The 115,343-nt window shown below is 42.5% G+C and carries 95 protein-coding genes and 1 tRNA gene (2 of these 96 only partly in view); 57 read left to right on the top strand and 39 right to left on the bottom strand.

The annotated features are described in order from the left end of the window. The 3 genes from E2R65_RS15560 to E2R65_RS15550 all read left to right on the top strand — a co-directional run. Positions 1-128: the 3' end of a segregation and condensation protein A gene (locus E2R65_RS15560; protein WP_134337398.1), read on the top strand. Its footprint begins 619 nt before the window's first position; the window shows 128 of its 747 coding nt (coding positions 620-747); its start codon lies beyond the left edge, outside the window; its stop codon occupies positions 126-128. Positions 129-238: 110 nt separating this feature from the next. Next, positions 239-1,513, top strand: a complete 1,275-nt coding sequence (gene glyA, locus E2R65_RS15555) for a serine hydroxymethyltransferase (RefSeq protein WP_134337397.1) — start codon at positions 239-241, stop codon at positions 1,511-1,513. 107 nt (positions 1,514-1,620) lie between these two features. Continuing rightward, entirely contained in the window at positions 1,621-2,142 is a 522-nt protein-coding gene (locus E2R65_RS15550; RefSeq protein WP_134337396.1) for a response regulator, read from the top strand. Between the two features lie 84 nt (positions 2,143-2,226). On the opposite strand, the gene E2R65_RS15545 is transcribed toward E2R65_RS15550, so the two are convergent. Both E2R65_RS15545 and rlmN read right to left on the bottom strand, forming a co-directional pair. After that, positions 2,227-2,925 (bottom strand): ComF family protein, encoded by a 699-nt coding sequence (locus E2R65_RS15545; protein WP_134337395.1) that lies wholly within the window; start codon positions 2,923-2,925, stop codon positions 2,227-2,229. Between the two features lie 54 nt (positions 2,926-2,979). After that, complete coding sequence (rlmN, locus tag E2R65_RS15540; RefSeq protein ID WP_134337394.1) at positions 2,980-4,050, bottom strand: 23S rRNA (adenine(2503)-C(2))-methyltransferase RlmN; 1,071 nt, start codon at positions 4,048-4,050, stop codon at positions 2,980-2,982. A 143-nt stretch (positions 4,051-4,193) separates the two neighbouring features. Between rlmN and E2R65_RS15535 the strand changes: the two genes are divergently transcribed. From E2R65_RS15535 to sov, 13 genes are all read left to right on the top strand, one after another. Beyond that, positions 4,194-5,366 carry an amidohydrolase family protein gene (locus E2R65_RS15535; protein ID WP_134337393.1) on the top strand — a complete coding sequence of 391 codons (1,173 nt, stop codon included), beginning with the start codon at positions 4,194-4,196 and terminating at the stop codon, positions 5,364-5,366. 109 nt (positions 5,367-5,475) lie between these two features. Beyond that, the gene (locus tag E2R65_RS15530) at positions 5,476-5,754 is read left to right on the top strand and encodes an acylphosphatase (RefSeq protein ID WP_134337392.1); all 279 of its coding nucleotides are present in this window, start codon (positions 5,476-5,478) and stop codon (positions 5,752-5,754) included. An 18-nt stretch (positions 5,755-5,772) separates the two neighbouring features. Next, positions 5,773-7,278, top strand: coding sequence for an oligosaccharide flippase family protein (locus E2R65_RS15525; RefSeq protein ID WP_183500375.1), 1,506 nt, complete (start codon positions 5,773-5,775; stop codon positions 7,276-7,278). A gap of 18 nt (positions 7,279-7,296) precedes the next feature. Further along, the gene (locus E2R65_RS15520) at positions 7,297-9,030 is read left to right on the top strand and encodes a tetratricopeptide repeat protein (protein WP_134337391.1); all 1,734 of its coding nucleotides are present in this window, start codon (positions 7,297-7,299) and stop codon (positions 9,028-9,030) included. Next, entirely contained in the window at positions 9,008-9,811 is an 804-nt protein-coding gene (locus E2R65_RS15515; protein WP_134337390.1) for a DUF4292 domain-containing protein, read from the top strand. Before E2R65_RS15520 ends, E2R65_RS15515 begins: the two co-directional genes overlap by 23 nt. 16 nt (positions 9,812-9,827) lie before the next feature. Next, positions 9,828-11,123, top strand: a complete 1,296-nt coding sequence (locus E2R65_RS15510) for a murein hydrolase activator EnvC family protein (RefSeq protein ID WP_134337389.1) — start codon at positions 9,828-9,830, stop codon at positions 11,121-11,123. A 54-nt stretch (positions 11,124-11,177) separates the two neighbouring features. Then, positions 11,178-11,684 carry a Sec-independent protein translocase subunit TatA/TatB gene (locus tag E2R65_RS15505; protein ID WP_134337388.1) on the top strand — a complete coding sequence of 169 codons (507 nt, stop codon included), beginning with the start codon at positions 11,178-11,180 and terminating at the stop codon, positions 11,682-11,684. 38 nt (positions 11,685-11,722) lie between these two features. Continuing rightward, positions 11,723-11,917: a Sec-independent protein translocase subunit TatA/TatB gene (locus tag E2R65_RS15500; protein WP_134337387.1), complete on the top strand. Its 195-nt coding sequence runs from the start codon at positions 11,723-11,725 to the stop codon at positions 11,915-11,917. Positions 11,918-12,018: 101 nt separating this feature from the next. Beyond that, positions 12,019-13,443, top strand: coding sequence for an Asp-tRNA(Asn)/Glu-tRNA(Gln) amidotransferase subunit GatA (gene gatA / locus E2R65_RS15495; protein ID WP_134337386.1), 1,425 nt, complete (start codon positions 12,019-12,021; stop codon positions 13,441-13,443). 58 nt (positions 13,444-13,501) lie between these two features. Then, positions 13,502-14,713 carry a lytic transglycosylase domain-containing protein gene (locus E2R65_RS15490; RefSeq protein ID WP_134337385.1) on the top strand — a complete coding sequence of 404 codons (1,212 nt, stop codon included), beginning with the start codon at positions 13,502-13,504 and terminating at the stop codon, positions 14,711-14,713. A gap of 107 nt (positions 14,714-14,820) precedes the next feature. Further along, a complete protein-coding gene (locus E2R65_RS15485; RefSeq protein ID WP_134337384.1) occupies positions 14,821-17,121 on the top strand; it encodes an NADP-dependent malic enzyme in 2,301 nt (766 codons plus the stop codon). Between the two features lie 6 nt (positions 17,122-17,127). Continuing rightward, positions 17,128-17,712, top strand: coding sequence for a Holliday junction branch migration protein RuvA (gene ruvA / locus E2R65_RS15480; RefSeq protein ID WP_134337383.1), 585 nt, complete (start codon positions 17,128-17,130; stop codon positions 17,710-17,712). A 202-nt stretch (positions 17,713-17,914) separates the two neighbouring features. Then, on the top strand, positions 17,915-24,922 hold the full coding sequence (sov, locus tag E2R65_RS15475; RefSeq protein WP_134337463.1) for a T9SS outer membrane translocon Sov/SprA: 7,008 nt from the start codon (positions 17,915-17,917) through the stop codon (positions 24,920-24,922). On the opposite strand, the gene E2R65_RS15470 is transcribed toward sov, so the two are convergent. Next, complete coding sequence (locus tag E2R65_RS15470) at positions 24,923-26,731, bottom strand: hypothetical protein (RefSeq protein WP_134337382.1); 1,809 nt, start codon at positions 26,729-26,731, stop codon at positions 24,923-24,925. It abuts the gene before it with no gap. Positions 26,732-26,880: 149 nt separating this feature from the next. On the opposite strand from E2R65_RS15470, the gene E2R65_RS15465 reads away from it, so the two are divergent. The 9 genes from E2R65_RS15465 (at position 26,881) to E2R65_RS15425 (ending at position 37,397) form a co-directional block, all read left to right on the top strand. Further along, positions 26,881-28,371 carry a MiaB/RimO family radical SAM methylthiotransferase gene (locus E2R65_RS15465; RefSeq protein ID WP_134337381.1) on the top strand — a complete coding sequence of 497 codons (1,491 nt, stop codon included), beginning with the start codon at positions 26,881-26,883 and terminating at the stop codon, positions 28,369-28,371. Positions 28,372-28,471: 100 nt separating this feature from the next. Next, complete coding sequence (locus E2R65_RS15460; protein WP_134337380.1) at positions 28,472-29,719, top strand: sigma-54 interaction domain-containing protein; 1,248 nt, start codon at positions 28,472-28,474, stop codon at positions 29,717-29,719. Positions 29,720-29,726: 7 nt separating this feature from the next. Beyond that, complete coding sequence (gene lptE, locus E2R65_RS15455; RefSeq protein ID WP_134337379.1) at positions 29,727-30,251, top strand: LPS assembly lipoprotein LptE; 525 nt, start codon at positions 29,727-29,729, stop codon at positions 30,249-30,251. Between the two features lie 19 nt (positions 30,252-30,270). Continuing rightward, the gene (locus E2R65_RS15450; RefSeq protein WP_134337378.1) at positions 30,271-32,043 is read left to right on the top strand and encodes a hypothetical protein; all 1,773 of its coding nucleotides are present in this window, start codon (positions 30,271-30,273) and stop codon (positions 32,041-32,043) included. Between the two features lie 11 nt (positions 32,044-32,054). Beyond that, the gene (gene secG, locus E2R65_RS15445; RefSeq protein WP_134337377.1) at positions 32,055-32,405 is read left to right on the top strand and encodes a preprotein translocase subunit SecG; all 351 of its coding nucleotides are present in this window, start codon (positions 32,055-32,057) and stop codon (positions 32,403-32,405) included. Between the two features lie 243 nt (positions 32,406-32,648). Beyond that, entirely contained in the window at positions 32,649-32,942 is a 294-nt protein-coding gene (locus tag E2R65_RS15440; protein ID WP_134337376.1) for a co-chaperone GroES, read from the top strand. Positions 32,943-33,087: 145 nt separating this feature from the next. Further along, a complete protein-coding gene (gene groL / locus E2R65_RS15435; protein WP_134337375.1) occupies positions 33,088-34,725 on the top strand; it encodes a chaperonin GroEL in 1,638 nt (545 codons plus the stop codon). 348 nt (positions 34,726-35,073) lie between these two features. Next, complete coding sequence (locus tag E2R65_RS15430; RefSeq protein WP_134337374.1) at positions 35,074-35,862, top strand: mechanosensitive ion channel family protein; 789 nt, start codon at positions 35,074-35,076, stop codon at positions 35,860-35,862. 104 nt (positions 35,863-35,966) lie between these two features. Further along, positions 35,967-37,397, top strand: coding sequence for an L-serine ammonia-lyase (locus E2R65_RS15425; protein ID WP_134337373.1), 1,431 nt, complete (start codon positions 35,967-35,969; stop codon positions 37,395-37,397). A gap of 3 nt (positions 37,398-37,400) precedes the next feature. Here E2R65_RS15425 and E2R65_RS15420 read toward each other — a convergent pair whose 3' ends face one another. Genes E2R65_RS15420 through E2R65_RS15405 form a run of 4 tightly spaced genes read right to left on the bottom strand, consistent with a single transcriptional unit; the run spans position 37,401 to position 40,215 of the window. Continuing rightward, complete coding sequence (locus tag E2R65_RS15420; RefSeq protein ID WP_229704665.1) at positions 37,401-38,093, bottom strand: SGNH/GDSL hydrolase family protein; 693 nt, start codon at positions 38,091-38,093, stop codon at positions 37,401-37,403. 25 nt (positions 38,094-38,118) lie between these two features. Beyond that, on the bottom strand, positions 38,119-38,844 hold the full coding sequence (locus tag E2R65_RS15415; RefSeq protein ID WP_134337372.1) for an SGNH/GDSL hydrolase family protein: 726 nt from the start codon (positions 38,842-38,844) through the stop codon (positions 38,119-38,121). Continuing rightward, on the bottom strand, positions 38,841-39,575 hold the full coding sequence (gene lipB / locus E2R65_RS15410; RefSeq protein ID WP_134337371.1) for a lipoyl(octanoyl) transferase LipB: 735 nt from the start codon (positions 39,573-39,575) through the stop codon (positions 38,841-38,843). The genes E2R65_RS15415 and lipB overlap by 4 nt, the downstream gene beginning before the upstream one ends. 1 nt (position 39,576) lies before the next feature. After that, entirely contained in the window at positions 39,577-40,215 is a 639-nt protein-coding gene (locus E2R65_RS15405; protein WP_134337370.1) for a 4'-phosphopantetheinyl transferase family protein, read from the bottom strand. Between the two features lie 427 nt (positions 40,216-40,642). Here E2R65_RS15405 and dcd point away from each other — a divergent pair, with 427 nt between their 5' ends. Next, entirely contained in the window at positions 40,643-41,179 is a 537-nt protein-coding gene (gene dcd / locus E2R65_RS15400) for a dCTP deaminase (RefSeq protein ID WP_134337369.1), read from the top strand. Positions 41,180-41,225: 46 nt separating this feature from the next. Then, complete coding sequence (locus E2R65_RS15395; RefSeq protein WP_134337368.1) at positions 41,226-43,934, top strand: TonB-dependent receptor plug domain-containing protein; 2,709 nt, start codon at positions 41,226-41,228, stop codon at positions 43,932-43,934. Positions 43,935-44,005: 71 nt separating this feature from the next. Here the strand turns inward: E2R65_RS15395 and E2R65_RS19665 are convergent, their stop codons facing one another. Then, positions 44,006-44,848, bottom strand: coding sequence for a hypothetical protein (locus tag E2R65_RS19665; protein ID WP_158285288.1), 843 nt, complete (start codon positions 44,846-44,848; stop codon positions 44,006-44,008). 107 nt (positions 44,849-44,955) lie between these two features. Here E2R65_RS19665 and E2R65_RS15385 point away from each other — a divergent pair, with 107 nt between their 5' ends. Beyond that, entirely contained in the window at positions 44,956-45,237 is a 282-nt protein-coding gene (locus E2R65_RS15385; protein WP_134337367.1) for an ATP-dependent Clp protease adaptor ClpS, read from the top strand. A 343-nt stretch (positions 45,238-45,580) separates the two neighbouring features. Next, positions 45,581-46,819, top strand: a complete 1,239-nt coding sequence (locus E2R65_RS15380) for a site-specific integrase (RefSeq protein WP_134337366.1) — start codon at positions 45,581-45,583, stop codon at positions 46,817-46,819. A 248-nt stretch (positions 46,820-47,067) separates the two neighbouring features. Here E2R65_RS15380 and E2R65_RS15375 read toward each other — a convergent pair whose 3' ends face one another. Further along, positions 47,068-48,885 carry a hypothetical protein gene (locus E2R65_RS15375; RefSeq protein ID WP_134337365.1) on the bottom strand — a complete coding sequence of 606 codons (1,818 nt, stop codon included), beginning with the start codon at positions 48,883-48,885 and terminating at the stop codon, positions 47,068-47,070. Between the two features lie 42 nt (positions 48,886-48,927). On the opposite strand from E2R65_RS15375, the gene E2R65_RS15370 reads away from it, so the two are divergent. Continuing rightward, a complete protein-coding gene (locus E2R65_RS15370; protein WP_134337364.1) occupies positions 48,928-49,551 on the top strand; it encodes a hypothetical protein in 624 nt (207 codons plus the stop codon). Here the strand turns inward: E2R65_RS15370 and E2R65_RS15365 are convergent. The 10 genes from E2R65_RS15365 to E2R65_RS15320 all read right to left on the bottom strand — a co-directional run bounded on the left by E2R65_RS15365 (position 49,541) and on the right by E2R65_RS15320 (position 62,463). Then, positions 49,541-50,380, bottom strand: a complete 840-nt coding sequence (locus tag E2R65_RS15365; protein WP_134337363.1) for a hypothetical protein — start codon at positions 50,378-50,380, stop codon at positions 49,541-49,543. The two genes, E2R65_RS15370 and E2R65_RS15365, sit on opposite strands and share 11 nt — an antisense overlap. After that, positions 50,377-51,036, bottom strand: a complete 660-nt coding sequence (locus tag E2R65_RS15360; RefSeq protein WP_134337362.1) for a hypothetical protein — start codon at positions 51,034-51,036, stop codon at positions 50,377-50,379. Before E2R65_RS15360 ends, E2R65_RS15365 begins: the two co-directional genes overlap by 4 nt. A 19-nt stretch (positions 51,037-51,055) precedes the next feature. After that, positions 51,056-51,754 carry a hypothetical protein gene (locus E2R65_RS15355; protein WP_134337361.1) on the bottom strand — a complete coding sequence of 233 codons (699 nt, stop codon included), beginning with the start codon at positions 51,752-51,754 and terminating at the stop codon, positions 51,056-51,058. 23 nt (positions 51,755-51,777) lie between these two features. Continuing rightward, entirely contained in the window at positions 51,778-52,200 is a 423-nt protein-coding gene (locus tag E2R65_RS15350; protein ID WP_134337360.1) for a hypothetical protein, read from the bottom strand. Then, positions 52,190-53,923 carry a DUF262 domain-containing protein gene (locus E2R65_RS15345; protein WP_134337359.1) on the bottom strand — a complete coding sequence of 578 codons (1,734 nt, stop codon included), beginning with the start codon at positions 53,921-53,923 and terminating at the stop codon, positions 52,190-52,192. The genes E2R65_RS15350 and E2R65_RS15345 overlap by 11 nt, the downstream gene beginning before the upstream one ends. A gap of 154 nt (positions 53,924-54,077) precedes the next feature. Further along, complete coding sequence (locus tag E2R65_RS15340; protein ID WP_134337358.1) at positions 54,078-54,962, bottom strand: hypothetical protein; 885 nt, start codon at positions 54,960-54,962, stop codon at positions 54,078-54,080. A 158-nt stretch (positions 54,963-55,120) separates the two neighbouring features. Then, positions 55,121-56,035 (bottom strand): response regulator, encoded by a 915-nt coding sequence (locus E2R65_RS15335; RefSeq protein ID WP_134337357.1) that lies wholly within the window; start codon positions 56,033-56,035, stop codon positions 55,121-55,123. A 4-nt stretch (positions 56,036-56,039) separates the two neighbouring features. Beyond that, positions 56,040-58,355, bottom strand: a complete 2,316-nt coding sequence (locus tag E2R65_RS15330; protein WP_134337356.1) for an ATP-binding protein — start codon at positions 58,353-58,355, stop codon at positions 56,040-56,042. Continuing rightward, entirely contained in the window at positions 58,348-59,568 is a 1,221-nt protein-coding gene (locus tag E2R65_RS15325; protein WP_134337355.1) for a DNA cytosine methyltransferase, read from the bottom strand. The genes E2R65_RS15330 and E2R65_RS15325 overlap by 8 nt, the downstream gene beginning before the upstream one ends. 183 nt (positions 59,569-59,751) lie before the next feature. Next, the gene (locus E2R65_RS15320; protein ID WP_134337354.1) at positions 59,752-62,463 is read right to left on the bottom strand and encodes an NB-ARC domain-containing protein; all 2,712 of its coding nucleotides are present in this window, start codon (positions 62,461-62,463) and stop codon (positions 59,752-59,754) included. Between the two features lie 192 nt (positions 62,464-62,655). Between E2R65_RS15320 and E2R65_RS15315 the strand changes: the two genes are divergently transcribed. Together E2R65_RS15315 and E2R65_RS15310 are read left to right on the top strand one after the other, a co-directional pair. Then, positions 62,656-63,252, top strand: a complete 597-nt coding sequence (locus E2R65_RS15315) for a recombinase family protein (protein WP_134337353.1) — start codon at positions 62,656-62,658, stop codon at positions 63,250-63,252. After that, positions 63,249-63,449: a hypothetical protein gene (locus E2R65_RS15310; protein WP_134337352.1), complete on the top strand. Its 201-nt coding sequence runs from the start codon at positions 63,249-63,251 to the stop codon at positions 63,447-63,449. The genes E2R65_RS15315 and E2R65_RS15310 overlap by 4 nt, the downstream gene beginning before the upstream one ends. Positions 63,450-63,683: 234 nt before the next feature. Here the strand turns inward: E2R65_RS15310 and E2R65_RS15305 are convergent, their stop codons facing one another. Then, positions 63,684-63,908: a helix-turn-helix domain-containing protein gene (locus tag E2R65_RS15305; protein WP_134337351.1), complete on the bottom strand. Its 225-nt coding sequence runs from the start codon at positions 63,906-63,908 to the stop codon at positions 63,684-63,686. Positions 63,909-64,004: 96 nt separating this feature from the next. Between E2R65_RS15305 and E2R65_RS15300 the strand changes: the two genes are divergently transcribed. Next, on the top strand, positions 64,005-64,862 hold the full coding sequence (locus E2R65_RS15300) for a hypothetical protein (RefSeq protein ID WP_134337350.1): 858 nt from the start codon (positions 64,005-64,007) through the stop codon (positions 64,860-64,862). A gap of 2 nt (positions 64,863-64,864) precedes the next feature. Here E2R65_RS15300 and E2R65_RS15295 read toward each other — a convergent pair whose 3' ends face one another. From E2R65_RS15295 to E2R65_RS15280, 4 genes are all read right to left on the bottom strand, one after another. Continuing rightward, on the bottom strand, positions 64,865-66,274 hold the full coding sequence (locus E2R65_RS15295; protein ID WP_134337349.1) for a hypothetical protein: 1,410 nt from the start codon (positions 66,272-66,274) through the stop codon (positions 64,865-64,867). Positions 66,275-66,388: 114 nt separating this feature from the next. Next, the gene (locus E2R65_RS15290) at positions 66,389-66,619 is read right to left on the bottom strand and encodes a helix-turn-helix domain-containing protein (RefSeq protein WP_134337348.1); all 231 of its coding nucleotides are present in this window, start codon (positions 66,617-66,619) and stop codon (positions 66,389-66,391) included. Between the two features lie 288 nt (positions 66,620-66,907). Next, positions 66,908-66,982 (bottom strand) — tRNA-Val (locus E2R65_RS15285). A 132-nt stretch (positions 66,983-67,114) separates the two neighbouring features. Then, the gene (locus E2R65_RS15280) at positions 67,115-67,426 is read right to left on the bottom strand and encodes a hypothetical protein (protein WP_134337347.1); all 312 of its coding nucleotides are present in this window, start codon (positions 67,424-67,426) and stop codon (positions 67,115-67,117) included. A 419-nt stretch (positions 67,427-67,845) separates the two neighbouring features. Between E2R65_RS15280 and E2R65_RS15275 the strand changes: the two genes are divergently transcribed. Then, on the top strand, positions 67,846-68,520 hold the full coding sequence (locus tag E2R65_RS15275) for a ferritin-like domain-containing protein (protein ID WP_134337346.1): 675 nt from the start codon (positions 67,846-67,848) through the stop codon (positions 68,518-68,520). A 28-nt stretch (positions 68,521-68,548) separates the two neighbouring features. After that, entirely contained in the window at positions 68,549-69,394 is an 846-nt protein-coding gene (locus tag E2R65_RS15270; RefSeq protein ID WP_134337345.1) for a ferritin-like domain-containing protein, read from the top strand. Between the two features lie 73 nt (positions 69,395-69,467). Here E2R65_RS15270 and E2R65_RS15265 read toward each other — a convergent pair whose 3' ends face one another. Next, positions 69,468-71,123: a DUF6600 domain-containing protein gene (locus E2R65_RS15265; protein WP_134337344.1), complete on the bottom strand. Its 1,656-nt coding sequence runs from the start codon at positions 71,121-71,123 to the stop codon at positions 69,468-69,470. Between the two features lie 182 nt (positions 71,124-71,305). On the opposite strand from E2R65_RS15265, the gene E2R65_RS15260 reads away from it, so the two are divergent. The 3 genes from E2R65_RS15260 to E2R65_RS15250 all read left to right on the top strand — a co-directional run bounded on the left by E2R65_RS15260 (position 71,306) and on the right by E2R65_RS15250 (position 74,653). After that, positions 71,306-72,268: an isopenicillin N synthase family dioxygenase gene (locus tag E2R65_RS15260; RefSeq protein ID WP_134337343.1), complete on the top strand. Its 963-nt coding sequence runs from the start codon at positions 71,306-71,308 to the stop codon at positions 72,266-72,268. Positions 72,269-72,374: 106 nt separating this feature from the next. After that, entirely contained in the window at positions 72,375-73,142 is a 768-nt protein-coding gene (locus E2R65_RS15255) for a helix-turn-helix domain-containing protein (protein WP_204986322.1), read from the top strand. A 167-nt stretch (positions 73,143-73,309) separates the two neighbouring features. Beyond that, positions 73,310-74,653: an alpha/beta fold hydrolase gene (locus E2R65_RS15250; RefSeq protein WP_204986321.1), complete on the top strand. Its 1,344-nt coding sequence runs from the start codon at positions 73,310-73,312 to the stop codon at positions 74,651-74,653. Positions 74,654-74,765: 112 nt separating this feature from the next. Here the strand turns inward: E2R65_RS15250 and E2R65_RS15245 are convergent, their stop codons facing one another. Further along, entirely contained in the window at positions 74,766-76,169 is a 1,404-nt protein-coding gene (locus E2R65_RS15245; RefSeq protein ID WP_134337340.1) for an MBL fold metallo-hydrolase RNA specificity domain-containing protein, read from the bottom strand. 132 nt (positions 76,170-76,301) lie between these two features. On the opposite strand from E2R65_RS15245, the gene E2R65_RS15240 reads away from it, so the two are divergent. Together E2R65_RS15240 and E2R65_RS15235 are read left to right on the top strand one after the other, a co-directional pair. Then, positions 76,302-76,673, top strand: a complete 372-nt coding sequence (locus tag E2R65_RS15240; protein ID WP_134337339.1) for a BlaI/MecI/CopY family transcriptional regulator — start codon at positions 76,302-76,304, stop codon at positions 76,671-76,673. A 2-nt stretch (positions 76,674-76,675) separates the two neighbouring features. Continuing rightward, positions 76,676-78,631, top strand: a complete 1,956-nt coding sequence (locus E2R65_RS15235) for a M56 family metallopeptidase (RefSeq protein WP_134337338.1) — start codon at positions 76,676-76,678, stop codon at positions 78,629-78,631. A gap of 54 nt (positions 78,632-78,685) precedes the next feature. On the opposite strand, the gene E2R65_RS15230 is transcribed toward E2R65_RS15235, so the two are convergent. From E2R65_RS15230 to E2R65_RS15220, 3 genes are all read right to left on the bottom strand, one after another. Continuing rightward, complete coding sequence (locus E2R65_RS15230; RefSeq protein WP_134337337.1) at positions 78,686-79,369, bottom strand: PAS domain-containing protein; 684 nt, start codon at positions 79,367-79,369, stop codon at positions 78,686-78,688. 78 nt (positions 79,370-79,447) lie between these two features. After that, a complete protein-coding gene (locus E2R65_RS15225) occupies positions 79,448-79,603 on the bottom strand; it encodes a lmo0937 family membrane protein (RefSeq protein ID WP_134337336.1) in 156 nt (51 codons plus the stop codon). A 193-nt stretch (positions 79,604-79,796) separates the two neighbouring features. Next, complete coding sequence (locus E2R65_RS15220; protein WP_134337335.1) at positions 79,797-81,587, bottom strand: M61 family metallopeptidase; 1,791 nt, start codon at positions 81,585-81,587, stop codon at positions 79,797-79,799. A gap of 247 nt (positions 81,588-81,834) precedes the next feature. Between E2R65_RS15220 and E2R65_RS15215 the strand changes: the two genes are divergently transcribed. The 5 genes from E2R65_RS15215 to E2R65_RS15195 are packed head-to-tail and all read left to right on the top strand — an operon-like array spanning position 81,835 to position 88,630. Then, positions 81,835-82,908, top strand: coding sequence for an efflux RND transporter periplasmic adaptor subunit (locus E2R65_RS15215; protein ID WP_134337334.1), 1,074 nt, complete (start codon positions 81,835-81,837; stop codon positions 82,906-82,908). Between the two features lie 5 nt (positions 82,909-82,913). Continuing rightward, entirely contained in the window at positions 82,914-86,042 is a 3,129-nt protein-coding gene (locus E2R65_RS15210; protein WP_134337333.1) for an efflux RND transporter permease subunit, read from the top strand. Between the two features lie 5 nt (positions 86,043-86,047). Beyond that, entirely contained in the window at positions 86,048-87,361 is a 1,314-nt protein-coding gene (locus E2R65_RS15205; RefSeq protein ID WP_134337332.1) for a TolC family protein, read from the top strand. A gap of 40 nt (positions 87,362-87,401) precedes the next feature. Continuing rightward, positions 87,402-87,785: a response regulator gene (locus tag E2R65_RS15200; protein ID WP_134337331.1), complete on the top strand. Its 384-nt coding sequence runs from the start codon at positions 87,402-87,404 to the stop codon at positions 87,783-87,785. After that, on the top strand, positions 87,782-88,630 hold the full coding sequence (locus tag E2R65_RS15195; RefSeq protein ID WP_134337330.1) for an N-acetylglucosamine kinase: 849 nt from the start codon (positions 87,782-87,784) through the stop codon (positions 88,628-88,630). The genes E2R65_RS15200 and E2R65_RS15195 overlap by 4 nt, the downstream gene beginning before the upstream one ends. A gap of 506 nt (positions 88,631-89,136) precedes the next feature. Here E2R65_RS15195 and lnt read toward each other — a convergent pair. Then, the gene (lnt, locus tag E2R65_RS15190) at positions 89,137-90,750 is read right to left on the bottom strand and encodes an apolipoprotein N-acyltransferase (RefSeq protein WP_134337329.1); all 1,614 of its coding nucleotides are present in this window, start codon (positions 90,748-90,750) and stop codon (positions 89,137-89,139) included. Positions 90,751-90,837: 87 nt separating this feature from the next. Then, entirely contained in the window at positions 90,838-91,566 is a 729-nt protein-coding gene (rsmI, locus tag E2R65_RS15185) for a 16S rRNA (cytidine(1402)-2'-O)-methyltransferase (RefSeq protein WP_134337328.1), read from the bottom strand. A gap of 114 nt (positions 91,567-91,680) precedes the next feature. Here rsmI and serS point away from each other — a divergent pair, with 114 nt between their 5' ends. After that, complete coding sequence (serS, locus tag E2R65_RS15180) at positions 91,681-92,952, top strand: serine--tRNA ligase (protein WP_134337327.1); 1,272 nt, start codon at positions 91,681-91,683, stop codon at positions 92,950-92,952. Positions 92,953-93,029: 77 nt separating this feature from the next. Here the strand turns inward: serS and E2R65_RS15175 are convergent, their stop codons facing one another. From E2R65_RS15175 to E2R65_RS15160, 4 genes are all read right to left on the bottom strand, one after another. Further along, entirely contained in the window at positions 93,030-93,644 is a 615-nt protein-coding gene (locus E2R65_RS15175) for a hypothetical protein (protein ID WP_134337326.1), read from the bottom strand. Next, positions 93,644-93,883: a hypothetical protein gene (locus E2R65_RS15170; protein ID WP_134337325.1), complete on the bottom strand. Its 240-nt coding sequence runs from the start codon at positions 93,881-93,883 to the stop codon at positions 93,644-93,646. The genes E2R65_RS15175 and E2R65_RS15170 overlap by 1 nt, the downstream gene beginning before the upstream one ends. A 73-nt stretch (positions 93,884-93,956) precedes the next feature. Beyond that, positions 93,957-95,774, bottom strand: coding sequence for a serine hydrolase domain-containing protein (locus E2R65_RS15165; protein WP_134337324.1), 1,818 nt, complete (start codon positions 95,772-95,774; stop codon positions 93,957-93,959). Next, a complete protein-coding gene (locus E2R65_RS15160) occupies positions 95,761-97,392 on the bottom strand; it encodes an amidohydrolase (RefSeq protein WP_134337323.1) in 1,632 nt (543 codons plus the stop codon). The genes E2R65_RS15165 and E2R65_RS15160 overlap by 14 nt, the downstream gene beginning before the upstream one ends. Positions 97,393-97,607: 215 nt before the next feature. Here E2R65_RS15160 and mutL point away from each other — a divergent pair, with 215 nt between their 5' ends. The 7 genes from mutL to E2R65_RS15125 all read left to right on the top strand — a co-directional run bounded on the left by mutL (position 97,608) and on the right by E2R65_RS15125 (position 105,721). Beyond that, on the top strand, positions 97,608-99,470 hold the full coding sequence (gene mutL / locus E2R65_RS15155; protein ID WP_134337322.1) for a DNA mismatch repair endonuclease MutL: 1,863 nt from the start codon (positions 97,608-97,610) through the stop codon (positions 99,468-99,470). Between the two features lie 177 nt (positions 99,471-99,647). Next, entirely contained in the window at positions 99,648-100,337 is a 690-nt protein-coding gene (locus E2R65_RS15150; RefSeq protein ID WP_134337321.1) for a rhomboid family intramembrane serine protease, read from the top strand. 29 nt (positions 100,338-100,366) lie between these two features. Then, positions 100,367-101,248 (top strand): rhomboid family protein, encoded by an 882-nt coding sequence (locus tag E2R65_RS15145; protein WP_134337320.1) that lies wholly within the window; start codon positions 100,367-100,369, stop codon positions 101,246-101,248. Next, positions 101,238-102,350 carry an endonuclease/exonuclease/phosphatase family protein gene (locus E2R65_RS15140; protein ID WP_134337319.1) on the top strand — a complete coding sequence of 371 codons (1,113 nt, stop codon included), beginning with the start codon at positions 101,238-101,240 and terminating at the stop codon, positions 102,348-102,350. The genes E2R65_RS15145 and E2R65_RS15140 overlap by 11 nt, the downstream gene beginning before the upstream one ends. A gap of 10 nt (positions 102,351-102,360) precedes the next feature. Beyond that, on the top strand, positions 102,361-103,203 hold the full coding sequence (locus tag E2R65_RS15135) for an NAD-dependent epimerase/dehydratase family protein (protein ID WP_134337318.1): 843 nt from the start codon (positions 102,361-102,363) through the stop codon (positions 103,201-103,203). Positions 103,204-103,267: 64 nt separating this feature from the next. Beyond that, positions 103,268-104,758, top strand: coding sequence for a cysteine--tRNA ligase (cysS, locus tag E2R65_RS15130; protein ID WP_134337317.1), 1,491 nt, complete (start codon positions 103,268-103,270; stop codon positions 104,756-104,758). 96 nt (positions 104,759-104,854) lie between these two features. Next, entirely contained in the window at positions 104,855-105,721 is an 867-nt protein-coding gene (locus E2R65_RS15125; RefSeq protein WP_134337316.1) for a nuclear transport factor 2 family protein, read from the top strand. Positions 105,722-105,845: 124 nt separating this feature from the next. On the opposite strand, the gene E2R65_RS15120 is transcribed toward E2R65_RS15125, so the two are convergent. Beyond that, positions 105,846-106,808 (bottom strand): AAA family ATPase, encoded by a 963-nt coding sequence (locus E2R65_RS15120; protein ID WP_134337315.1) that lies wholly within the window; start codon positions 106,806-106,808, stop codon positions 105,846-105,848. Between the two features lie 3 nt (positions 106,809-106,811). Next, positions 106,812-108,194 (bottom strand): peptidylprolyl isomerase, encoded by a 1,383-nt coding sequence (locus E2R65_RS15115; protein WP_134337314.1) that lies wholly within the window; start codon positions 108,192-108,194, stop codon positions 106,812-106,814. A gap of 152 nt (positions 108,195-108,346) precedes the next feature. Here E2R65_RS15115 and E2R65_RS15110 point away from each other — a divergent pair, with 152 nt between their 5' ends. Further along, entirely contained in the window at positions 108,347-108,970 is a 624-nt protein-coding gene (locus E2R65_RS15110; RefSeq protein ID WP_134337313.1) for a hypothetical protein, read from the top strand. 1 nt (position 108,971) lies between these two features. Then, the gene (locus E2R65_RS15105; protein ID WP_134337312.1) at positions 108,972-109,562 is read left to right on the top strand and encodes a non-canonical purine NTP diphosphatase; all 591 of its coding nucleotides are present in this window, start codon (positions 108,972-108,974) and stop codon (positions 109,560-109,562) included. A gap of 8 nt (positions 109,563-109,570) precedes the next feature. Here E2R65_RS15105 and E2R65_RS15100 read toward each other — a convergent pair whose 3' ends face one another. Next, positions 109,571-112,120 (bottom strand): OstA-like protein, encoded by a 2,550-nt coding sequence (locus E2R65_RS15100; RefSeq protein WP_158285287.1) that lies wholly within the window; start codon positions 112,118-112,120, stop codon positions 109,571-109,573. 51 nt (positions 112,121-112,171) lie between these two features. Here E2R65_RS15100 and tilS point away from each other — a divergent pair, with 51 nt between their 5' ends. Both tilS and E2R65_RS15090 read left to right on the top strand, forming a co-directional pair. Beyond that, on the top strand, positions 112,172-113,506 hold the full coding sequence (tilS, locus tag E2R65_RS15095; protein WP_134337310.1) for a tRNA lysidine(34) synthetase TilS: 1,335 nt from the start codon (positions 112,172-112,174) through the stop codon (positions 113,504-113,506). Continuing rightward, positions 113,503-113,988 (top strand): hypothetical protein, encoded by a 486-nt coding sequence (locus E2R65_RS15090; protein WP_134337309.1) that lies wholly within the window; start codon positions 113,503-113,505, stop codon positions 113,986-113,988. Before tilS ends, E2R65_RS15090 begins: the two co-directional genes overlap by 4 nt. Positions 113,989-114,073: 85 nt before the next feature. Here the strand turns inward: E2R65_RS15090 and E2R65_RS15085 are convergent, their stop codons facing one another. After that, on the bottom strand, positions 114,074-115,343 hold the 3' portion of the coding sequence (locus E2R65_RS15085) for a gliding motility protein RemB (RefSeq protein WP_373867799.1). 299 nt of this gene lie beyond the right edge of the window; the window shows 1,270 of its 1,569 coding nt (coding positions 300-1,569); the start codon falls outside the window, past its right edge; its stop codon occupies positions 114,074-114,076.

Below are 115,343 nucleotides of genomic sequence, written 5' to 3'. Positions count from 1 at the left end.
ACAGCGAGAACAAGGTGCATTTTGTATATAATTTTTTGGCCGTGCTGGAGATGTTACAGCAGGAAATGATAGATATAACGATCGGTTTGGGATATAATAATTTTTGGATAAGCCCTAAAGAGATCTGAGATTTTAGATGTGAGATATGAGACAACTTCATTAATAGACGGTTAATCTCACATCTCATATCTCACATCTAAAATCTAATATCTAAATTAGCAGCGTTTTACACACAACAATGAAAAGAGACAAACTAATATTTAAGCTGTTAGACGAAGAGCAGCAACGCCAGGAAGAAGGAATTGAGCTTATTGCATCAGAAAACTTTGTAAGCAAACAGGTAATGGAAGCAGCGGGTTCTGTTGCAACCAATAAATATGCCGAAGGCTTACCGGGCAAGCGCTATTACGGCGGCTGCCAGGTGGTTGATGAAATTGAGACCATTGCTATTGAGCGTGCAAAGCAATTGTTTAACGCCGAATGGGCTAACGTGCAGCCACACAGCGGCGCACAGGCAAACGCAGCAGTAATGCTTGCCGTTTTACAGCCGGGCGATAAAATATTAGGGTTCGACCTTTCACACGGCGGCCACTTAACCCATGGTTCGCCGGTAAATTTTTCGGGTAAATTATACGAGCCGCATTTTTACGGTGTTGTTAAAGAAACCGGATTGATTGATTATGCACAACTTGAAAAGGTTGCTTTAGAGCAAAAACCAAAACTGATCATCTGCGGTGCTTCGGCTTACTCGCGCGATTGGGATTACGCCTTCATCCGTAGCGTGGCCGATAAGGTTGGCGCTTTGGTGCTGGCAGACATAAGCCACCCGGCAGGTTTAATTGCCCGTGGTTTACTAACAGACCCGCTGCCCCATGTGCACATTGTTACTACAACCACCCACAAAACCTTGCGTGGCCCGCGTGGCGGCCTTATCCTTTTAGGGAAAGATTTTGAGAACCCATGGGGCTTAAAAACACCAAAGGGCGAAGTGAAAATGATGTCGGCTTTGTTGGATATGGCTGTTTTCCCGGGTACGCAGGGTGGCCCGTTAGAACATATTATTGCTGCTAAAGCCATTGCTTTTGGCGAAGCCTTGTCTGATAACTATATGAAATATATAGCCCAGGTAAAATTAAATGCTGCAGCCATGGCCAAAGCATTTGTTGCCAAAGGGTATGATCTGATCTCTGGCGGTACCGATAATCACCTGATGCTTATCGACCTGCGGAATAAAAACATTACCGGTAAAGCTGCAGAGAACGCTTTAGTTAATGCAGATATTACTGCCAATAAAAACATGGTGCCTTATGATGATAAATCGCCGTTTGTAACCTCTGGTATCCGTTTGGGTACTGCGGCTATTACTACACGTGGTTTAAAAGAGAAGCATATGGAAACCATTGTTGACCTGATTGATGCGGTATTAACAGATCCTGAAAATGAAACCTCTATCAAAAAAATCCGTAAAAAGGTGCATAAACTGATGGAAGATTTTCCTTTGTATAAGGATTAATGATAAGCATGGAGATAGCAAGATGATTTTTTTTGAATATACAAATCAGGCGTTTAAAAGAACCTGATTTGTATAATGTGCTGGAATGTCCTATCCAGAGAAAAATTATGACCCTATCGCCTTTTTGGCATTTTATATACCAGGTAATCATTGCTTTAGTTATCCGGTTGCTTACAAAGCAACAGATTAAATCAAAAATTGGTGCCGATGTGGTTTCGGCCCGCGTAAAGAATAATAAAGTGGAAACAGGTTTAAATATTAATGTGCTGGTGGTTGATGATAATCAGATAAACAGGTTATTGATCAATAAAGTGCTCAAAAAGTGGGGTGCAACTGCCGATTTTGCCGAAAACGGCCAGGAAGCCATTGATAAGCTGGAATTGAATCAGAATTTTGATGTTGTGCTGATGGATATCCATATGCCGGTAATGGGCGGGCTGGAAGCAACAGGCGCTATCCGTTCAAAATCAGAATCTTATTTTCAGCAACTGCCTATTATAGCCTTAACGGCATCTATGTTAAGCAACCAAATGGGCGAGATAAAGCACGCCGGTATGAATGACTACATCCTGAAACCATTTGACCCGGCCACACTGTTTGAGAAATTAAGCAGGTATCAAAAGCAGTAGGTTAGGGAACAGTAATTAGTTGATCGGAGAGTGGTTGCAGCTCACAAGGCCTGATCTCTGGTATCTAAACGCTGACCGCTCAGTTTACTCCGCATAGGCTATTGTGGCAATGCTTAGTTTTAGCCCCGGTACTTTTAACAATTCAATCCCGCAAGCCTCTAAGGTTGAGCCGGTGGTAATAATATCATCAACAAGCAGTACGTGTTTGTTTTCTAAAACTTCTGGCCGGGCAACAGCAAACACCTCCTGCATATTCTGATACCTGGCAAACCGCGATTTATGGGTTTGGGTGTTGGTGGCAACGGTCCGTACCAAATTATCAAGCTCAACTTTAGTATTTAACGGCTCGGCCAATCCGTCAGCAAAACAAGCGCTTTGATTGTATCCGCGCGTTTTAAGCCGTTTTTTATGCAGCGGCACCGGGATAATATAGTCTGCCGTTTTAAACACCGGGTTTTGTGCAAGTTGTTTCCCGGCTATACTACCCAACAAGTTGCCAATTTGCTGCATCCCGTTATATTTAAATTGGTGTACCAGGTTTTGCACTTTGCCGCCTTTATTAAAATAATATAAAGCGTAGCCGGCTTCAATAGGTAGTTTGCCCCAAAACTGTTGGGCAACAATATTATCGTGCTGTTGATGAAAGTTGGTATAGGGCAGGTTATACAGGCAATCGGTACATAAAATATTTTCATTAGCCATCAGGCTGCTGTTACATGCCGGGCAAAGCTGCGGAAAGATCAGCGAAATAAAATCAGCCAGATAGGTGCGTAAAGCTTGCATGCGGATAAGGTAGGCAACTTAAGGCAAAATGTAAAATCACCGTTTGGTTATTATTTAGGCTTTTACACCTTCTTTTTCCTTCTCGTTTATAGCAAGCTGGCCGCAAGCAGCATCAATATCTTTGCCGCGGCTGCGGCGCAGGTTGGTATTGATGCCCTGGCTGCGCAGGTAATCGGCAAAGGCCTCCACCTTATCTTCGCCGGCATTTATAAAGCTGGCCATTGATATGGGGTTGTATTCAATAATATTAACCTTACAGGGCAGGTGCTTACAAAAACGCGCCAGTTCCATCGCATCCTGTATGTTATCATTTACACCATCAAAAATAATGTACTCGTACGTTACCGCATTTTTGGTTTTGGCGTAATAATACTTTAAGGCTTCGGCCAATGCCTTTAACGAGTTTTGCTCATTTATGGGCATTATGGTATTACGTTTCTCATCATTAGCTGCATGCAACGATAGCGCAAGGTTAAACTTCACCTGGTCGTCGCCCAGTTTGCGTATCATTTTGGCAATGCCTGCGGTAGATACGGTTATACGTTTTGGCGACATGTTTAGCCCGTTCTCAGATGTAATGCGCTCAATGGATTTTAGCACATTGGCATAATTAAGCAGTGGTTCGCCCATGCCCATATACACAATATTTGATAAAGGGATACCGTAGTTATCTCGTGCTTGTTTATCAATCAGCACTACCTGGTCGTAAATTTCATCGGGGTTAAGGTTGCGTTTACGCTCCATGTAACCGGTAGCGCAAAACTTACAGGTAAGGCTACAACCCACCTGAGACGATACACAGGCCGTCATACGGTCGGTAGTTGGAATTAAAACACCTTCAATTAAATGTGTATCATGTAATATAAAAGAATTTTTTATAGTTTTATCAGCACTAATCTGCGAACTGTTTATTTTAACATTATTAATTATAAATTTTTCATCCAGCTTAGTACGGAGTTCTTTTGAAATATTGCTCATTGCATCAAAAGATATGCATGATTTTTCCCAAAGCCATTCATAAACCTGTTTAGCTCTAAAGCTCTTTTCATCCATGCTGATGAATTGCTGCTGTAAAGCTTCGAGGCTTAAGCTGCGGATATCTATTTTATCTTTTTTGCTGTTCACATTACAAAAGTACTTAAATTTAAAAATTCTGTTCTTTTTTTAAAGTCATTCTTTTCTAACATAAAAAACAATAACTATAGGTTAATTGTATTTACTAAGTAGTTTGGGTTTAAAAAAACATTGCTGATGCTAAGTTATATTTAATGAAAAGTTTTAGAGCCGATTACGTTTTACCTGTTTGTGCCGATCCGATAAAGAATGGAATTATTACTGTGGATGATCATGGGAAGATCATCTCGGTTACCGACGATGAAGCCTCTGTTGCGCCCGATCATCCGATAGAACAAGTTAGCGGTGTAATTGTGCCCGGCTTTATAAACACACACTGCCATACCGAACTTTCGCACATGAAAGATAAGATAGCGGCAGGCGGTGGCCTCATCAGCTTTATAAAAGATATCTTATCATTCAGGGCGGCAGATACTGCTGATGTGATTGCAGCGGCCGAGGCCGCCGATAAGCAAATGTATGATAATGGTATTGTGGCAGTTGGAGATATTGCTAATAACAGCCTTACAGCGCAGCTTAAACAAAAAAGTAAACTTTATTACCATACATTTATAGAGATATTAGGTTTTTTGCCTGATAATGCCGCTGAACTTTTTGAAAAGGCATTAGTAACTGCCGAAGAATTTAAATCTCTTTCAACCTCTTTAACCGCACATGCGCCTTATTCTGTTTCTAAAGAACTTTTTAAACTGATAAAGCAGCATAGCGATGCCGGTAGTAATTTATTAAGCATACATAACCAGGAGTGTGAAGACGAAAATAAATTTTATCGCTATAAATTAGGCGGATTTATTGACCTTTATGCCCACCTTGGGGTTGATATTGGCTATTTCCGCCCGCAAGCACGCAACTCTTTGCAGTCTATCATTCCGCTTTTAACTAACAGGCAAAAAGTATTATTGGTGCATAATACCTGTACCAATTTAAAAGATATTTATTTTATAAAACGGTTTGACCGTAAGATAAACTGGTGCTTTTGCCCTAATGCCAACCTTTACATTGAAAAGCGCCTGCCTAAAATAGAACTTTTTGTAAACCAGGGTTTAAACATCACCTTAGGTACCGATAGCCTGGCATCTAACTCAAAACTGTGCATATTAAGCGAGATGAAAACGTTGCAGCAGCACTTCCCCAGTTTAACTACAGATACGTTGCTGCAATGGGGTACTATAAACGGCGCCAGGTTTTTAGGTATTGATGATGAAAAAGGCACAATAGAAAAAGGCAAAACCCCCGGCCTTAACCTGCTTACCGGCCTGGATGGCTTTAAACTTACCCCTGATACCCAAGTAAAAAAATTAGTTTAGCCTTTTGAATTAGGTTGATTGCATTGGATTAAGTTAATTTGCATCTAACAAATGCAAGCTGCGGCGCTACTTAAAGTCCGCAAAACAAAACTAAGCAACACCAAATAGAATGAAACATCTGGATATAGTTGTTAAAGGCAAAGTGCAGGGCGTATCTTTTAGGGCGGGGGCAAAAGCCGTTGCTAACCAGTTGGGTGTGCGTGGCTTTGTGAAAAACGAACCTAACGGCGATGTGTTTATTGCCGCCGAAGCCGACGACCTGATGATGGACCTGTTTTTGGAGTGGTGCCACGAAGGCGCCGAACATGCCGTGGTTACCGGCGTTGAAACGCATGAGGGCGAATTAAAAAACTATCGTAATTTTGAGATAGTTAAAAAGAGTTTATAAACGCTTATTCTTTCCTAATTGTCAACAGCTAAAAAATTTGCCGGGCAAACCGCATTGTATGGTATAACCACTATAGCCGGTAGGGTACTTGGGTTTTTCCTGACCCCTATTTACACCCGCACTTACGCAACAAAAACCTACGGTATTTTTGGTAACATGTTTAGCTATGCTTCTATGCTTAATGCCTTGCTGGCATTTGGTATGGAAACAACCTATTTCAGATACCTTAATAAGCATCCCGATAATAAGCAGGCTGTTTACAATAACTCGTTTGGTGCAATTCTTAGTATTGCATTGTTGTTTTTACTGCTTACTTATCCTTTTGCCGGGAGTATAACTAACTGGATAAGGGTAGATAATACTACCCCTGCAGATCAGTATATTTTATACACCAAATACTTTATAGGCATTTTAGTTTTTGATGCGCTATGCGTTATTCCGTTTGCCAAAGTACGTGCCGATGGCAGGCCCGGGCGCTATGGGCTTATAAAGCTGGCAAATGTGCTGATATTTGTTGGGCTGAATCTCTTTTTTATATATGCCGTTCCTTTTATAATAAATCATCATCTGCCGGGCACAGGGCTAATTACACCCTGGTTCCGTAAAGGTTGGCTGGGTTATGTTTTTCTGTCAAACCTTATTGCCAGCGTGGCAACATTTATAATGCTTTTGCCCGAACTCTTGCAGTTAAAACCTAAGTTTAACCGCGCCCTATTTGCCGAGATGTTGCTGTATAGCTGGCCCGTGCTGATAGCCAATATCTCTTACCTTGTTAATGAAAATCTTGATAAAATATTGCTTGGAAAACTCTTGCCCGAGGATGTAAGCGCCACCCAGGTGGGTATTTATACTGCTTGTGCTAAGATATCTATCTTCCTGAGTATTTTTGTAAATGCCTTTAGGCTGGGTGCCGAGCCTTTCTTTTTTAGCCATGCCAAAAATAAGAACGCCACGCAAACCTATGCGCGCATCATGACCTATTTTATAATAGCCGTTTGTTTGATATTTGTGGCACTGGTAGCAAACATCGAATTATTAAAGTACTTTATTAAAGGGAAAGACGCTGTACAAACCAACTTGTACTGGTCTGGCATACAGGTTGTCCCGGTTTTATTATTCGGCTATGTAAGTTTGGGCATTTACATGAATTTATCTGTTTGGTATAAACTTACAGATCAAACTAAATATGGCCTTTACATTTCTGGTGCAGGTGCATTTCTTACTATTGTACTTAACATTGTTTTTATTCCCGGTTATGGTTATATAGCATCTGCATGGATATCGCTTGCGGCCTACGCCAGTATGATGATCCTCTCCTACATCTGGGGGCAAAAAAATTACCCAATTCCGTATGATATAAAAAAGAACCTGGCCTATATTATTTTATCGGCACTGCTCGTTTATTTATCATTCAACATATTCCATCGCAATATATTTATTGGTAACGGGTTATTAATTTTATTTGGCATAGGGGCATTATACGCCGAACGGAAAGAACTTAAAGCTATATTTAGCAAATCGTAAACACGTATTGCACCAGCAATGAAGATAGTACCGGCAATCATATTATTTACAGGGGCAACTTTAACCGGTTTGGCACAAACAAAGCCAGGCAGGGTAAACGCTGCTGCAATTGCCGCAAAACCCCTCACGGCTGCCGATAGCGGTATGGTAAAACAGCTCTTTTTTTCGGCCCTGAGAGAGAAAACGGTTGAGAATAAAAAACTTGCCGCCGAATTATTTAACCGTGTACTGCAGATAGACCCAACAAATGATGCCAGTATGTTTGAGTTGGCCAATCTGGAAAAAGGGCAAAATAACACCCCTGTTGTACAAAACCTGCTGGAACGGGCTGTAACCATAAACCCCAATAACGAATGGTACTGGGTAGCCCTTGCCGGCAGTTACGAAAAAACAAACGATATAGATAAGCTGCAAAACGTTTTTAACGAACTGATACGCCTAAACCCCGACAAGCCCGATTATTATTACGATAAAGCCAACGCCCTGTCTATCCAGAAAAGATACGATGAGGCTTTAAAAATGTATGATAAGGTAGAAGAGCTGGCAGGAGTAAGTGAAGACCTGACGCTGAACCGCCAAAAAATATATCTGCGGCAGGGCGATGTTAAAAAGGCAGCAGCAACCCTGGATGATCTGATAGCGGCTAACCCCGGCCAGATGAAGTATTACCTGATGCAGGCCGAGATCTACAACTCAAACGGTTTAAACGATAAAGCCCTGGCTGTGCTGCAAAAAGCCAGAGTGATAGATCCTAAAAGTGGCATTATACACCTTGCCCTGGCCGATATCTATCGCGAAAAGAATAACCCCGAAGCCAGCTACGATGAGTTAGAAATAGCCTTTGCCAACCCCGAATTGGATATCGAACAAAAAATAAAAATAATTTTAGGTTATGTGCCCAAGTTTCCTGAACCTAACGCAAGGGCAAGTGCATTGGAATTGAGCCGGATCTTAACCATAGCGCACCCTGCCGAAAGCAAGGCCTTCGCCATGTACGGCGATATGCTGCTGCAAAGCGAAAAAGTGCCCGAGGCAAAAGCCGCCTACAAAAAAGCCATTAGTTTAGATGGGCAGGCGTACAGCGTTCAGGAGCAGCTGGTGCGGATAGATTTGGGAGAAAATGACCTTGAAGCGGCCATAAAAGACGGTGAAACGTCCCTGTCGTTTTTCCCTAACCAGGCATGGATGAATTATATGGTTGGCGTGGCCTGGCAGCAAAAGCGCGATTATAACAAGGCCATCGGCTACATTAAAAATGCTATTTCTTTAGAAACCCAGGATAAGGATTTGCTATCGCAAGGCTATTCGGCCCTGGGGGATTGTTACCACTCGCTGGGCGATCATAAAAGCTCTGATATAGCCTATGATAAGGCCATAGAAATAAACCCCGGTAACGCTTTTACGCTGAACAATTATGCCTACTATTTGTCGTTAAGGAATGAGCAGTTAGATAAGGCGGCACAAATGTCTAAACAAAGTAACAGCCTGCAGCCAAACACAGCATCGTTTGAAGATACCTACGCCTGGATCTTGTTTAAACAAAAAAACTATGCCGGGGCTAAACTTTGGATAGAAAGATCGCTCTTACATGATAAAGGAAAAAGTCCCGTAAAGACAGAACATTATGGCGATATCCTGTTTTTTTTGGGAAATACAGATGCTGCCGTGCAAAATTGGTTAAAGGCAAAAGCACAGGGAGGGCAGTCTCCGGTTTTAGAACGTAAGATAAATGAAAAGAAATACCTGGAATAAAATAGCCATTGCTTTTTGCCTTGTGGCCCTTGTGGCATGCAAATCTAAAAAGCTGGTTGTTGTAAACCGCCCAACTACACCCGGTGTAGATTCGGCAGCCCTTAAAGAAAATACCATGCGCGCCCGGCTGGAGGCCATCCGCGCAAAACAGGTAACCTTTAATACCTTTACCGGCAAAGCCAAAACCAAGCTGGATATTAACGGGAACAGTAATGATGTTACGCTGAACATCCGCATGGCGCGCGATCAGAAGATCTGGGTCTCTATCACCGCTATTATTGGTATTGAGGTTGCCCGTGCACAAATAACGCCCGATAGCATCATTGTGGTGAACCGTTTGCAAAACGTGTACCTTAAAAAGCCGTTTAGCTATGTATATACCTATGCAAGCAGGCAGGTAACCTTTAAAACCCTGCAGGCACTGTTGCTGGGTAACGCTATCCCCGAGGTGGTGAACAATAATAACGGCGATTTTACGACACAGGGTAATAACATCATCTTATCAGGCAAGCTGCAGGATCTGGTTTATAAACTATTGTTAGGGCCGGATATGAAGGTTACACAAACCAATTTGGCTAACCAGTTTGGCGGCAAATCATTACAGGTGGCCAATAATATTTTTATACAGGCAGATAACAGGGTTATCCCTTCGCAGATAGATATTTCATCTGCCGCGGGCGATAAAAAAATAAAGTTAAACCTGCGTTATACCCAGGCCGAGTTTGATAAGCCGCTCGAATATCCTTTTAGTATCCCAAAAAGTTACGAAGCTGCTAATTAAATTATATTTTTGATGAATGAAATTTTTTAGAGCCGCATTATTTTTTGTTTTTGTATTTGCTGCTTCGGGTGTTTTTGCACAAAGCAGTGCCGAGCTTAAACGCAGGCGCGATAAACTGACAGACGAACTGGAGCAGCTAAACCGCGAATATCAGGAAACGGCCAGCAATAAAAAAGTATCATTAAAACAGCTTAACATACTTAAGGCGCAAATAAACCTGCGCGAAGAAAAGATAACCAATATCAATTCCGAAGTAAGAAACTTAGATAACCAAATCTCTGAGAGCAATAATACCGTACGTAGTTTACAAAGCCAGTTAGATCAGCTCAAAAAAGAATATGCGGGCATGGTATTGTTTGCTTATCGTAATCAAAGTGCCTACAATAAGCTGATGTTTATTTTTGCATCAAAAGACTTTAACCAGGCCTACAGGCGTTTAAAGTATTTACAGCAGTTTGGCACCTACCGCGAGCGGCAGGCCGGTTACATACAGGGCACACAGAAAGATCTGCATGTAAAAATAGTGGAGCTTGATAAGGATAAAAAGGAAAAGAATAACCTGCTGCAAAACCAGGAGAAAGAAAAAGAAGAATTAGGCAAGGCCAAAAATACGCAGGTAAAAGTTATTACCGACCTGTCTAAACACCAGGGAGAACTGAAGCAGCAGCAACGCGACGTGCAGAAAAGGCTGGCACGTAACAGGCAGGAAACCTTAAACGCCATCAGGCGTGAGGTAGAAGAAGCGAAGCGCAAGGCCGAAGCCGAAGCAAGGGAGGCAGCGCGGATAGCAGCGGCAAAAGCCAAAGCCGAAAACCGCGAGGTGGCAGCCCCCACTAAAAAGCCGATAACAAAGGCATCAACCAACAGCGAGATCTTAAACTCTACGCCGGAAGCTGCCAGGTTAAGTAACGACTTTTTAGGTAACAAGGGCCGTTTACCATGGCCGGTAGCTACTGGGCAGCTGGTACATGGTTTTGGTACTTATACCGATGCAGATGGCATCCGGAATGATAATACCGGGTACGAGATCCGTACCAACACAGGTGCAGCCGTAAGGGCGGTGTTTGAGGGTGAAGTAAAAACAATAATGGATATAAGCGGCACTTACCTTGTGGTAATAAAACATGGCGAGTATTTTACGGCCTATCAAAATTTAAGAACGGTAAATGTAGCTAAAGGGCAAAAAGTAAGTACCAAGCAAACAATTGGTACGGTAGCGTTAGATCCGTCAACGGGTGATGCCACTACCATCTTTACACTATCAAAAGGTACTAACTTTGTTGACCCGAGATTGTGGCTGGCGCCGAATTGATTTTAAACCTTATCCTATACTAATTGTATATATTTGTAATCTTAATTTAATACGATGTTAAGTTCAGTTCTATTATTTTTAAATATAGGCAGCGGCGAAATGGTGCTGATTGTATTTGCGGCACTTATGCTTTTTGGCGGCAAAAAATTACCCGAAATAGCACGCGGACTGGGTAAGGGTATCCGTGATTTTAAGGATGCATCTGAAGATGTTAAACGCGAAATTAACAACCAGATAAACAATTACGAAGAAAAGAAAACCGAAAAGGCGGCAGAAATTGCAGAAGAAGCAGGAAAAGAAGCCGAGCCGGCTACCGGATCTGAACATACTTACGAGCCGGTAGCGGGTACCATCCCGGCATACCAGGGCTACACTACCGTAACTGATGCAGAAGAGCATGCCCACGTAACCGATAATGAACTGGCCGCTGCCGAGGATGCAACGTATGAGCATGATGCGGAGTTAAAACACCCGGCAACAAACAGTGCAAAAACTACCATCGATCTGGCAAAAAAGGAAGATGAGCCGGTTAAAAAAACAATAGAAGAAGAGTATAAATAACAACAAAAATATTTAACATTACATAAAACTTAAAAATCATGGGTGGATTAGGCGCACCAGAGATCATATTGATCATCGTTGCAATATTAATTATGTTCGGTGGTAAAAAAATTCCCGAACTGATGAAAGGTTTAGGCCGGGGCGTTAAAGAATTTAAAGACGCACAAAACGGCGAAACCAACACTGCTAATACTACAAACACAACAACTACCGAAGAAAAACCAAAGGTTTAATTTTGATGTAATTGCTGCAGTTAAACGTAGCTGATAATTTTGATAAACTTATCTGTTGAAATATTTATGCTTCAACAGATAAGTTTTTTTATTTTAGGCCCATGGCTAAAAACTATTCCTCTTACGCCGAAATTAAAAGCGGCTTATCAAGCGGAGAGATCACGGCTGAAGGCCTTGTAAAGGGTTATCTTCAGCAAATAAAGGCAAAAGCACATCTTAATGTTTTTAACGAAGTTTTTGAAGATGAGGCCAAAGCTTCTGCAAAAGAAATTGATGCACGTATAAGTAAAGGTACCGCCGGCAAACTGGCCGGTATGGTTATCGCCATAAAAGATAATATTTGCTACAAGGGCCATAAGGTATCTGCATCATCAAAAATTTTAGCGGATTTTACTTCTATCTATTCCTCTACCGTGGTAGAGCGGCTGTTGGCAGAGGATGCCATTATTATTGGCCGTGCTAATTGCGATGAGTTTGCCATGGGCGCCGCTAACGAAAATTCTTTTTTTGGCCCTGTAAAAAACGATGCCGATAATACTCGCGTATCAGGGGGCTCATCCGGCGGATCGGCGGTAGCTGTGCAGGCGGGCATGTGCCATGCAGCTATCGGTACAGATACCGGCGGCTCGGTTAGGCAACCGGCTGCATTTTGCGGCGTAGTGGGCCTAAAGCCTACGTATGGGCGCATATCGCGCTATGGTATCATCAGTTATGCCTCCTCTTTTGATCAGGTTGGCTCCTTAACAAGATCTGTTGCTGATGCTGCGCTGTTGTTAGAAATATTATCCGGGGCGGATGAGTACGACGGCACTTTGTCGCAAAGGCCCGTTACCTCTGCTGCTGATCTGAAAAAGGATACCGGCAAAAAGAAGATCGCTTACCTGCAGGAGGCCCTGTCAAGCCCTGGGGTAGATGCCGATGTAAAAGCTACGCTTACCACTTATATAGAGAAACTGCGCGCCGACGGGCATACCGTTAAGCCCATATCTTTTGAGCACCTGGATTACCTGGTACCTACCTATTATATTTTGGCCATGGCCGAGTCTTCGTCAAACCTGGCCCGGTATGATGGCGTACATTACGGCTACCGCAGCCCTAATGCAACCGACTTGGAATCGACTTATAAATTAAGCCGGTCTGAAGGATTTGGTAAAGAGGTTAAACGCCGCATTATGCTGGGCACTTTTGTGTTAAGTGCAGGTTATTATGATGCCTATTACGCCAAGGCCCAAAAAGTACGCCGCCTGATACAGGACAAAACCAACGAGATTTTAAAGGAGTTTGATTTTATTTTAACCCCTACTGCGCCCGAGCCTGCTTTTGCGCTGGGGGTGAAAGAAAAAGACCCGGTAGTAACCTATTTATACGATATTTTTACCGTTCAGGCATCGTTATGTGGCATGCCTGCCATATCGCTCCCGGCAGGCAATAATAGCAAGGGATTGCCGTTAGGGTTACAATTATTAACCAAAAGTTTCGACGAACAGGCGCTGCTTAATTTTTCTGAATATTTTATGCAGCTATAATTATTACTATATTAGTAATAGTGCAGCGAAATTTTTTTCTGAACGGTAAATTTTGATCATGAAGAAACTGTTTACTTTTTTTATTTGTGCATTATCCTTACAAATAGTTAAAGCAGATATTAAAGCTGAAATGGCATTGGCACCGGTATTATTGCAGCAGGATACCAATGTACTGTTACCGGCTATACAAGTCCCGGTATCTATCTACAAAAACAATATTTTTAAACGCAGGCTTGATTCTATCCAGAATGAAGTGCCGCTTGATTATAACGGTTATGTGCAGGCTTATATAGATAATTATGCACGCCGCCGAGATGAAATGGGCCGCATAATAGGCTTATCAAAATATTACTTCCCTATATACGAAAAGGCTTTTCATGAGGCCGGTATTCCAGACGAGATCAAATATCTGTCGATAGTAGAGTCGGCGCTTAACCCCAATGCCATTTCCAGGGTGGGGGCGGCGGGGCCCTGGCAATTCATGTCAGAAACGGCAAAGATCTACGGGCTGGGCATGACCGATTATGTTGACGAGCGCCGCGATCCTATCCAGGCAAGTAACGCCGCAGCTGCATACCTTAAAGATGCCTACCTGCAATTTGGCGACTGGCTGCTGGCCATTGCATCATATAATTGTGGTAAAAGCAATGTACTGCATGCGCTGGAGCAAACCGGCACACACGATTACTGGTCTATCCGCGAGCTGCTGCCTGTCGAAACCCGTGGTTACGTGCCTGCTTTTATTGCCGTTAACTATGTAATGAAGTATCATAAATATCATTACATCGTACCGCAAACCAGCGATCTGGCTATTGTTACCGATACCGTTATGGTAAATAAATTTGTATCACTTAGCCGGGTATCGCAGGCGCTGGGGATGACACTGAAGGACCTCTGCGTTTTAAACCCGTCATACAGGCAGCAACTGGTTAACGGTACACCAGCCGTTCCGCGTAAAATTATTATCCCGCAGGTAAGCGACGAGCGCCGTTCTATACTGCGTGATGCGATAACCGACTTGAATGCGCCCATCCGGATGCCGAAGCCTATTCAATACGTGGCTATTGCTACACCTGCAGAAGTCCCGTCTGCATCAGCAGCCGGCGGCAGTATGTTGGTACATGTTACCAAAAAAGGAGATACCCTGGCTGCCATAGCCGCTAAATACAATGTTAAAATAGGCGATCTGCTGCAATGGAATAAATCTTTGGGGGCAAACGTAACCCTGCCGCTGCTGCCGGGTTTGCCGGTTAACATAGGCAAAGGATAAACCGCTTTTACAAAGCCCGGTTTTGATGTATTTCGAAGCCGGGCTTTTTTTATTAGATAGTTCAGAAAAAGTAATTGTAATTTTGGGCGCTTGAATTTTTGAGAACCATGAATAAACCCAATCGTAAACAGGACGCCTTAAATTACCATGCAAAAGGCCGCCCAGGTAAAATACAGGTAGTACCAACCAAACCTACCAATTCTCAGCGCGATTTAACCCTGGCCTATTCGCCGGGTGTTGCCGAGCCCTGCCTGCGTATTGCCGATAATGTAGAGGATGTATATAAATACACGGCTAAAGGTAACCTGGTAGCTGTAATAAGCAACGGTACTGCCGTGCTTGGCCTGGGTAATATTGGCCCCGAGGCAAGCAAGCCGGTAATGGAAGGTAAAGGCCTGCTGTTTAAGATCTATGCGGATATTGATGTGTTCGATCTGGAGATCAATGCCAAAACGGTTGATGAATTTGTAAACATAGTAAAGGCGCTTGAGCCAACCTTTGGCGGGGTAAACCTCGAAGATATATCTGCCCCAACCTGCTTTGAGATAGAACGCAGGCTTAAAGCCGAAATGAAGATCCCCGTAATGCACGATGATCAGCATGGTACGGCCATTATATCCGGCGCAGCATTAATGAATGCCTGCGAGATACAGGGTAAAAAGCTGGATAAAATTAAAATGGTAGTGAACGGCGCCGGCGCGGCAGCAGTTTCGTGTACCAAAATGTATTTATCGCTGGGGGTTAAAAAAGAAAACCTGGTGATGTTTGATATCAACGGTTTGCTTACGCCAGACCGTACAGATCTGGACGAAATGCGCCTCCAATTCGCCACAAACCGTACCGATATCACCTCTTTAAGCGACGCCATGAAAGGTGCCGACGTATTTGTTGGCCTATCGGCAGGGAATGTGGTTACCCCGGCCATGCTGGTGGGTATGGCCAAAAATCCGATCGTGTTTGCCATGGCCAACCCCGAGCCGGAGATCAATTACGATCTGGCCACGGCTGCCCGTAAAGACATCATCATGGCTACCGGCCGGTCAGACTTTCCAAACCAGGTAAACAACGTATTGGGTTTCCCGTACATTTTCCGTGGGGCGCTGGATGTTAGGGCAACCGCTATTAACGAAGAAATGAAGATAGCGGCGGTAAAGGCCATAGCCGAAATGGCTAAAAAGCCTGTACCGGAAGCGGTTAACCTGGCTTACGGCATTACGAACTTAAAGTTTGGCCGCGACTACATCATCCCAAAACCAATGGATCAGCGCCTGATAACCGAAGTTTCTTCGGCTGTTGCCAGGGCGGCTATTGAATCGGGCGTGGCGCGCAAAGCCATTACCGATTGGGAGGCCTATCACGAAGAATTGCTTTCGCGATTGGGTAATAACAACAAAATTTTGCGCGATGTTACCAACAAGGCCAAGCAGAACCCTAAGCGCGTTGTGTTTGCCGAAGCAGATACCTACAAGATCCTGCGTGCCGCCCAGATCGTAAAAGACGATGGCATTGCCATCCCGATACTTTTGGGTAATGCAGAAAAGATAAAACAGATCATAAAAGAAAATGAGCTTGACCTGGACGATGTACAGATCATAGATCCGAGGGCAGGTACCGAGCGCTCGCTTGAATTTGCTGAGTTTTTATTTAAAAAGCGCCAGCGTAAGGGGGTTACCCTGGCAGAAGCCAAAAAGCTGATGGTTGACCGCAACTATTACGGCGCTTGTATGGTACATTTTGGCGAGGCAGATGCTTTAATATCCGGCCTGACAAAGGATTACGCCACTACCATAAAGCCAGCCCTGCAAATTATAGGTACCGAAGCCGGTGTGAACCGCGTTGCAGGTATGTACCTGATGATTACCGAAAAAGGGCCCGTATTTTTTGGTGATACCACGGTTAACATAAACCCAACCGCGCAGGAACTGGTAGACATTACCGTACTGATGGAACGCTCGGTTGCGCAATTTAACATAAAGCCGCGCATCGCGGTACTGTCCTACTCAAACTTTGGGTCTAACGAAGGTGAGATCCCTGAAAAAACCAGGGAAACCGTACGCATCCTGCACGAGAAATATCCAAACATCGTTGTAGACGGCGAACTGCAGGCTAACTTTGCTTTAAACTCAGATCTGCTTGCCGATAATTTTCCGTTTTCGTTATTGAACGGCAAACCGGCTAACACGCTTATTTTCCCTGGCCTGGCATCAGGTAACATCGCTTACAAGCTGTTGCAGGAAATTGGCGGCGCAGAAGCCGTAGGCCCTATTTTGCTGGGCATGAAAAAACCGGTGCACGTGCTGCAGTTGGGTAGTTCCGTGCGCGAGATTGTAAACATGGTAACCATTGCGGTGATAGATGCACAGGTAAAATGTACAGAGGGCAAGCCCGCTAAAAACAATAAAAAATAACAACAAATGTACGATTATATTGATGGCAGGTTAGCTTTTAAAGGCGCTGCCCACGTAGTTATTGATGCCGGGGGGATTGGCTACCACATCAATATATCGTTAAATACCTACTCACAACTTCCTGAGGGCGAGCGCTGCAAACTTTTTGTTTGGCTGCATGTAAAAGAGGATGCACACACTCTTTATGGCTTTGCTACCGAAGGGGAGCGCCGGCTGTTTATGCACCTGATATCCATATCCGGCATAGGCCCTAATACGGGCCGTATGATGTTATCTTCTATCACCCCGGCCGAGATCCAGGCGGCTATTGTGCAGGGTAATGTTGCGGCCATTCAACGCATAAAAGGTATCGGCCCAAAATCTGCGCAGCGTGTAATATTAGAGTTGCAGGACAAGCTTAAAAAAGAAGGGCCAGATACCTTAACGGTAATGCCAGGGTTAAAAACGGCAAAAGATGAAGCCCTTTCTGCCCTTGTAATGCTTGGATTTGTTCGTAACGTTGCAGAAAAAGTTTTGGACCAGGAAATGGGCAAAAACGCGGGGGTTTTAACTGTAGAACAATTAATTAAATCTGCGCTAAAAAGCTTATAATTACATTGCAATAATTTATCACTTGATTAGAACCTTTACTACTAAGCTTTTTGTAGTTATAACCCTTTTATCTGCTATTAGCGGGGCGGGGGAGGTGTTTGCACAGCAAACGCCCATACAAAGGCCGGTACAGCAGCCAACACAACAGCAAGCGGGCGGGCAGGGGCAAATTCCTAATCAACAAATACAGCAGCAAAACCCGGTGCAGCAGCAGGGGCAGCGCCAGCAAACCCAGCCGGTTGCACAAACACCGGCGCAGCAATCATCCAATGCCAAAGCAGATACCGGCCGTAAACTTGGCCCCATCAGCTTAACCGAACCGCAAAGCAAAAGGCAGCGTTCGGGCATTTTTTTTACAGACCCGCCGGGCCTGGTGCGCACTATTGAATATGATGCAGCCAACAACCGTTATATTTTATACGAGCGGGTAGGTAACCTGCTTTACCGCGCCCCCCAATATTTAACCTTTGGCGAGTATTTACTACTACAGCAACGCGGTATAAAACGCGAGTATTTTAAACAGCTTGCCGATAATTATGCCTACGAATCGCAGCAGCCGGGCTTTATACCGCAGATGAAGGTGCGCAGCAAAACTTTTGAGCAGATCTTCGGCAGTTCTAACATCAACATCCGCCCGCAGGGGTCGGCAGAAGTGATACTGGCCGGGCAGATCAATAAAAACGAGAACCCGCTGTTTAATACCCGCCAGCGCAACCAGTTCAACTTTAATTTTGACCAGCGCATCCAGCTGAACGTAACCGGCGAAATTGGCGATAAACTAAAGATCACTACCAATTATAACACCGAGGCGCAGTTTCAGTTTGAAAACCAGATAAAACTGGATTACACCGGCCACCCGGACGAGATCATTCAAAAGATAGAGGCCGGAACGGTTAGTATGCCCTTAAATACTACGTTGATATCTGGCAGCCAGGCCCTGTTTGGGGTTAAAACCAAATTAAAGTTTGGTAAGCTGGATGTAACCAGTATTTTTTCGCAGCAGCGGTCGCAGGCTAAAAATATCACCATTACCAACGGTGCACAGCAGCAAAACATTAACATTACTGCTGCCGATTACGAAAGCAATAAGCACTTTTTCCTGTCGCAGTATTTTCGTAACAACTATAACAGGGCCCTGGCCAACATCCCTATCATCAGTTCAAACGTAAATATCACCAAAATTGAGGTTTGGACAACCAACCGTACCAACGTAACTACCGATTCGCGCGATGTGATCGGTTTCCTGGATCTGGGCGAGAACAGGCCTTATAATACCGCCCTTATTACCGGTGGTACCAGCGGCCTGCCTGCCGGTTTCAGGGGGCCGGGCTTTACCCAGCAATCAAACAACCTGCTGGTTAGTTTACCGGCAGGTGCCCGCAACACCAACTCTAATGATGTAGCCAATTACTTTAGGGCAAGCGGCGCTACAGATAACTATGCCAAACTAACTTACGCCCGCAAACTAACAGATAAGGAGTTTACCCTGCATCCGCAGCTGGGTTATATTTCGCTTAACTACCCGCTAAATAACGATGAAGTGTTAACTGTGGCTTACCAGTACACGGTAAACGGCGTGCAGTACCAGGTGGGTGAGTTTAGCAGCGACAGGGCGGTTGACCCAAATACCCCAACCGTTTTGTTCACCAAGTTATTAAAGAACGAACTGCTTAAAACCAACCTGCCAACCTGGGACCTGATGATGAAAAACATCTATTCCCTGGGCGCCTACCAGATAAGCCCTACCAATTTCAGGCTAAATGTTTCTCGCCTGGATGATAAATCGGGCATCGAGAAAACCATTATGGATGAGGGGCAGAACCTGAAAAGCAAACGCTGGCTGCAAATAACAGGCGTAGATAACCTGGATACCCAAAATGATAAACGCCCCGATGGTTATTTCGACTTTTTAGAAGGGGTAACGATAGATTCGCAGAACGGGCGCATCATGTTCCCCGTGATTGAGCCCTTCGGCAGCGACCTGGCCAAACAGTTTGACCCCGGCGAAACCGATCTTGCTACAAGGTATGTTTACCAGCCGCTTTACGATTCGACCAAAACCATTGCGCAGCAGTTTTTCCCTAAATTAAACAGGTATCTTATTAAAGGTACTTACACTTCGCAAAGCGGATCTGAGTACCAGCTGAATGCCGTGAATATCCCGCAGGGGTCGGTAGTGGTTACTGCCGGTGCCATTAAGCTGCAGGAGGGTGCCGATTATACCGTTGATTACAGTGCAGGCCGTATCCGGATCTTAAACCAGGCGCTTTTAGCATCGGGCCAAACCCTTAATGTTAAGATAGAGAATAACGAACTTTTTGGCGTGCAGCAAAAATCGTTGTTCGGGTCAAGGCTGGATTATCATCTGAGCGATAAACTGAACCTGGGGGCAACCGTAATGCACCTTACCGAGCAGCCCATCACCCAAAATGAAATTGTTGGCGAAGAATCTATTTCTAATACCATTTGGGGTTTTGATGCTAATTACAGTACGCAATCGCGGTTTTTAACCCGTTTGGTTGATAAGATCCCGTTCATCAACACCAAGGCACCGTCTACCATTAATTTTAGCGGCGAATTTGCCCAGCTAAGGCCGGGCAGCCCCAATGCGCTTAATTTTGCAGGCTCTAAAAACGGAACGTCCTATCTGGACGATTTTGAGAACAGCCGTTCGGTTATTGATATCAAAAGTGCCATTAACTGGCAAATTTCGGGCACGCCGCAGTTGTTCCCCGAGTCGGCTAATTTTGATGACCTGAGCTATGGCTACAACCGTGCGCGTTTGGCATTCTATAACATCGACCCTATATTTTACACCAACTCGGGCAACCTGTCGGTATCCCGTAACGAACTTTCTAACCATTACGTAAGGCAGGTTATCGAGCAGGAAGTTTTCCCTTATAAACAATCTACCACCGGGCAGCCCTTAAGCTTATCTACCCTAAACATGGTGTTTTACCCAACAGTGCGCGGGCCGTATAACTATGTTACTACCGGGGTTAATAACGATGGTACGCTGCAAAACCCAAGAACCAAGTGGGGCGGTATCTTCAGAAAGTTAGAAACCAACGACTTTGAAGCTTTAAACGTAGGCTATATTGAGTTTTGGGTGATGGACCCGTTCATCTACAATCAAAATTCAAGCGGCGGCGACCTTTATTTTAACTTGGGCAGCGTATCTGAAGATATTTTAAAGGATGGCCGTAAAAGTTTAGAGAACAGCCTGCCGGTAACCGCGGCAGATGCCAGCCAGGTTGATGAAACCAACTGGGGCCGCGTATCCAAATTACAGCCGGTTATTAATGCCTTTGATAACAACCCCGATTCGCGTAGGTTGCAGGACGTTGGTTTAGACGGATTGAACGATACCGATGAGAAAACAAAATTTGCACCTGTGGTGCAGCAGGTACAAGGCTTGCTGAACCCGCAGGCAGCAACCGCGTTTTCAAACGACCCTTCATCAGATGATTACCAGTATTACCAGGGGCCGCTGCTTGACCAGGCCCGCGCCGGGATACTTGACCGTTACAGCCGCTACAACGGCACAGATGGTAACTCTAAAACGGCAGAACAATCGCAGGCAGAACTGGGCCTGCAAACATCGGCGTCAACATCCTTGCCGGATGGCGAAGACATTAACCGCGACAATAACATGAGCCAGACCGACGAGTACTTTCAGTACCGCGTATCCATCCGCCCGCAGGATATGGTTATCGGCCAAAATTATATTAATGATAAGATCACATCAAACGTAAAGCTGCCAAACGGCACCACGCAGGCCGTAAGCTGGTACCAGTTTAGGGTGCCTATAACCGATTACCAGAGCAAGGTAGGTAACATACAGGATTTTAAGGCCATCCGGTTTATGCGGATGTTTATGACCAACTTTGCCGATACCGCCGTTTTGCGTTTTGCAACCTTACAACTGGCGCGCAGCGAGTGGCGTACCTTTAACAGGGAGAATAACCCGATAAATGTTATTGCCGACCCAGCCATTACCAACCCGGTTATAGATGGATCTACCCTGGATGTGCAGGCTGTAAATATTGAAGAGAACGGTAACCGCAGCCCGATACCTTATGTAGTGCCGCCGGGTATTAACCGCCAGCGTAATTACAATAACCTGCAAACAGATACCAAACTTAACGAGCAGTCGTTATCCTTAAACGTGGCCAACCTGCGCGATGGCTACTCCCGGGCGGCATTCCGCACCTTTTTTAATGATCTGCGCTCGTATAAACGCATCCAGATGTTCATCCACGCCGAGGGCGACCAGCTGAAGGATAACGACCTGAGTGGCTTTGTACGTTTGGGTGTTGATTACCAGGATAACTATTACGAATATGAAGTGCCGCTGGCCATTACCCAGCCCGGCACCCGCGACCCGGGCGCTATCTGGCCAGCCAATAACGAGCTGGACCTGCAGCTATCCATTTTAATTGATGCCAAGCTGGCCCGTAACAATGCCAAGCTAAACGGGCAGCCATGGCCCTTTACCGTACCGTTTGTTTATACCGACGGGCGTAATAAGGTAACCATTAAAGGCCAGCCGGATATTAGCCGCCTGCGCGCTATTATGCTGGGTGTGGGCAATCCCTATAAACCCAATAGCCTTGCCGCCGATGACGGACTGAATAAAACCGGTACCGTTTGGTTTGACGAGCTGCGCCTTACAGATTTTGACCAGCGCGGCGGTTGGGCAGCTACCGCACGTGTAGATGCGGCACTGGCAGATTTTGCCAACATAACCGTATCCGGCAGTAAAAGTACCGTTGGCTTTGGCACACTGGATTCGCGCGTGAGCGACCGTAACCGCAGCGATAACCAGATCATCGATGCATCGGCAAGTGTTGAACTGGGTAAATTCTTCCCGGAAAAAAGCGGTATCAGGATCCCGGCTTATGTAAACATATCTACCCAGATAAGCACCCCGCAGTATGACCCTGCATCGCCGGATGTAGAGCTGAAAAAATCACTTGCAGCAGCGCCAACCAACAAAGCGCGCGATTCAATCAAAAACGTTACCCAGGATTTTACAACGCGTAAAAGCATCAACTTTACCAACGTGCATAAAGAGCGTACCAACACGGCCGCCCCGGTGCAATTATGGGATATTGAAAACTTTGCCGCTACTTACGCCTACACAGAGTATGAGCATCACGATTTTATTGTAGAGAAGGATTATGCCAAAACCTACCGTGTTGCATTAAACTACAACTATAATAAAGAGCCTAAGTATTATACCCCGTTCGCCAAGATCATTAAAAGTAACCTGCTGGCCCTTGCCCGCGATTTTAACTTTAGCATACTGCCGTCACGGTTAAATTTCAGCATCAACTTTGATCGTTTTTACTCAGAGAATACCCTGCGTAATAACGACCCGAATAACTTTATACCGATACCTACAGCGTTTAACAAAAACTTTAACATTACCCGTGTTTACGGTATCGGCTGGAATTTATCAAAAGCCTTAACCCTGGATATCGATGCCACCAACCTGTCGGTTGTGGATGAGCCCGCCGGGCGTATTAACGGTTTAAAACGCGATACGCTTTGGCAAAACCTGTTAAGGCTGGGGCGTACTACCAACTATAATCACACCATTAACTTAAACTATACCGCGCCGGTAAATAAAATACCGGGCCTGGAGTGGACCGCCCTAACCGTGCGCTACAGTACCAATTTTAACTGGCAAACCCAACCCGAATTTGCCATAAACGACCCAACCTACGATGTGGGCAACACTATCCAGAACGCGCGTACCATACAGCTTAACCCCAACCTTAATTTTGCCAACTTTTATAATAAGTTTAGCGCATTGCGCAAAGGCAAAAACGAAAAAACAGGGGCTGCCAAACTGTTGCTGGGCATACTTACGGGTATTAAAAGCATTAGCGGCACATATACCCGTACAGAGGGTACCTTCCTGCCGGGGTACCTGCCTAAATCAAACTTTTTTGGGCAGGATGTTACTTACGATGCACCGGGCATAGGTTTTCTGTTAGGCAGCCAGGCAGATATTCGGCAGAAGGCGATCACCAACGGATGGATCACTACCGATACGTTGCAGAACCAGCTGTATGTAAAATCATTTAATGAGGATATCCGCCTGCGCAGCATTATCGAACCGCTGCCCGATCTGCGGATAGAACTGATCGGCTTCCGGACGCAGGACCGTAACTATCAAAGTAATTTTAAATACCTGCCAACAACCAGCAGTTTTGAAAACCTGGGGCAGGTAACAACCGGTACCTACAGCGTTTCGTATCTGTCGCTGGCTACCGCGTTTGCTAAGGCAGGCGATGCCAACAGCACCTCAAAGGCCTATCAGCAGTTTTTAAATAACCGTACGGTGATATCGCAAAGGCTGGGCGTTACCAATCCAAATTCGGTGGGTGGCTCGGCCGGTTATGCAGATGGCTACGGGCCAAATGCGCAAAATGTATTGGTGCCGGCATTCCTGGCAGCTTATTCGGGCAAGGATGCCGCATCTGTTAGTACCAGCCAGTTTCCTAAGATACCTATCCCAAACTGGCAAATCTCTTATGCAGGTTTAGGCAAGCTGCCCTTCTTTTCAGATCTTTTCGATTCCTTCGATCTGAAGCATGGGTACCGCTCCTCATACAACGTAAGCAGCTTTACCACGCTGCTGCAGTACCAGGAAAGCAGCGGTGGCGCAGCATCAAGAGATTTTAATAATGATTTTCTGCCGTTTTACCAGTTTTCGCAGGTTGCCATATTTGAGCAGTTTGTGCCGCTGTTGGGTGCCGATGTAAGGTTTAAGAACAGCATGACAGCTAATTTTGAATACCGCAAAACCCGCTCGTTAAATTTGAGCCTGTTAAACAGCCAGCTGGCCCAGCAGGACGAAAATATACTGGTATTTGGGTTTGGTTACCGCCCCAAAAACTTCAGGATGCCGTGGGGGCTGTTCGGTACCGGCAACCGGGATAATAACGATATTAATTTTAAACTGGATGTGGCTGTGCGCGATAATAAAACCCTTATTTACCGTGCCGATGTACCTAATGCCGAGATCTCATCAGGCGCGCAGAACATCACTCTGCGCCCGGCGATAGATTATGTGATCAACCAGCGTTTTAACCTTAACCTGTTTTACGATAGTAATATTACCAAGCCCTACACCTCGCAGGCTTTTAATACATCGTTTACCAACTTTGGTATTAACTTAAAGTTGCTGCTGCAATAATTAACCTTTTTTATTCTTCTGCAGTTTTTCCTTTAATTTCTTTTTGTACTCTTCATCGGCTTTTTCTTTATCCTTTACAGCTTTCCTGATGATCTTTTCCTGTTCTTTTTTGTCGGCAGGATCAGTTTGCAGGGTTAGTTTTTTCTGCTGTGCAGGGCCAATACCTGCGCAGCTTTTGATGCCGTTAAGCAGCACAAACCAAACTGTTTTAAAAAACGGGAAGTTTGCCGGGCGGATATAAACAACGTTGGCTAAACGCGGGGTTTTACTGCCATCGTCCGGGTTGTCGTGCTTTAAAACCACGGTATTGGCCAATGTGCTTAATAAAGTATTTTTACTGTAATCGGGCCTAAGCACATCAACATACAGATCCTTATATAAAAGAGAAACGGTGCCTTTAGATACTTTTTGCGTGCTGTTTACATCAAAATTAAAGCTTTTTACCCTGCCCGATGTTATTTTTACTAATGACAGGGGCATCAGCACCGGGTTTACATCAGCCATGTTCATAGGGGCAAGGCGGCCTTTATAAGCATAGCTGTAATTGGCATCGGCAAGGTTAAATATAAACTGCACATCCAGTTTGGCTTTACCCATAAAATAGCTGGTGATGTTTGCGGTAGCCCGGTTGTTTTGTTTAAGCAGCTCTTTACGGTTGGTAAGATTACGCATACGCCCGCTAATGTTGCTGAACTTTAAATGCCCAAACTTGTTGGGTTTTTTGTTAAGCTCGGTATAAACAAAATTCACGTGCTGCAGGTCGAGCGTATCGATATTCAGCGGCGTGGGCAGTGTATTGCGGATAGCCCAATTGGGGAAGGTTACCAGCCTGTCGGTAGTTGGTAAAATGCCGTTATAATTACTGGTTACCTCAAAAGCCCCGCTATCTATCACCATTTTTTTAATATCAACGCTTTGCGACTGCCGGTAAATGTTATAGTCGAAATTATTTAATACAATACTTTGCAGGTGAAGCATAAAGCGGTCGCTTTTACTTTTAGCAAAAAAGGTTTTTACGTCAGCGGGCGTAAGGTACAGGCCGGCTGCCGTTAGCTTTTTGGTTTGGGTAGATAGCTTAACCGATTTAACCTTAAGGGAATACAAACCATCGGCAGATGTGCTGCTGTAATTTTTGATCGCGATGCTTACATCCCGGCAATATAAAAAGCGCGAGGTATCCGTTTGTGAGGCCGCATCTATCAGAAAATCGGTAGCCTTTACATCCATCTCTTTCAATTCAGCCCCGGAAGGCTTTGGCCCGGTATAATCTTTTTCTTTATAGTTGATGTTGGTAACCACAATCTCCCCAACGCGTACCTCTTTAAAAGTTTTGGCAATTTTTTGATAAAGGGTACGCTTGTCTTTTTTCTGTACGGTATCCCTGCCGGCATAAGTGCTGATCACGACCCGGGGCGTGTTGATCGCTATGTGGCCGATATTTAGTTTGTTTTTAAAGTAAAAGGTTAAAAGATGCACATCAGATACCAGCAGCCGGTCGGCATGCAGGGCATAAAGTTTGGGCGGCGCAATATCGCTTTTTTTCAATTTATTGTAAACGGCTGTATCAGGCTTAAAAACAATGCCGTATAACACAGCCCGGCCTTGCAGCACGTCCAGGTCAATACTGTTAAAATTAATATTGTATAAGCTATCGGTGCCTTTTAAAACGGCTTCTTTTAACTTATCAGATAGCTTGGGCGCTAAAAAGCTATTGATGCATACAGCGGCTACCAGGGCAAGTACTAAAAGGGCGCCTGCGGTAATAAACAATATTTTTTGCCACTTAAATTTAAAAAATGATTTGCTCATTGCGTATCTGCTAAGTATTAGGTTACAGCAGCCTCATAGCTGCCGTGTGATGTTACAACAACAAAAAACGAAAATTGTTAAACGCTGACAAACTGTCACATCATTATCTAAAAATTATGTATTTTTGCGGTTCAATTTTTTAGATGACAATGGATTTGCTTATACCGGATAAAGTGCATGATGAGAGCAGGCAGGGCGAGGCTTTGATTTTAGAGCCTGTTGGTAAAAACAATGGCCGCAAGCTTTATATAGAAAGTTATGGCTGCGCCATGAATTTTTCTGACAGTGAGATAGTGGCTTCGATATTAGCCGAAAAAGGTTTTGAAACCACCTCGGATTTTAACAATGCCGACGTGGTTTTTATTAATACCTGTTCGATACGCGAGAATGCCGAGGTGCGTGTACGCAACCGCCTTAAAGAATTTGCCGGTGCTAAATTTCGTAACCCCGGAATGGTAGTTGGCGTTTTGGGCTGTATGGCCGAGCGTTTAAAAGCCAAATTTTTAGAAGAAGAAAAACTGGTTGATGTAGTGGTTGGCCCCGATGCCTATCGCGACCTGCCAAACCTGATAGACCAGGTAGATAGCGGCCAGCGTGCGGTTAACGTATTGCTTAGTCGCGAAGAAACCTATGCAGATATTAGCCCGGTGCGCTTAAACAGCAACGGCATCAATGCGTTTGTATCTATTATGCGTGGCTGCGATAATATGTGCTCGTTTTGCGTAGTGCCATTTACCCGCGGCCGCGAACGCAGCCGTGATGCACATTCTGTTGTTGCCGAGTGTAAAGATCTGTTTGATAAAGGCTACCGCGAGGTTACTTTGTTAGGGCAAAATGTGGATTCATACAAATGGAGTAGGCCTCACCCTGCCCTATCCGAAGGAGATGGTTCTGAAGAGGACGCGGGTAACAAAGTTTCCCCTGCCGGAGGAGATTTTGAGGGGGCTGCTGCCGTTGTAAACTTTGCCAACCTGTTAGAAATGGTTGCGCTGGTAAGCCCCGAATTGCGTGTGCGTTTCTCTACATCGCATCCCAAAGATATTACCGACGAGGTTTTACATACCATTGCCAAATACGATAATATTTGCAACTATATACACCTGCCGGTACAAAGCGGCAACAGCCGTATTTTGGATATCATGAACCGCACTTACGACCGCGAGTGGTACATGAACCGTATTGATGCCATCCGCAGGATCATACCCGGTTGCGCAGTATCAACAGACGTGATTACCGGTTTTTGCACCGAAACGGAGGAAGAGCATAACGATACGGTAACCATGATGGATTACGTAAAGTATGATTTTGCTTACATGTTTAAATACAGCGAAAGGCCGGGTACCTTAGCAGCCAAGCGCTATGCAGATGATATCCCCGAAGAGGTGAAACAACGCCGTTTGGCACAAATTGTGGCCAAGCAGCAGGAATATTCTTTTTACAGGATGCAGGCACGCATAGGCAAGGTAGAGAAAGTGCTGATAGAAGGCTTCTCCAAAAAATCAGACAAAGATTATTGCGGCCGCAGCGACCAGAATGCTATGGTGATCTTCCCGGTAAGTGAGGATTACAAACCTGGGCAGTACGTAAACGTGCTGGTAGAGAGGACTACATCGGCTACGTTGATAGGTAAGATAGTTTAAGCCCCCGGCCCCCTGAAGGGGTAGCTTTTGATTAGCAAAGCTGGGGCATATAGATAAAAAATTATAAATACAGTTCCCCCTTCAGTGGGTTAGTGGGCTTATGGATATTCAGGAAATAAAACAGCGCTTTGGCATCATCGGTAATTCACCGTTGCTGAACAGGGCTATAAATATTGCCAACCAGGTGGCGCCTACAGATATCTCGGTATTAATCACCGGCGAGAGTGGTAGCGGTAAAGAGGTTTTTTCGCACATCATTCACCAGATGAGCCCGCGCAAGCATGGGCCGTTTATTGCGGTGAACTGCGGTGCCATCCCCGAGGGAACTATCGATTCGGAACTCTTCGGCCACGAAAAGGGGGCTTACACCGGCGCGGTTGGCGAGCGTAAAGGTTATTTTGAAACGGTTAACGGCGGCACCATCTTTTTAGATGAGATTGCCGAAATGCCGCTGGGTACCCAGGCGCGTTTGCTTAGGGTGTTAGAGTCTGGCCAATATATCAGGGTGGGTTCATCCAAGGTCGAAAAAACCAACGTACGCGTTATTGCCGCAACCAATGTAGATGTTTACGATGCGGTAAAGGCCGGTAAGTTTCGCGAGGATCTTTATTACAGGCTAAACACGGTGCCGTTGCGCATTCCGCCGCTGCGTGATAGGAAAGAGGATGTTTTCCTGCTGTTTCGCAAATTCACGTCAGATTTTACCGATAAATACCGTACCCCGCCCATTCAGCTGGATGATGCCGCGCAGCAGGTTTTGATCAATTACTCGTGGCCGGGCAATGTTAGGCAGTTAAAAAATATGGCCGAGCAGCTGGCTGTATTAGAGCGCGACCGGGTGATCACGGCGGCAACCCTGCTTACCTACATCCCGCATGAAGCAGGCAGAAGTAATTTGCCCATGCGCCTGGAAAACCAGCCAAAGGAGGATTTTTCTGAAAGGGACATCCTGTACAAGGTGCTGTTTGATATGAAGCGGGATATGGTAGAGCTTAAGAAGCTGGTTGCCGATATAATTGAGCATGGCGGCGTAAGCGCCGGTTATCAGGATAATTCGCCGGCCATAACCAAGTTATACCGCGATATTGAATTGCCGCAGGTTAATAACCACGAAGCACAATTTACCCTGCAGCAGCCCGTTAACAATAACGTTAGCAGCAATAATGCCGACTATAATATTACCCACGATGCAGAAGAAGTGGAAGAATCATTATCGCTGGTAGAAAAAGAATCTGACCTGATACGCAAAGCCTTAAAAAAGCACAAAGGCAAACGTAAACTGGCGGCTAATGAGCTGGGTATCTCAGAAAGAACTTTATATCGTAAAATAAAAGAATTAGATTTATAGGCAGCAAATGAGGAGAAAACTGTTTTTATACATAACTGTTTTAGGTGCAGTAGCGATGTTTTTTAGTGCCTGTGCCTATACACTGTCGCTCAATGGCTCCTCTATCCCGCCCGATTTAAAAACAATTGATATCCAGTTTTTTGAAAATAACGCGCAATTGGCCGTGCCAACCTTAAGCCAGCAGTTTACCGAGGCGCTTAAAAACCGCATTCGTACCCAAACAAGGTTAAGTATAGTACGCGGCGAAGCCAACGCTACCATGAGCGGGGCCATCACCGGTTACAGCATTGCACCGGTATCTGTACAGGCAACCAATACTAACGTTGCACCAATTGCAGGGGCAAGCCGTTTAACTATAACAGTTAGTGTAAAATATGTTTACGATGCCGATAAAAAGCTTAGTTTTGAGGAATCGTTTACAAAATATAAAGATTTTACGGGCGATATTGCATCGCAGGAACAGGGTTTGATACAGGATATTAACAGACAGTTAACCGACGATATTTTTAACAGGGCATTTGCCAATTGGTAGCAATTATTTATAAACCAGCGTGGATCAATACGTAGATAACAGGCAGAAAGAAATTTTATGGGACTTGTTGGCCAACCCGGCCGATAATGGCGCTTCATATATCCACAGCCTGGAGCGTTTGGTAAGGGATAACCCGCAGAGCGGTTTGCTGCAGGTATTGCTTGCCCGCACCGGCGATAAGCAGCAGCTAAGTAAAGCCGCTGTGTATTACAACCCGCGCACACTTTATAAAATAGTTAACCACCCTGCCGAACTTGCCGCGGTTGAGGCTGAAAGCATTACTGGCCTTGCACAAAACACGCAGGATGCCGGACAAAACTTTTTTAACGCCGGTACAATTGCCGGGTTAGAGGGTATCCCGGCGCCTTTAGCGGATGACGAGGCTACGTTGGAGAATGCGTTTTACGCAGATACCACGCAGGCGGAGGTAATTAATGCCCCCGATAAGGATACGGCTGATGAAACAGCAGAAGCCCCGCAGCCTGAAATTGAGCAAGCCCTGGTTGAAAACGACCACACCCCGCCGTCGCAGCCTGAAATTGAAACTGAAACCGAAGAACCTGTTGAAGAAATAGCAGAGGTGCCGCAGCTAACGGAAGAGCAGGCCCCGGTTAAAAGCGATAATACAGACGAACAAACGCCGGAAACGGCAGCGCCGCAGCAACCCGAAGAAACACCGCAGATTTTTGCCGGGCTTGAGCCTGTTGAAGAAGAAACGGAAAGCGTACAAATAGCAGAAACCCCTGCACCGCAAGCAAATACTAATATATTCAGGCCGCGGTTCCCGAGGCCCGAAGCGCCGGTTAACCGGGACACACCCGAGCCGGAGTACCCAAAAGCGGAACAGCCACAGCCCGAGCAGCCGCAAAATGATATTGAAGATGATATTTACGACGAGATTGTAGGTATTGAAGACATTGGTTTTGAGCATAGCGCTCCTGAAAAGCAGTCTGCCGCAGAACCGCTTACCGAAGCCAGGTTTAGTGTGCCTTCGGTAGAAGCAGGCCCTGCAGAAGAAGAGCCGTCGGCAGTGCTGTTCCATCAGCCGCAGCCGGTTGTAGAACCTGTTAGTGCGGAGGATAGTAAAACAATTGAAGAAGAAGAACGCCTGATATTTGGCGGCATTGTAAATGCCGATTACTTATCGTTTGATAAAAAACTGGATGAATTGCGCGCAGAAAGCGATAAGGCAGCGCCTGCGCAAAGCCTGCCAGCCGCAACAGCAGAAGAGATAACCGCCATACCGCAGGCTGCAGCACAACCCGCGCCGGATAATCAAGAGGTATCGCGTTATGATGATGATACCATGCCTTATACCTTTATGTGGTGGTTAAATAAAACCCGTAAAGAACATGCCGAAACCTTACGCCCGTATGCTACCGAAGCGCCGAAAGGCAAGCATGCCAAAATAGGTAACGGCAGCGAATTGCAGCAGCAGTACTACGAAAACATCTTTAGCCTTACATCAGTAAGCGGGGTAGAGCGGGATACGGCCAATGCAGGGGTAGCGTTTAACCCGGATAAGAAAGAGGACGTGATCATAGAGCGTTTTATTCATACCGAGCCGCAGATAAAACCACTGTCGGCAGATAAGCTGGATAACGAGAACAAGGCCAAAAAAAGCTCGGAAGACCTGAACGATTTTGTGACCGAAACCTTGGCCCGCATCTATACCGACCAGATGCTATATCATAAAGCGATAGCTACTTATAAAAAATTGATTGTGAAGTTTCCGGAAAAAAAGCTTTACTTTGCAGCCCAGATTGAACAGTTAGAGAAAAAAACAAATTGATATCATAAGAAATGTATTTAGTTTTAGTCATCATCACGATTATTTTATGCGTCCTTTTAGGGCTGATCGTATTAATCCAAAACCCTAAAGGCGGCGGTTTAGCTTCAAATTTTTCAGGTTCGTCGCAATTAATGGGCGTGCAAAAAACCGGCGATTTTTTAGAAAAAGGTACCTGGGTGCTGGCTATCAGTATTATGGTATTATCGCTTATCATCAACGTATCTGTTAAAGGTGGTGCACAAAAAAGTACCGATCCGCAAGAGATGGAGATGATCAAAAAAGCATCTAAGCCATCGGCAACACCTTCAGCAGCGCCATTAACTGCTCCTGCAACCACACCGGCACCGGCTCCTAAAAAATAATAAGTTAAATAACATATTTAAAAAGGCTTTGGAACAATCCAAAGCCTTTTTTGTTGCAGTAAACTATTACTGACACGATGGCACCTGCCTGTTAATATAAAACCAACAGGTTGTATCCTTGGGTTTAAAAGGGTGACAATTGAACAGAAAATATGCCAATGCAATACATTTTTAAGGCTTGGCATAATTGATGTGAAAACCATAAACGAAAACTTAAAATTATAAAATCAAAATAGTATTACTATGTCATTAAACATTAAACCCCTTGCGGATAGAGTGGTTGTAGAAGCAGCCGCTGCTGAAACCAAAACCGCTTCTGGTATTTACATCCCTGAAACAGCCCAGGAAAAACCACAAAAAGGAACTATAGTTGCTGTAGGCCCGGGTAAATATGCTGATGTTTCTGGCGCACTTATCCCGATGAGCATCCAGGTTGGCGATTCTGTTTTATACGGAAAATATGCCGGTACCGAGATCAATGTTGACGGTAAAGAATACCTGATCATGCGCGAATCTGACATTTACGCAGTTCTGTAATCAATTAGTGATTTAGTGAAGGAATAGATTAGTGATTTATTCTTTCAATAATGAATAAACGAAACTTAAAAAATAAAAAACATAGATTATAGAGTGATGCAATTAATCGCTAATTCATCAACTCAATAAATCAATAATTAAAATCATGGCAAAACAAGTTAAATATAATGTTGAGGCACGTGACGCTTTAAAGCGTGGTGTTGATATCCTGGCTAACGCAGTTAAAGTTACTTTAGGCCCCAAAGGGCGTCACGTAATTATCGATAAAAAATTCGGTTCGCCGGCAGTTACCAAAGATGGTGTAACTGTAGCTAAAGAAATTGAACTGAAAGACCCTATCGAGAACATGGGCGCACAAATGGTTAAAGAGGTTGCATCAAAAACTGCTGACATTGCAGGTGATGGTACTACTACTGCTACCGTTTTAGCACAAGCTATTGTTACTGCAGGTATTAAAAACGTTGCAGCAGGTGCAAACCCAATGGATTTGAAACGCGGTATTGATAAGGCTGTTGCAGAAGTTGTAAAAAACTTAAAAGCACAATCACAAGCCGTTGGCGAAGACAACAACAAAATAAAACAAGTAGCTTCTATTTCTGCAAATAACGACGAAGTAATTGGTTCGTTAATAGCAGAAGCTATGCAAAAAGTTGGTACTTCTGGTGTTATCACTGTTGAAGAAGCAAAAGGCACTGAAACTGAAGTTAAAACTGTAGAAGGTATGCAGTTTGACCGCGGTTACCTTTCACCATACTTTGTAACCAATTCAGATAAAATGGAAGTGGAGTTAGAAAACCCATACATTTTGATCTACGATAAAAAGATCTCTTCAATGAAGGAATTACTTCCTATCCTGGAGAAACAAGTACAAACAGGCAAACCACTTCTGATCATCGCTGAAGACTTAGATGGTGAAGCATTAGCTACTTTGGTAGTTAACAAAATTCGTGGTTCGTTAAAAGTAGCTGCTGTTAAGGCACCTGGTTTTGGCGATCGCCGTAAAGCAATGTTAGAGGATATCGCTGTATTAACAGGTGGTACCGTAATTTCTGAAGAGCGTGGTTATAAATTAGAAAGCGCTGACTTATCTATGTTAGGCCAGGCAGAAAAAATCACTATCGATAAAGACAACACTACACTGGTTAACGGTGCAGGTGATGCGGAAATGATCAAAGGCCGTGTTGGTGAGATCCGCGCGCAGATCGAAACTACTACATCTGACTATGATAAAGAAAAATTACAGGAGCGTTTAGCCAAATTATCTGGCGGTGTTGCTGTATTGTACATCGGTGCTGCATCTGAAGTAGAGATGAAAGAGAAAAAAGACCGTGTTGACGATGCTTTACATGCAACCCGTGCGGCTGTAGAAGAAGGTATCGTAGCTGGTGGAGGCGTTGCCTTCATCCGTGCGGTTGCTGCCCTTACAGATCTTAAAGGTGCTAATGAAGATGAAAATACCGGTATCCAGATCATACGTCGCGCTATCGAAGAGCCGTTACGCCAGATCTGTGATAACGCAGGTATCGAAGGTTCTATCATCGTGCAAAAAGTTAAAGAAGGCAGTGCCGACTTTGGTTACAATGCCCGTACAGATAAATACGAAAACTTAATTGGCGCCGGTGTTATCGACCCAACTAAAGTAAGCCGTGTAGCATTAGAGAACGCAGCTTCTATCGCTTCTATGCTGTTAACCACCGAGTGTGTGTTGGCAGACGAGCCTGATGATGAAAAAGGCGGCGGTATGCCACCAATGGGCGGCGGCGGCATGGGCGGTATGATGTAATATCCCCATCGCTAACGCGATATATAATATGCAAACCCCCTGTCTATTTTATTAGACAGGGGGTTTGTTGTTCATAGTACTATCCGTAAACAGATTACCCTTAAACACATTCCTTTAGCCCGATGATAGATGTTTACACGCTTAATTTAAGCAGCAACGTTAAATATTTGTTATATTATTAAAGTTTACTAAAAAAGGCATAGCATTTGAATAGATGTGTGTATGAAACAAATAGTAAATAAAAGGAGACATATACACAGCAGGATAGTGGAGTGGGTGCTGTTTAAAGGCCCCGAACTATTTGTTACCTTATATAGTTAATTAAAATATTTAATTTTGGCTCTATCTATGGAGCTTAAGGAATTCTATCATCAGGTGCATATTTGGCTGGTAAACAACGGGCCAAAATTTTTATCAGGCATCATCCTCTTTTTTGTTGGTCTTTGGTTTATAGCGTTTTTAAAATCGCGCCTTACCAGCCGCATGAGCAAACGGGAGATCCACTCGTCATTACAACCTTTCATTCTCAGCCTTTCTATTACAGCATTATACGTTGTATTAATCATTACCGTATTTAATATAGTTGGGTTTCAACTTACCTTTATCAGCACTGTTATTGGCGCTTTAGGTGTTGCTGCCGGTTTGGCTTTATCAGGCACCTTGCAAAATTTTGCGGGCGGGGTGTTGATACTGCTGCTAAAGCCATTCGAGATAGAAGATCATATCATCGCACAAGGGCAGGATGGCCGCGTGCAAACCATCCAGCTGTTTTTTACCGAAATACTTACTGCCGATAATAAAACGGTTATTATACCCAACGGTAAATTGTTTAATGAGGTAATAACCAACATTACCCGGCAAGGCAAGCGCCGCCTGGATATTGACTTTAAGCTGAATTTTGGGGTTGACATTGAGCAGGTAAAAGGGATTTTAACTGCTGCTATAAAAGGCGAGCCGAACGTTTTGGGAGAACCTGCCACCAAGGTTGGCGTACTGGCTATGGAGGCCGACGGAATGCGTTTCACTGTGCGCGTGTGGGTAGATCCGGCTCATTTCTTAGCCACCAAAATGGCACTGCAAGAAAAAATAATTAACGAAATTAAAGCCGCCGGAATTAAATTTCCGGGGATGGCTTAAGGAGGAGATCAGAGCTGAGAGATTACCGGCCAAAAACTAATCGCTCATCTTTAACCACTAATCTTTAAATGTTACTTATTTTTGCATACCACCAATTTAAAACTATGCAACAGCGCGAACAAATTTCTGTATTTGATATGTTCAAGATAGGCATTGGCCCGTCAAGTTCGCATACGCTTGGCCCGTGGCGTGCCGCGCAGCAGTTTGTAGAATTGCTGAAGCAGAACGGTACACTGCCGCTTGTTGTACAGATTAAAATTTTGCTCTACGGCTCATTGGCTAAAACCGGCAGGGGCCACGGCACCGATATTGCCGTATTGCTTGGCCTGAGTGGCGATGACCCGGTAACGTTTGAGGTGGATAAGATCGACAGCAAAATTGCCGGAATTAATAAAAGCCATAAACTGCATTTGAACGGTGAAAAAGAGATCAGCTTTTTTACCGGGGAGGACCTGCTGTTTTTGTTTGCCGAGAGCCTGCCCTACCACCCCAACGCGGTAACCTTCCAGGCGTTTTTAAGTAACGAAACGGCAGTATCTGCCACTTACTACTCTATTGGGGGCGGTTTTGTGGTGAAAGAGGGCGCTTTAAGCCAGCAAAAGGCCGAAGTTGACCTGCCATTCCCAATAGATACCGCCGGCGACCTGCTGCACTGGTGCCGCAAAACCGGCCTCAAAATATCCGAGGTGGTGATGGAAAATGAGCTGGCTTGGCGCAGCGAAGTGGATACCCGTAATGGGGTACTCAATATATTCAGGGTGATGCAGGAATGTATGCTGCGCGGCTGTAATACCGCAGGCAACTTACCCGGCGGGCTTAACGTTGCCCGCCGCGCATCAGCATTAAATAAACGCCTTTTAAAAGGGCAAACCTATGCCAATTACAGCGAATGGGTACACGCTATGCGCCAAACAGGCAATGGTTTCCAGAATATACTGGATTGGGTAAGCTGTTTTGCATTGGCCGTAAATGAAGAGAACGCCTCTTTTGGCCGTGTAGTTACCGCGCCCACTAATGGCGCAGCCGGGGTAATACCTGCAGTACTGCAATACTTTATCAGTTTTTGCGATGGCTTTGATGAGGAGCGGATCATCCAGTTCCTGCTTACGGCATCAGAGGTGGGAAGTATTTTTAAAAAGGGCGCTACTATATCTGCAGCAATGGGTGGCTGCCAGGCCGAAATAGGCGTGTCATCTGCCATGGCTGCAGCGGCCCTTACCGAGTGTTTAGGTGGTAGCCAGCGACAAGTTTTAATGGCCGCCGAAATAGCCATGGAACATCATCTGGGCCTTACCTGCGACCCGATAGGCGGCCTGGTGCAGGTGCCCTGTATAGAACGTAACACCATGGGCGCCATTAAAGCTATAACCGCAACACAACTGGCCCTGCAAACCAATCCGGATAAAGCCAAAGTAAGCCTGGATGCCGTGATTAAAACCATGTGGCAAACCGCCCAAGATATGAACTCCAAATACAAAGAAACCTCAGACGGCGGGCTGGCGATAAATATCCCGATCAGTTTACCGGAGTGTTAGGCCCTATCTCTTAATCTCCTTCCCAACCTCTTTTGCTATTTTATTAACCCACCAGCTGTACATTTTGGCGGAGGGGTGCAGGCGGTCGGTAGTAACCAGGTCGGCGTTGGTACCGTCGGTGCGGGATATGCCGGTTATGTAGATGTAGTGCACTTTTGCGGCATCTGCCACTTCTTTATTGATCAGGTTATATTCATCAATCTCAGCGGTTATTTTGTCCAGGTTACGGCCATTGGCAAATGGGGTAGATCCCCAGTCGGGAATGGATAATACAAAAACATGTTTTGGATTGCCTTTAGCCATAATGATGGCGGCATTCAGTATCTGGGCAAATTCGGTTTGGTAAGTGTCGTGATCTTTTTGCTGGTATTGGTTGTTTACGCCTATCAGCAGGGTTACAAAATCAAAAGTCCCGTTTTTGGCGGGTTCGCCAATGCCTTTTAATAATTCATCGGTACGCCAGCCGTTTTGGGCAAGCACTTTGGGCAAGGCAACATTTACCCCCTTATTTTTTAAACTGGCCGTAAGCTGGTAAGGAAAGCTTTGGGCAGTAGGTACAAAACGGCCAACGGTGTAAGAATCGCCCAGGGCCAGGTAACGCAACGAATCTGCAGTGGCTGTGGTTGACTTAGGTGATTGACAAAAGCCTGTGCCAGCCAATACAATTGCCATTAAAAAGCACAAGGCAGTTTTCATACTTTAAGTTATATAGCAGTGCAATTTATTTAACCTGTTCATCAACCGCCGGCAAAAGCTGGTTTACCCAAAGGCTGTACATATTACCGGAAGGGTGCAGGCCATCGTCAGCTATCAGCCCTGTTTCATCTGCTGCACGGCGCGATGCCGGGGTAATATCTATATAATTTACGTTCAGCTTTTCGGTTTCCTGTTTATTGATGGCGTTAAAGCGGTCTATATCTGCACCCACTTGTGCGGCATCACGGCCGCTGTTTTTGGCGAAGGGGGTAACGCCCCAATCGGGAATGGAGATTACAAAAACATGTTTGATATTGCCGCCTGCATAGCCGATAGCGGTATTTAATAACTCCACAAATTCTTTACGGTAAACATCTTTGCTGTAACCCCGGTATTGGTTGTTTACACCTATCAGCAGCGTTACGATGCTATAATTTTTGTTTTGCAGATTGCGGGAAATAATGCCTTGCTTAAGATCGGCAGTGGTCCACCCGGTTACGGCGATAATATCGGGGCTGGTTACAGAACGGCCTGCCGCAGTTAAGCGGGCAGCCAGCTGGTAGGGGAACGACTGGTCCTGCGTAACAGCCTCGCCAATAGTGTACGAGTCGCCGAGGGCCAGGTAAGTTAATGAATTGGATGAGGGCATATTGCTTTTTTTGGGTATTACTACCGTTGTGGCTACCGGCCCGGCTGCTTTTGTACAGGCGGCCAGTGTACTGATTAAAACTATTGCTGTTAACAACCTCATGATACCATCTCCATACCAAAAAGTACGGAAATATGGTGCTTCAGGATTTCTTTAACTTCATTTATATCAACTTCATGGCCCAGTTCAAGCTGCATAGATGTTACCGCCTTATCATCTATCCCGCAGGGAACGATGTTTTTAAAATAGCTTAGGTCGGGGTTAACATTAAAGGCAAGCCCGTGCATGGTAACCCAGCGGCTGCAGCGTACCCCCATAGCGCAGATCTTGCGGGCACGGGCGTTATCGGCATCAAACCAAACTCCGGTATAACCAGGGTAGCGCCCGGCGGTTAAGCCGTAATGGGCAAGGGTGAGTATAACCGCTTCTTCCAGTGTGCGCAGGTATAGGTGTATATCGGTAAAAAAGTTGTCGAGATCTAAAATTGGATAGCTTACAATTTGGCCGGGGCCGTGGTAGGTAATATCGCCGCCGCGGTTAATAGGGTAATACGCGGCATTTTTAGCTATAAGGCCTTGTTCATCCAGTAGTAAATGCTCGGCTTTGCCACTTTTGCCCAGGGTGTAAACGTGCGGATGCTCGCAAAAGATCAAATAGTTTGGGGTCGCTACATCCTCTTCAGGTTCGGCATTGCCGGCGGCAACGGCCAGGCTGCGGTTACGGATCTGGGTTTTTAATTTAACCGTTTCGGCAAAAAGGGCCTCCTGCTGGTCCCAGGCTTGCCGGTAATCTGTCAGTCCCCAATCCTTAAAAATTACTTTGGTGTTTTTCATATTATCCCTTCACGTACCCTATCATATAATCTTCGTATTGCAGGTAGCCTACCTGGTAATTAATATTTATCGCGCCTTTATGCAGTTTAGCCTGTAAAGCATCGTGATGCTGAAAGGTAAAGGGCAGCAGCGTAATATTATCTGCAAAGCTCACTTCTTTTTGGCCATAGCATTTGTAAACGGCTTCTTTGGCGCACCAGCAAACATAAAGCTGATTGATAATATTTTTATCTTCTAAAAAGCCCAATTCCGCGGGTTTCATAAATTTATGGGCAATGCGTTCTACCTTATCTTTTATCTGCTCAATATCAATCCCTACAGGGCTGGTTTTGCTGATCATTACGGCGGCGTAATCAAACGAATGACTAAGCGATATATGATAAGGCAGGCTTACCAGGTAAGGCTTGCCGTGGCTGTCGGCTTTGCAATCAATGTATTCTTCGGTACCCAGCATTTTACGCAGCAGCACACGTGTGCCCAGCCAGTGCAGGTAACGCTTGCTTTTGCTTAATTTTTTGGTATAGGCTTTCTCGGTTTCGTCAAGTTGTAATTGCTTGTATAAGTCTTCGGCGGTTTCTTCTATCTTCCACAGCGCAAATTCTGTATCATCATCAATTTGTTGTCGGTACGCTATTGCCATGGGGTAAAATTGCAAAAAAGGTTGCCAAATTATATCAGCTAAATATAATAATTAAAGCAAATAAATAAGGTGGTCATGTAACTAACCGGGGAAACTTACGTCATACCCACAACCATCAATATCACATCATAATTCATAACATGAAGCGGATATACGTAGCAGCCATTATACTGATGGCAGTAGCCATAACAGAGGGCTGTATGAAGCAGCGCATGGCCCAAATGCAGGCAGCACAGCTTACAAAGGGCGAACGACAATGAAATTTATACTGCAATAAAGCGGGCATGATTTAATATTAAAAGGCTGTTTCTGAATTAGCCGCATTGTACTCTGTACATGCGGTTTTACTGTTTTTAAGGGCAGATGTAATGTAGAATAGCTGTTGGGAGTTAAGGCAATTAATCTTAATTTAGGGCAGCAATACATTATGATCCTATCAGACAAACGCATCCTCGAAGAGATTGAAAAAGGCAGTATAATTATTGAGCCTTTTAAGCCCGAATGCCTGGGCACAAATTCATACGATGTGCATTTGGGCAAGCACCTGGCAACTTATAAAGACAGGGTACTGGATGCTAAACTGCATAATGAAATTATTGGGTTCGAGATCCCTAAAGAAGGCTTTGTATTGCAGCCCAATACGTTGTATTTGGGTGTAACCATGGAGTACACAGAAACCCACAGGCATGTGCCCTTTTTAGAAGGTAAATCAAGCACGGGGCGTTTAGGGATTGATATACATGCTACTGCAGGCAAGGGCGATGTTGGTTTTTGCAATACCTGGACGCTGGAGATATCCTGCGCGCAGCCGGTGAGGATTTATGCCGGTATGCCCATTGGCCAGCTGATATATTTTGTTGTAGAGGGTGATATAGCCACCATGTACAACACCAAAAGCAATGCTAAATACAATAACCCCACAACCCGCCCCGTTGAGAGCATGATGTGGAAGAATAAATTTTAATACAGGGCATTTGCCTTGATAATGAACGCATAATCTACCTTAATATATGGCCTTTAAACGTTTACTTGCCGGGCTGCTGATAGCTGCCGGTATATTTGATATTTATAGCTTTAGTAGTGGCGACGATGTAATTACCAGGATACAGCAGCAACTGGAAAAGTGGACCTTTGAGCACCCGGTAGAAAAAGTGCACCTGCACCTGGATAAACCTTATTATACCGCCGGAGACGACATCTGGTTTAAAGCCTATGTTACCATCGGTTCGGCACATCAGCTGTCGGCATACAGCGGCGTGCTGAATGTAGAATTGGTGAACGACCAGGACTCGATCAAACAAAGCCTTAAATTACAGATTGCCAATGGTACTGCCTTTGGCGATTTCGCCTTGCCTGATACCATTCATGAAGGTAACTACCGGATACGGGCCTATACCCAATACATGCTGAATGCAGGCAGCGATTATATTTTTGACCAGGCTATAAGTATTGGCAATGTAATAACCAATAAAGTATTTACAAAAACCACATTTAATTACGCCGCACAAAATGGCAAAAGTGTAATCAACACCACTATTAATTACTCTGATTTAAATGGTGTTGCATACGTGGGCGACCAGGCAAATTATTCGGTGCTGCTTAATAATGCCGTGGTAGCCAAAGGCAAAGGTGTTACCGATGCCGAAGGGAACCTGCGTTTAAGTGTGCCTGCAGATAATGCGGCGTTGCTGAGTATGGGCAGGATTGTTACCGGCATAACCGTATCTAAGGGGAATACTATTTACAAGAGTATCCCTATAAGAGCTATGGCAAATCATGCTGACGTGCAGTTTTTCCCGGAAAGCGGTAATATGATTAACGGAATATCAACCAGGGTTGCATTTAAAGCGATTGGTACCGATGGCTTAGGCATTGATATTAAGGGCACCGTTGTGGATAATACCGGCAATGCCGTAGCAGAACTGAGTACCGCACACCTGGGTATGGGCCAGTTTGACCTTGAACCCCAGGCCGGTAAAACTTATAAAGCCGAAATTGTGTATCCCGATGGTACAAAAAGCACTGTAGCCTTGCCCAGGGCGGCAGATAACGGTTATGTATTAAACCTGTACACCAGCCTGCAAAATATAAGGCTTACCGTATCAATGGCAAAGGATAACGTAAGTAACGACCCTGATAAGCAGATCAGTATAGTGGCGCAAAGTGCCGGCAAGGTTTATTATGCCGCAAGAAGCAAACCGGGCAGCAGCATGTTTGGAACGGTTATCTCAAAAAGTAAGTTTCCGAATGGGATAGTGCAATTCACGCTGTTTTCGGCCACGGGCGAACCCTTAAATGAACGCCTGGTGTTTATACAAAATCCGGAACCTTTGGATCTGTCCATAACCGCCGACAGGCAAAGCTACTCGGTAAGGCAAAAAGTGAAATTAAATATTGATGCCAAAAGTTTAAGCGGCAAAGGCATTACAGGCAGTTTTTCGGTAGCAGTTACCGACGAAAGCAAAGTGCCCGTAAATGAGAGCAGCGAAAATAATATCCTGGCCAACCTGTTGCTAACATCAGATATTAAAGGATATGTAGAGCAGCCGGCCTATTATTTTAACAATATAAGTGATAAAACCCGTGCCGATCTTGATTTGCTGATGCTTACCCAGGGCTATCGCCGCTACCAGTGGAAAGAGATCATGAACAATAAACCGGTTGCCGATGCTTATCCGCGGCAAACCGCCTTTACTATATCTGGCAGGGTTACAACGCCGGGCGGCGCACCGGTAGTTAAAGGCAAGGTAGAACTGCTTAATTTTGATGACGGATTATTTAAACTGGATACCCTTACAGATGAACAGGGCCGTTTTGCGTTTAAAGACCTTGAGTTTGCGGATAGTACCAGGTTTTTGGTGCAGGCACGCAATGCAAAGAAAAAGCGCGACGTGGTAGTAAAGTTTGATACCATCCCCCCGGCAAAGCTAAACGGATATAAAAATGCAGCAGATTTTAAAATTAATGTAAGCAGCAGTTTAAGCAATTATGCATTAAACAATAAGTTATTTTACTCGGAGCAGTTAAAAGCCGGGGTTGGTAACCATGTTATTACGCTTAAAGAGGTACAGATCATTGCCAAAAAGGAGGCCTTTAAAAATTCACAGAATTTAAATGGAGCAGGTAACGCCGACCAAACATTTGTTGCAAAGGATATGGTGAATTTTAATTGTGTAAGGTTTTTTGATTGCTTTGTGGGCAGGCTTACGGGTGTTATTGTTCGTAACGGGGTGCCTTACTCATCACGCGGGGGTGGCCAGATGGCTGTTATTATTGACGGGATGTTTTTAGAAGCTGCTGATGCCGACAATATAAATATTGTTAATGTACAATCGGTTGAAGTTTTATTGGGAATAGCCAAAACGGCTATATATGGTTCGCGGGCGGCAAATGGTGCCATATTAATTACCACCAAACGTGGTAACGACCGGGTTGAAACCCCCGAGTATTACCGGTCTGGTGTAAGTGCATTGTATCCTAAAGGATTTTACAAGGCACGTGAGTTTTATTCGCCGCAATACGATGCTAAAACCAATACTAAATTGGCCGACCTGCGCAGCACCATTTTCTGGAAACCGAACCTGATAACAGGTGATGACGGAAAAACAGCGGTTGAATATTTTAATGCCGGCAGCCCAGGTAACTATAGGGTAGTGGTAGAAGGTATAGATGGCGACGGTAATATTGGCAGGCAGGTGTTTAGATATAAAGTGGAGTAGGAGTCAAAAATCAAAAGTTCGCATTGCGATTTTTTGACTTTTGTATAATTGATGTTAGGTTATCAACTCTTTTATTTCTGACTGAGAGAAAATTTCTCCCAAAAATCTATTGATTTAAATATCTCGCCGCGGTTGGTATCGTTACCATTGTTACCACGGCCCATGCCACCGCCACGGCCACCTCTGCCGCCACGTCCTCCGCCCATACCGCCACGTCCACCGCCCATGCCACCGGGGCCGCCTTGCGCATCACCACCTTCGGTACCGCGTTCTGGCCTTTGTAATCCGTTAATTTTAAAGTTGAATGCCCAATCGTTTTTAGCGATATCATCCGCATGAAAAAACTTTATCGGGATAGCCGTTTCACAGATCAGGTTACCTGCGGCATCATAATTAATAGCAGCTTTAATGCCATAGGTGTTTGATGTAGTGATCATATCCCCCTCAATATCTTTAAAACCGGTAACTTTTATACTTCTAAGCGTGGTTATCCGTTCGCGCATCAGTTCGTCGCGTTCTTCTTTAGTTATTTCGCCACCATTGTTATTGGGCGGTGTAAAAGCAGGCGGTGGGCTGCCCGGATAGCGCAGCGGGAAGGTTAAGCTATAGGTCTCTTTCTTTTTACCCCGCGTGTCAATCCCCAGGGTGATGCCGGCATTTAAAACACGGGCCTGTTCCAGCCTGTCGCTTATTTTTATTACTGCGTAGATGTTCTCTTTGTCGTTAGCCAGGGTATAATCAAGATTTTTCTCCTGGTTGTGGTAACGCAGACTATCGCCCCAATCGCTCAGGCTGCCGTCAATGGTAATATTTGCAGGCGGGGGCAAAAGTTTTGGTGTTTGTTTGGATTGCGCTTTTACGGTACAGGTAAACGATAGTGCTGTAAGCAGGATCAGGGATGTGCTGCGTTTCATTTTTTATGATATATAAGGTATAAGTGCTTTGTTGTGTAATATTTATAAAACGATAAACATCATTTTAACACATTTATTGCTGCTTTTAAGTAAATTTGCTGATAGATATGCCAACTGAAGTACAGGAACAAACTTTTACCTTTGAAGAATTAATGGCCGGGCTAAAAGAAATGCACCGCCTGATATTATGGAACGACGACCATAATACCTTCGAACACGTTATTCACTGCATGATGAAGTACCTCGATTACTCTGAACCGCAAGCCGAAAAAATTGCCTGGAAGGTTCATAACGAGGGAAAATGCGCTGTGCTGGAAGGCTCATTTACCGAAATGGAGGTTTACCGCAAAATACTACAACAGGAAGGCCTTACCGTAAGTGTAGATTAACGCGCTGCTAAAACAACAGTATTACATTATTCAGGCTAATTAACCTTAACCTCGCCATACCATCATTCAATTATATTGCCTGTAAATAGCAATTAAAACAAAAAAGCCTCATATTTCTATGAGGCTTTGGTGGGAGTTACTGGGTTCGAACCAGTGACCCTCTGCTTGTAAGATGGAAAAACTATGGTTTCCGATAGCTTCCGATTGTTGCCGATAGTATATATAATGCTGAAAAACAGTTCTTTATATTGTTTTTTGTTTCTTTTGACTTCTCATTACAGTTACCTTTGCGTTGAAATCGCATTGAAAAAAACCGCTATGAACAAAAGAAAATTATTAAACAATGTACGTAAGACCTCGTATTATTCTTGTCGAAAACCATCAAAAGAAGGATGGAAAGTATCCTGTAAAAGTTAGGATTTGTTATTTAAGAAAAACAAAAGATTTTAGAACCCCATTGAGCTTGACAAAGGAGGAATATGTCAATGCGATTCTACCCAATCCTCCAAAGAAGTATAAAGAAATCAGGCATCAATTAGATGCTCTGACAGCTAAAGCCAATGAAGTAATTAGCTGTATTGAGAACTTTACTTTTCAAAAATTTAAAGATGGATTTTATAACATAAAAAAAGAATCATCAAACGTGTATTCAGTTTTTGAAGAGTTTATAAAAATGAAATTGGTTAGCGGTTGCTACAAAACTTCAGTGAATTATAATACTGCTATGGAATCATTTAAGAGTTTTAGACCATTATTAAATTTTTACGATGTAGATACTCAGTTTCTATTTAAGTATCAAGATTGGATGATAAACGCCAAAGGAAAATCTGAAACAACGGTCAGTATCTATTGCCGTGCTTTAAGAGCGATTATCAATTACTCTATAAGTAAAAATTATCTTAAAAAGGATTTTGAATATCCTTTCGGTAAATACAAATATCAAATACCCGGGGGCAGAAAAGTAAAAAAAGCCTTAACGCTTGATGCGGTCGAAGCTATATTCAATTTTCAAGCTAAACCATATTCAATGGAAGATAGAGCTAAAGACTTTTGGTTGTTTAGCTACATGTGTAATGGCATGAACGTAAATGACATAATAAGGCTTAAAGCATCAAATATTGATGGTAACATGATTAGGTATCATAGAGGTAAAACTTTTAGAACTACCCAATCTAATAGGCCTTTAATATCGATTAGTTTTGAAGAGGAAATAATTATTATTATAAACAAATGGGGTAATCTTAATCCGAATGGTGACGATTATATCTTTCCTATATTGGATAAAAATGATAAAAACGATGAAGCTATCACTAAGAAAAAGGAACTCTTTACAGATAGCTTAAATAAGCATTTTGGTCGTATTTGCGAAAAGCTGGAATTTCAAAACCCTAAGATTACAATGATATATGCTCGACATACCGCTGCCACAGTTTTAAAAAAAGCGAATATTCCAATATTCCAAATTCAGGAATCTTTAGGGCACACAAAGCCTGAGACAACTAAAAATTATCTTGGTGATTTTGACGACGATTCAAAGATAGAAGTGACTAAAAGTCTAATGAGGTTTAAAAAAGCCGTTTAGAGCCTTAACGTGAACGCATTTCCAAATTATTGTAGATGCGTTCACATTTTTTAACTTTTGTAGCTCTTTAAACAGTTAAAAGAAAAAATTTCTCAATAACCTCTGGGGCTTGATGTAGTAGCAATCGACGCTTGAAATGAAATTAAGCAACAAATTGGTTTACTGAATCAACAAGCTAAGCCGATATTAGATGAATATCAGAAATTAAATCCTAATGAATAGTTATTTTCTAAATAAAAATTAGAAGTTTAGTATTGCTCGACTGTGGTCTGCTTCTTTATAGCTTTTTGAAGCTTTTTAGGTTGTACTGTAAGTTTTAATAAAATTCCTTCCAGTTCTACTTCCCCTTTTATTGCTTGTTTTATCATTAATCTTCTGAAATCAAACACCATATTTGGAAGTTGCAACAATACCTTAAAAACAGCATTTGAATGATAAACTCCTGAATGCTGAATGAAATTCCTTTGTTCGTAAGCCTCCTTTAAAATGCCCCGATAATAATTAATCAAATTATTATGGTGGGAGCTTATTTTAGTTTTTAGGTATTTATTGATAGTTCTATTGAGATATGGATGTTTGATATGTTGATTATAGGTTTTTAATAACTCCTTTGTGAAAAAATTCGCATTTAAGTTTTTAAAAAAATCTTGTTCAGTCCACCCTAAATCTTCACCTCTAATTCCTTCCTGATACATTTTATATAAATTCTCATGAAGCAACGCACAATATGACCATGTTGTATAGTTCAATGAAAGGTTGGATAAAATTATTGGTAATCTTTCAATCACATCGGCTCCAGAGTTAAAGAACCCCTCTAAATATCGCCAATAATGATTAAGCTTTTGGTCAGGGTAAGAATCACTGTTTGCTAATAAATAAATAATGTCTCTATGATTTACAAGATTTGCCGGAATTGTATCAATTTTGCCCAAATTTTTTGTGTCATGAGACTTGTTAAATTTCGCTACAGAATCTTTAAAAAGCCCTGTTAAAGACGGCCTTATTCTTGTACACTTTTTATTTTGACATATAATATAATCTCTATCATTAATCACCGCATTTTTTTCAAAATAATCATTGATATAGAGTAATGAATCGTTAGCTTTTCTTAGCGCAGAGAACTTAGCTGATTTCTCGTTGGCAGCGATAACTTCTGTTTCAAGATACAACTGATGCTTGGTGCTGAAAAATTCTAAATACTCCTTGTTATTGGGATTCTTCTGTAAGTAAAATTTAGCAGTGGAAGTTATCAGAGTTCCTTTATAAGCAATTTTTATTGCTTCCTTTGAGCCAACATTGTTTAATTTGAAAAGGAATCTGAACGTTTTTTTTGCATGCTTAAAAAGATGATAAAGGCCTTCTAATTGCTGTTGCAGATTTCTATTCTCAAGGTAACTTTGAACTAATTCGTAGTATTTTTCCGGCTCATCTTTTAGGTTGTCTCTCTCAAAAACTAATACTTCCGGCAATGGAGCATCAGTTACAACTTCATCTTTCTTTAGCACCACATTATTTGTTAATACTTTCTCAAAAACCCGTTTTAAAAAGTCAATCGGGAAATTTTCATAAGCAAATTCTGTAATCATTATTAAAGCGCAATACTCCAGAATCTCTTTATGATTGTGTTGGTGTAAATCTTTTTCGCACTGAACAACAATAACAATTTCTTCTGCAACCTTTTTAAACATGGTTTTATCTAAATTACTGATAGAAAGTAGTATATTATTAATAAGTTCCTGCCGTTTTTCTGCTTCAACGTATGCTTTACTCCTAAGTTCATCAATAACTATAAATATGCGTTGATAATGTTTTTTTAATAAATAGTCGTTCTTACTGAACAGCTGATGTTTTAAATAATGTTGTATATAACTGGAGCTATGTTCAGTATAATTTATCAGCTGAAAATTGATTTTGTTAAATAATGATTTATGGTTTTCAAAAGATGGGAATTGAAAAGCACCTAAGTTATTTGCAAGAAAATCAAAATAATCAGCCAGATACCTAACCTTTGTTTGGATTAGCTCATTTTCGTTAGTTAAATTATTGTAGAAGTGGTACTTTGCCATTTTTAATTAAATATATATCATTAAAATCACCAACCTAATACAATGTCAAATTTCTCTCCAGACCAGATAGAATATCTAACGACTTGCATTGGCAGGTTTAAAAAATTGGGGCAGATAATATTCAATGAGCCATTTCTTGAATATCATCCTAATGTTCGTTTCAGTACAATTAAAGATTTATACAGTATATACAATGAAATTTACTCTGCCAATTTTTTCGAGGAAAACCACGGTAGTGACTTGCGATTGATTGAATTTGGCGAATTTCAAAAAGAGCTTGTCAAGATGATTAGAAACGTTTTGCTGCACTTTCCTTTTTTTGACAACTGGAATGAGGTTTGGATAAAAAGAAGCCTTGTAACGCTTACTTTGACGCCTAAAAGAGACGGTACATACAGCGGAGCGATTGAGAAATTTTTTCTGAATTATTCAGAAAAAAAATATGCAGTTCGATTAACAGAATATGGAGGAAATCAAATTACTACATGCCTAATAATACCAAAAGGCTATGAAAATAATGATAAAATTTATTTGAAAGATATAATTGAAGAAAGATATGTAGGTATGTTATCCGTTGGATTTATGAGAATATTGATAAATAATTTTCTCCTAACAAACGGGCTTAATTCATTAGTTATACCTTTAGTGGAAACAGTTAAAGGTTAAGCTCAAGCCTAAGTAATGTTTCTCTTAATGTTACGAATTTATTGATAAAAGATTGAAATATAGGGTCAATATCAGCATCAAACTGTTTCCAGATTTTTATACATAATTCTATAGTATGGCCTATAACTGCGATAGCTTCAACAACTTCTCTTATAATTGTTAATTGGTTTTTCTTATCATATTGTCTTTGAATCAAGGGCAAGCTTAGCATACCCAAATGCTCATACTTTGAAAATAAGGTGTAAAGGCTAAGAGCTTTTATAATTAGCTGTTGTACCGCCTCTTCCGGGATATTAGTAATTAAATAGTCGGCCTTTTGTCCCATTGTGGTTCTTTCTGGTTTATATTTAAGTGTGCCATTTTTATTAATGTAATCGCTATAGTTGGAGATGAACTTATTGACGTGTTCTCCAATTTGAATATCTGAATATTTCCAAAATTTCTTGCCGTACTGCCGTAAATTATATAAGCCAAATTTCAAATGTTCTGAATATAGCGGAAGAATATTTTTAACAATATCCGAATCATTTGTGTAATTCTTTCTAATCACATAATTTGTTATAAGTGAATCTGATAGCAAAGTTCTTAGCATCAAAAACAACCCATCCAAATGGCGTTCGTAGTCTTTAGATTCGGTAAGGAAAAGTTGACAACTACTCAAGCCGTTATTAACTTTATATAATACCGTATATAAAAAGGTTTTTGGCTCCTCATGAAAGTCATTCTGTTTGTTTATTGGAGCGATATAGTTAACATTAACATGACCTGTAAAACCAATTATATAATTGTGAATTTGAGCTCTAATTTCACGATAATTATCATCTGTCATTTTATTCCATAATTATATAAATCTTGACCCAGTTTACCGACCTCAAACGCAGAATCCCAAGGGCTTGCATCATACGCAAGTCCTGATGAATTTAACAACGCCTCATTATTTAAATCACGAGATAATCCCAAGCTATCACGCTCTGGACTAAGGGGGATTTTGAAATTAGTATTTGAAAGCTGTTTTAAAAAATCAAATGATTGAGGGTATAACGAGTTTAAGCATGTACTCAAATTAACAAAATGATTCCAGTCAAACTTTCCTTCAACGTGAGCTGTAAAAAGCTTTGCTAAAATTTTGGATTTTTCTATGGTTAAATGAGCATCTAAAAATATCATTATTTGCTCTGTTACTTTTTCTCTGTACTTGGAATCGCTTCCAAATTTATTTTTAAAGTCATTGGATTTATCAGACAATGCGCCTCCAGAATGTAGCTCTTTTAAAAACGTCAATAGCTTTTTGATGAAGAATTTTTCTTTAACATTTATTCCAATTTTAGCTATTGAAATTAGGGTTTTGATTACAGGTATTTCCTTTAAAACACCGTCGTTTAGTAAATCGTCAAATCCTAATTCTGCATAATCAATTCCTACGTCTAATGATGTATTTAAAATTTCATTTGAAACTGTTGTAGTCAAAGAGGTGTTAGTGTTCATAGAGGCCAGATAAAATGAACTAATGTAATAATTTATCTATAGATACATCCTGTAAGATTTTGATTATATCAGGTTTAATTAAGTCATATAAAGCATCAGCGCTTTTATTTCCTAAATAACTTGCTACAATGCCGGAGAATCGCTGATACCAACGTTTTTTACCCAACGGATAATCTTTGTTTAAATCTTTTAAGTCTCCTTTCAATTCGTCAATAAAATTAAAGATTACCTCTTGACCAACGGAAAGTTCATCAATCTTGATTAATAGCGCGTTGATTTTCCTTGTTAAATCACTCACTTGGGGTTGAGAGAATGCATTTTTATTTAAATCATTCAAACCTAATTTCTCAAGTTCTCTCACTGCATAAAAAATCCGGGCTTCATGATTTTTTTTCTCTTTTAACAATTCCTGATTACGTTGAAATTCTTCGTAATTGTTTATAGAAAAGTTATCATTATCATAGTTGTCAATGACCTTATAATCAATCCTTGTCGATACATAGTCCAACAATTCATTTTGGTGGTTGATAGCTTCAATTAAGAACACTATTTTATCATCTTTATTTGAAAACCGTTTAAGACCATTAGTAATAAATTTTTTGTCATCATCTTTATCACTGTAAGAAACAATTTTATAACCTTCATTAAGATATTCTCTTGATTCATGCCTAACCACACTATCAAAATCAAAATCGCTTATAATTTCATCTAAATTCATAATCGGATAGTTGACCACATAAACTATTCCTTGAAATCTTCAATAATTTCTGAAAGGTCGGTTTTGTCAATGTATATAGTTTCAATACCATATAATTCAAGCTCTTTTTTTGCATCTTCTTCATTAGTAGTAGCTCCACTTGCAGAAGGGTCATCTAATGCACGTATATCATTTATGATAATGTATGGGTTGAATCCCCTTATTTTTAAAGAATGTGGATTCCAAACTAAACTTTTACCTTCTATTGAATATGTTAAGTAATCAGAACCTTGAGCTTTTATTTCTTTAGAGCCGTTAAAACGCATCTCAACAAGTTCTCTGAATGAAACCTCATCCATCAGTAAGTCAAGTGATAAAAATTCTAATCCACCCTGCTCATCCGTTTTTATTATTGTGATTTTTTGTTGCATATTTTTTTTAAAATTTTGTTGTTGATTAAATCCCAAAGCCCAGGTTTATTTGATTTAATACACTTGCTTGATTTTTCTTAACATCTGCAAGATTCCAAGTTGGAAATTGATTAAATATTCTTATTGAATTGCTGAAAAGCTCAATGTTATGCTTAAAGTATTTCTCCTTTTTATCAGAGTAGTCCTTATTGCTTTGAGACGAATTTTTCCTTCTGGATATTAAAACAAGGTTACCTAATTTATTAGTCCACTCAATTCTTTCATCATCAGTAAAATCAACCTTCCACTGGCTACTGTCCAATGGTGTTTGTGGCAAAATGTGCTCGATGCTTATCGTTTCCGGCATCTCCAGTTTGGTAGTATGACCGTGGTACAAGAGGTCTAATTTTAATAGGACATATCGTGCAGCTCTTTTACCATAAATATTGCCTGAAAACACTGTTTTAAGCTCTGATGATTCAATTTTCAAAGCCGGGTTAATAATAACTTCTCCAGTGACTGTAGAATCATCTATTGCCTGAATAATAGCGTTTACATTTTCAATACGAATGGTAGGTGTGTAACCAAGTAGCCAATCGTGAGCAAACTTGTTATCTAATGCTTTGATGAATCCAATCAAGTTTTCTGATTTATACTTATCATAGTATCTAAGTAAAGGAGCAATCCAAAAATCTGCTTCAAATCCTTTTTCCATTAAATGAAGATAGTTATGAACCTCGAAGCTATTTGTAAGGTTATAATTATCATTATCAAACAACTGTTCATAATGCTTTTTATACTTATCAATAAACTTGAATGTATCTTCGCCCTTATTTAAGAGAGCAGGGATTTTACTATAGGTTTTGGTGTTTCTATCGTAAACTTTAGGATTGTAAATACTGTCTTCAAATTCTTTCAGTAAGCTTACTGTAGCTTTTTGTTTTACAAGAATTGTTCGGAGATAGGAAAGAAAAGCATCAAAATCTTCACCAAAGTAAGTTTCTGTTTCTTCCCATTTCTTAGCCAAGTCCATCCTAATTGTTGCATTAGTGATTTGACCAAGGTTTTCTGCTTTAAGAATATCGCTGTTTCTTAATTTAACACCACGGTTATTCATGATTGTAAACATCCTGAATGCATCTTCAAGTTGTTCGGCAGAAACATAAATCATCAATACATTGGAGCGTAAATATTTATAAAACGCATTTACATCATTCTCAATAAAGTATTCATGAATCTTAACAATTGCGTTAGCCATATTCCTTATGGAGGTATCTTCATAAGGATTATTTGCTTTATCTAATAATTCTGTTTTTTTCTTGGTGCCACCTTCATCCTTAACAAATTCGTTTATGAAATCCTTTACTTGACTTCTAATATCAAAAACGATTCTAATTCTTTCCGGGATATTATCATCATCATTTGCTATTTGGAAAATTGCTTCACGGGAGGATTGTAATCTTGCTGTACTGGTTGGCGGTGTTAAATCTCTAATTACTGCTGTAATTAAAAATAGTGTCGTCAGGCGTTGCTGACCATCTAATAAATCATATTCGGTGTACTTAGTCCCACCTTCAATCTTTTCTTTTTTCTGAAGAACCATTGAACCAAGGAAATAATCAGAATCAGGATTAGACGTGCAGGCCTGCATAACGTCATCTAATAGTTCACTTATTTGGTCATTACTCCAAACATAAGGTCGTTGATATTCAGGAATACGAAACCATTTAGTAAATACTTCTTTAACGAGTAGTTTTTCGCTTTCAATTTTTTGAGCCATGTTTTAAGGTTTAGCAAGATTTTAAAATGCTACTCTAAAGAAACAAAATAACATTCACTATTTATGGCTGTAAGAGTAATTTGCTAAATAGCTCCAAGCGCAGGGATGTTTGTGAGAGACCTTGCAATGAAGGGAAAACTAAAACTTGTTATTTTTAATCAATTCCAAGCTCTTTATGCATTGCTTGCCATTCTTTCCCAAATTCAATCTTTTCTAATGCTGCTTTTCGTTTTTCTTCAGGTAAACATTGAATACAGGTTGAATACTGAATGCCTTTGTAATGCTTCCTACATTTTGGACATAATTCCATACTCTTTATGTCAAAGGTAAATGCACATTTTTTACAAGCAGTAATTGTATCTTCAAAAGAAAGATACTTTATATTGTCATCTAAATACAGTAAAAGTGCTTCCTTCCCAATTATTTCAGACTGTATATTTTTCACCATTTTTCGTTGATACCAATATTTTATATTGGATATATTATGGTTGTTTTTCCATATATCTTTTGAGATAAAACATTTGTCACGAACATCAAGAGCATCTTCATTTTCATAAAAAATAGCAACGAGTTCATCCACCGATTTATAAATAGGTTTATCAAATTCGTGTCGGCATCGTCCGCAAAGGTATTGTGGAAGTTTCCTCACTCTCTTACCAGGTCGGTTATCTCCACAATTTGGACACAAAGGAATAGGGACATAATCATATTCCTTTATTATATGTTCACAAAATTCACGTTTACTAACGATGGTATTAGAACCGATAAAACTTTGAGTGTATGTTTTAGTTACTGCACGTTCGTAATCCCCATATTTCAGGGGATGAGAAAGATGTTGTAATGTTAAAGTTTCTTTGCTGTTACATATCTCGCATTTGTCTTTAATGACTTCAGCTCGCCTTTCTTTCCAATCTTTTGTATGCCATGCCCGTTTCCCTTCCTCAAAATCATTCCAATATAATTCTTTTGCATATTCTAACGTAACATCTCCATTAGCCAACTTTTCTTTTAATTCAATAAGCTCGTTATATGTCAACATATAATTTACTTTTAATGTGATTTCTACTTGGGTGTAGTTGTAAATTGTCTCTTGTTCAAATAAGGTGCTTAACTTGTGAAAAGGCTGTAAAATTTAAAAAGGTATCGTTCTGCCTAAACTGGACACTTTTTGACATCTGATTTTTAGGGTTATTATTGTTAAGCAAGAGCTTGTTTTAAGCCCTCAAAGCTTCTCTTATGGTTGATAAGATTTTTCCTAACAGTAATACAAGTTTGCTCAGTATATTCGAAGTCTTGACCTTCAATCTGCCCTTTCAGTTTTATTAATCCCCCGTCATCAATCGCTTTAGCATGAGCGAATTGATTTCGAATTTTGATTACATCATCCTGATATGTCCTGTTTGTAGTTAAAAAAGCGCTTATTATTGGGTCTGTTCTTAGAGGTCTTAACAAATCTCTAAAAACTTCCCACTTTTTAACAGCATCTATTTTATGAAAATAATTTTGAAAACTATTATAGTTATCCCAAAAACTATCTATTCTTCTTTGCAATGGCGTAAATGCTTTATCAGTAATAATTTGTTTTAAGGCGTCATCGGTTTTTCCGTGTTTCTCAACTAATAGCATAACAATATCCTCAATCTCTACATCTAAATCGCTCGTAGCAGCGGTTATTAGACCTCTTGTTGCGTTTAATTCAAGCAGCTTATCCAATGTCAGTCTAATCAGCTTTTCAACCTTATCTAAGAAAGTATCTCTATTGGAATGAAATGTTATTCTATCCATAAAAGCCAACCTCTCTTTTACATCGGGGTCATCTCTAAAGTTAGATTTTGCTGTATAAAATAATATTTCCGTTGAAAAACCTTTTTCATCTCTTATCTTTTCAATAATCTTATCACCCGTTGTCGCGTTCAAATTAAAATCAGAAATGATTAAATCATATTTGTAATTGTATATAAAATTGTCCAAATCTGCCTCGTCTTCGACGGTAACAATATTAGGCTCAAATCCTAATTCTTCCAGATATAAGTTCAAGTTATTGACCTCTCCGTTAGCAATATACTCCTGTATATCGTTATCAATCCAAAGAATATTATATTCAAGTTTCATACAGTTAGCTTTTGAAAAAAATCACAAACTCAACCCCTTTGTTTAATTTATTGTTTACCGTTATAGTGCCGTTAAGTTTTTCTAAGATTTCCTTTACGTGATACAGGCCAATTCCTGAACCACGCCTTGATGTAGTGAACCCAAAGTCAAAAACATTTTCAATTATGCTGTCATTAATGCCTTTCCCATCATCTTTAAAAGATAGCTGTGTGCCTTTCTCCTGTTTAGCCCATGTTAACTCTACGGTTGATGCACCATGTTTTGATGAATTACTGATTAGATTGTCCAACACTATAATCATGTCAATTGGACTGAATTTGATTTTATGCTCGAAATTAGCCGTTGTATGAATCTTTACATTTAACAATTCTCTGTTGTTTCTCAAATCATCTCTTAGCTTATATACATTTTCGAGATATTCATTTGTAAAAGATATTATATCAACATCCAATTTATTAGTATAAATATTGAAATTGACTTTTTTGAAATACTTAGAGAAGGAAGTTATTTTCTCATTTTGACGGCTTAATCTCTTAACTATGCTACTTAATTCTTCTTTTGAAGAATCATTATTTATTGCTTTAACAAGATTTTCAAGGTCTGTTTTAATCAAATTTGTAGTTAAGCCAATATGGTGTAAAATACTTTCTAAATTCTTCGTATCATCGCTAATTTCTGATTGTAAGAAGTTTTTTTGGCTAACGACAGCTTCAAGCTTTTTCTCGACTTCCTGCCTTAAATTTTCTGCTTTTTCCGCTTTGATAGATGCGATTTGAGCATCAGCCTTGGATTCCCTTACTGCTTTTTCTATTTTTTTTGCTTCTTTTACAAGTTCCGGATTGCCTGATTTTTCTGCTACGTTGTTGATATTCTTTATAATTTTATCAACGCTTTTGTCTTGTTTTTCCGAAATTATTTTTAAAAAATCCTTATTGTATTGAATATCAATGATGTTTTTAGAGTTAATGAAGCCAGTTATTAATTCTAATATTTGAATTTTTACATCTTTGGGTAATAATTCCGGTTCAATTTCTCCGGTTTCTTTATCTATCCGTTCATCACCCCAACGGATTATATTGACAACATAATTTTCAAGACGTTTTAGGACATAATCATAGAAAAATTCCAATAAATCAAAGTAAGTTGATGTTTTAACTAATCCACCATCACGGCTTGAGATTTCTCTCAATTCGGGTTGTTCTCCTCCAATTTCAATTCGCCCAATTAAATCCCGTGTTCCTAAAAAGCGATTAAATCCTTGTTGTTTTCTCCGATTTATTTGTAATAAGTCATCTGCCTCTTCTCCATACGGGTACACTCTAAAACCATTTTTATACATAAAAACGGAACCGTACTTAATAGGCTCCATGCCCATCGTTCGTGTGAAGTTTAATTTAGCACTCCTATTCAATTGGAACAGGTAGATAGATATGTTTTTTAAATTCGAATAAGGGTTTTTTTCTTTCAAATAGTATATCAAATCCCCTCTGTCTTGTAAAGTCGTCTCGATAAATTTTCCGCTCTCGCTAATTTTGACAAGAATATTGGAGGTTTTGATTTCTAAGGTTTCAAAAATTGTGTTTTTAACTGCTCCATTAACAATTTCTAAATCTTTCTTTTTCTCGCCTTTTTTATTAAGTTCTTTATCTAAAGCAATTTCTTCTTTAGCCAGTATTTCGATAGAGAAATTATCACTGTCATTTTTTTGATTTGGATTGATTAATTTAGCTAATGAGCCCTTTAATCGTAAAATGTTCTCCCTATCCCAAACGTCTCTTAACCCTGAAATTTCCAACGTAGTACCTTTTTTTAGGTGGTATAGATTTTCGTTGAGAACGTTATGTGTAACCTTGATATTTACAAATTCTTCATCATCTACATTTTCAAAATCTTCCCAATTTACGACAAGATTCTCAACCTTGGCTTCACTTTCATCCTTGACCGTAACTAAGTTTAAGAAACGGCCTAATCTGTCACAAGAAAACCTTCCAACACCTTTTGCTCCAGCAAAAACCCGCTGTGACTTTATTTTGTCTCGGTAATCCTCATTTTCTTTGCCTAATTTTTTTGCGGAGTAAGCTACAAATAACCATTTGTCTTTCAGGTCATCGTAATTCATCCCCTTCCCGTTATCTTTGATAATTATTCTTGCCTTTTCAGGTTCATAATTATTCTCAAAAATAACCTCTACCTTGGACGCATTTGCATCAAAAGAGTTTTTAACTAATTCAAATACAGCTACAAACTCATCGGTAATCAATTCCTTACCAATAATGTCTTTTAGTGCTGCACTAATTTTAAAATTTTCTGAATTAGCCATTAAGTAAATGTTTTAAAACTAATCCGGCTTGTTCGCCAAATAAGGGAGGAATTGCATTTCCTACTTGTGTGTACCTTGGAACTTCCATTTTACGTAATTTTCCTCCTGTAGTATATTTCCCTTTGAAAATAAACCAATCTGGAAAGCTTTGCAGTCTCGCACACTCTCTAACAGTCAAAATTCGGGGTTCACAATAATGTATCATATCATCTGGATGCGAAGTAACAGTAGGAGATTGCTCTTTCGGTTGCAATGGCACTAAAACTTGAGTGGATATGCCTATTTGTTTTTTTAGCTCCTCAGAAATGCTTTTACATTCAGTAGAAACAGACTGCACATAACTAAGACGATTTATTACTTTTTGCGAATGCTTAGCGAAACTATGACTGTTGGGAATGTCATTTATATGAGTTTGTTCACGAACAAATTTTTGATACCGAGATGAGGTTTCTTTATAATGTCCGCTTTTATACCCCTTTCTATCCGGCGTTTCAACAAAAATATTATCGCTTATCAAATCAGAAAGAGCATCCTCAATTGTCGGTTTAACACAAAGTTTTTTTTCTTCTAAGAAACCAAATTTTCTGGTTTCAATAAGGCTAAAAAAACTTTTAGCTTTTTCTATGGAAGATTGTTTTATATCTTTCCTTATACCTACAAGAATAAATCGGGTGCGCTTTTGAGGTATACCATAATCTCCAAAATTGATTAATTGTCCATATACGTGATACCCTTCCTCTGTTAATTTATCTGTAACAATTTGAGAGTACTTTTTACCAATTTGTTTATTATTCTTAAACTCCATAGTAAAGCCTTTCACGTTTTCAAAAAAAATGAACTTGGGTTTTACTAATGAAACAAATTCAATATAAGAGTTGATAAGATTATTGCGTTCATCCTTTTCATTTCGTTGCCCGGCGATAGAAAAGCCTTGACACGGTGGCCCGCCAGCAATCAGTGTTACTTTTCCTTGTAATTTTTTAAGTTCTTTAGAATAATCTTTAATAACTGCATTAATATCGTGCGCTTGTTTCGGAAACCATTTAGGCCAACTAAAATGCTTTACCACTTCTGTCAGATTGTATTCTAAAGTTTGAAATGCGTGGGAGCTTTTTTCAATTGCAAAAAGCCCCTTCCAGCCTGAACGATTAAGCCCAAGTGAAAGCCCGCCACATCCGGCAAACAAATCAATATATGTTAGTCGTTTTTTCATTAACGAGCTAAAGTATCAATTTATATAGCATTTTCTTTAATATATTAGCTTGGTTTCTCGAAACCTCATCCATACGGCACTTTAAAATTTATTTATAAAAAGTTGTTGATATTAATATGACCAATAATTTTCTATGTTCTTTATATCGAATACATCAGTACTGTCTCTAAATTATTCAGTAGATTATTTTTTAGCTTCCTTTTTTCGCTTATCGAACATTGCCTGTTTAAGTTTGGAACCTATTGCTGTTTCAGTATTACTACGGAATAAATCTATTTTACGTTCCGGATGTTCAATCATCTCAATTTTTTTTATTCGGAAGATAAAAGGATGGTGATAGTTCTCTGGTAGCTCGGAAATTATTTTATTACAAACTTCTTTTCCGATTTCACGCTTATTAACTCGTATACAAATCTCTACAAAATGGGTGAGCCCGTTTAAGACAGCATTTCGGCAATTGGGGGATAAATACATTAAATCAAAGTCCCTTGTTTTTTTAAACAATCTCATTCCAATTGTACTATAGATTTGATAGAATCTATCTTTTTGAAGTTGATGACTATATGCATACTCTTCTTTTGATATTTCACCAAATCTAACTGCATCCTTTAATTCTTCTCGTTCGTTGATAAGTTGAATTGAAGAATAAGTAATCAAAGTGCCTAAAAAGTCATAATACGCTTCAGTATCAAGTTGCGGTTTAGTTTCTAAAAAGTTTTTGAGAATCTCTATCGCCTTAAGCTTTTTTTCAAAGGTTCCAACAGTCCAACAAAACGTTGCGTATGCTTTAACAAACTCCTGCTTGGTATTGAACTTATGATAAAAGTCAGTGAAAAGTTTGTTGGTCTTATCTTCTTTACCTTTAAAAGTGAATAAATAATTTGCGAGATTTAAAATGGCTTTGATTTTAGTTCTTTCTGTTGTTTTATCTCGATTAATTATAAATCGATATTTGTTCTCAACATCCTCTTCGCTACTAAACATTTTACTTGCGTCTGCCGTTTCCAGTAGAGCCAATTCTGTATCTAAATCTCTGTTAGCACTTATTTGTACAAACCTTGTAGTAATCACAGAATCATAGTCCGTGTCCCCATCTTTTTTCTCATAAAAGAACTTCATATATTTGTATATCTCCGGGGAATACACCTTATAAAACTCTTTGTCTTCAAGAACCAAGATTTTAAGTTTTATCAATTCATTGAGACAGTTTTGAAATTCTTCATCATTATCTTCTTTGTTAAGAACAAATTTCAAACTATCTACCAAGCCCGAGAGGTCGTCTTCGGTTACCAGTAAACTAATTGCTAAAAACATATTTTTAGCCACTGGTGATAAATAATTATAAATTCTATCGTAAAGGAAATTTTTTGCAGCTTCTGTAGATTTTATATCGTCGATTAACGTTTCGTTCAAATTTGATTTTTGACCTAACAGTATCGTGAACTGAAGGATAAATAAAGGTCGTCCAGAAGTAATTTCATAAATTCTCTTTCTGAAATCAGAATTTTTTAAATCTTTTTTCAATGACGAACTATTAAAATCAGGGATTTCATTTTGCAAAGCAGATTCTAAAAACTTAATTGTCTCATCCTCTCCTAATTCCTTAGTCTGAATTTCCTCACCTGTTACTAATGTCGCTGCGCGTGTAGTAATTATAACTTTATGGTGATTGATATTTAACTTTTTAATAAAGCTGGTAATATTATCCTTTTCAACTTTGGAAAACGTCTCCAAGTCATCAATAACAATTAATAATTTACCAGAAAAATTTAATATAGGGTCTATTTCAGGTGATGAATAATTTGAAAGTATGTTGTTTATATAATTTATTATTTGGTCAAGCGTCAAAATGCTTTCTTCAATTCTTTGAATCTCTCCTTGATAGTAGTTATAAAAACGGTCTTTGGCTGACAGAAAAACGATGTAATCGAACTCCTTGCCCTGTTTGTTAGTTAGTATCTCACAGACATGTTGTATCGAAGCTGTTTTGCCAACTCCTCCATGTCCCCACAGAGTGGCAAAAACTGATGATTTGTTATTAGTTAAAAAAGATAAAATCTTATTTGATATTCCAACATCAATATATTTTTTATAATTATTTTGGTAAGAGTTTATTACTGTACCATTTGATGTTCTGATTTTATGTCCATCATTGGAAATATTTAGAGTTTGGAGTTCCGGAATATCTACGTATTGTCTACCAGTTCTAATAAGCTTATTATACTTAACTCGCCCAATCAATTTGTCTTCAATAGAACAGAAAATAAATAAATCATTTTCACCTTCCATGTGAATAAAAGGACTAATTCGAAAATATTTTCCTTGTTTTAGTAAATATAAACTGTTTGATTCAAATGCTTGAACTTGCTTAGGACAAGTCCATGCTATATAGGTAGCACCATCGGGCTTGAAGTTAGTGCCAAAATAAATATCACCTTTCGAATGTTCAACAAATACGATATCGCAATCAAGTGCCAAAATATCAATATCCGCTTCTTCTATCTTTGATATAAGAGATTGAAAATTGGATATCATATCGTCGGTATCATCTTCAAATGAAAACCCATGCCCAATTCGTTCATTTCTTAAATTGGGATACTCGTCTATGGCAGTATAAAATTTCTTTAATTTTCTATTGCCGAAAAATTCAGACCCAACATCCAATTTCCTTGAAATAGCAATGATGCTACCAATAGAAGGTTTTAAAATACAATTGATTACATATTCTTTGTCGTCTGGGGTTAAGCTATGCCAATTTTTATTCCATAGATAACCGAGGATAAAATTCAATATAAATTCAAATTTCGCTTGATAATGAACTCTTGCTTCATTTTTTTTTCCAGCCGATTCTAAATACTCAATTTTTCTATTGATTTGTGATAAGATATAGTTCATTAATTATGATTTAAGTTGAAAGCCTTAGCAAGATATTCAGAGCTAAGCGCTAATGTCAAATATATTAAATAACTCTTAATGTTAATGTATTACAGAAATTCATAATAAAAATGAATACAGTTTTTGATTCAAAATAATTTGGATTTGAACTTAGGATGTGTTACTTTTAATGTATGAATAGAATAAACACAAATGAAAATTAAATATAATCGTATCTCAACTATCGGTCAGACTGGAAATCGCTATGCCGATGATAAAGAGGTTTATAATGAAACCTATTTGGACAAGATTTCAGGCAGTGTAGCTTTTAAAGACAGACCATTCGGAAAAACAATTACAGAGTTAGTTGAGGAGGGGAAAGTTAAAGAACTTGTGGTAGAAGAGCTATCTCGGCTTGGTAGAAACACTGGTGATGTTATTAACGTACTTGATTGGCTTGAAGAAAAAGACGTTAATGTTAGGGTTAGGAATTTAGGAATTGAATCACGGCCTAATGGTAATAAAAATCCTATATGGAAAATGATTTCGTCAGTAATGTCTTCTCTCTATGAAATGGAGTTAGAAAATATTAAAGAAAGAACATCCGTTGGCCGGAAAGTATATGTTCAAAATGGCGGAAAGTTAGGCCGTCCAAAGGGTGCCATAGAGAGTGACAAGAAATTTCTGGAAAAACAATCATCCAAAAACATCATTAAAGAATTAAAAAAAGGTAAGCCCATCCGTGATATTAGCAGTATTCTCGATGTATCAACCAGAACTGTAATGAAAGTTAAAGGCCTTATACAATGAACGCTCATGAATTAGCTCAAATATTACTACAGGGAGAAGATTTGCCTGTAGTTATACCTGCGTTAGAGAAAAATACGGACGCTGAAATAATTGAAAATATTTCCATTTTACAGAATGATGATTCGCCTTTTGAGTATTCTATTTTTTTAGAAGGTAAATCACCCATTATAAATGAACCAATAAATATTGCCGATTAAGTTTACTGTAAATTAGTACGATAGCTTAAAGTATTTATAAAATAATCTGGTCAATATTAGTAGTGGCGAGCACCAGTATGTTTTTTGCAGATTTATTATGCTTTTTAAACAAAGCAAATTTCTTTATAAATAACTGAATATTAACAAATTAGTATAAAAAAAATATAATTTTAATTGGTTTACAAAAACTGCGTGATTCTGTTTGAAAACGACAAAAATCTTTACAAAACAGTCCTAATTAATTTCCCTAAAAAACTCTTTAACATCTACTTCAAGGGCTTGAGCAAGTAAATATAAACTGGAGACTTTCGCATCTACTTGACCATTCTCAATCCTTACGATTTGGCTTTTTTCGACGTCTGCCAAATTAGCCAAAGCTTGCATAGATAAATCTTTCCCTTCTCTTAATTTTTTGAGATTGGCTCCGATATTCTTGGCTATAGTTTTTTTATCAACCATCAGCCTCAAATGTGTTATTGATTTTAAACAATATCGGAGGCCCAAAAGCCTCCGATTGGAATGTTTTTTTTATCTTTGGATATAAAACCTATCCACATGAAAAAAGCAGTTATCATAGTATTTATTCTTCATACTGCTGTAAGCAATGCTCAATCGATAATTAAGCACCTTGCATATCGGCAAGTAATTACTGCATATCAAAATAAGGTCATTAAATTAAGCTATTCTAAAAAATACACCCATCCACAGCAGGACGTATTCCTTACCAACTATATAGTTTATGAAAAATCTGGAAAGCCTTGTGTTTTCATTAATGCCAGCCACAATAAAAAAACTCAACATATAACCATAGATGTAGAGGATGCTCAAGGTGGCGTTTTTAGCCACTTACACAATGAAGAATATGATTATGAAGAGCCGACTGAAAAATATTTCGGGATTAGTGGTAATTATAACGCATTAGGCGGCAGTAAATATCCTTACCAATTAAGTTTATACTTTCCAGATGAGCGACATGAACGTATAAATGTTGTTATCACGAATGCAACTGATTATAAACTTAACAACAGTGCTTATGTGGCATACATATTTAAGGATGAAATGCTTCCATCAAAACCTCTTATTGAGAGTAATACATTCATGATGAGAAATTCCTTTTTTCAGGGAACGAAATTTTATAGAAGCGTTGGCGAAGTGTCAAGTCTTTATAAGGTGACTATACATAATCAATCATTTTCAATATTAGAAAAAGACACTCTAATCAGCGGTTCCAAAATTGCATTTGCTCCAATTGAGGGTACGATAAAAAACGGCAAAATCTATACCCCTTTTAACGAAGAAATCCTTCAAGACCAATACGTAATAACCCCTAATTATCTATATATTCTTTTGCCGGGCTCCAATCCCAAGAAATATATTACTTGTATAATTCAAAGAGGTATAAGCGATTTTTAAACTTACTTGGTTTGCGAAACTTCAACTTTACAATTCTTCCTCATTGTAGCTTTATTGTCTTCAATTAAAGCCATTACAGCCTCTATAGGCATGTTTGCGGTATAATCATTGGTGTTTATTGTCGGGCAAAGATTATGTGACCTGAACGCATCCAGAAGCCTTTCTCGGACACGATTCTCATCTTCCGCTAAACACAGGATAGAATCGAAAATATTAAAAGCAGGTATGTTTTGCCTTATTAACCCCATGTTAACGTTATCAAAAATTATTTGAGCCTCTTTTGTCTGTAGTAAAATGGAAAACTCATTATATCGTTCGGAACCGGTACCCCCCTTTAAATCGCAGATGGCTTTATCGCAGTTTGGGTATTTGTTTTTAAACTGTTTTTTCAATACAGTTTGACGTTTTGTAACCTTGCTGAAAAACACTTCAGCGAAGAACCGTTTTTTAAAATCAGTTCTTTCGTCACTACTTACGTTATTTAATGCCATAAAGTAATCGTAAAATGAGCCATTTTCGCAATCTTTAATATACTGCTTTACATCTTGCGGAATATCCATGTTTTTTTGAACCCAATAATTTTTGATGAGAATTGAGGCTATTAGTGGTTGAGAGTTTCTTATATCGAGTTCGATAAATCCTTTACCTTCAAACCTCAAAACTGCTTTAGCTTCTCGCTTTAATACAGTTAAAGGAGTATGAACTCTTGATTTAGGATTTTTCCTATGGATATAACTATCTCCCCTTTGGATGTCTATTAATGATTTAAGCACTAAATTTATTTTATGATTAATAGTGCCAAATTGTAGTTCATTGCTGTTTTCAAATTCCCCCATCATAAGATATAACTCAGATTCTATTTCTTTATGTTTATCTAAGTAGATATCTAATTCATAAACCTTTATTTTGTCCAAAAAACTTTTATATAAAATTAAGTCTTCACTTACCGCCCTATAGAACTCATTATGTTTAATAATCAGTTTTTTACTTATTCTTTCAAACTCAGGAAAAAGATTAATGGACTCAAAATCCTTTGTTGTATCTTTTAATTTGTAATCAAAAGATTTACAATTCTTAATATATCCTCCAACCCTTTGCAGAATTTCATATTGAATTAAATCATCAATAATATTGCATGTTTCACCATTTTTAGTTCCAAGTATGTTTGTTAAGCGTGTTATATTTAATGTACAACCTTTATAGTCAGAGGATTTTTTGTGTATAGCATGGGTATTAATGTAATGCCATGTTACAGTGCCAACCACATACAAGTATTTCAGAAAAGCTACTCCAGGTTTTTTGAAGTTTTTATTGAGCGAGGCAATAAATTCAAGTTTTATCAATGTTCCAGTTGGTACTGAGTATTTAAATTGATTAAAGTCAGCACCACCATTTCCAGATGGGTTAGACATTTGAAATGCCTCAACCGATTTTTAATTATTGCGATTTTATTATGGAAATATCATCAGGTATAAGGTTAAGCGCTAACACCTGATGATACTTAAAAATGATGCATTAAAACTAAGCTATACCTTTAGGGAACTTAAATCTTTTAGCGTTTGTTCTTGAACTTCAGCTTTTGATGGAATACGGCCCTTGAAGAAATATGCTAAAACATCTTCGCCATAAAAATAAATCAGTTTGGTGCCTTCAGGTTTGTAAACAGGAATAGTGCCCTTAGAAGACATTTTGTGAACAGTAGATTTTGAAACGTTTAAGACCTCGCATAGGTCGGCAACCGAAAGAAATTCTTTCATCGTAAAATAGTATTAAATAAAAATTACCGATTTTGTAGTTGCGATTGTTAGTAATCAGCCTTGAAAAAGCTGATTCTAACTATGCTGAGTAGTAACCCTAACACGGCACAAAATTAACTTTGAAACCCTATTCAAAAAAATTTATTTTAAAATAGTTTCTTAACTTCACTGCGTAACTGCTAAAGTTTATAGGAAAACAAATACAATTACAGCCTATTGCGCATTGAAAATGTTTGGAAATAAAAAAAGCACCTACTGTATTTCTACTGTAAGTGCTTGATTTTTAAGTGGGAGTTACTGGGTTCGAACCAGTGACCCTCTGCTTGTAAGGCAGATGCTCTGAACCAGCTGAGCTAAACTCCCTTTGGCTTTTCCTTAAACGTTCACCTAATGGCTTGTTCGTTTTGGGAATGCAAATATAGAGTTTGCTTTTAATACTCCAAAAAATAATTTAAAATAATTTTAAATTGCAGATATACAGGTTTTTGCATTTTATTACATGGCTATGTCGCTGCTTGCACGCGGGTCTTCGGGTAAAATTTCCATCTCCGGGAACTCTATATAGTCGGCATACCATTGTATGGCACCTACTACATCAAGGGCATCATCGGCAGTAATATTAATGGTTTCAAAAGCATACAATTTATCGTTAGCGTATCCATAAAGCTGAATTTCGTTATCGCTCGGCATAAATCTGTCTTCGCTAAGGCAAAAAACCCTGATCTTTAATCCGGTATCCCTTGAGTGTATCACATCCCGGCAGGGGTTGTTAGGGTCGGTAGCCAATAAATACACATTGTAATCCATACTCTTGTAACATTGATAGTTATAATTAGTTTCTGATAATTTTTAAGCAGCGATCAGATAAAGCGGTTTTAATTTTAATGCAAATAAATGTTGCCGGGGATTGTTTTTTCTACATTCTGAGAAGCAATTTCTACAATAAATTATGGCCTATTAACATGAATGGGCTTTTTTAAGCAAATAAGGGCACTTTTATGATTGGGCATTACATTTGTATTTAAGTTAATACCCTTCTCAAAGGGAGTTTTTCATAGGTAGATGTAGGGCCGAAATACTGCGAGAGTTTTTCGGCCTTTTTTGTGCCTTTTACTTTTCTTACTCTATATTGCTATAAACTATAGTTTTTAAAATCTGAGTTAAAACTTTACACGTAAGTGACTGTACTATTCGTAATCAAAGTTATTCTAAAACAAAAACCAACTATGAAAACAGACATTAACCCAATCACAGGCAGTGCAAATATGGCCAGAAGGTCTTTTTTGCGTTACGCCGGTGCAAGTGCGGCAGCTGTAGCCGTTATGGGCGCTGCAGCATCATGTAAAAAAGAGCGTGTTACAGTAGCCGGTGCAACTGATATTGGCTCGGGCGATATAGGTATATTAAATTATGCTTACGCGCTTGAACAATTAGAGGCTGCCTTTTACCTGCAGGTTGCTGCTACTCCTTACAGTGGCATCACTGCAATTGAAACGGCTTATCTTACAGATATTCGCGACCACGAAGTGTTGCACCGCGACTTTTTTAAGGCCGCATTAGGAAGCAAGGCTATTATGGCTTTAACAACTGATTTTAGCTCGATTAATTTTAGCAGCCGCGCCAGTGTATTAGGAGCCGCTAAATTACTTGAAGACACAGGTGTACAAGCCTATGATGGTGCCGGTTATTTAATTAAAGATGCTACTTACTTAACCCTTGCGGGTAAAATTGTATCGGTAGAAGCAAGGCACGCGGCTTTGATCTCTAACCTGATCAGCCCGGGAAGTTTTGCAAGCGACCAGCTTGATTCAAACGGCTTAAACAAGCATGCTTCCATCAAAGACATTTTATCTGCAGCAAACGGTTTCCTGAAGACCAAAGTAACTGCAAACAGTTTTTAATTATAAACCATAATTACACAAAAACGCCATGAATTTATTTAACATCATAGACGAAATAGAAGAAATTGATCCGGAGATACACGAAAGGTTAAGCCCCCGCCGTGCCGCTATCAAAAATATAACCAGCTTTGGCTCAAAGGTAGCTATGGCTGCCATGCCTTTTGCTTTAGGTACCTTGTTTAAAAAAGCTTACGGGCAAACATCATCAACTGTGCTTGACGTATTAAATTACGCTTTGACGTTAGAATACCTGGAGGCCGAATTTTATAACCAGGGTACAGCAAAAAACGTTATACCTGCAGCACAAAGAAATTATATTGCCCCAATAACACGCGATGAAAATGCACACGTTGCATTCTTGAAAGCTGTAATAGGCCAGTTAGGCGGTACAGCCGTAGCAAAACCAAACATTGATCTATCAGGTGGTGGTAACGCCAGCGGGAATGGCCCATACAAAACTGCATTAACAGATTTCCCTACCTTTTTGTTGCTGGCACAGGTATTTGAAGATACCGGTGTACGTGCATACAAAGGCCAGGCTGGTAATTTGCTGGGCAACCAGGTTGTTTTAACTGCTGCATTAGATATTCATGCGGTTGAAGCGCGCCACGCATCTGCCATCCGCCAGTTACGTTATGATCTTGGCCTGAGCACTACCATCAGGCCGTACATACAAAGTACCGCTTCGTTAGGTAACGATACCGGCTTTGCCCCTGTAAACGGTAACTATGCAGGCGAAGAAAATGTTACACAAGGTGGTGTGAATTTAGTTTCGGCCCTTAACACATCTGTAAGAATTGCTACAGGTTCTTTTGATGAGCCGTTAGAAAAACAAGCAGTGCTTGACCTTTTAGTAGGTTCATTTATATACTAATATTTATAAATACGCATAAAAAAAGACCGGTCGCATTTGCGACCGGTCTTTTTTTATGCGTATTTATTTAGTATCAATTACGCACTGGCCGGCCGGCAGGGGCAGCTTGCTCCTGCCTTTGCTGCTGGCGCTGTTGTTCACGTTGCTGCTTCTGTTGTTCACGCGCCTGTTGGCGTTGCTGGTCTTGCTGTTGCCTTTGCTGCTCGCGCGCTTGCTGTTGGCGTTGCTGATCCTGCTGCTGCCTTTGCTGCTCGCGCGCTTGCTGTTGGCGTTGCTGATCCTGCTGCTGCCTTTGCTGATCAAGCGCCTGTTGTTGCTGGTCTTGCTGTTGCCTTTGCTGCTCGCGCGCTTGCTGTTGCTGTTGGCGTTGCTGATCCTGCTGCTGCCTTTGCTGATCACGCGCCTGTTGTTGCTGCTGTTGGCGTTGTTGATCGGCAGCCTGTTGACGTTGCTGATCCTGCTGCTGCCTTTGTTGTTCACGTACCTGTTGTTGCTGCTGGCGTTGCTGATCCTGCTGTTGTCGTTGCTGCTCACGCATCTGCTGTTGTGCATCATTATTATTTACAGCCGGGTTATTGGTAGGCTGCTGGTCGGTTTGCTGCTGGCGTGCCGGCCGTTGCTGTTGGCGCATCTGCTGTTGCTGCTGGCGCGCCTGCTCCCTGTCTGTATTACGTTGTTGCTGCTGTACATCATTATTAACAGGTCTGTTGCCGCGTGTTGGGTTGGTTACATTACCCTGGTTAGGGTTTGCAGCATCCGGCTGTGTTGGGCGTGCCGGGTTCACAGTGCCCCTGCCATCGTTATTGTTTCCGCGGATGATGCGGCTGTCGGGCCTGCTGTTTTTTGCTGCCTCAGATAGTTTAGCCGCATTTTCTGCATTGTAAACAGTGCCCCTGCTGCGGTCTCTGCTACCAATGCGTTGCGCGGGGTTTTGTTGCTGGTAAGCCGCACCATCTACCACCCTTGCTGGGCGTGCACCGGTATTTTGCCTTACCGCAGGCCTGTATATATTAATATTGTTGTTATTAACCGTAATGCGCGATGGCCTGCTTACATTGTTAATATTATAAATTTTAACCGGGCGGTTGCTGTAGCGCTGTATTTCTTCTCGGCGCGGGCCACCATAATAAACCCTGTTGTTATAATTATAGCTGTTTCTTAACCAGGTGGTGTTACGTATAATTGTACGTGTACGGTTATAAGGTACATAATAATTATAAACGTTGGTGTAGTTGATATAGGCGTATGGCGCAAATATCCAGTAGTTATCCGGTACGTTATAATTATCGCTGTATGCTGCATCAATGCTTATGCCCGGCTCCATCGGTGCCCAGCCATAGTAACCGCCGCCGTTCCTCCAGCTTACCCATGCCGGCGCCCATTCATTGCCGGGTACCCATTCCCAGCCATAATAATCATCAAAGCGCCATCTGCCGTAGTGGAAAGTAGCCCAGCCCCATGGGTAATCTGATACCCAGGTGTTGCCATAATCTGTCATGGCCCAATAGCCGCGTGTAGCATAGGGCCTAAAATCTTCTTCTACATCCGGCACCCATACGTTACCGTACTGCGGGTCGTAAACCCAGGTACCATAAGGCTGCAATTCATCATAAAACTCCTGGTCGGATATATAGCCGCCCTCTTGCTGGGCCATTATCCTGCCCGGGGCGCATGATGCGAACATAAACACTAATAGTGCCATGCCCAGTATTTTACTTAAAACTTTCATATTGTGAGATATTAGTATAATTGGTATCTATTGTATTGACTCGTTTTAACCTTAAACGTTTAAAGTAATAATTGTTTTAAAGCCATTGCCATGCAAAACAAATACAATGGTATATATATTTTATGGATACGATAGCTATCTCCGCCTTTTTTAAATAATTTTGACTTTTAACATTTACAACTATGAGCACAGTAAACATTCCGCGGCTGGATCTTAATACTTATATCAATGGTACTGCCGATGAGCGTAAGGCTTTTTCTGACAGTATTGGTAAGGCCTTTAACGAAACAGGTTTTGTAACCATTACCAACCACGGCCTGAGTAAGCAACTGATAGATGATCTTTATACCCAGGTAAAAGCCCTTTTTGCTTTGCCGGAGGATGTTAAACAGCAATATGAGATACCCGGACTGGCCGGCCAGCGGGGCTATACCGGTAAAAATAAGGAAACAGCCAAAGGGTTTAAGGTGCCCGATCTGAAAGAGTTTTGGCAGATAGGCCAAACCGTAACAGACGGTGGCCCCGAAAAGGACATTTATCCGGAAAATGTAATGGTAGACGAGCAGCCCGGCTTTAATACCACCACTTTAGAGGTTTATAAAAAGCTGGAAGCGGCAGGCACGCATCTGTTACGCGCTATTGCCATTTACCTGGGCCTTGATGAAAATTATTTTGACGATAAAGTGCATAACGGTAACTCGATACTGCGTACCCTGCACTATTTCCCGATAGAAGACCCGGATGCTTTGCCGGATGATGCCGTGCGTGCCGGTGCGCATGAGGATATTAATCTGATAACCCTGCTGATAGGCGCCAGTGCCGACGGGCTGGAACTGTTAACGCGTGATAATACTTGGTTCCCGGTTACGGCCTTTGGGGAAGACCTGGTAGTAAACGTAGGTGATATGCTGCAGCGTTTAACCAATAATAAACTTAAATCAACCACGCACAGGGTGGTTAACCCGCCGCGCGAGCAGATGAAGAATTCCCGCTTTTCGGTGCCATTCTTTTTGCACCCCAAAACAGATATGGATTTAACCAGCCTGCCATCAACCATTGATGAGCAGCATCCTAAATTGTACACAGATATAACCGCCGGCGAATATCTTGACGAGCGTTTAAGAGAAATAGGGCTGAAGAAATAGCACAAGAGCCCTGTATCAGCGGGGCTTTTGTTTAACAAGTTATTTTTGAATATGCAGGCATCCTATAAATATGGTTGAAATATTTCAGAACATCCGTAAGATATATATGTTCAGTAAGCCTTGTGAAGAACTGGCTAATTACGTCGAATTTTATTCTCAATCGGCTTTAGATAATTCCGTTCAACATATAAAAAATGAATTTTCTTCAGTGAAGATGTTCCCAAGCTGGACACCCACTTTTTATATTAATCTTGGCAGCCCTTATTATATTGATCTGAAGCAAACCCGTTACCATATAAAGGGTGATGAAGATGTTTTGCTATTGCGCAATGAGGATGTTACAAGGCACAAGCTGCCTTCCGATAACATATTTACGGTTAAGTTTAATCCGGGTGGTTTGGAAGCTGTTTTAAATATAAATCAGGTTCCGATTATTAATAAGATCATCAATCTCAATCATATTTTGCCTTGGCAATTAATCCAAAAAATAAAACAACCTGTAAGTTTTGAGGAAAGGGTAGAAAGTATTCAGTCTTATTTATTAGAAACGTACACCAAGGTTAGCAATAAAGATTATTACCTTAAAATTGTTAATGATTGTATTGGTGAATATCAGGCTTCCGGAATGCAGTTAAACACCTCTAAAGTTGCCGAAAAATTGTTTATTACTTCTAAAAGCATTAATCGTTATTTTAATAGGGTAATTGGTATTCCTCCTAAAAACTACTTTTCAATCCTACGGGGAAGAATTGCGTTAACAGCGTTTATAAATGATAGAGAAAGCTTTATCGCTCCGGATTATGGCTATTATGACTTAAATCATTTTCGCAAAGATGCCGTCAATTTTACAGGCCAAAGGGTTACTAAGTATTAATTATAATTTTGTCCGATTTTTACTTTCACCGGGCAATGTCAAACCTTTTCTTTGTAGCCTAAACAGTTCCTATGAAGATACTTCTCATTGCATTGCTTTTTTCTACTCTTATTAATCAAGGGCTATATAGTCAAAAAAATAATTTTGTTATAGAGCCTTATCCCGGAATGGTTAAAGCAGATCCCCGGTTAATTTTAAAAACAGGTTACATGGTTGTGCCCGAGAACAGGAGAAAGCCAGCCGGGCGAAAGGTAAAGATCCCGTTTTTATTTGTCCGCAAACCAGATCAGGATCCCCGGAAAAACATCACACTTTACACCACAGGTGGGCCGGGTTACAGCACAACGCTTAATATTGATAGCATTAGCTATAATTCGGGGTTTTTAGCGTATGGCGGCTTTATTGCTTTTGACCAGCGTGGAACAAAGCGGGCAAAGCCCTGCCTGGATTGTATTGAAGTTGCATCAGCTATAAAGCGTAGTTACAGGGAAGGGAAGAACAAGGATAGCCTTGTATTATCAGCAGTTAAACAATGCCGGGAACGCTTTGTAAGGCAGGGTGTCGACCTATCTGCCTACAATACTATCGAAAGCGCGGAAGATATGAACGATTTAAGATTAGCGCTAAATATTGATTCGCTCAATCTGGTAGGTATATCTTACAGTGGAGGCCTGATGCTTACAATGGCACGAAATCATCCCGAAGGGGTTCGTACTTTAATTTTAAATTCACCACTTCCCGGTTATGTAAATTTTGAAGAACACGCTTTGTTTAATATAAATGAAGCTCTGGAGCAAGTATTTCATAATTGCGAAACGGATTCCACTGATGCAAAATATAAAAACTTAAGGTCGCGCTTTCGGCAGTATTTTACATCGGTTACCGGTAAAAAGTTTAGCGTTTCTTACAAAGAAAAGGATAGTAATAAAAGCATCAATATAATTTATACTAAAAACGAGTTACTTGACGCTGTAACAAGCCGGTTAAACTTTAGGCAAGTTAAAACAGTAGCAGGTGTAATAACTGATATAATCGATGGCTGTCAAGATAAATATGTACGAGAAGTGCTTGACGGCTATTTTACAGGCGACGCTAATGTTTCTCTCGGTATGCGGTATTCTGTTTATTGTTCAGAACAAATTGGCTATGCCAACTTACAATTACAAAAACATCAGGACCAAATATTGCCATTGTTAGCCGGGTATCAGTTTAATAATGTAACCCATCCAATTTGTAACTGCTGGCAGGTAAAGCCTGAATCCGAAATTGCCAAACAGCCTGTTTATTCTGCCGCCCCGGCGCTGATTTCGGCCGGCGATATTGACCCTGATTGCAGGCCATTCTATAACAGGTTGATTAAACGTTACATGCCCAATAGCCAGCTGCTAATAATACATAACAGGGGGCATGCCCCGGGTTTTACGGTAGATGGAACGGATTACGTGAAACTTTTTTTAGCCAATCCATACAGGCAACTCGTATCCCAATCTACAAATTTAATTATAGAATAGATAGATGCCTGCAAACCGGATTACGATGATTTTTCCTAATTTATATTAACTAAATGCGCCGTAAACTTATATTACCCTAATGGATATATATGTAATTTATAAAAGCGTATAGTTACCCTAATTCTACCTTTTCGTGCTGATAAGGGATCTGGATGTCTGCAAATCCCTTTTCTTTTAATTTCCCGGCAAAGTGTTGCTGTACCTCGTACTCGCCATGTACCAATAAAACTTTTTTTACAAGTTTAGGGTCCTGGCAGGCCAGAAAGTGCAGCAGGTCTTCGTAATCGCCGTGGGCGCTCATGCTTTTGATCGATTGTACTTCGGCATTTACCTGGTACTGCTCGCCAAAAATATATACCTCTTTTTCGCCCCGTGCAAGCCTGCCGCCCAGCGAGTTCGGTTCGGCGTAGCCTACCATCAGTATGGTGTTTTTTTGGTTGTTAATATTGTTTTTAATATGGTGCTTAACCCGCCCGGCCTCGGCCATGCCCGATGAGGAGATGATCACACAGGGCCTTACATCATCGTTCAGGGCGATAGATTCTTCGGTTGACTGAATGAATTTTAAACCTTTGAAACCAAACGGATCGGCATCTACTTTCATCACCTCTTTTACATCTTTATTATACACTTCGGGATGATCCTTTAAAACCTGTGTGGCTTTTTCAGATAGTGGGCTATCTACATAATAAGGTACATCTGGCAATTCGCCCTTTAATTCCAGGGCGTTAAGGGCGTATAAAAGTTCCTGCGTGCGGCCAACGCTAAACGCCGGTATAATTACCTTGCCTTTTTTTACCTCGCAGGTATGTTTGATGATTTCCAGCAGCGCATCCTCAATCGGGCCGATATCTTTATGCAACGAATCGCCGTAGGTGGATTCCAGCAAAATATAATCGGCCTGCGGGAAGGTTTGGGGGCTTTTAAGCAACAGGTCGCTGTAGCGGCCAACGTCGCCGCTAAAGGTTATGTGTGTTTCCCTGCCATCTTCTAAAACAGTAATATGTACCGCGGCGCTACCCAGCACGTGCCCGGCATCTGTAAACTGGAATTTAATGCGTGGTGTAATGGCATATTCCTCATGATAATCAACAATTTTAAACAGGCGCATAGCAGCTATGGCATCTTCTTCGGTGTAAAGGGCCTCTAATGGCGGCTGGTTTTTCTTTTTGCGCTGTTTGTTGCTGTATTCAATATCCTGCATCTGGATCCTGGCCGAATCCATTAGCAAGATCCGGGCAAGGTCCATGGTGGGGGCGGTGCAAAAAATCTGGCCTTCAAAACCCTCCTTCACCAAACGCGGAATCAGCCCGCAATGGTCAATATGCGCATGTGACAGGATCAGGTAATCAACCTTTTTGGGGTTAAAGCCAAAGTGCTCGTTCATGTCGTCGGTTTGTTCACCCAAGCCCTGGAACATCCCGCAATCCAACAAAACACTGGTGCCATCCTGTAAACGTAATAAATGTTTGCTGCCGGTTACATTACGGGCGGCGCCGTGAAAGGTAATATCCATTTATAATAAAGTTGTGTTTTACAACCAAACTGTTAAGTAAAAGTTTACAAAAAAATAAACTAAACTTTTAGTTGTTAATTTGGTTTATATCTTATATGTTAGTATTAACATAACAACAGTCATCGTAAATAAATGGAAATAAAAGATTTAACCCGCGCGGAAGAGCAAATTATGCAGGTGTTATGGCAACTGGAAAAAGGCTTCGTTAAAGATGTTTTAGATGTTTTGCCAGAGCCGAAGCCTGCGTACAACACCGTATCAACCATTATACGGATACTGGAAACCAAAGGCTTTGTAAACCATAATGCCTTTGGCAAAAGCCACCAGTATTACCCCATAGTAAGTAAAGAAGAGTACAAAAACTTTGCAGCCGATAAGTTATTGAGCGGCTACTTTGATAACTCGGTGAACAGGATCCTTTCCTTTTTTGTGAACAAGGAAAAAATTAACCTGAAAGAGGCTGATGAGATCATGAAACTGATTGAAAAACTAAAAGACAAATAGTTATGAACTGGTGGCATTATCTATTGCTGGTAAATATTTACCTCACGCTGTTTTTCGGGTTTTATTCTTTGCTGCTGCGGCGCGAAACTTTTTTTCAGCTCAACCGCATCTATCTTATTGGCACAGCGATCCTGTCGTTTTTTATCCCGCTGATACAAAGCGATTGGGTGAAGGACCTGTTTATTACCCGCAAGGTGCAATATACCCTTTATGGCACCGGTGCAGGCATAACAGATATTGCACCGATAAAAGATAACCCGCTAACCATAGGCCAGGTGCTTATAGTACTATACGCAGCCGGGGTAATATTTTTAGCAGCCAGGCTAATGCTGCAGCTGATATTGTTAAGACAAATTATTAAAAACCCTGCACCATCTGCATCCTACTCTTTTTTTAATAAGATAAAGGTGAATGATGGTATAGATGGCAAGGATGTGATACATAGCCACGAGCTGGTGCATGCCCGCCAATTCCACTCGGCAGACGTGCTGATCATAGAGGCGGTGATGATCATCAACTGGTTTAACCCCGTGGTTTACCTGTATCGGCTTGCCATAAAACACGTGCACGAGTACATCGCCGACAGGCACACGCTTAAAGCCGGTACTAATAAGGCAGAATACGCTTTGTTATTACTAAGCCAAACGTTTGATACACCGGCACACCAGTTAGTTAACCCTTTTTTTAACCACAGTTTATTAAAAAAACGAATTATGATGTTACAAAAAAACAGATCGGCCCGCATTAAGCTGATCAAGTACGGCCTGTCTGCACCGCTATTTGTGCTGATGCTGATATTATCATCGGCCACTATCAGCAACAGTAAAGCGGTAGATGCCATACACGATAAGGCCAAACAAGTTTTTGATGCCCCGGCAAAAGCAATACTGGCAGATACCACCTATAAAACAACCATTATCACTTACGACCCTAAAACGGATAAATTACCGGTGGCGCCGGCAGACACCGTGCCAGATAAAAATAAAAATCAGGTATTTACCCAGGTAGAGCATGTCCCAACTTTCCCGGGAGGGGAAAATGCCTTTGCACAATACCTGGTTAGTAACATAAAATACCCTGCTGATGCCAAAAAGAATAAAGTTGAGGGCCGGTCGGTTATAACTTTTATAGTCGAAAAAGACGGCTCATTGTCAGACCTTAAAGTTGTAAGGGCATTAGGCAGCGGTACGGATGAGGAGGCTATAAGGGTGCTTAAGGCTTCGCCAAAATGGAACCCCGGTGTGCAAAATGGTAAAACAGTGCGTGTGCAATACTCCATACCTGTAAGTTTTTCGCTGGGTAATAAAATTACCGCTACAGGCCAGCCGGTAAGCGGCGAAGGCAGCGAGGTATTCATCTCTGTAGAACAAGCGCCGAGCTTTCCGGGTGGCGATGCAGCTTTCGGGAAGTTTTTAGCAACTAACGTCAGATACCCTAAAGCTGCCAGGGAAGCCAACTTGCAGGGCAGGGTAGTAGCCAGCTTTATTATCGAAAAAGATGGTTCTCTATCTAATATAAAAGTTATTCGTGGCGTAGGTATGGGGATAGACGAAGAAGCCGTAAGGGTATTAGGCTTATCACCTAACTGGAACCCGGGCATCCAGAACGGGCACAACGTAAGAGTTTCTTACGCGGTACCTATTAATTTTGCGCTTGCCGAGGAAGAAAAATCCCCTAAACCAGGTTATGCGCCAAATACTCAACAAGGTAAAACGCTGTTGGATACTACTAAAACAAAAGCAACATTTAGTTTAAAAAATATGAATGGTAATCCGCTGTACGTGCTTGATGGTAAGGTGGTTAAATCGGTAGGAGGTGTTAGTCCCATCCAAACATTAAACCCCAATGATATTGAGAGTATAAGTGTTATTAAAGGGGATAATGCAACCAAAACTTACGGTATGGCTGCGGTGAATGGGGTGGTTGAGATACATACCAAAAAGAAGATCAAACTTTAAACCCGAATAGTTAATTGTAAAGCCGGTTTGTTTAAGTACAGGCCGGCTTTTTTATTAAATCTGCGGCCCTTGGCTTTTTGCTTCTTCCTCTTCGCGCAGGTTGCGCATTATTTTGGTAAAGCCGCGATGGTTGCCATCTTCATCAAACAACGGGAAAACCAGGCCCGATCCCCAGAAGCGGGTGCCATCCTTGCGCATGTGGTAGCGTTCGTCAATAGCGCGGCCCTTTGTGATAGCCATATGCAATTCATGCCCGGGTGCACCCTTGGCCACATCCTCCGGGGTAAAAAATATATCGGCACATTTACCTATAACCTCCTGTTGGGCGTAGCCCAGCACACGTTCGGCCCCGGTATTCCAGCTATTGATATCGCCATTTTTATCAGTGGTGATCACGGCGTAATCTTCCAGGCTATCCAATACCTGCTGAAAAAACTCCTCGCTCATCCTAAAGTAGCTATCTTCAAAAATATCCTCGCCGGTTATCTGCCCGTTAAGAGTAGCATAATCAACCTCAATGGTAACACCATCTACACCGCAGGCCAGCTGCATAGGCTCGCGCGTTATCTTATAAAAGGTATCAAAACCATCGGGTAGTCCGCTCAGTTTAGGTTTTTCTCTAACCGGCTTTAAAGTAATATGGGCATTTTCTTCTGTTGAGGTAGTATTGGCCAAAACATAAGTGTATCCTTTTTCTATCAGGTCGCCAAGCAGTTGGGGGGTAAACGGTATTTTCATGATACTTTACGTATAAAAAGAATAGTTTATATAAAAAAGGCCCCGATATTTCGGGGCCGTAAATAAGGTGGTGTTTATTTATACGGCTGTTGGCCTGCGTATTATGCCAAACAAAAACGCAATTACAGCAAGTACCAATACTACATGTATCAGGCTGCCAACGGCAGTAAAGAAAAACGCAACGGCCCAGCCTATAATAAGTATTAAAGCAATTACATATAATAATGAGTTCATGAGTGTTATATTTTAATGTTTTTTATGAGATATAAACTATAATAATAGATGCCCGAAAAATGTTTTAATATTTTTTCGTTGTAAGCAAAATTACTTATCCGGCTGGTTGATAGTATCATGTGGTAAAATCTAAATCCCCAAAAAAAGCCCCTGTCCATTATCTGAACAGGGGCCCGAAGAAATAAGTTAACAATTATAGTTTCAGCCATTTTTTACGTACAGCCAATTGCTGCGGCGTAGCGTTCGGCAGTTCGGTAAAGCTGTATTTAACATTATCATTGCGCTTTAAAGTAACGGGTATTTTATAGTTCTGGCCATCGCGGTTAACGGTAACCATTATTTTATCGCCAACTTTTTTGCCTTTAATTACGGCAGCCAGGTCGGTAACCGGGGTGTCGTCAATATTGGTTATCACATCGCCAACGTTTAAGCCGTCTACCCAGCCGGCGCTGTTGCGCAGCACGGTGGTAATAGCGTTACGGGTATTGGTGTACACGCCCAGGGTAGGCTCGTTGCCTGCAGCCAACTCATCGGTTAATTTGTAACCGGCATACCCCAGGTATTTATTATAATCAACAGCATCCAGGCCGTTAATATATTTAGCATAAAAATCCGTTAGTTTTTTACCGGCAAATTTTTCAAAGCCGGCTTTAAACTCTGCATCGGTATAACCGCGTTTCAGGCCTTTGTAATAAGTATCATACATATACTTCATTACATCATTAAGGCTGTATTTGCCGTTGCTGCTGTTGATGATCTCCAGGTCTAACAACATAGCTACAACCGCACCTTTATCGTAATAGGAGATCCCGGTGTTGTAGGAGTTCTCATTCGGGCGGTAACCTTTTATCCAGGCATCAAAGCTCGATTCTGAAAGCGGCTGCACCTTGGTGCCCGGCTGGTTTTCTACGGTGTTAATGGTACTAACCATATCCCCTAAAAACTCTTCGGTGTTTGACAGCCCCGCATAACGCAGAATAATGTTTTGGTAATAAGCCGTAAAGCCCTCGGCTATCCAAAGGTTGGTGGTGTAATTCTCGTTATCATAATCAAATGGGCCTAAGGCAATAGGGCGCAAACGTTTTACATTCCACAGGTGGAAGTGCTCGTGTGCAACCAGGCCTAAAAAGCCGTGATAAATGCGCTCGTTAGTGTACCCATCGCGCGATGCACCTAAAACGGTAGAGCTTAAATGCTCTAAACCACCGCCGTTACGTTGTTTGTTATGTACAATAAAGGTGTAATGCTTGTTGGGGTTTTCGCCGTAAACTGCAGCTTCGGCCTCAATAATTTTGGCCATATCTTTTTTCAGGCGTTCTTTATCATAATTTCCGCCGCCATACATGGCCACTTCATAATGGGTGTTGGCTACATCAAAATCAAAAATATCCTGTGTGCCGATCTCTAACGGAGAATCGTACAGAATATCATAATTGGGTGCAGTACGGGTAAACACATCGCCCTTTACCATTTCCAGGCTGGTAGATACCTTATTCCAGTCTTTATAAGGTTTTATGGTGATGGTAGACGGTTGATTAAGCATCCCTTTCGGGAACAAAAAGATGCCCGTAGTAGACAGGAATGCGTGCGAAACATCAATAAAGCTGGTACGTACCGATAGCTCGAAGGCATAAACTTTATATTTAACTGTTACTGCCGAAAGGCCTGCAGTATTAATCTTCCAGGTGTTTTTGTTAGTCTTGAGGGCCGGTACTGCTTTACCGTTGGCGCTAACATTAAGCGATTCGATGTTTTTAGCAAACTCCCTTACCAGGTAGGAACCGGGTGCCCATACCGGCATTTTAACTTCTAATGAAGGCTGCGCCAGGCCGGAGATGTTCATCTCAACTTCTACATAGTGGGCCTGTGCTTCGGGGAAGCTAACCGTATAAGATATTTTAGCAAGGCCAGCTGCGCTGCCCGTATTTACATTCATAAAAAAAAGTATTAAATAAACCAGTGCCGGTAGTTTGAATTTTTTCATGCGGCAAGTTATAAAATTTATATTTTTAATTAAACCGCCATAATTGTTACGTTGTAAAATGGTTGATACATGTAAGCAATTTGAAAACTAAGCCGTTAATATTGCAAATTGTAGATTTACACCTAAATTATTGCAACAGATAAGTTTAACAAAACATATATAGCATTTTTATACTTACATACTGATCCCTGACAGGTAAAGCAGATTTAAATGAAATTGAAACAAATATGGATAGCAACAAGCTGATATGAAAACCAAATATATAATATACACCTTATTGGCGCTGCTTGTTGCGTTTTTAATTTATAATAAGTTTTTTAGTAAGCATGCTAAACAAACCAGCGCGGCAACAGCAGGTAAAGGCAAGCGTAAAAACGGCCCGGTATCGGTAAATATCATGATCGTAAAAGATACCGCCGTAAATAACCAGATAGATATAACCGGTACTATTGATGCCAACGAAAGGGTTAGCCTCATCAGCCAAACTGCGGGCAACATTACCGGCATCTATTTTACCGAAGGCAGCCGGGTACAAAAAGGCCAGTTGCTGGTAAAGGTTTACAACCAGGATCTGCAGGCATCCCTGCAGCAATACCAGGCGCAAATGGTGCTGGCACGCGATGTAAACAACCGTAACAAGATCTTATATCAGAAAGAGGCTGTGAGCAAAGAGGAGTACGAAACCTCGCAGTCATCCCTGAGCGCATTACAGGCCCAGGCGGATGTGGTGAGGGCGCAGATAGCCCGCACCGAGATCCGTGCGCCATTTTCCGGCATTATTGGGTTAAGAAATGTAAGCCCGGGTGGTTACCTGTCGCCGTCTACACCCATTGCCACGCTGGTAAATATCGATCCGGCGAAGCTTACCTTTTCGGTACCCGAGCGTTACCTGCCTATCATCGGCAAGGGCAGCAAGGTTACTTTCACGGTAGAAAGCTCCAGGGATAAATTTAATGCAACCGTGTATGCCATTGAGCCTGCGCTGGATGCCACATCGCGCACTATTACGGTACGTGCCAAGGCGCCTAACCCTAAAAACATACTTACCGCAGGTGCATTTGCCAAAATAAACCTCACGCTCGATCAGATCCCCAAAACCATTATGGTACCAACCGAATGCGTGATCCCCGATCTGAAAAGCAGCAAGATCTATCTGTATAAAAATGGGATAGCGGTGGCGCAAAATGTAAAAACAGATCTGCGTACAGATACCAAGATCCAGATCGTTGACGGGTTAAAGGCGGGTGATAGCGTGGTGATATCAGGCCTGATCCAAATTCGCCCTAAATCGCCGTTGAAGATCTTAAAAGTTGTGAAGTAAGCCCTATGAGTTTATCGTCCGTAAGTATAAAGAGGCCCGTATTGGCAACAGTGCTATCTGTTGTCATAGTAGTATTCGGTATTATCGGGTACAAGTTTTTGGGCGTGCGCGATTTTCCTTCCGTAGATCCGCCCATCATATCGGTATCTACCAGTTATTCGGGCGCCAACTCAGATGTAATTGAATCGCAGATCACCGAGCCGCTGGAGAAAGCCATCAACGGTGTGCCGGGCATCCGTAATATCTCCTCCACCAGTTCGGTAGGGTCAAGTAATATCACGGTAGAGTTTGATCTGGATGCCGACCTGGAAACTGCCGCAAACGATGTGCGCGACAAGGTGAGCCAGGCCCAGCGCCAGTTACCGCAAGATATTAATGCCCCGCCGGTAGTGACCAAAGCCGATGCCAGTGCCGACCAGATCATTACCCTTACGGTAAGCAGTAACACCCGTAACATTACCCAGGTAGATGATTATGCTGAGAACGTTTTACTGGAAGGTTTACAAACCATACCCGGCGTAAGTACCATTAACGTACAGGGCCAGCGCCAGTATGCTATGCGTTTATGGATAGATCCTAACAAGCTATCGGCCCTGGGCCTTACTGCTACAGACATTGGCACGGCCCTTGCCCGCGAGAACGTGGAACTGCCCGCCGGTAAAATTGAAGGTAACAATACCGAAATTACCATCCGTGCGCTGGGTAAACTAACTACCGAAAAAGATTTTAACAACCTCATTATCCGTGCGGATAGTAACCGGGTTACCCGCTTAAGCGATATTGGTTACGCCGTATTAGGTTCGGCTAATGAAGAAACCTCGCTAAAGGAATCGGGCATACCCATGGTAGGTTTGGCTATTGTGCCGCAACCGGGTGCCAACTATGTACAAATTGCCGAAGATTTTTACAAACGTTTAGATCAGATCAAGAAAGACTTACCGCCGGATATTACGGTAAAGGTGGCCCTGGATAATACCAAGTTCATCAATAACTCCATCACCGAGGTAAAAGAAACGCTGCTGATCTCGTTCATCCTGGTGGTAATTATCATCTACCTGTTCTTTAGGGACTGGCTTATCGCTTTCCGCCCGCTGATAGATATCCCGGTATCGTTGATCGGGGCATTCTTCATCATGTATGTGTTTGGGTTCTCTATTAATATCCTTACCCTGTTAGGCATTGTGCTGGCCACCGGTTTGGTGGTGGATGATGGTATTGTGGTGACCGAAAATATTTACAAAAAGGTAGAGGCCGGTATGGCTATCCGCAAGGCTGCCTTTGAAGGTAGTGCCGAGATCTTTTTTGCCGTAGTATCTACATCAGTCACGCTGGCTGCCGTGTTTTTGCCTATCGTGTTTTTACAGGGCTTTACAGGCAGGTTGTTCCGCGAGTTTGCGGTCGTCGTGGCGGGGGCGGTATTGATCTCTGCGTTTGTATCGCTGTCGTTAACGCCGATGCTTAACGTAAAACTGATCCGCAAGAACCAAAAGAAATCGAAGTTTTATGAGATGACCGAGCCCTTTTTTGTGAACATGACCAACGGCTACACCGAAACGCTGGTTAACTTCATGAAGAAAACGTGGGTATCCTGGGTCATCCTGGCCGGCTCGTTGATTCTTACCGGTGTGCTGTTTAAAATAACCCCGTCAGAACTGGCCCCGCTGGATGACCGCAGCTTGCTGCGTTACTCGGTAACCGGGTCAGAAGGTGCTACCTATGAGTATATGACCCGCTACATGGATAAGGTGGCCGACCTGGTTGCAGATTCTATTCCCGAGGCGAATGTGAACCTGGAGATCGTTTCGCCGTCATTCGGGGGCGGTGGTTCGGCTAACTCGGGCTTTGGCCGGGTGGGTTTGGTAGCCCCGGATCAGCGTAACCGTACCCAGCAGGAACTGGCCGACTGGCTCAATAAAAAATTAACCAAAATGCCCGATGCCCGCGCCATTGTGGTGCAGGAGCAAACCATAAGCGGTGGGGGTAGCGGTGCGCGTACTTCGTTACCGGTGCAATACGTTATCCAGAACCAGGATTTTGAAAAGATCCGCAAGGTGCTTCCCGAATTTTTTGCCGAGGTATCCAGAAGCCCGGTTTTCCAGGGATCTGACGTAAACCTTAAATTCACCAAGCCCGAGCTTAGAGTAATAACCGACCGCGACCGCGCCCGCGACCTGGGTGTTTCTGTTGATGATATTGCCCAAACCTTGCAGCTTTACTATAGCGCAGGCCGGCTGGATTATTTCCTGATCAATGGTAAACAATACCAGGTAATAGCCCAGGTAGACCGCACCAACCGCGACCAGCCGCTTGACCTGAAATCGGTTTACGTGCGCAGTACCACCGGGCGATTGATCCAGTTAGATAACGTGGTGAAGGTGACCGAAAGCGCCAGTCCGCCGTCTATTTATCACTTTAACCGATATAAATCTGCCACGGTACAAGCCGGTTTAGCGCCGGGCCAAACCGTAGGCGATGGCATTGCAGAAATGGAGCGCATTAAAGCCAAACTGCTGGACGATACCTTTAGCACAGCACTCAGCGGCCCATCAAGGGATTATGCCGAAGGCTCATCAAACATATTGTTTGCCTTTGGCTTTGCCTTGCTGCTGATATACCTGGTGCTTGCCGCCCAGTTCGAAAGCTTTGTAGATCCGTTTATTGTAATGCTTACCGTGCCATTGGCTATTTCGGGAGCGTTTATTTCGCTTTGGCTGTTCGATCAAACGTTTAACATCTTTAGCCAGATCGGGATCATCACGCTGGTAGGTTTGGTAACCAAAAACGGGATCCTGATCGTAGAGTTTGCCAACCAGCGTATGGAGCATGGCTTAAGTAAGTACGAAGCCGTTGTAGAGGCGGCCACATCGCGCCTGCGCCCTATTTTGATGACCAGTTTAGCCGTAGTGTTGGGCTCGGTGCCTATTGCGCTGGCTTTGGGTGCAGGGGCAAAAAGCCGCGTATCATTAGGTATTGTAATTATTGGGGGGATGCTGTTCTCGCTGGTATTAACCTTGTATGTTATCCCATCCATGTACATGGTATTTGCCCCCAAAACACGCCGCGACCCCGACCATGAACCTGAAGAAATAGCGGATGCCCAACCCAAAACGCCCTTATTAATCGACAAACTTTAAGCAATATGGATCTGAAAAAAATAATTTGCTTGATTTTTTGTGCTGTTGCCCTGGTGCGTGTACAGGCGCAGGATGCCCCCTTGCTTACCCTTAAGGATGCGGTTGAGATTGCGCTGAAAAATAATTACAACATCAGGCTGTCGCAAAACAACGCCAGTATAGCCAATAATAATGTAACCCTGGGCAATGCCGGCTTTTTACCCGTGGTAACCGGCGATGCGGCCTTAAACGCCAGTAATCAAAAAATTAAACAAACCCGTAACGATGGTACGGTTAATAACCTTACCGCCAATAACAGCAATAACAACTATGGCGTAAACCTAAACTGGACCATTTTTGACGGCTTCAACATGTTTGCCAATTACGATATGCTGAAGGAGCAGGACAAGCTGGGTGCTATCCGTTTGCAGGATACCATACAAAGCACGGTTGCCAATGTGATCAATACCTATTATAACCTCATCAGCCAAACCGAACAGATCAAGGCGCTGCGCGGAGCGATCGAGATCTCGCGCACACAACTGCGCTACTCAAACGATAAGTTTACGGTTGGGCGCGTATCCCGGCTGGATGTGTACAACGCACAGGTAAATTTAAATACCGATACCGCTAACCTGATAACCCAGCTACAACAATACCGGCAAACAAAGATACAGCTGAACCAGCTGTTAGTGCGTAACCTGCAAGCCGATTTTACTGTTGGCGATACCATTGTGGTGAACAATACGCTTGTTTTGGGCGATATTATAACCAAAGCACAGGCGCAGAACCCGGATGTGCTGGCATCGCAGATTAACAAGCGCCTGGCAGAGATCAACCTGCGCCAGGTAAGATCTACCCGTTACCCGGTGATTGGGGTAACATCCGGCTACACCTTTAGTAATAGCAGAACGCCGGCAGGCTTTACCCTGAGTCAAAACGCGCATGGCTTTGCCTACGGCCTAACGGCATCGGTAAATATATTTGACGGGCTTAACCAATGGCGGCGCGAGCGTAACGCCAAACTGCAGATAGCCAATGCCGACCTGAGCCAGAAACAGATCATGCTGGATGTAGAAGCACAGATAAGCAATTTTTATGTGGCCTATCTTTCCGGGCTGGACCTGATCAAAATAGGGCAATCAAGCGTAGAACTGGCCAGGAAAAACCTGGAGATCTCTTTAGAGAAATATAAGATCGGCAACATCACCCAGTTAGAGATCCGCGAAGCGCAAAGGAACTACCTGGATGCGCAATCTAAGTTCTTTTCGGCGCAATACCAATCTAAAATGGCCGAAGTAACGCTGCAGCAAATAACTAACAGCATAAATATTCAATAAAATATATTTAATTGCATTAAAAGATTATTTTTGAACTACTATGCCTGTTCACTTTAACACATGCCTGCTCATAGATGACAATTATATTGACAACTTTGTTACGCGCAAAATTTTAGAGACAGGCAACTTTGCAGATAACATAATTGTAATACAATCGCCTGATGAGGCCATACATGCCCTGCGCAGCGGAAGCATAAAACCGGATGCCATTTTTTTGGATGTGCGGATGCCACAGATGAGCGGCTTTGAATTTTTAAAGGAATTTGAAACGCTTGAACTGGATAATAAAGAGCGGGTGAAGATCTTTATGCTTTCGTCATCGCTTGACCCAACCGACATGAACAATTCAAAAAGCAATAAATACGTTGCCCGCTTTGTTCATAAGCCGCTTACCCATCAGGCGCTTGAGGAAATGAGTACATGATATTAGTAGCTGATAGCGGATCATCAAAAACAGACTGGCTGCTTGCCGTACCAGGGCAGGAAAACCGTGCATTCAAATCATCCGGGTTAAACCCGTACTTTTTAACCGAAAAAGAAATTGCCCGTATTATACAGGATCAGGTGCCTGATATGGTTGCCCTGGGTAATGATATAACCGAAATTTACTTTTTTGGCGCCGGATGCTCCAGCCCCGACAGGCACGAGATCGTTTCAAACGCTATTAGCAGCCTCATCCCCAATGCCTATATCAGTGTAGACAGCGATCTGCTCGCTTCGGCTTATGCCACCTGCGGGCACGAGAAAGGCTTTTGCTGCGTATTGGGCACAGGCTCAAATATTTCTTTTTTTGATGGTGAGGACATTCACGACGGGCAGCACGGCCTGGGTTATGCCCTGGGCGATGAAGGCGCCGGCACCTGGTTTGGCAAAGCCCTGGTAACCGATTACCTGTATGGCAATATGCCCGATGATATTCATGCTAAATTTAAGGCAAATTATAACCTAAGTAAAGAGGATGTTATTATAAACGTTTATCAAAAGCCGCGGGCAAATTCTTACCTGGCATCTTTTTCTAAATTCTTGTCAGAGATCAGAAAAACCGATTATGCCCAGGCATTGCTTCATCGCGGTTTGCAGGAGTTTGTAGATACCAACATTAAATGCTATGCAAACTACAACAAGTTTAAAAACCATTTTGTAGGGTCGATTGCATACGTTTTTGCCGACGAATTAAAAGCCGTTTGTGAAAAGAACGATGTACATATCGGCAAGATCATCCGCCAGCCCATAAATGATCTGCTGGAATTTATTCTGAAGAGAGGATAAGGCTGTCACTGGTCTAAGTGGAAAACTTATACCAGTATTTGGTTTACTACTTATAATGCATGGCCACTAAACCCCTACCTCCTCCTTCCCAGGGGAAGGAATCGCACTTACCCACCGCTTTTTAGCCCAACGGTTATTGTTAACAAAGCCAGTAACGGCGAATGATTCAATTCCCTCTATGGGGAGGGGTGCGGCAGATAAGTGTATTGGCAGGGAGGGGTTTACTACTTATAATGCATGGCCACTAAACCCCTACCTCCTCCTTCCCAGGGGAAGGAATCGCACTTACCCACCGCTTTTTAGCCCGACGGTTATTGTTAACAAAGTCAGTAACGGCGAATGATTCAATTCCCTCCTTGGGAGGGGTGCGGCAGATAAGTTTAGTGGCAGGGAGGGGTTTGTACTACTTTACATGGCGGATCACATACTACCTCCTCCTTCCCAGGGAAGAATCACACGTAGTCAACGTTTATTTCACGGGTTTATCTGTAAAGACAGCTAACTACTTAATGGCTAAAACTCTTTTTTATCCCGATCAAAAATATCCCCAACACGGCTAAAAAGCTGCCTATTTTGGGCAGGTAATCGCCATATTGTACGTAAAAGGTAATGTCCGAATTGAGGTTGATGTCTTGTTTAAGCGCGGTGCGTACCCACCATTTACTTTGCTGCACAATATCGCCCCGCTGGTTAATGAAAGCCGAGATGCCCGTATTGGCCGATCGGCAAACCCAGCGGCGGGTTTCAATGGCGCGTAGTTTGGCATAATCCAGGTGCTGATCCTTACCGGATGTGTTTTCCCACCAGCCATCATTAGTGATAATAGCAATGAACTGTGCGCCTTGTTTAACGTATTTAGATACCCATTCGCCCCAGATAGATTCATAGCAGATAACCGGCGCTGCGCCAATACCACTTTGCGAATATAATACCGTTGGCTCGGTTTGTATGGTATAATTACCCGTTGCCCCGCCCAGGTGCTCAAATACCGGTTTTAAAAAGGATAAAGTATTGCCAAATGGCAGTGACTCCGCCCCCGGCACCAGTCGCGATTTATGGTAGAACTGCACCTTGTTAGCGTTTTCGATATTGATAGCTGCGCTAAACCTGTCGTAAAACATACCGGGCTGATTTGGTAGCGGACTGGCCGTGTTTGTGGCGCGTTTGGTATAAAGTTTATGCGTTTCGCCGCCGGTTATTACATTGGCATTTTTGTATCTGTTTAAAAAGTGCCTAACCTGCTGATAGTAATTGTTGGTATAAATATGGTCTTCATCCATATCCTCGGGGATAGCGGTTTCGGGCCAGATAAAGTATTCGGTATTGCGTTGGCCTATCGAATCAGACAGGTGCGTGAGGGTTGCTACTTGTGTATAAACGGGGATTGTTCCCTGTTTCTCATAGGGATCTATATTAGGCTGCACCACCACAATATTGGATGGGTTGCTTTGTTCCAGATAAGTGTAGTATTTATATAATGATAAACCCAGCGGCAGTATCAATACCAAAGTAAAACTTACAATAAGCTTTTTGCGGGTTGATGTACTTTGCTGTTCTCGCAATCCAATGTAAAGTAAAAATAGCAGGATGTTGACTACCCACACCCAAATGGTACCGCCATAAACACCTGTGTATTCATACCATTGCACCCATTTATGCGTGGTGGCAAAACCGTTACCCAACGTCATCCACGGGAAATTCAGGTCCCAGCTTTGATGCAGGTATTCGTAACCTATCCAAAAGCAAACCAGTGCTATCAGCGAAAGCGTACGCCCTGCAATTAACCTAATGCGGTAATATAGCCAGCAGGCGGTAGCCATTAAAAGCGGCCCAAGCGCGTAAGGGATCAATGTGATCGGGATAGCTGTAATTGGCCCGATTATTTTTAAAGAGTTATATACCCAGTAAATGCAAAGGGTGTTCCAGATAAAGAAACCGATAAACGTAGTGTTAAAGATCTTTTTCCCCTTGCCCTTAACATCAGCGTTGATGATATTCTCCATAGCGAGCAGCATGGGTACCATCCCCACAAACAAAAAGAAGGTTGTGTACTGCGTAGGCGGCCATGCCACCCAAAGCAGCAAGCCCGAGAATATGGAGAGTAATAGGTTTTTTTTCATTTGGTGTTAAATGCTTATAAAGGCATGTCATTGCGAGGAGCGATAGCGATGTGGCAATGACATATTAATTTATTATAGAATAAGGCTTTAATCCTCCTCCTCCGCATACTTATTTTTCTTTTTACTGCCTTCAACCGGTGCTGCGCCGGCTACACATATTACAAATTCGCCTTTTAGCGGGTGGGTTTCAAAGTATTCTTTAACCTCGGTTACCGTACCCCTAACGGTTTCTTCAAACATTTTGGTAAGCTCGCGCGATACGGAAAGCTGGCGGTCGGCGCCAAAATAGGTGGCCATTTCTTCCAAAGTTTTTAATAAACGGTGCGGCGACTCGTAAAGTATTAGGGTGCGTTCTTCTGTCGCCAGGAATTTATAGCGGGTTTGGCGACCTTTTTTCAGCGGTAAAAATCCCTCAAAGCAAAACTTATCTGTCGGGAAACCCGAGTTAACCAACGCGGGTACAAAAGCCGTTGCACCGGGCAGGCATTCTACCGCAATATTAAACTTCAAAGCCTCGCGCACCAGGAAAAACCCCGGATCGGATATGGCAGGTGTGCCTGCATCACTTATCAGCGCAATGTTTTGGCCCATCAGCAAAAACTTAATGATCTCGTTACTGGACTGGTGTTCGTTATGCTGATGATGCGCAAACACTTTGTTTTGGATATCAAAGTGTTTTAGCATCGGTGCAGAGGTACGCGTATCCTCGGCCAGTATCAGATCGGCCTCTTTCAAGATCCGGATCGCCCTAAAGGTCATATCCTCCAGGTTGCCGATAGGTGTAGGGACTAAATAGAGTTTGCCGGTGGTGCTCATAAATTCGCGGTCGATAGTCTATAGACGATGGGCCATAGCTATAGTAGAAAATCTATCGACTATGGACAATGGACAATGGACTTATTTATATCTTTGCCTTTTAAAAAAGTAATAATGCTGCAAGTTAGTTATATCCGCGATAACAGGGAACAGGTTTTAGAACGTTTGGCTGTAAAAAATTTTAAACAGCCCGAATTGGTAGATGAAGTGATTGGGCTTGACGAGAAACGCCGCCAAACACAAAACCAACTGGATACCGTATCCTCGCAGGCTAACGCGGCTGCCAAACAAATTGGCGAGTTGATGCGCAACGGTAAAAAGGACGAAGCCGAAGCCATTAAAGCCAATACCGGCAAATGGAAAGAAGAAAGCAAACAACTGGGCGAACAATTAGCTGCACTGGAAACAGAGCTGCAGGATAAATTGGTATTGTTGCCCAATCTGCCAAATGCATCCGTACCGAAAGGCATCACACCCGAAGAGAACGAAGTGGTATTAGAAAATGGCAGCAAACCTGAGTTACCGGCCAATGCCTTGCCCCACTGGGAGCTTGCCGCAAAATATAATTTGATAGATTTTGAACTGGGTGTTAAAATAACCGGTGCGGGTTTCCCGGTGTATAAAAATAAAGGTGCCAAACTGCAACGGGCGCTCATCAACTTTTTTATTGATGAAGCCGAAAAAGCGGGTTACAGTGAAGTTAGCGTACCCTTAATGGTGAACGCAGCATCGGGCTTTGGAACCGGGCAATTGCCGGATAAAGAAGGGCAGATGTACCATGTAGGCGTTGATGACCTTTACCTGATCCCAACTGCTGAGGTACCCGTAACCAACCTTTACCGTGATGTGATCTTAAAAGGTGAGGAGTTACCGGTTAAAAATTGCGGGCATACGCCGTGTTTCCGCCGCGAGGCCGGTTCTTATGGTGCGCACGTACGCGGCCTGAACCGCCTGCACCAGTTTGATAAGGTGGAGATCGTACAGATCGTACACCCGGATAGATCATACGAAGTATTGGAAGATATGAGTGCCCACGTGCAAAGCTTGCTGCAAAAGTTGGGCTTGCCTTACCGTGTGTTGCGCCTTTGCGGCGGTGATATGGGTTTCACCAGCGCCCTTACTTACGATATGGAAACCTGGAGCGCGGCGCAGCAGCGCTGGTTAGAAGTTTCATCTGTATCCAACTTCGAGACCTTTCAGGCAAACCGTTTAAAACTGCGTTTCCGTAATGCCGAGGGTAAAACCCAACTGGCACATACCCTTAACGGCAGCGCGTTGGCCTTGCCTCGTATCGTGGCTACTTTATTAGAAAACAACCAAACCGAAAAAGGTATTAAGATACCGGAGGCATTAGTGCCTTACACCAAGTTTGAGTGGATAGATTAATCACAACCCGTCATTGCTGCGAGGTGCCTCGCAAAGACGCGATTTTAAAAGAGAAAAGCCCCGAATTAGGGCTTTTTTTATTGGTTAGCGATTTCAATAATTTTCTTAAAATCAGAGGCCCAATTCGGTAATGGTGTGATTTCCTCAGTGATTTCATCATTAATAATACTCATCAAAGGCATCATATCGTCATTTTTTCCGGGAGGTTGAAAGTTTTGATAAAGGTGCACCGATGTAAAGGATTTATAATACTCGAATAGATTTAATAAACTCTTTTCGTAGTTTATATTAATATATTCTACCGATACATTGTGCCCACCCTTGGCAACCCTTAATTCCACCCTTTCAATGCTGGCTTCTACCGAGTCAAGCCCCATGAAAATAAGCCTGGATTCAAAGCCAGCTTTCATGAACTGCTTAACAGATTCAATCACGACGGGATCCCGAAAATTTGTTTCAAAAGCTACGTCGCCTTTTCCCTTAATTCTTTCGTCTTTCCATTCCGGAAAATGGGTTTCATTAATGGATGTCCAAATTTTACTTTCTTCTAAATCATAAAAAAAAGCTTTTAGTTCGGCAAATTTTTTATCCCCATCAAATATAGGCGTACCTTGAGGAACCATTGTTGCAGCAAAAGTGCTTTTTCCGGCACCGTTTGGCCCGGCAAAAACATACAGCTGCCTGGCGGTCATTATTTAATAGTTCTGAGAGTTTTCGTGTATCCTGTAGCGGCATCAATTTTAACAACCTCCCGATGATCTTTATATCGGCGTATAAATACGTCGTTTGATTTATACCGGCCATCGCGATAGCTATTATAAAGGCCACGATTTATATTCTCCAGCTGCACCTTCTTTACATGTGGGCGTATCAGGTCTGATTGTTCTGATAAGGTTCTTTCAAAAACTGGTTTAAACGTGTTCTTAGACATATATTAATATGTTTATCCTTGCTTTATACAAATATACAAATGATTTGCTATTGATGATATATCGTATTCCGTTTTACATTCCCTTTTGTATCGCCTCATAAACGGCATCCTGTATCCTTGGGCGGATGTTTAGGCTACCCAGTTTGTTACCCACATTTGGGTGTACCCGGTTGGATAGAAATACGTAAACCAGGTTATATTTAGGGTCTACCCAAACGCAGGTGCCTGTAAAGCCGGTATGGCCATAGGCCTGGTCTGACGCTAACCTGGATGGGTAGTGCCTGTCGGCTATTGGGTCCCAACGGTCAAAGCCCAGGCCACGGCGGCTAACGGCTGATTGCCTGGAGGTCCATAGGTCTATGGTTTCGGGTTTTACAAATTGTACGCCGCCATAGGTGCCGCGGTTAAGCGTCATCTGGTAAAGTATGGCAATATCATTGGCGCTGGCAAATAAGCCTGCATGGCCTGCAACGCCGCCCATCAGGGCCGCTGTTGGGTCGTGCACGTAGCCATCGATCAGCGTTTTGCGGTCTTTACGGTCATCCTCTGTTGGCGGGATGCGGTCTGCCGGGATGTGGTAAAGCGGCAAAAAGCCTGCAGTTTGCATCCCCAGCGGTACATAAAGTTTCTGCTGTACATATATATTCAACGGGATGGAGGTAATGGTTTCTGCTATCTGCTGCAAAAATAGCAGGCCTACATCGCTGTAAACGTATTGGCCGCGTGTTTTTACTGCCGAGCGCAGCATGGCGGGCAGCATCACATCCTCAAAGTAATTTTTACGAACATAGTAGCCATCATTCACCTTTGTTGGATAGGCGGCAGATGAATCGGTGCTATGGTCTGCCGGTTTGATCGACTCAAAGGTGGAAATATCGGGGATCAGCCCTGCCTGGTGTTCCAGCAATTCGCGTACAGTAAGTGTTTTTTTGTTGGTGTTACGCGCAATGGGCATGTAGGTGCCAATGGTCGAATCCAGGTTTAGCTTACCGGCATCGTAAAGCTGCATCAGTTCCATGGTAGTGGCCGAGATCTTGGTCATGGAGGCCACATCAAAAATATCAGTTATCCTGTTTGGAATGGTATTGGCATACGTATGGTAACCGTAGGCCTTGTTAAATATCACCTTGCCATCTTTGGCTACTAAAACCACGCAACCCGGCGTAGCCTTGCTGGCAATGGCTTCGCGGGCAATATTATCAATGGCGTTCAAGTTGTCTGCATTGATGCCTGCATCTTCGGGTACGGTATATTGCAGGCGGGTTTTGGCGGTTAAAAAGCCGTAGTTGGCCGTGTATTTGGGGCTATAAGTTTTGGTTAGCTTTTGGGTGATGGCAACGCCGCCAAAAATTGCCTGCGCACTAAACTGTGCGGCTACGGGCGTTCCTCTTGATGTCCAAACTATGGGAGCCGTAATCTCATTTAGTTTTACAAGCGAGGTGCTATTGCCGATAAAGGAAACGATCACGTTCTTCATTTTTTGGCTGTTAGTGATGAACGCGATGATCTGTGCATTGTTTACCTCGGCATCGGTAAGCTGAATAATAAGCGTGTTGTAAAACTTGGTATCCTGGGTAAGCATCTCAAGCGGTTTGGCACCCATGTAATCATTGCCGTTAAAGGCATCAACTTTAGTGTATTTGTTCAGCAGGCTATCAAATGCCGTGTAGTTGGCCGATGAAAAATGTATGCTGGCAATCTTCACACCGTCCAGATTTTGGAGCGGCACAAGCGATTTTTCGTTATTTAACAGGATGGTGTTCTGCTCAACCAGTTTTTCTTCGGCTACGTAGGCCTTGCCTGTAAATGGTGGGTTTTGCGCGCAGGCAGAATTAAAAAGTACAAACCCCGATAGCAGCAGAAAGTAGATATTCCGCTTATTTCTTCTCATAAACCTTAACACCATTTATATATGTTTTTAAAACTTTAACATTTGGCAATTCGCTGCCTTTAGCTTTCATCAGATCATTATCCAGTATTACAAAATCGGCGTATTTGCCCACCTCTATGCTGCCTTTTTCCTTTTCCTCAAAGTTGGCTTTGGCCGCCCAGATGGTCATGCCGCGCAGGGCCTCCTGCCTGGTTAGGGCGTTCTCCATCTGGAAACCGCCGTCCGGTGAGCCCTTCAGGTCTTTACGTTCGGTTGCTGCATAAAACGTGTACATCGGGTTGATGTTTTCTACCGGGAAATCCGTCCCCAGCGGGATCCAGCCGTTTTGCTTCAGCAAGTTTTTGTAGGCATAACCACTTTTAAGCCTGTCTGCACCCAAACGCTTTACGGCCCAGGTCATATCAGAGGTAGCGTGGGTAGGCTGTACCGATGGAATGATGTTGTTCTCACCAAATATTTTCACATCCTCCGGCGCTACGATCTGTGCGTGTTCTATCCGCCAGCGTTTATCGTTTTTGCCTTTTAGGTTCTCCGCATAAATTTTCAGCATCACGCGGTTGGCCGAGTCGCCGATGGCATGCGTACACATCTGGAAGCCATGAGAAGCTATCTTTTTAGCCACCTCCTCAAAATGTGCTTTACTGCTCAGTAAAAAGCCGTTCCAGTTCTTTTGATCGGCATAAGGGTGCAATAAACAAGCCCCGCGCGAACCCAACGCGCCATCGCCATAAACCTTAAACGAGCGTACATTTAAGCCGGGCGTTTTATAGGCGCCGCGCTTAAACAGGTATTCATAGCTTTCGGGCTTATCCTCCAGCATCACATACATGCGCATCTTCAAATCGCCTTTGTGCTGCAGGGCTGCAATGGTACTTACCATGGTATAAGGCAGGCCGCAATCATCAACCGTGGTTAAGCCAACGGCAAAGCAGTTACGCTGTGCATCAAGCAGGGCGGCCTGTATCATCTGCTCGGTAGGGGCGGGTATTTTGCGGGTAACAATGCCTACGGCATTATCTACCAGTATGCCGGTAAGCTTGCCATTTACGGTTTCTATCTCGCCGCCGGTTATTTTTTGGCCGGGTTTTACGCCGGCAATATTCAGGGCAGCCTGGTTGGCAATGGCAGCGTGGCCGTCAATACGGCTCAGTATCACCGGGCGTACAGGGAACAGCGAATCCAGCCTGGCCTTGTTGGGGAATGTTTTGTCCGTCCAGATGTTTTGGTCCCAGCCGGCGCCAACCACCCAGCCTTCGGTTTTGTGGGCGGCATATTTATTAACCGTATCAACAATTGCCCCCCAGCTTTTTAAGCCCACCAGGTTTACATTTTGCAGGCCCATGCCATATTCGTAAAAATGGGCATGTGCATCTATCAGCCCCGGATAAACGGCTTTGCCGCCGGCATCTATCACCTCGCGGGCTAAATATTTTTTCTCCAGGGAATCTATATCCCCAACTGCAGTGATCCGGCCGCTGCTTACTACAAAGGCATTGGCGGTGCTAAAGTTACTATCAACGGTATAAACCAGGGCATTTTTTACCAGCAGATCGGCATTATATTCTTTTTGTTTGCATGCTGCAGCCAGCAAAAGCAGCACGGGCCAGAGTTTCTTCATATTAATAAACAGGTAGATGTAAATAATAACAACGTAAATACTATATACAAGTATGTAAAGGTAAAGTTATGCAATCAAATAATTAATTTAGCACCTGAAAAGGGAGTATATTAAAAGCCTCGCCCCAACCCCGTAAAAAGGAAGGGGATTTACCTTTTGAACCCTCTGGTTTGAAGAGGGCAGGGAGGGGCTTAACAGAGAAGGGAAATATTTTAATGCCAGATATAATTCAGCTTTTACCGGATGCCGTTGCCAACCAGATCGCCGCGGGCGAAGTGGTGCAGCGCCCTGCATCAGCAGTAAAAGAATTGATAGAGAACGCGATAGATGCCGGGGCCGATAAGATCCAACTGATCTTAAGAGACGCCGGTAAATCACTGATACAAGTTATTGATAATGGCTGCGGTATGAGCCTTACCGACGCGCGCATGTGTTTTGAGCGCCATGCCACTTCAAAGATCCGCAAGGCCGAAGATCTTTTTGCCATCCGCACCATGGGTTTCAGGGGCGAGGCCATGGCCTCGATTGCGGCAATTGCCCAGGTAGAACTAAAAACCCGCCGCCACGAAGATGAATTAGGCACTTGTATCAATATAGAAGGATCTGAAGTGATAAGCCAGGAAGCCTGTTCGGCAAACTTTGGCACATCTATCTGCATCAAAAACCTTTTTTATAATACGCCCGCCCGCCGCAACTTTTTAAAAAGCAACCCGGTAGAGATGCGCCATATCATCGATGAGTTTCAGCGTGTGGCGCTGGCTAACCCGCAGGTGTTTTTAACCCTGCATCATGATGGACAGGAGGTTTACCATTTGCCAGCATCTGCACTAAAGCAGCGCATTGTGCACCTTTTTGGGAATAATTATAACCAGCGACTGGTACCTGTGGAAGAAGAAACCACCATTATTAACCTGCGCGGTTTTGTAGGCAAGCCCGAATTTGCGCGTAAAACCCGTGGCGAGCAGTTCTTTTTTGTAAACAACCGTTTTATAAAAGATGCTTATCTGAACCATGCGGTGTTAACGGCTTTCCAGGAGTTATTGCCGGATGAAACCTTCCCGCTGTATGTGCTTTTTATCGAGATAGACCCGGCCAAGATCGATATCAACGTACATCCTACCAAAACCGAAATTAAGTATCAGGACGAGAAATCCATCTATGCCATTATCCGCTCGGCGGTAAAGCGTTCGCTGGGTAAATATAACATTACGCCTACGCTTGATTTTGACCAGGAGAACAGTATCGGGCACCTCATCACCCCAAAGCCTTTTGAAGAAATTGTACAGCCAACCATAGCTTTTAACCCGAATTTTAACCCCTTTGCAGCTGAAAAGAAATCAAGCGGGCGCGAGCCATCCTACCAGCGCGAGAGTAATCATCAGCATATGGCTATCCCGCGCAATTGGGATACCCTGTACGAGATCAGCAAAAAGGAAGAAACCCTGCAGCAGCAGATGCACGAGGAGCAAACGGTAAATATTGATGAACAAAATATTGCCAAAAGCAGCGAAAAGCAGTTCTTTCAGGTGCATAACCGGTTTGTCCTGTCGCAGATCAAGTCGGGCTTTATGCTCATCAATCAGCAGGCTGCCCACGAGCGTATCTTATACGAGCGTTTTTTACATCAGTTGCAAAACCACAGCGGTATAAGCCAGCAAAGTTTATTTCCGCAATCGGTTACACTAAACAGCGCCGATTTTGAGTTATTGAGAGAACTGTTACCTGATATCCGCGCGCTTGGTTTTGATATCCGCGAATTTGGCCGCAATACGGTTGTGGTAGAAGGGATCCCCGCAGATATTACCAATGCCAGCGAACATGAGCTGCTGGAGCAATTACTGGAAGGATTTAAAAACAACCTGGCTATATTAAAGTTAGATAAACGCGACAATCTTGCCCGCTCGCTGGCACGCAATGCCGCACTAAAAACGGGGGTAAAGCTATCTATGGAAGAGATGAACCAACTGGTTGACCAGCTTTTTGCCTGCCAGATGCCAAACCTGGCATTAAATGGCAAGCCTGTAATTAGTACCTTTACCCTGAACGAATTAGCAGAAAGATTTGAAAAATTAGGATGATTGTTTACAATTTACATCAAGGCGCAAAGTATCGCGTTTCCTGCAATTTGGATCAAGACGCGAAGTGTCGCGTCTCTGCGTTGAATAAATTTATTGTAGAGGCGCTATACTTCGCGTTTCCTGCTTGCCAAATCAATTGTTTGTTAAAATTGCTTAAACTATAATTATAAAGTACACATGCAATCACCCTTTGCCAATATGCCGCCGGTTGTAAAAAACCTACTTATCATCAATATTATATTCTTTATAGCCACTTACGCTTTAGCGCAGTTTGTGAATTTACCTTTTTTATTAGGGGCATTTTATCCTTATTCGCCATTATTTAAGCCTTGGCAGATAATTACTTACATGTTTATGCATGGCGGCTTTACACACATTTTGTTTAATATGTTTGCGCTGGTTTCATTTGGGCCAATGTTGGAATATACGCTTGGGTCAAAAAAATTCTTTAATTTTTATTTTGTAACAGGTATCGGGGGATATGTTTTATATACGTTGACGCAGGCTATACAGGTGCATGCCATTACCGGTAGTTTTGGTGTACCTAATGCTTTATACAGCCAGCAAGATGTAGAAACATTGGATATGATATTTAAATACCCGATGATGGGTGCGTCCGGTGCAATTTTTGGCATACTGGTAGGTTTTGCCATGTTGTTTCCTAACCTGGAAATGATGATCATGTTTATCCCTGTACCCATTAAGGCAAAATATGTGGTAATAGGTTATATAGCGCTGGAGTTATTTACAGGTATAGGGCGTTTTGCAGGTGATAATGTTGCCCATTTTGCCCACTTGGGCGGTGGCTTGTTCGGCTTTTTATTAATTAAGCTTTGGGGTATCAAACGGCCCAACAATTTTTATTAGTAACGGTTTATTTAATATAATAATTGAGTATGACACTCTGGCAAGATATCCAATACAAGCTGTTAAAATCGGGCAATAAACTTAGCCTGCTTATCAGCATAAACGTAATTGTTTATTTAGGTATCAATGTCCCGGCAATCGTAGAACAGTTAATAAGAGGATTTGGCAATAGCGCTATTATTGCTTTTACCGACGAATACCTGAGATTACCAGCCTACCTGCCAAAACTACTTTATCGTTTTTGGACACCTATAACCTATATGTTTATGCATGCAGGTATTTTCCATATTTTGTTTAACATGCTTTGGCTTTACTGGATGGGGCAGATATTTGAAGAATACTTAGGCAATAAGCGCACTATTGGCCTTTATATATTTGGCGGCCTTGCAGGTGGTTTATTGTTTGTTGCCTGTTATAATCTGTTACCTGCTTTTACCAATTCAAATGCGGCATTAAATAGTACTATCGTTGGCGCATCAGCAAGTGTTATGGCTATTGTAGTGGCAACAGCTACTTTACTGCCTAACTATACCATATCACTTATATTGATTGGCCCGGTGAAGTTGAAATGGCTGGTAATATTTTATATCATCATAGACTTTTTAGGGATAGCCGGCGCCAATGCGGGTGGCGAAATTGCCCACCTTGGCGGTGCCTTATTAGGTTTTATCTACATCAAACAATTAAACCGCGGTAACGATTGGATTGGCGGTATCAGTAAACTATTTGCACCCAAGCCCAAGCTAAAAGTGGTTACCCATAACAGCCCGCAACGCAAGGCATCGCCGGGTACGCCCAAGCAGGAGGACGTTGACCGCATACTGGACAAGATATCTGCCAGCGGTTACGAAAGCCTAACCAAACAGGAAAAAGAAACCCTTTTCAGAGCAAGCAGTAATAATGAGGGCTAAAAAGAAAAAGTTATCCTTTATCGATCAGTTATTCCTTTGGATAAATATTTTTTTGTGCCTGGGTTTGCTGCTGGGTTATCTGGCCCCTTATACAGATCCGCGTAAATTCTGGCCCATTGCCTTCTTCGGCCTGGCTTATCCGCCCGTTTTACTGGCTAATGTTATAATAATGGTTTACTGGTTGCTGCGCCGCAGCTGGTATATTGGCTTATCGTTAATTACTATCCTTATCGGCTGGAATGCTTTAAATAATAACATCGGCATTCGCCTGCCTGCCGGTGCCAGCCAAACCCAGCCCCAAAAGCAGCTGCGGTTAATGACCTACAACGTGCACGATTTTAAAAAATACGGCGCCAAAAATGATAAATCTACCCGGCACGAGATCTTAGAGCTGATAGGGCAGGAGCAGCCGGATGTTATTGGCATCCAAGAGTTTTTTACCCGCAAAAAAGGCGAGTATGATATGATCGATTCCATCAAAAGAACCATGCGCGCCACGCATTATTATTTTGAGCCGAGCATGACCAGTGCCAGTGAATCTATCGGGATGGCCATTTTTTCTAAATATCCTATCAAATCATACGGGTTATTACAGCTATCGCCTAAAGGCAGCGGTAACCAGTGCTTGTATGCCGATGTGCAGAAGGATGGCGGGATGTTTAGATTATATAGTGTTCATCTGCAGTCCATCAGCCTGGATCCGCAGGATTACAAGTACCTGGATAAGTTATCCTCAAAAGGTAAAACAGACCTCAACGGCACCAAGCGCGTAGGCTGGAAACTGAAAACCGCTTTTAAGAAACGGGCCGAGCAGGTGTTTATCATTAAAGATCATGCAAAGCAATGCCCGTATCCTTACATCATATCCGGCGATTTTAATGATACGCCATCCTCCTTTGCGGTAAACCAGATGGCCAAAGGGCTAAAAAACGCCTTCCGCGAAAAAGGAGCAGGTTTGGGGCGTACCTACAACGGCGCGTTCCCCAATTACCAGATAGACTACATTATGGCCAGCCCGCAGTTTGAGGTATGGGATTATAAGATCATCGAGAAAAAATTATCAGACCATTACCCTTTAAGCACGGTGCTGGTATTAAAATAATATTATCCAAATGAAGATTTTGGTTACAGGGTCATCAGGCCGTTTAGGCTCGGTAACGGTAAAGTATTTAAGGCAATGCGGTTATCTGGTACATGGTGTTGACCTTGTGCCCGCTGATACCACAGATGAGCTGATAGACATCAAAAACAGGGATGCAGTAGAAGCTTCAACAAGAGGTATAGATGCCATTATCCATATAGCGGCGATCCACGGCAGGCATTACGAGTTGAACTACCCGCGCGAAGCTTTTGTTGATGCTAATATTTACGGTACGCTAAACCTGCTGAATGCCTGTGTGAAAAACAACATCAGGCAGTTTTTATACACCAGCACCACATCTATCTACGGCAATGCTATGGTTGATGCCGATAAAGCGGTTTGGGTTGATGAACTGCTGGCCGAACAGCCCCGTGATATTTATGATATTACCAAACAAACTGCCGAGCAGCTATGCAAGGATTTTTTTTATCAGGAAGGCCTGCAAACATCTGTGTACCGGGTTGGCCGTTTTTTGCCCGAACCGGATAACCTGAAAATAAACCACAGGCTTTACCGCGGCCTGGATGAACGCGACGGTGCGCAGGCATTAAAACTGGCCTTGGCGGTAAGGTTTGAGGAATTTGAGGTGTTTAATATTTCCAGCGGATCGCCGTTTGGTAAGGATGAGCTGGTTGAGGTAAAAAAATCTCCAAAAGAGGTGATCCTGCGGCATTACCCGCAGGCAGGGGAGATCTATCGTGCCAAAAACTGGGCTTTTCCGGAAAGTATCGACAGGGTTTATGTTTGCGACAAGGCCAGGCAGTTGTTAGGCTACCAGCCAAAATATACTTTCGATTATCTGTTGCACCAATAGTCACATAAAAGTAGGCATTGGTAATACCTATAAACTTCAAATCAAAAAAATTGTAAGTTTGCGCATGGAACAAAAATTATTTGTTTACAACACTTTAACACGTAAAAAAGAAGAATTTATACCGCTTGATGCCGGCCATGTGGGCATGTATGTTTGCGGCCCCACCGTATATAGCGATGTGCACTTAGGCAATTGCCGCACCTTTATGTCTTTCGATCTGATTTTCAGGTACCTGCTGCATTTGGGCTATAAAGTGCGCTACGTGCGCAACATTACCGATGCCGGCCACCTGGAGAGCGATGCCGACGAGGGAGAGGACAAAATATCTAAAAAGGCAAAGATAGCCCAGCTGGAGCCGATGGAAATTGTGCAGAAATACACGGTAGATTTTCATAACGTGATGCAGATCTTCAACGCCCTGCCACCCAGTATAGAACCTACCGCAACCGGGCATATTATTGAGCAGATAGAACTTGTAAAGGCCATACTTGAAAAAGGCTATGCTTACGAGGTGGATGGCTCGGTTTATTTTGATGTAGAAAAGTACAACCAAACGCAAGATTACGGCATACTTAATGGCCGTAAACTGGAGGATATGCTGAACAATACCCGTAACCTTGGCGGGCAGAATGAGAAACACGGCAAGCTTGACTTTGCCCTGTGGATAAAGGCCAAGCCCGAGCATTTAATGAAATGGCCTTCGCCCTGGGGCGTGGGTTTTCCGGGTTGGCATTTAGAGTGCTCGGCCATGAGCAATAAGTACCTGGGCCAGCAGTTTGATATCCACGGCGGCGGTATGGATCTGATGCCTACCCACCACACCAACGAGATAGCCCAGAATATGGCTTGCTGCGGTAAAAACCCGGCATCGTACTGGCTGCATACCAATATGCTGACCACTAACGGGCAAAAAATGTCAAAATCATTAGGGAACAGCTTTTTGCCGCACGAACTTTTTTTAGGTACCCACCCTTTGCTTAAAAAAGGCTACAGCCCCATGACGGTGCGGTTCTTTTTTATGCAGGCCAGCTATCGTAGTACGGTAGATTTTAGTAACGAGGCCATAGAGGCTGCCGAGATCTTTTATAAGAAACTGGCCGAGGCCGCCAAAAAGCTGACCACCCTGCAGCAAAACCAGCTGATAAAGGTTGACGAGGAAACGGATAAAGCGATTCATGATTTTTGTGACGATTGCTATCATGGCATGAATGACAATTTTAATTCGCCAAAAACGTTAGAGGCATTAAATAACTTATCCAAGTGGATCAATACGTATTCGGGCAGTAACCGTAATTCGGGCGAGATCAGGACGGAGACATTTGAAAGGATGAAGAAAACGTATAACGATTTCTTTTTTGATGTTTTGGGGTTAAAGCAGGATGATAACGAGAATGCCGACACCGACGACCTGATGAACCTGGTTATAAAATTACGTAACGAAGCCAAGCAAAATAAGGATTACGCCACATCTGATAAGATCCGCGAGGGGCTTAAAAGCATCGGTTTCCAGCTAAACGATAACAAGCAGGGCACTACCGACTGGATAAGAATTTAGTTAACATGTGTTAAAACATTTTAAGTACGGGCTGCTTTATGTTTATCAGTAAAATAAATTATTAAATTGCCCAAAGTAAATTATACTACCGTTATTATGAAAAGAACATTGTTGGCCGCTGTATTATTATCCGGATTTAGCCTTTCGGCCATGTCGCAAACCAAAGTGGAGGTAAACTCGGTGGTAACTGCCGAAGAAAACTTTAACAAACTTGTGGAGCGCAAAGGTATTAAACAGGGTTTTTTAGCTGTAGCCGATGCAGAGGGTATTGTGTTTAAGCCAAACGCAGTTAAAATAACCGATTTTTATAATGGCATTGATAAACAACCCGGTAAATTAAGCTGGCAGCCAAAGTTTGCGCGTTTATCTGCCAACGGAGACCTTGGTTTTACTGCCGGCCCGTATGTTTATCAAAATGGTAAAACAGACGATGATAAAGTTTACGGCGATTATGTTTCTGTCTGGCGTTTAGATAATACAGATCAGAAGTTTAAATTACTGATCAATCTGGGCATACAGCATCCCGAGCCGGAGCATGAAGTAGTGACCGATTTTAAAGAGCCCGACCTGGCTAAACAAAAGGCCGCAAGTAAAGACCCGTTTGCGGGTAAAAATGTATTAACCGGCACCGATAAAACGCTTAATCATTCGTTATCGTTGTCAACTTTAGCGGCATACAAAGAGTTTTTAAGCCCAGAAGCGCGTTATTATTTCCCCGGTTTTGAGCCTATAACGGGTACAGATAAGATCCTGAAGTTTTTAGATAACGAAGGAATCAGCATCTCTGCCGAAACGGTTAACGTGGGCCGCTCTACCAGTAATGACCTGGCCTACACCTACGGCACCGCACGTATCAAAAAAGGTAATATCGTAAACAACTATAACTACGTGCGCATCTGGGAGATCGACGCCAACCACCGTTGGAATGTGTTAACAGAAATATTCTCTACGGTAGAAAACTAAAATCAGATTTAAATCAATCCTAAGTATTAAAATTCTAAACTCTAATTTCTAAATCCTAATTAAGTTCTTATTTTAAATTTAGAGATTAGAGTTTAGCTTTAGTATTTAGCGTTTAGAATTTTGTCTAAAATAGCTGCTCGATAATATCATGGGCAGATAGGCCTTCGGCCTCGGCGTGATAGCTTCTTACAATGCGGTGGCTGAGGATAGGTTTGGCAACCGCCTGCACATCCTCAATATCCGGCGAATACTTACCATTAAGCACAGCATGGCATTTAGCCCCCAGCACAAGAAATTGTGATGCGCGGGGGCCTGCGCCCCAGTTTAACAAACGTTTTACCTGCGGGCTTGCAAACTCGCTGTTGGGGCGTGTTTTAGCTACCAGTTTCACGGCATATTCCAGTACATTATCGCTCACCGGGATATTGCGCACCAGTTGCTGAAAGTAGATGATCTGCTCGGCATTCAGCTGTTTGTGCACGCTTACCTGCGCTGTGCTGGTGGTGTTTTTAACAATCTGCAATTCTTCTTTAAAAGAGGGGTAGTTAAGCGCTACGTTAAACATAAAACGGTCTAACTGCGCTTCGGGCAGCGGGTAGGTACCTTCCTGCTCAATTGGGTTTTGGGTGGCCAATACAAAAAAGGGCTTGCCCAGGGTATGTGTAACACCTGCGGCCGTAACCGATTTTTCTTGCATGGCCTCTAACAAAGCAGCCTGCGTTTTGGGCGGGGTGCGGTTTATCTCGTCGGCCAGGATGATGTTAGAGAACACCGGCCCGCGTATAAATTTAAAGTTCCGGTCTTCGCCCAGTATCTCCGACCCAATGATGTCAGAAGGCATCAGATCGGGCGTAAACTGGATGCGTTTAAAATCAAGATCAAGCACCTGCGCTATGGTTTGTACCAGCAGGGTTTTTGCCAGGCCGGGCACACCCACAAGCAGGCAATGCCCGTTGCTGAAGATCGATATCAGCACGAATTTAATAACCTCGTCCTGCCCTACGATCACCTTGCCAATTTCCTGGCGAATTTGCTGGTAAACCTCCTTTAAAGCATCAGCAGCCTCAACATCCGAGCGATATGGCATACGTTATTCAGTTTTGGCTTGTGCGGTGGTTTCTGCCGTTACCCAGCCCTTTAATGGCGGGCAGCTTTGATACTCAGGGTCAATCTTTATAAAGGTTTCTTTACGGCGCTTATCAAACCACTGGCTAATGGTACGGGTAAGCTTGTCGTTATTGGCTTCCTCTTTCAGCTTGGCAAAATCCTGCTCCAGGTTAGCCTTGTGCGCGTTGGTTACCGATTTTAAGTACAATATTTTATAGCTTTTTTTGCCGGTTTGCGCATCGGTAAATAAAGCCGGTTTTGATACCGAGCCCACCTTCATGGTATCGGTTATCAGGGCAACCTGCGGGTCGAGCTTATCTGTCGGGATGTAGGTTGTGCGGGTTTGCACGTTATCGGCATTCAGCATCATGCCGCCGTTAAATTTACTCTCCTTATCATCCGAATAGAATGATGCAGCGGCAGAAAAATCAAACTTTTTAATGGCAAGCATGGCCTTGTAAACACTATCGGCAGTGGTATGCGCCCTGTCTAAACTGGATTGGGTGGTTACCGGGGTGATCAGGATATGGCGGGCATGCACCTGTTCGCCACGGCGCTCTATCACCTGCAAAAAGTGGAAACCAAAGTCGCTTTCAAATACCGGCGAAACTTCGCCTGCCTTTAATTTAAAGGCATTGGCCGTAAATTCCTTCACCATTTGCTGGCGGTCAAAAAAGCCCAGGTCGCCGCCCTCTACAGCCGATTGCTGATCTTGCGAGTACAATCTGGCCAGTGTGGCAAAATCTTCGCCTTTTTTTACCCTTGCCCTCAGGTCTTCTGCCTTTTGTTTATAAAATTCTTTTTCTTCTTTGTTCAGTTTAGGGTTAAAAACTATTTCACCCACTTCCACCTCTTTGTTGTATGATCGCAGGCTGTCTTTAGGGATCGCATTAAAGTATTTTGTTACATCCTGCGGGGTGGTGTTCACCTTTTCGGTGATCTTTGAACGCATGCGCTGCGCAATCAGTGACTCTTTGATATCCGGGCGAAGCTCGTCCTTGTACTGAATAACAGACCGGCCCAAAAACTGCTCTAACCTATCCTGGCTGCCGGCGCGTTGTATAAAGCTGCGCATACGGCGGTCAACTTCGGCGTCTACATCTTCATCCTTTACCTGCACACTATCAATTACCGCTTGCTGTGCCAGTAATTTTTGGGTAAGCTGGTTTTGCAGAATAAGGCATTTGATGCTTGGGTTTGGCTGCTGGCCGCTTACCAGGTATTGTGCATATTGCAGTTCGATATCTGATTGCAGTACAATGCTGTTGCCCACAACGGCTGCAATTTTATCAAGTGCGCGTTTTTGGGCGTGTGCAGCCGATAGAAATATAAGGGTGGTTAAAAGCGACAGTCCGATTTTTCTCATGTAATTGTTCAACTAATACTACGGATAGTTTATCCGTTAAAAATGCAAATTTCGGTAAAATTTATTAATAATAATGTATTATTAACCCGTTGTGCGAATATGCCTATAATGCTTCAACATGAATAGGTATTTTTGGTTAAATTATGTTAAATATGAAAGTTGAAAATCCGCAGGCCTTCCGTTATATCATGCCAGACGAGATCTATCTTTTACCTAAGGATAAAGTTGCCTTGCCTGCCGCATTACCTGTAGCCGAAGCACCTGCTGCAACGGATAACCTGCCGGTAGCTCCACAGCCCGCGGCGATAACTCAAACAGCTGTAACGCCTGCTTTAACACCAACGCCCGCTATCGTGATCCCGCAGATCCTTCAGCCTGTTGTTGAAACGCCCGAAACCGGGTTTAATTATCTGGGCAGCAACAATAAAAACTTTTTAATACTGGTTAATTACAGTAATGAAACGCACATGGCAGCCACGCATCTTACCGCGCTGGCAAGCATCCTGCAGCGTAAAGAACTTAGCCTGGATGATGTTGCTGTTTTGAATGTAAATAAATACCAGCCCGTAAAACTGGCCCAACTGGCGGCATATTTTAGCCCTACCCGCCTGGTTATTATGGGCAGCGATGCGTTACCCGAAGGGATAGGCAAATTGCCGCTTAACCAGCCTTTGCAGGGTAAAAAAACGCACGTGCTGTATAGTTTTAGCTTTGATGAGATGATGAGCAGTAACGACAACAAAAAAACCTTTTGGGAACACATGAAAACACTTTAATATGCAGCAATTAGTTTTTGCAACCAACAATGCCCATAAGCTGGCAGAAGTGCAGGCCAAGGCCGGTAACGATATTAAACTGTTAAGCCTTGATGATATAAACTGCCAGGATGATATAGCAGAAACGGGCTTAACCTTTAACGCCAATGCATCCCTTAAAAGCCACCACATCTATCAAAAATATAAACTGAATTGCTTTGGCGACGACAGCGGGCTGGAGATAGACGCCCTGAATAACGAACCCGGCATTTACTCGGCCAGGTATGCCGGTACACATGGCAACCACCAGGCCAATATGGATAAAGTGCTGGATAAGTTAAAAGGCAGCAGCAACCGCAAGGCCCGTTTCCGCACGGTAATATCTTTACTGTGGAATGGCGGGGAGCATTTTTTTGAAGGCATCGTAACCGGCACCATCCGTACCGAACGAAGCGGAACCGCAGGTTTTGGTTACGACCCCATCTTTCAACCGGATGGTTATAACATCACCTTTGCCGAAATGAGCATGGACGAAAAAAACAGCATCAGCCACCGCGGCCGCGCGGTAGATCTGATGGTTGCATTTTTAAATACCCGCATCAAGGCTTTTTAAGCGCAGTGCTATCCCTTTTTTAACGGGGTAACCGGCGCTTGTTTCTTCACCGTATCTGCCGCAGGCTTAACAACAGGGGTTATAGGGCTGGTTGCCGTTTTATCCTGTTTGGTTGTTTTACCTGCCGGCGTGGCAATGGCGGGTGTTTTGCCTGCAGGCGGCTTGGCCGTACCTACGCTATCCTTACCGTTTTTTGCACCTGCAGGCAGGGTTAGCTTATTTTGTAACGAGTCTTTTCCGGAGGCATTCCGGGCCTTGTCCAGCCCGGCCTTTTTATCGGCCGCGGCCTGTGCGCGGGCCAGTTTCCTGTTGTACGACGGGATGATGGATTCTTTTGATACCGGCCTTTCCTTCGGCTTCCAGATAAAGCCTTTCAAAATCCGCTCATCCTCGGTAAACTTACTTAACGGGCCGTAGCGGTGCTCGGGCTTGGTGATAAAAAATATGTTTGATGCGCTGCTGTTTTTAAAGTAAATGCGCATCCTGCTGCTTAATGACCGCTGCATGCCGTCAACCTTCTTCAGGCTGTCGCGGGTAAAGTAAATGCTTTCGGCGTTGCCTACAATAAACATCCGGTCCAGCTTATCGTTCTTAAAAAAGCCCCTCATCTTTTTCCCCGCTATCTGGTTAAAGTGGGTCGAGTCGTCTTTCTCTATATTCACAATAAACGATGAAGGGAACATATGCAGGTTATCCAGCTTTTTGTTCTTCATCTGTATGGTAATAGTATCTCCCGATAGCTGCGACCCCTGTGTCCATATCAGCGGGTTTACATAGCATTTAAGGGTAGAGTCGCTGTAGCTGTAAAACATCGAGTCGGCCTTGGCCTGCAGGTCAGATTTAAACAGTTTGGCGCTATGGTAGGCCTTCACTATCCTTACGCGTGCGGTATCACTCAACACCACCGGCGGGGTAAAAAATATCGGGTCGTTATCAGCTTCGGGCTTTGCCGCTTTTTTTAAACCGGCAAGCGGGCCGTCCTTACCGGGCTTGGTTACCGGCGGTGCGGCTACTGCCATTGGCTTTGGTTTGCCAAAAAAATCGCGATGGTAATGCGAGGTATCCTGCACCCATTTAGGTGCCTTTAAAATTAAAAACTTATCGGCCTTGCGCTGTTCTGCCGGGGTAAGCTTATTAACTTTTACCGCCGTAGTATCGCGGATGCGCGAAAGGCGCAGCGTTTCCAGCATGGCTTTATAGTCTTTATAGGTCATGATCTGGGTTTCCAGGGTATCGGCAGAAATATAGATCGAATCGCGCTTTATCTTTTTTTCGGGCGTTTTAATTTTTGCCGTTGTATCTATCATCGAGAATGCCGCTAACCCCGCGGGTTTGGTTGGCATGGCTAATGATGGCTTTTTAACCGTTTTGGTGTTGGTTTTAACTACGGCACCTACAAGCGCCTTTACCGCCGCCGGGTTGGCGGCAGCTGTTTTTGTTAAAGTATCCTTAAGCAACTTTACCGCCAGCGGGTTAGCCGCTGCTATTTTGCCTGCCGTATCTGCCAATGCCTTCGCGGGTAAATTACCGGGTTTTACAGGTATGGTATTAGCCGGGGGCTTTGTAGCAAAGGCATTGGCCTTGCCTACAGTTGGTGCTGCTTTAGTAGCAACCGGGTTGGCCGTTTTAACGCCGGGCTGTATCTGCACGGTATCTGTTTGGGTGGTATCTTTTTGTTCGGTAACAATAATTACATAAGGGTCCTGCGTAACTACGGTGCGTTCGCCCGCCTTATAATAAGTAGCCAGGTCGCCCTTCAGGGTAATATTTTGTTCCCTGTCATGAAACGTTACCCGCTTAACTGCGCGGCCATAGCCTTTAAGCTTGTCGTAAAATAAACTATCGCCCTTTAAGGTTTTGGTACCTTGTTTATACAGGTTTTTCTTCCCGAAGAAGGCCTGCTCGGTAACGGTGTTATACAAACCGTTTTCGGTGTACAGGGTGTCTTTTTTGTCTTTGTTATCGTAAATATTTGTGGGCCCGTAAAAATAGGCTATGCGGCTGCCGCTGTTATAGCGCATGGTGTCGGTTTTTATCAGGGCATCTGGCGTTACCAGCACTACGTTGTACCTAAAGTAAGCATCGCGCGAAAAGGCAAAATAATAACCGTTCTTACTGGTCAGGGTGTTATCCTTGTTCACCAGCTTGCCGCCCCCGGTGTAGGTGCCTATGCGGGTTGCGGTGTTGTAGGTAAGGTAATTGGTTGTTAAAACGGCATCCTTATCAATCATCTTTACATTATCGGTAAGGATGGCTGTTTTGGTGTTGCCGTTGTAATTCAGCTTGTCAGCGTAAATGTTCAGCGTATCGCCCTGGGTAATGTTTACATGGCCAAAAGCATCAAAAGCGTTATCCTGCGCATAAAAATACCCGCTGTCTGACCGCATTACCGAATTGTCCTGCTTAAATACGCCCTGGTAAACCTTAAGTACATCCCTGCCGTTTAGTTTTATGCCCTGGCTGCTTTTTGATTGTATAAGGTAAACAACCGACTTTTTCTGCGCAGAAACCGCCAGGGTAATCAGTAATAGGATTGTAGTAAAAAGGTATTTTATCACAATGGCAAAATTAGTTTTTTGCGGGGGTTATTAAATTAATAATTTTGGCGTATGCTCCCTGTAAAACGCTTTGTTGATTTTATTGAACAAAATAGCTTATTTACGCCTGCCTGCAAAATACTGGCAGCCGTAAGCGGGGGCATGGATTCTGTTTTGATGGCACATCTGCTAAAAGCAGCCGGTTATAATTTTGGCATTGCACATTGTAATTTTATGCTGCGCGGCGCCGATGCCGATGCCGACCAGGAATTTACCCGCCTGCTTGCACAGCAAATGGGCGTTAGCTTCTACACCGTTAATTTTGATACAAAACAATACGCGGCCGATAACAAGGTTTCCATCCAGATGGCTGCGCGCGATATGCGGTACCAATGGTTTGCTCAGATCAGCCAATCGGCAGGTTATGATGCCATATCACTCGCTCATCATCAAAACGATACGATCGAAACTATATTGTTAAACCTTACACGGGGTACCGGCATTGCTGGCCTGCATGGCATCCTGCCCAAAAATGGCCCCCTGGTGCGCCCGCTGCTTTTTTTAACCCGCCACGAGATACAGACTATCATCAGCGCCGAAGGTTTAAATTATGCCGAGGATGCCTCGAACGCATCGGTAAAATATGCCCGTAACAAAATACGCCACCAGGTAATCCCGTTACTGAAAGAACTGAACCCAAACCTGGAAAGCACGTTTGAAAACAACCTGCGCAACTTTAAGGACCTGGAAGTACTGCTGAACGATAAGGTGGCCGCATTAAAAAGGGAGTTGCCGGTGCGGCATGGTAACGAGGTGCACATCAGCATTGATGCAGTAAAAAAGCTTTCGCCGCAGCGCCTGTTGCTTTTTAGGCTTTTGCAGGAGTATGGTTTTACCCAACCGGTAGTTGATGACCTGCTTACTGCTTTAAACAAGCATGCAGGCCGCGTTTTTGAAAGTGCCGCCTTTAAGTTGCTGGTTGACAGGGGGAAACTCATCATATCTCCCAGGGCTGTAAAAACGGATACCGGGGTAAACATCGATAAAAACACTACAAACGTGATGTACAACAGCTATAAACTAACCTTATGGCATGATGACAGCCCGCTCATTATCCGGGATAACCCTTTGGCGGTATCGGTAGATGCCGCACTGCTGATTTACCCTTTAACATTACGCGCATGGCAGCAGGGTGATGTTTTTTACCCGCTGGGGATGAAAAACAGGCAAAAGCTGAGTGATTTTTTTATTCAGGCTAAATTGCCCCTGCATCAAAAAAATGCTGTGCCTGTACTGCAAAACGGCAACGGCGAGATCATCTGGCTTGGGGGTTACAGGCTGGATGATAGGTATAAGGTGCGTAATAACACTAAAAAAGTTACTATATTCGAACTGTATAAATTATGAGCGACAAAGGCATTTTTATCGAGAAGCAATACCTGGGCAGGGAATGGATCCCTATAACCATCCGCCTTGTTTTGGCCCTGTTTTGCTTTGCTGCCTACTTTTTTACCGATGAGCGGGAGCGCAACGGCGACCTGCTGGCCATTGTAGGGTTTGTGATCATTATCATATCCATCATTATGGGTTTTCTGCTGCACTTTAGCACCACGGTTATCAATAAAAGTATTTTGCTTGATGGCTTGTGGAGCACCCGCAGGGTAAAAATAGATCTGAACAGTATTGTAAAGGTTGAAAAAGGCACTTATAGCAGGTACTTATTTAATAACCCGGTTTACAACCTGCATACAAAAGGTACCATCCGTTTTTACGCCGCCGGTAACGATGCCATACATTTAACCGACAGGGACGGCTTGGTGTACATCATCGGTTCGCAGCATGCTAATGAACTTTTAAGGGCGATAAAAGGTGAAATGAAGCCGGTTTAAAGTCGAAATATTTCCATAAAAAAGGCAGCTTTGGTCATACAAAGCTGCCTTTTTTTATGATGTTTTTTTATTAGTTAATGATTTGTTAATGCGTTTTGTAACTGGCCAAATCGGTATAGATCTGGCGGAACGAGCTGCGTACGCCAAAGGTTAACATGCTGGTTTTATCATTAAAGGCGCTGTTCTTTTCTGTACGGTAGATGCCCCCAAGCTCTAACCTTAAATTGTATTTTGGGTTAAGCACATAGCCAATTTTACCCTGCAGATAAACCATATTGGTAGTTAAGCCCTGGGCAATGTTATTATTGTTTTGCTGTACGGGTTTGGTGTAAGGCAAAAAGATATCTTTACCATAGTTGGCGCCGTTTATATCAAGCCCGTAATGGCCGTAATCAACTTCGCCCATCAGATCAAAACGTTTGTAAGAGTAGTTTAGCAGGGCAACCACCTCGCGAAAGTTTGCTCCCCAGGGATGCGCTAAAGGCTCGCTGTTTGCCGAATAATTTAAGATTGTTGCCCTTTCGGAATAGGTAAAAGGCCTTACCGTATTGGTTTCTAACAGGTAATTCAGGTTTTTTACACTAAACAGGTTTGCACCCCTGATACCAAACTGGTAGCCAAATTTATTACGTACGCTCCCGGTGTTTGAAAAAAATTCTTTTGCCTGGAATTCATCCAGCGAGAACTGGCCATAGGCCGTAATACCGTCTGTTAATTTATATTTACTGGTAAAGCCAATGAGTGCATTATCCGGCGAGCCGTTTGCGGCCTCTACCGGCCTTAAAAATATCACCGGGTTTATATAGCTAAAATCAAAGCCATGCTTATAACCGTTATCATCTACATTACCCCATATTACCGAATCAAAGAAACCTATAGACAGGCGGTTATTTACGTTCCAGTCCAGATAGTGGAAAACACCCCATTTGCTGCGGTTGTTAAAATGATCGCTGGTACCCGCCGGATCGGCAAAATTGGCCCACATGGCCATGTATTTTACGTTACCCAGGTTAGCTGTTAATTTAAAGAAAGGGTATGGCGATGAATAATCAGATAGTAACAATGAGCGGTAGCCATCGCCGATAAAGGTTTTATCACGGCCGGCAGTAATGTTTAAAAATTTAACAGGCGTGTATGATGCTATGGCAGTTATATAATCCCAGCCATAAGCGTTTGGCTTGTTGTTAAAAGTGCCTGCATAAGCCATTCCCGGCACAATACCTACCTGCCGGATATAAGTTGAAATATAATCGGGCACCTGGGCACGGTTTAAATAACCGGTTACATTATAATAAAATTTGTTGCTAACAGTACCCCCTATCTGCAACCCTATAGAGCTGAGGTAGGTGTTTCTT

Origin of the sequence: Mucilaginibacter phyllosphaerae (assembly GCF_004378255.1) — a bacterium.
GTDB classification, from domain to species: domain Bacteria; phylum Bacteroidota; class Bacteroidia; order Sphingobacteriales; family Sphingobacteriaceae; genus Mucilaginibacter; species Mucilaginibacter phyllosphaerae.
The sequence above is the reverse complement of the archived record's forward strand: the minus strand, read 5'-3'. Positions and strand labels throughout refer to the sequence as shown.

Coding starts and splice junctions, on each gene's coding strand:
- dcd (WP_134337369.1), top strand. CDS start 40,643: ATGATCCTATCAGACAAACGCATCCTCGAAGAGATTGAAAAAGGCAGT.
- E2R65_RS15245 (WP_134337340.1), bottom strand. CDS start 76,169: ATGGATATTACCTTTCACGGCGCCGCCCGTAATGTAACCGGCAGCAAA.
- E2R65_RS15170 (WP_134337325.1), bottom strand. CDS start 93,883: ATGTCTAAGAACACGTTTAAACCAGTTTTTGAAAGAACCTTATCAGAA.
- E2R65_RS15330 (WP_134337356.1), bottom strand. CDS start 58,355: ATGGCTAATTCAGAAAATTTTAAAATTAGTGCAGCACTAAAAGACATT.
- E2R65_RS15220 (WP_134337335.1), bottom strand. CDS start 81,587: ATGAAAAAATTCAAACTACCGGCACTGGTTTATTTAATACTTTTTTTT.
- E2R65_RS15355 (WP_134337361.1), bottom strand. CDS start 51,754: ATGAATTTAGATGAAATTATAAGCGATTTTGATTTTGATAGTGTGGTT.
- E2R65_RS15485 (WP_134337384.1), top strand. CDS start 14,821: ATGAATAAACCCAATCGTAAACAGGACGCCTTAAATTACCATGCAAAA.
- E2R65_RS15395 (WP_134337368.1), top strand. CDS start 41,226: ATGGCCTTTAAACGTTTACTTGCCGGGCTGCTGATAGCTGCCGGTATA.
- groL (WP_134337375.1), top strand. CDS start 33,088: ATGGCAAAACAAGTTAAATATAATGTTGAGGCACGTGACGCTTTAAAG.
- E2R65_RS15385 (WP_134337367.1), top strand. CDS start 44,956: ATGCCAACTGAAGTACAGGAACAAACTTTTACCTTTGAAGAATTAATG.
- E2R65_RS15360 (WP_134337362.1), bottom strand. CDS start 51,036: ATGAACACTAACACCTCTTTGACTACAACAGTTTCAAATGAAATTTTA.
- E2R65_RS15135 (WP_134337318.1), top strand. CDS start 102,361: ATGAAGATTTTGGTTACAGGGTCATCAGGCCGTTTAGGCTCGGTAACG.
- E2R65_RS15255 (WP_204986322.1), top strand. CDS start 72,375: ATGTTCAGTAAGCCTTGTGAAGAACTGGCTAATTACGTCGAATTTTAT.
- secG (WP_134337377.1), top strand. CDS start 32,055: ATGTATTTAGTTTTAGTCATCATCACGATTATTTTATGCGTCCTTTTA.
- E2R65_RS15535 (WP_134337393.1), top strand. CDS start 4,194: ATGAAAAGTTTTAGAGCCGATTACGTTTTACCTGTTTGTGCCGATCCG.
- E2R65_RS15260 (WP_134337343.1), top strand. CDS start 71,306: ATGAGCACAGTAAACATTCCGCGGCTGGATCTTAATACTTATATCAAT.
- E2R65_RS15310 (WP_134337352.1), top strand. CDS start 63,249: ATGAACGCTCATGAATTAGCTCAAATATTACTACAGGGAGAAGATTTG.
- mutL (WP_134337322.1), top strand. CDS start 97,608: ATGCCAGATATAATTCAGCTTTTACCGGATGCCGTTGCCAACCAGATC.
- E2R65_RS15290 (WP_134337348.1), bottom strand. CDS start 66,619: ATGAAAGAATTTCTTTCGGTTGCCGACCTATGCGAGGTCTTAAACGTT.
- E2R65_RS15500 (WP_134337387.1), top strand. CDS start 11,723: ATGGGTGGATTAGGCGCACCAGAGATCATATTGATCATCGTTGCAATA.
- rsmI (WP_134337328.1), bottom strand. CDS start 91,566: ATGAGCACCACCGGCAAACTCTATTTAGTCCCTACACCTATCGGCAAC.
- E2R65_RS15365 (WP_134337363.1), bottom strand. CDS start 50,380: ATGACAGATGATAATTATCGTGAAATTAGAGCTCAAATTCACAATTAT.
- glyA (WP_134337397.1), top strand. CDS start 239: ATGAAAAGAGACAAACTAATATTTAAGCTGTTAGACGAAGAGCAGCAA.
- ruvA (WP_134337383.1), top strand. CDS start 17,128: ATGTACGATTATATTGATGGCAGGTTAGCTTTTAAAGGCGCTGCCCAC.
- E2R65_RS15105 (WP_134337312.1), top strand. CDS start 108,972: ATGCAGCAATTAGTTTTTGCAACCAACAATGCCCATAAGCTGGCAGAA.
- E2R65_RS15425 (WP_134337373.1), top strand. CDS start 35,967: ATGCAACAGCGCGAACAAATTTCTGTATTTGATATGTTCAAGATAGGC.
- E2R65_RS15340 (WP_134337358.1), bottom strand. CDS start 54,962: ATGTTGACATATAACGAGCTTATTGAATTAAAAGAAAAGTTGGCTAAT.
- E2R65_RS15405 (WP_134337370.1), bottom strand. CDS start 40,215: ATGGCAATAGCGTACCGACAACAAATTGATGATGATACAGAATTTGCG.
- E2R65_RS15225 (WP_134337336.1), bottom strand. CDS start 79,603: ATGAACTCATTATTATATGTAATTGCTTTAATACTTATTATAGGCTGG.
- E2R65_RS15145 (WP_134337320.1), top strand. CDS start 100,367: ATGACACTCTGGCAAGATATCCAATACAAGCTGTTAAAATCGGGCAAT.
- E2R65_RS15510 (WP_134337389.1), top strand. CDS start 9,828: ATGAAATTTTTTAGAGCCGCATTATTTTTTGTTTTTGTATTTGCTGCT.
- E2R65_RS15175 (WP_134337326.1), bottom strand. CDS start 93,644: ATGACCGCCAGGCAGCTGTATGTTTTTGCCGGGCCAAACGGTGCCGGA.
- E2R65_RS15370 (WP_134337364.1), top strand. CDS start 48,928: ATGTCAAATTTCTCTCCAGACCAGATAGAATATCTAACGACTTGCATT.
- serS (WP_134337327.1), top strand. CDS start 91,681: ATGCTGCAAGTTAGTTATATCCGCGATAACAGGGAACAGGTTTTAGAA.
- E2R65_RS15305 (WP_134337351.1), bottom strand. CDS start 63,908: ATGGTTGATAAAAAAACTATAGCCAAGAATATCGGAGCCAATCTCAAA.
- lnt (WP_134337329.1), bottom strand. CDS start 90,750: ATGAAAAAAAACCTATTACTCTCCATATTCTCGGGCTTGCTGCTTTGG.
- tilS (WP_134337310.1), top strand. CDS start 112,172: ATGCTCCCTGTAAAACGCTTTGTTGATTTTATTGAACAAAATAGCTTA.
- E2R65_RS15240 (WP_134337339.1), top strand. CDS start 76,302: ATGGAAATAAAAGATTTAACCCGCGCGGAAGAGCAAATTATGCAGGTG.
- E2R65_RS15345 (WP_134337359.1), bottom strand. CDS start 53,923: ATGGCTCAAAAAATTGAAAGCGAAAAACTACTCGTTAAAGAAGTATTT.
- E2R65_RS15300 (WP_134337350.1), top strand. CDS start 64,005: ATGAAAAAAGCAGTTATCATAGTATTTATTCTTCATACTGCTGTAAGC.
- E2R65_RS15160 (WP_134337323.1), bottom strand. CDS start 97,392: ATGAAGAAACTCTGGCCCGTGCTGCTTTTGCTGGCTGCAGCATGCAAA.
- E2R65_RS15230 (WP_134337337.1), bottom strand. CDS start 79,369: ATGAAAATACCGTTTACCCCCCAACTGCTTGGCGACCTGATAGAAAAA.
- E2R65_RS15430 (WP_134337374.1), top strand. CDS start 35,074: ATGGAGCTTAAGGAATTCTATCATCAGGTGCATATTTGGCTGGTAAAC.
- E2R65_RS15250 (WP_204986321.1), top strand. CDS start 73,310: ATGGTTAAAGCAGATCCCCGGTTAATTTTAAAAACAGGTTACATGGTT.
- E2R65_RS15215 (WP_134337334.1), top strand. CDS start 81,835: ATGAAAACCAAATATATAATATACACCTTATTGGCGCTGCTTGTTGCG.
- E2R65_RS15165 (WP_134337324.1), bottom strand. CDS start 95,774: ATGAGAAGAAATAAGCGGAATATCTACTTTCTGCTGCTATCGGGGTTT.
- E2R65_RS15150 (WP_134337321.1), top strand. CDS start 99,648: ATGCAATCACCCTTTGCCAATATGCCGCCGGTTGTAAAAAACCTACTT.
- E2R65_RS15465 (WP_134337381.1), top strand. CDS start 26,881: ATGGATTTGCTTATACCGGATAAAGTGCATGATGAGAGCAGGCAGGGC.
- E2R65_RS15115 (WP_134337314.1), bottom strand. CDS start 108,194: ATGAGAAAAATCGGACTGTCGCTTTTAACCACCCTTATATTTCTATCG.
- E2R65_RS15265 (WP_134337344.1), bottom strand. CDS start 71,123: ATGAAAGTTTTAAGTAAAATACTGGGCATGGCACTATTAGTGTTTATG.
- lptE (WP_134337379.1), top strand. CDS start 29,727: ATGAGGAGAAAACTGTTTTTATACATAACTGTTTTAGGTGCAGTAGCG.
- lipB (WP_134337371.1), bottom strand. CDS start 39,575: ATGAAAAACACCAAAGTAATTTTTAAGGATTGGGGACTGACAGATTAC.
- E2R65_RS15470 (WP_134337382.1), bottom strand. CDS start 26,731: ATGAGCAAATCATTTTTTAAATTTAAGTGGCAAAAAATATTGTTTATT.
- E2R65_RS15200 (WP_134337331.1), top strand. CDS start 87,402: ATGCCTGTTCACTTTAACACATGCCTGCTCATAGATGACAATTATATT.
- cysS (WP_134337317.1), top strand. CDS start 103,268: ATGGAACAAAAATTATTTGTTTACAACACTTTAACACGTAAAAAAGAA.
- E2R65_RS15420 (WP_229704665.1), bottom strand. CDS start 38,093: ATGAAAACTGCCTTGTGCTTTTTAATGGCAATTGTATTGGCTGGCACA.
- E2R65_RS15320 (WP_134337354.1), bottom strand. CDS start 62,463: ATGAACTATATCTTATCACAAATCAATAGAAAAATTGAGTATTTAGAA.
- E2R65_RS15505 (WP_134337388.1), top strand. CDS start 11,178: ATGTTAAGTTCAGTTCTATTATTTTTAAATATAGGCAGCGGCGAAATG.
- E2R65_RS15205 (WP_134337332.1), top strand. CDS start 86,048: ATGGATCTGAAAAAAATAATTTGCTTGATTTTTTGTGCTGTTGCCCTG.
- E2R65_RS15380 (WP_134337366.1), top strand. CDS start 45,581: ATGTACGTAAGACCTCGTATTATTCTTGTCGAAAACCATCAAAAGAAG.
- E2R65_RS15120 (WP_134337315.1), bottom strand. CDS start 106,808: ATGCCATATCGCTCGGATGTTGAGGCTGCTGATGCTTTAAAGGAGGTT.
- E2R65_RS15530 (WP_134337392.1), top strand. CDS start 5,476: ATGAAACATCTGGATATAGTTGTTAAAGGCAAAGTGCAGGGCGTATCT.
- E2R65_RS19665 (WP_158285288.1), bottom strand. CDS start 44,848: ATGAAACGCAGCACATCCCTGATCCTGCTTACAGCACTATCGTTTACC.
- E2R65_RS15375 (WP_134337365.1), bottom strand. CDS start 48,885: ATGGCAAAGTACCACTTCTACAATAATTTAACTAACGAAAATGAGCTA.
- E2R65_RS15090 (WP_134337309.1), top strand. CDS start 113,503: ATGAGCGACAAAGGCATTTTTATCGAGAAGCAATACCTGGGCAGGGAA.
- E2R65_RS15210 (WP_134337333.1), top strand. CDS start 82,914: ATGAGTTTATCGTCCGTAAGTATAAAGAGGCCCGTATTGGCAACAGTG.
- E2R65_RS15140 (WP_134337319.1), top strand. CDS start 101,238: ATGAGGGCTAAAAAGAAAAAGTTATCCTTTATCGATCAGTTATTCCTT.
- E2R65_RS15440 (WP_134337376.1), top strand. CDS start 32,649: ATGTCATTAAACATTAAACCCCTTGCGGATAGAGTGGTTGTAGAAGCA.
- E2R65_RS15315 (WP_134337353.1), top strand. CDS start 62,656: ATGAAAATTAAATATAATCGTATCTCAACTATCGGTCAGACTGGAAAT.
- E2R65_RS15295 (WP_134337349.1), bottom strand. CDS start 66,274: ATGTCTAACCCATCTGGAAATGGTGGTGCTGACTTTAATCAATTTAAA.
- E2R65_RS15270 (WP_134337345.1), top strand. CDS start 68,549: ATGAATTTATTTAACATCATAGACGAAATAGAAGAAATTGATCCGGAG.
- E2R65_RS15415 (WP_134337372.1), bottom strand. CDS start 38,844: ATGAGGTTGTTAACAGCAATAGTTTTAATCAGTACACTGGCCGCCTGT.
- gatA (WP_134337386.1), top strand. CDS start 12,019: ATGGCTAAAAACTATTCCTCTTACGCCGAAATTAAAAGCGGCTTATCA.
- E2R65_RS15235 (WP_134337338.1), top strand. CDS start 76,676: ATGAACTGGTGGCATTATCTATTGCTGGTAAATATTTACCTCACGCTG.
- E2R65_RS15515 (WP_134337390.1), top strand. CDS start 9,008: ATGAAAAGAAATACCTGGAATAAAATAGCCATTGCTTTTTGCCTTGTG.
- E2R65_RS15550 (WP_134337396.1), top strand. CDS start 1,621: ATGACCCTATCGCCTTTTTGGCATTTTATATACCAGGTAATCATTGCT.
- E2R65_RS15490 (WP_134337385.1), top strand. CDS start 13,502: ATGAAGAAACTGTTTACTTTTTTTATTTGTGCATTATCCTTACAAATA.
- E2R65_RS15275 (WP_134337346.1), top strand. CDS start 67,846: ATGAAAACAGACATTAACCCAATCACAGGCAGTGCAAATATGGCCAGA.
- E2R65_RS15110 (WP_134337313.1), top strand. CDS start 108,347: ATGAAAGTTGAAAATCCGCAGGCCTTCCGTTATATCATGCCAGACGAG.
- E2R65_RS15460 (WP_134337380.1), top strand. CDS start 28,472: ATGGATATTCAGGAAATAAAACAGCGCTTTGGCATCATCGGTAATTCA.
- E2R65_RS15125 (WP_134337316.1), top strand. CDS start 104,855: ATGAAAAGAACATTGTTGGCCGCTGTATTATTATCCGGATTTAGCCTT.
- E2R65_RS15335 (WP_134337357.1), bottom strand. CDS start 56,035: ATGAAACTTGAATATAATATTCTTTGGATTGATAACGATATACAGGAG.
- E2R65_RS15195 (WP_134337330.1), top strand. CDS start 87,782: ATGATATTAGTAGCTGATAGCGGATCATCAAAAACAGACTGGCTGCTT.
- E2R65_RS15280 (WP_134337347.1), bottom strand. CDS start 67,426: ATGGATTACAATGTGTATTTATTGGCTACCGACCCTAACAACCCCTGC.
- E2R65_RS15325 (WP_134337355.1), bottom strand. CDS start 59,568: ATGAAAAAACGACTAACATATATTGATTTGTTTGCCGGATGTGGCGGG.
- E2R65_RS15545 (WP_134337395.1), bottom strand. CDS start 2,925: ATGCAAGCTTTACGCACCTATCTGGCTGATTTTATTTCGCTGATCTTT.
- E2R65_RS15520 (WP_134337391.1), top strand. CDS start 7,297: ATGAAGATAGTACCGGCAATCATATTATTTACAGGGGCAACTTTAACC.